97 protein-coding genes, 1 tRNA gene and 8 pseudogenes (2 of these 106 only partly in view) are annotated in these 115,343 nt (G+C 42.1%); 64 read left to right on the top strand and 42 right to left on the bottom strand.

Annotated features, from left to right (window positions below):
• Nucleotides 1–432, top strand: the 3' portion of a protein-coding gene (locus tag ANSO36C_RS08415) for a conjugal transfer protein TrbI (protein ID WP_251959156.1). The gene continues 282 nt to the left of window position 1, outside the view; only the last 432 of its 714 coding nucleotides appear in the window; the start codon falls outside the window, past its left edge; its stop codon occupies nucleotides 430–432.
• Between the two features lie 464 nt (nucleotides 433–896).
• Nucleotides 897–2,138 carry an S-layer homology domain-containing protein gene (locus ANSO36C_RS08410; RefSeq protein WP_251959155.1) on the top strand — a complete coding sequence of 414 codons (1,242 nt, stop codon included), beginning with the start codon at nucleotides 897–899 and terminating at the stop codon, nucleotides 2,136–2,138.
• 41 nt (nucleotides 2,139–2,179) lie between these two features.
• Here ANSO36C_RS08410 and ANSO36C_RS08405 read toward each other — a convergent pair whose 3' ends face one another.
• Nucleotides 2,180–3,535 carry a GAF domain-containing sensor histidine kinase gene (locus ANSO36C_RS08405; protein ID WP_251959154.1) on the bottom strand — a complete coding sequence of 452 codons (1,356 nt, stop codon included), beginning with the start codon at nucleotides 3,533–3,535 and terminating at the stop codon, nucleotides 2,180–2,182.
• A 286-nt stretch (nucleotides 3,536–3,821) separates the two neighbouring features.
• Between ANSO36C_RS08405 and ANSO36C_RS08400 the strand changes: the two genes are divergently transcribed.
• Entirely contained in the window at nucleotides 3,822–4,139 is a 318-nt protein-coding gene (locus ANSO36C_RS08400; RefSeq protein WP_190939368.1) for a DUF3155 domain-containing protein, read from the top strand.
• 452 nt (nucleotides 4,140–4,591) lie between these two features.
• Here ANSO36C_RS08400 and ANSO36C_RS08395 read toward each other — a convergent pair whose 3' ends face one another.
• Both ANSO36C_RS08395 and ANSO36C_RS08390 read right to left on the bottom strand, forming a co-directional pair.
• Entirely contained in the window at nucleotides 4,592–5,122 is a 531-nt protein-coding gene (locus ANSO36C_RS08395; protein ID WP_251959153.1) for a cofactor assembly of complex C subunit B, read from the bottom strand.
• 53 nt (nucleotides 5,123–5,175) lie between these two features.
• Complete coding sequence (locus ANSO36C_RS08390; RefSeq protein WP_251959152.1) at nucleotides 5,176–5,523, bottom strand: PadR family transcriptional regulator; 348 nt, start codon at nucleotides 5,521–5,523, stop codon at nucleotides 5,176–5,178.
• Between the two features lie 796 nt (nucleotides 5,524–6,319).
• Between ANSO36C_RS08390 and ANSO36C_RS08385 the strand changes: the two genes are divergently transcribed.
• The 5 genes from ANSO36C_RS08385 (at nucleotide 6,320) to rpsN (ending at nucleotide 10,638) form a co-directional block, all read left to right on the top strand.
• On the top strand, nucleotides 6,320–6,898 hold the full coding sequence (locus tag ANSO36C_RS08385) for a DUF3611 family protein (protein WP_251959151.1): 579 nt from the start codon (nucleotides 6,320–6,322) through the stop codon (nucleotides 6,896–6,898).
• A gap of 175 nt (nucleotides 6,899–7,073) precedes the next feature.
• Nucleotides 7,074–8,354, top strand: a complete 1,281-nt coding sequence (gene serS / locus ANSO36C_RS08380; protein WP_251959150.1) for a serine--tRNA ligase — start codon at nucleotides 7,074–7,076, stop codon at nucleotides 8,352–8,354.
• Nucleotides 8,355–8,484: 130 nt separating this feature from the next.
• Nucleotides 8,485–9,585: an RIP metalloprotease RseP gene (rseP, locus tag ANSO36C_RS08375; protein ID WP_251959149.1), complete on the top strand. Its 1,101-nt coding sequence runs from the start codon at nucleotides 8,485–8,487 to the stop codon at nucleotides 9,583–9,585.
• Nucleotides 9,561–10,259 (top strand): endonuclease III, encoded by a 699-nt coding sequence (gene nth / locus ANSO36C_RS08370; RefSeq protein WP_251959148.1) that lies wholly within the window; start codon nucleotides 9,561–9,563, stop codon nucleotides 10,257–10,259. The genes rseP and nth overlap by 25 nt, the downstream gene beginning before the upstream one ends.
• Before the next feature lie 76 nt (nucleotides 10,260–10,335).
• Nucleotides 10,336–10,638 (top strand): 30S ribosomal protein S14, encoded by a 303-nt coding sequence (rpsN, locus tag ANSO36C_RS08365; protein WP_251959147.1) that lies wholly within the window; start codon nucleotides 10,336–10,338, stop codon nucleotides 10,636–10,638.
• A gap of 69 nt (nucleotides 10,639–10,707) precedes the next feature.
• Here rpsN and ANSO36C_RS08360 read toward each other — a convergent pair whose 3' ends face one another.
• Nucleotides 10,708–11,037 carry a hypothetical protein gene (locus ANSO36C_RS08360; RefSeq protein ID WP_012410384.1) on the bottom strand — a complete coding sequence of 110 codons (330 nt, stop codon included), beginning with the start codon at nucleotides 11,035–11,037 and terminating at the stop codon, nucleotides 10,708–10,710.
• A 106-nt stretch (nucleotides 11,038–11,143) separates the two neighbouring features.
• On the opposite strand from ANSO36C_RS08360, the gene aat reads away from it, so the two are divergent.
• The 6 genes from aat (at nucleotide 11,144) to ANSO36C_RS08330 (ending at nucleotide 15,102) form a co-directional block, all read left to right on the top strand.
• Nucleotides 11,144–11,719 (top strand): leucyl/phenylalanyl-tRNA--protein transferase, encoded by a 576-nt coding sequence (gene aat / locus ANSO36C_RS08355; protein WP_251960281.1) that lies wholly within the window; start codon nucleotides 11,144–11,146, stop codon nucleotides 11,717–11,719.
• A gap of 326 nt (nucleotides 11,720–12,045) precedes the next feature.
• The gene (locus ANSO36C_RS08350; protein WP_251959146.1) at nucleotides 12,046–13,518 is read left to right on the top strand and encodes a GmrSD restriction endonuclease domain-containing protein; all 1,473 of its coding nucleotides are present in this window, start codon (nucleotides 12,046–12,048) and stop codon (nucleotides 13,516–13,518) included.
• A gap of 140 nt (nucleotides 13,519–13,658) precedes the next feature.
• The gene (locus tag ANSO36C_RS08345; protein ID WP_174712394.1) at nucleotides 13,659–13,883 is read left to right on the top strand and encodes a DUF433 domain-containing protein; all 225 of its coding nucleotides are present in this window, start codon (nucleotides 13,659–13,661) and stop codon (nucleotides 13,881–13,883) included.
• Entirely contained in the window at nucleotides 13,880–14,218 is a 339-nt protein-coding gene (locus ANSO36C_RS08340; protein ID WP_251959145.1) for a DUF5615 family PIN-like protein, read from the top strand. The genes ANSO36C_RS08345 and ANSO36C_RS08340 overlap by 4 nt, the downstream gene beginning before the upstream one ends.
• 144 nt (nucleotides 14,219–14,362) lie before the next feature.
• Nucleotides 14,363–14,611: a UPF0175 family protein gene (locus tag ANSO36C_RS08335; RefSeq protein ID WP_251959144.1), complete on the top strand. Its 249-nt coding sequence runs from the start codon at nucleotides 14,363–14,365 to the stop codon at nucleotides 14,609–14,611.
• Nucleotides 14,608–15,102, top strand: coding sequence for a DUF3368 domain-containing protein (locus tag ANSO36C_RS08330; protein ID WP_251959143.1), 495 nt, complete (start codon nucleotides 14,608–14,610; stop codon nucleotides 15,100–15,102). Before ANSO36C_RS08335 ends, ANSO36C_RS08330 begins: the two co-directional genes overlap by 4 nt.
• A gap of 66 nt (nucleotides 15,103–15,168) precedes the next feature.
• Here ANSO36C_RS08330 and ANSO36C_RS08325 read toward each other — a convergent pair whose 3' ends face one another.
• Complete coding sequence (locus tag ANSO36C_RS08325) at nucleotides 15,169–15,732, bottom strand: Uma2 family endonuclease (protein ID WP_251959142.1); 564 nt, start codon at nucleotides 15,730–15,732, stop codon at nucleotides 15,169–15,171.
• Nucleotides 15,733–15,920: 188 nt separating this feature from the next.
• Between ANSO36C_RS08325 and tgt the strand changes: the two genes are divergently transcribed.
• From tgt to psbM, 4 genes are all read left to right on the top strand, one after another.
• The gene (tgt, locus tag ANSO36C_RS08320; protein WP_251959141.1) at nucleotides 15,921–17,069 is read left to right on the top strand and encodes a tRNA guanosine(34) transglycosylase Tgt; all 1,149 of its coding nucleotides are present in this window, start codon (nucleotides 15,921–15,923) and stop codon (nucleotides 17,067–17,069) included.
• Between the two features lie 78 nt (nucleotides 17,070–17,147).
• Nucleotides 17,148–17,285, top strand: a complete 138-nt coding sequence (locus tag ANSO36C_RS08315) for a photosystem II reaction center protein K (protein ID WP_006195022.1) — start codon at nucleotides 17,148–17,150, stop codon at nucleotides 17,283–17,285.
• A 185-nt stretch (nucleotides 17,286–17,470) separates the two neighbouring features.
• On the top strand, nucleotides 17,471–17,767 hold the full coding sequence (locus ANSO36C_RS08310; RefSeq protein ID WP_094329158.1) for a 2Fe-2S iron-sulfur cluster-binding protein: 297 nt from the start codon (nucleotides 17,471–17,473) through the stop codon (nucleotides 17,765–17,767).
• A gap of 159 nt (nucleotides 17,768–17,926) precedes the next feature.
• Nucleotides 17,927–18,043, top strand: a complete 117-nt coding sequence (gene psbM, locus ANSO36C_RS08305; protein ID WP_100901506.1) for a photosystem II reaction center protein PsbM — start codon at nucleotides 17,927–17,929, stop codon at nucleotides 18,041–18,043.
• 287 nt (nucleotides 18,044–18,330) lie between these two features.
• Here psbM and ANSO36C_RS08300 read toward each other — a convergent pair whose 3' ends face one another.
• The 7 genes from ANSO36C_RS08300 to psbZ form a co-directional block, all read right to left on the bottom strand.
• A complete protein-coding gene (locus ANSO36C_RS08300; RefSeq protein WP_251959140.1) occupies nucleotides 18,331–19,182 on the bottom strand; it encodes a universal stress protein in 852 nt (283 codons plus the stop codon).
• Between the two features lie 919 nt (nucleotides 19,183–20,101).
• On the bottom strand, nucleotides 20,102–21,676 hold the full coding sequence (locus ANSO36C_RS08295; protein ID WP_251959139.1) for an alkaline phosphatase D family protein: 1,575 nt from the start codon (nucleotides 21,674–21,676) through the stop codon (nucleotides 20,102–20,104).
• A gap of 347 nt (nucleotides 21,677–22,023) precedes the next feature.
• Nucleotides 22,024–23,289 (bottom strand): glutamate-5-semialdehyde dehydrogenase, encoded by a 1,266-nt coding sequence (locus tag ANSO36C_RS08290; RefSeq protein WP_251959138.1) that lies wholly within the window; start codon nucleotides 23,287–23,289, stop codon nucleotides 22,024–22,026.
• A 4-nt stretch (nucleotides 23,290–23,293) separates the two neighbouring features.
• On the bottom strand, nucleotides 23,294–23,701 hold the full coding sequence (locus ANSO36C_RS08285) for a hypothetical protein (protein WP_069072751.1): 408 nt from the start codon (nucleotides 23,699–23,701) through the stop codon (nucleotides 23,294–23,296).
• Nucleotides 23,702–24,367: 666 nt separating this feature from the next.
• Nucleotides 24,368–24,439: transfer RNA gene (locus tag ANSO36C_RS08280), tRNA-Gly, on the bottom strand.
• Nucleotides 24,440–24,567: 128 nt separating this feature from the next.
• Nucleotides 24,568–25,146, bottom strand: a complete 579-nt coding sequence (ribH, locus tag ANSO36C_RS08275; RefSeq protein ID WP_251959137.1) for a 6,7-dimethyl-8-ribityllumazine synthase — start codon at nucleotides 25,144–25,146, stop codon at nucleotides 24,568–24,570.
• A 188-nt stretch (nucleotides 25,147–25,334) separates the two neighbouring features.
• Entirely contained in the window at nucleotides 25,335–25,523 is a 189-nt protein-coding gene (psbZ, locus tag ANSO36C_RS08270) for a photosystem II reaction center protein PsbZ (RefSeq protein ID WP_100901500.1), read from the bottom strand.
• Between the two features lie 153 nt (nucleotides 25,524–25,676).
• Between psbZ and ANSO36C_RS08265 the strand changes: the two are divergent.
• From ANSO36C_RS08265 to ANSO36C_RS08250, 4 genes and pseudogenes are all read left to right on the top strand, one after another.
• A pseudogene (locus tag ANSO36C_RS08265) lies at nucleotides 25,677–28,375 on the top strand (CBS domain-containing protein).
• A 91-nt stretch (nucleotides 28,376–28,466) separates the two neighbouring features.
• Complete coding sequence (gene surE, locus ANSO36C_RS08260; protein WP_251959136.1) at nucleotides 28,467–29,147, top strand: 5'/3'-nucleotidase SurE; 681 nt, start codon at nucleotides 28,467–28,469, stop codon at nucleotides 29,145–29,147.
• A 188-nt stretch (nucleotides 29,148–29,335) separates the two neighbouring features.
• Entirely contained in the window at nucleotides 29,336–29,989 is a 654-nt protein-coding gene (locus ANSO36C_RS08255) for a PAP/fibrillin family protein (protein ID WP_251959135.1), read from the top strand.
• 24 nt (nucleotides 29,990–30,013) lie between these two features.
• Nucleotides 30,014–30,883: an MGMT family protein gene (locus ANSO36C_RS08250; protein WP_251959134.1), complete on the top strand. Its 870-nt coding sequence runs from the start codon at nucleotides 30,014–30,016 to the stop codon at nucleotides 30,881–30,883.
• Here ANSO36C_RS08250 and ANSO36C_RS08245 read toward each other — a convergent pair.
• From ANSO36C_RS08245 to ANSO36C_RS08235, 3 genes are all read right to left on the bottom strand, one after another.
• Complete coding sequence (locus ANSO36C_RS08245) at nucleotides 30,861–31,589, bottom strand: hypothetical protein (RefSeq protein WP_251959133.1); 729 nt, start codon at nucleotides 31,587–31,589, stop codon at nucleotides 30,861–30,863. The two genes, ANSO36C_RS08250 and ANSO36C_RS08245, sit on opposite strands and share 23 nt — an antisense overlap.
• 418 nt (nucleotides 31,590–32,007) lie before the next feature.
• Nucleotides 32,008–32,205 (bottom strand): hypothetical protein, encoded by a 198-nt coding sequence (locus tag ANSO36C_RS08240; protein WP_251959132.1) that lies wholly within the window; start codon nucleotides 32,203–32,205, stop codon nucleotides 32,008–32,010.
• Between the two features lie 151 nt (nucleotides 32,206–32,356).
• Nucleotides 32,357–32,557, bottom strand: coding sequence for a hypothetical protein (locus ANSO36C_RS08235; RefSeq protein WP_251959131.1), 201 nt, complete (start codon nucleotides 32,555–32,557; stop codon nucleotides 32,357–32,359).
• Nucleotides 32,558–32,785: 228 nt separating this feature from the next.
• Here ANSO36C_RS08235 and ANSO36C_RS08230 point away from each other — a divergent pair, with 228 nt between their 5' ends.
• The 4 genes and pseudogenes from ANSO36C_RS08230 (at nucleotide 32,786) to ANSO36C_RS08215 (ending at nucleotide 39,579) form a co-directional block, all read left to right on the top strand.
• Nucleotides 32,786–33,046, top strand: a complete 261-nt coding sequence (locus tag ANSO36C_RS08230; RefSeq protein ID WP_251959130.1) for a lactonase family protein — start codon at nucleotides 32,786–32,788, stop codon at nucleotides 33,044–33,046.
• Nucleotides 33,047–33,939: 893 nt separating this feature from the next.
• Nucleotides 33,940–36,952, top strand: a pseudogene (locus ANSO36C_RS08225) (peptidase domain-containing ABC transporter).
• A 97-nt stretch (nucleotides 36,953–37,049) separates the two neighbouring features.
• Complete coding sequence (locus ANSO36C_RS08220; RefSeq protein ID WP_251959129.1) at nucleotides 37,050–38,633, top strand: HlyD family efflux transporter periplasmic adaptor subunit; 1,584 nt, start codon at nucleotides 37,050–37,052, stop codon at nucleotides 38,631–38,633.
• Between the two features lie 448 nt (nucleotides 38,634–39,081).
• Nucleotides 39,082–39,579 carry a DUF427 domain-containing protein gene (locus ANSO36C_RS08215; RefSeq protein WP_251960280.1) on the top strand — a complete coding sequence of 166 codons (498 nt, stop codon included), beginning with the start codon at nucleotides 39,082–39,084 and terminating at the stop codon, nucleotides 39,577–39,579.
• 148 nt (nucleotides 39,580–39,727) lie between these two features.
• Here the strand turns inward: ANSO36C_RS08215 and ANSO36C_RS08210 are convergent, their stop codons facing one another.
• A complete protein-coding gene (locus tag ANSO36C_RS08210) occupies nucleotides 39,728–40,669 on the bottom strand; it encodes a metal ABC transporter solute-binding protein, Zn/Mn family (protein ID WP_323374574.1) in 942 nt (313 codons plus the stop codon).
• Nucleotides 40,670–41,548: 879 nt separating this feature from the next.
• Between ANSO36C_RS08210 and ANSO36C_RS08205 the strand changes: the two genes are divergently transcribed.
• From ANSO36C_RS08205 to ANSO36C_RS08195, 3 genes are all read left to right on the top strand, one after another.
• Nucleotides 41,549–41,884: a hypothetical protein gene (locus tag ANSO36C_RS08205; RefSeq protein ID WP_251959128.1), complete on the top strand. Its 336-nt coding sequence runs from the start codon at nucleotides 41,549–41,551 to the stop codon at nucleotides 41,882–41,884.
• Between the two features lie 377 nt (nucleotides 41,885–42,261).
• The gene (locus tag ANSO36C_RS08200; RefSeq protein WP_251959127.1) at nucleotides 42,262–42,612 is read left to right on the top strand and encodes a YtxH domain-containing protein; all 351 of its coding nucleotides are present in this window, start codon (nucleotides 42,262–42,264) and stop codon (nucleotides 42,610–42,612) included.
• 11 nt (nucleotides 42,613–42,623) lie between these two features.
• Complete coding sequence (locus ANSO36C_RS08195; RefSeq protein ID WP_251959126.1) at nucleotides 42,624–43,163, top strand: DUF948 domain-containing protein; 540 nt, start codon at nucleotides 42,624–42,626, stop codon at nucleotides 43,161–43,163.
• A gap of 50 nt (nucleotides 43,164–43,213) precedes the next feature.
• Here ANSO36C_RS08195 and ANSO36C_RS08190 read toward each other — a convergent pair whose 3' ends face one another.
• Nucleotides 43,214–43,657, bottom strand: coding sequence for a type II toxin-antitoxin system VapC family toxin (locus tag ANSO36C_RS08190; protein WP_251959125.1), 444 nt, complete (start codon nucleotides 43,655–43,657; stop codon nucleotides 43,214–43,216).
• Entirely contained in the window at nucleotides 43,657–43,977 is a 321-nt protein-coding gene (locus ANSO36C_RS08185; protein ID WP_251959124.1) for a DUF2281 domain-containing protein, read from the bottom strand. The genes ANSO36C_RS08190 and ANSO36C_RS08185 overlap by 1 nt, the downstream gene beginning before the upstream one ends.
• Before the next feature lie 336 nt (nucleotides 43,978–44,313).
• On the opposite strand from ANSO36C_RS08185, the gene ANSO36C_RS08180 reads away from it, so the two are divergent.
• The 3 genes from ANSO36C_RS08180 to ANSO36C_RS08170 all read left to right on the top strand — a co-directional run bounded on the left by ANSO36C_RS08180 (nucleotide 44,314) and on the right by ANSO36C_RS08170 (nucleotide 47,369).
• The gene (locus tag ANSO36C_RS08180; RefSeq protein WP_251959123.1) at nucleotides 44,314–45,123 is read left to right on the top strand and encodes a TPM domain-containing protein; all 810 of its coding nucleotides are present in this window, start codon (nucleotides 44,314–44,316) and stop codon (nucleotides 45,121–45,123) included.
• Between the two features lie 104 nt (nucleotides 45,124–45,227).
• Nucleotides 45,228–45,857 carry a precorrin-8X methylmutase gene (locus ANSO36C_RS08175; RefSeq protein WP_190943693.1) on the top strand — a complete coding sequence of 210 codons (630 nt, stop codon included), beginning with the start codon at nucleotides 45,228–45,230 and terminating at the stop codon, nucleotides 45,855–45,857.
• Between the two features lie 96 nt (nucleotides 45,858–45,953).
• A complete protein-coding gene (locus ANSO36C_RS08170; protein WP_251959122.1) occupies nucleotides 45,954–47,369 on the top strand; it encodes a right-handed parallel beta-helix repeat-containing protein in 1,416 nt (471 codons plus the stop codon).
• 26 nt (nucleotides 47,370–47,395) lie between these two features.
• Here the strand turns inward: ANSO36C_RS08170 and ANSO36C_RS08165 are convergent, their stop codons facing one another.
• The 4 genes from ANSO36C_RS08165 to ANSO36C_RS08150 form a co-directional block, all read right to left on the bottom strand.
• The gene (locus ANSO36C_RS08165) at nucleotides 47,396–48,082 is read right to left on the bottom strand and encodes a phosphate ABC transporter permease (protein WP_251959121.1); all 687 of its coding nucleotides are present in this window, start codon (nucleotides 48,080–48,082) and stop codon (nucleotides 47,396–47,398) included.
• A gap of 18 nt (nucleotides 48,083–48,100) precedes the next feature.
• Nucleotides 48,101–48,937, bottom strand: coding sequence for a 4-hydroxy-tetrahydrodipicolinate reductase (gene dapB, locus ANSO36C_RS08160; protein ID WP_251959120.1), 837 nt, complete (start codon nucleotides 48,935–48,937; stop codon nucleotides 48,101–48,103).
• Between the two features lie 494 nt (nucleotides 48,938–49,431).
• Nucleotides 49,432–50,202, bottom strand: a complete 771-nt coding sequence (panB, locus tag ANSO36C_RS08155) for a 3-methyl-2-oxobutanoate hydroxymethyltransferase (protein ID WP_251959119.1) — start codon at nucleotides 50,200–50,202, stop codon at nucleotides 49,432–49,434.
• A gap of 101 nt (nucleotides 50,203–50,303) precedes the next feature.
• Nucleotides 50,304–51,416, bottom strand: a complete 1,113-nt coding sequence (locus tag ANSO36C_RS08150; RefSeq protein WP_251959118.1) for a ligand-binding sensor domain-containing protein — start codon at nucleotides 51,414–51,416, stop codon at nucleotides 50,304–50,306.
• 818 nt (nucleotides 51,417–52,234) lie between these two features.
• Here ANSO36C_RS08150 and ANSO36C_RS08145 point away from each other — a divergent pair.
• The 6 genes from ANSO36C_RS08145 to ANSO36C_RS08120 all read left to right on the top strand — a co-directional run bounded on the left by ANSO36C_RS08145 (nucleotide 52,235) and on the right by ANSO36C_RS08120 (nucleotide 56,966).
• Nucleotides 52,235–53,665 (top strand): form I ribulose bisphosphate carboxylase large subunit, encoded by a 1,431-nt coding sequence (locus tag ANSO36C_RS08145; RefSeq protein ID WP_251959117.1) that lies wholly within the window; start codon nucleotides 52,235–52,237, stop codon nucleotides 53,663–53,665.
• 100 nt (nucleotides 53,666–53,765) lie between these two features.
• Entirely contained in the window at nucleotides 53,766–54,173 is a 408-nt protein-coding gene (gene rcbX / locus ANSO36C_RS08140; protein ID WP_251959116.1) for a RuBisCO chaperone RbcX, read from the top strand.
• 47 nt (nucleotides 54,174–54,220) lie between these two features.
• Complete coding sequence (locus ANSO36C_RS08135) at nucleotides 54,221–54,550, top strand: ribulose bisphosphate carboxylase small subunit (protein ID WP_251959115.1); 330 nt, start codon at nucleotides 54,221–54,223, stop codon at nucleotides 54,548–54,550.
• 188 nt (nucleotides 54,551–54,738) lie between these two features.
• The gene (locus ANSO36C_RS08130) at nucleotides 54,739–55,362 is read left to right on the top strand and encodes a GDSL-type esterase/lipase family protein (RefSeq protein ID WP_251959114.1); all 624 of its coding nucleotides are present in this window, start codon (nucleotides 54,739–54,741) and stop codon (nucleotides 55,360–55,362) included.
• Between the two features lie 361 nt (nucleotides 55,363–55,723).
• Nucleotides 55,724–56,269 carry a photosystem II reaction center PsbP gene (gene psbP, locus ANSO36C_RS08125; protein ID WP_251959113.1) on the top strand — a complete coding sequence of 182 codons (546 nt, stop codon included), beginning with the start codon at nucleotides 55,724–55,726 and terminating at the stop codon, nucleotides 56,267–56,269.
• A 103-nt stretch (nucleotides 56,270–56,372) separates the two neighbouring features.
• Nucleotides 56,373–56,966 carry a Maf family protein gene (locus tag ANSO36C_RS08120; RefSeq protein ID WP_251959112.1) on the top strand — a complete coding sequence of 198 codons (594 nt, stop codon included), beginning with the start codon at nucleotides 56,373–56,375 and terminating at the stop codon, nucleotides 56,964–56,966.
• Between the two features lie 22 nt (nucleotides 56,967–56,988).
• Here the strand turns inward: ANSO36C_RS08120 and ANSO36C_RS08115 are convergent, their stop codons facing one another.
• The gene (locus ANSO36C_RS08115; protein ID WP_251959111.1) at nucleotides 56,989–57,216 is read right to left on the bottom strand and encodes a hypothetical protein; all 228 of its coding nucleotides are present in this window, start codon (nucleotides 57,214–57,216) and stop codon (nucleotides 56,989–56,991) included.
• Nucleotides 57,217–57,417: 201 nt separating this feature from the next.
• On the opposite strand from ANSO36C_RS08115, the gene ANSO36C_RS08110 reads away from it, so the two are divergent.
• The 4 genes from ANSO36C_RS08110 to ANSO36C_RS08095 all read left to right on the top strand — a co-directional run bounded on the left by ANSO36C_RS08110 (nucleotide 57,418) and on the right by ANSO36C_RS08095 (nucleotide 62,832).
• Entirely contained in the window at nucleotides 57,418–58,155 is a 738-nt protein-coding gene (locus ANSO36C_RS08110; RefSeq protein WP_251959110.1) for a phycocyanobilin:ferredoxin oxidoreductase, read from the top strand.
• A 1,051-nt stretch (nucleotides 58,156–59,206) separates the two neighbouring features.
• Entirely contained in the window at nucleotides 59,207–60,631 is a 1,425-nt protein-coding gene (locus ANSO36C_RS08105) for an HlyD family efflux transporter periplasmic adaptor subunit (protein ID WP_251959109.1), read from the top strand.
• Nucleotides 60,632–60,841: 210 nt separating this feature from the next.
• Entirely contained in the window at nucleotides 60,842–61,996 is a 1,155-nt protein-coding gene (gene devC / locus ANSO36C_RS08100; RefSeq protein WP_251959108.1) for an ABC transporter permease DevC, read from the top strand.
• 125 nt (nucleotides 61,997–62,121) lie between these two features.
• Complete coding sequence (locus tag ANSO36C_RS08095) at nucleotides 62,122–62,832, top strand: DevA family ABC transporter ATP-binding protein (RefSeq protein WP_251959107.1); 711 nt, start codon at nucleotides 62,122–62,124, stop codon at nucleotides 62,830–62,832.
• A gap of 72 nt (nucleotides 62,833–62,904) precedes the next feature.
• Here the strand turns inward: ANSO36C_RS08095 and ANSO36C_RS08090 are convergent, their stop codons facing one another.
• Nucleotides 62,905–63,726 (bottom strand): hypothetical protein, encoded by an 822-nt coding sequence (locus tag ANSO36C_RS08090; protein ID WP_251959106.1) that lies wholly within the window; start codon nucleotides 63,724–63,726, stop codon nucleotides 62,905–62,907.
• Between the two features lie 105 nt (nucleotides 63,727–63,831).
• On the opposite strand from ANSO36C_RS08090, the gene ANSO36C_RS08085 reads away from it, so the two are divergent.
• A complete protein-coding gene (locus ANSO36C_RS08085; protein WP_251959105.1) occupies nucleotides 63,832–64,629 on the top strand; it encodes an HAD family hydrolase in 798 nt (265 codons plus the stop codon).
• 264 nt (nucleotides 64,630–64,893) lie between these two features.
• Nucleotides 64,894–65,019, top strand: coding sequence for a hypothetical protein (locus ANSO36C_RS33855; RefSeq protein WP_267145363.1), 126 nt, complete (start codon nucleotides 64,894–64,896; stop codon nucleotides 65,017–65,019).
• A 17-nt stretch (nucleotides 65,020–65,036) separates the two neighbouring features.
• On the opposite strand, the gene ANSO36C_RS08080 is transcribed toward ANSO36C_RS33855, so the two are convergent.
• The 4 genes from ANSO36C_RS08080 to ANSO36C_RS08065 all read right to left on the bottom strand — a co-directional run bounded on the left by ANSO36C_RS08080 (nucleotide 65,037) and on the right by ANSO36C_RS08065 (nucleotide 69,413).
• Complete coding sequence (locus ANSO36C_RS08080) at nucleotides 65,037–66,050, bottom strand: zinc-dependent alcohol dehydrogenase family protein (protein ID WP_251959104.1); 1,014 nt, start codon at nucleotides 66,048–66,050, stop codon at nucleotides 65,037–65,039.
• A 283-nt stretch (nucleotides 66,051–66,333) separates the two neighbouring features.
• Nucleotides 66,334–67,356: a tetratricopeptide repeat protein gene (locus tag ANSO36C_RS08075; RefSeq protein ID WP_251959103.1), complete on the bottom strand. Its 1,023-nt coding sequence runs from the start codon at nucleotides 67,354–67,356 to the stop codon at nucleotides 66,334–66,336.
• Between the two features lie 329 nt (nucleotides 67,357–67,685).
• Nucleotides 67,686–68,216: a GNAT family N-acetyltransferase gene (locus ANSO36C_RS08070; RefSeq protein WP_251959102.1), complete on the bottom strand. Its 531-nt coding sequence runs from the start codon at nucleotides 68,214–68,216 to the stop codon at nucleotides 67,686–67,688.
• A gap of 183 nt (nucleotides 68,217–68,399) precedes the next feature.
• Entirely contained in the window at nucleotides 68,400–69,413 is a 1,014-nt protein-coding gene (locus tag ANSO36C_RS08065; RefSeq protein ID WP_251959101.1) for an Npun_R2821/Npun_R2822 family protein, read from the bottom strand.
• Between the two features lie 120 nt (nucleotides 69,414–69,533).
• Between ANSO36C_RS08065 and ANSO36C_RS33850 the strand changes: the two genes are divergently transcribed.
• The 5 genes and pseudogenes from ANSO36C_RS33850 (at nucleotide 69,534) to ANSO36C_RS33845 (ending at nucleotide 73,447) form a co-directional block, all read left to right on the top strand.
• Nucleotides 69,534–69,659: a hypothetical protein gene (locus tag ANSO36C_RS33850; protein WP_267145362.1), complete on the top strand. Its 126-nt coding sequence runs from the start codon at nucleotides 69,534–69,536 to the stop codon at nucleotides 69,657–69,659.
• Between the two features lie 799 nt (nucleotides 69,660–70,458).
• Nucleotides 70,459–72,343 (top strand): annotated as a pseudogene (locus ANSO36C_RS08060) (ABC transporter ATP-binding protein).
• A 187-nt stretch (nucleotides 72,344–72,530) separates the two neighbouring features.
• Complete coding sequence (locus ANSO36C_RS08055) at nucleotides 72,531–72,701, top strand: hypothetical protein (protein WP_251959100.1); 171 nt, start codon at nucleotides 72,531–72,533, stop codon at nucleotides 72,699–72,701.
• Nucleotides 72,702–73,124: 423 nt separating this feature from the next.
• On the top strand, nucleotides 73,125–73,334 hold the full coding sequence (locus tag ANSO36C_RS08050; protein WP_251959099.1) for a hypothetical protein: 210 nt from the start codon (nucleotides 73,125–73,127) through the stop codon (nucleotides 73,332–73,334).
• Complete coding sequence (locus ANSO36C_RS33845) at nucleotides 73,322–73,447, top strand: hypothetical protein (protein ID WP_267145361.1); 126 nt, start codon at nucleotides 73,322–73,324, stop codon at nucleotides 73,445–73,447. Before ANSO36C_RS08050 ends, ANSO36C_RS33845 begins: the two co-directional genes overlap by 13 nt.
• A 78-nt stretch (nucleotides 73,448–73,525) precedes the next feature.
• Here the strand turns inward: ANSO36C_RS33845 and ANSO36C_RS08045 are convergent, their stop codons facing one another.
• Nucleotides 73,526–75,382 carry a calcium-binding protein gene (locus ANSO36C_RS08045; RefSeq protein ID WP_251959098.1) on the bottom strand — a complete coding sequence of 619 codons (1,857 nt, stop codon included), beginning with the start codon at nucleotides 75,380–75,382 and terminating at the stop codon, nucleotides 73,526–73,528.
• 87 nt (nucleotides 75,383–75,469) lie between these two features.
• Nucleotides 75,470–78,484 carry a calcium-binding protein gene (locus tag ANSO36C_RS08040; protein ID WP_251959097.1) on the bottom strand — a complete coding sequence of 1,005 codons (3,015 nt, stop codon included), beginning with the start codon at nucleotides 78,482–78,484 and terminating at the stop codon, nucleotides 75,470–75,472.
• A 734-nt stretch (nucleotides 78,485–79,218) separates the two neighbouring features.
• On the opposite strand from ANSO36C_RS08040, the gene ANSO36C_RS08035 reads away from it, so the two are divergent.
• The 4 genes from ANSO36C_RS08035 to ANSO36C_RS08020 all read left to right on the top strand — a co-directional run bounded on the left by ANSO36C_RS08035 (nucleotide 79,219) and on the right by ANSO36C_RS08020 (nucleotide 84,215).
• Complete coding sequence (locus ANSO36C_RS08035) at nucleotides 79,219–79,554, top strand: hypothetical protein (RefSeq protein WP_251959096.1); 336 nt, start codon at nucleotides 79,219–79,221, stop codon at nucleotides 79,552–79,554.
• A 25-nt stretch (nucleotides 79,555–79,579) separates the two neighbouring features.
• Entirely contained in the window at nucleotides 79,580–82,846 is a 3,267-nt protein-coding gene (locus ANSO36C_RS08030) for a WD40 repeat domain-containing protein (protein WP_251959095.1), read from the top strand.
• Nucleotides 82,807–83,052 carry a hypothetical protein gene (locus tag ANSO36C_RS08025; RefSeq protein WP_251959094.1) on the top strand — a complete coding sequence of 82 codons (246 nt, stop codon included), beginning with the start codon at nucleotides 82,807–82,809 and terminating at the stop codon, nucleotides 83,050–83,052. The genes ANSO36C_RS08030 and ANSO36C_RS08025 overlap by 40 nt, the downstream gene beginning before the upstream one ends.
• A gap of 80 nt (nucleotides 83,053–83,132) precedes the next feature.
• Nucleotides 83,133–84,215, top strand: coding sequence for a peptidoglycan-binding domain-containing protein (locus ANSO36C_RS08020; protein WP_251959093.1), 1,083 nt, complete (start codon nucleotides 83,133–83,135; stop codon nucleotides 84,213–84,215).
• 220 nt (nucleotides 84,216–84,435) lie between these two features.
• Here ANSO36C_RS08020 and ANSO36C_RS34785 read toward each other — a convergent pair whose 3' ends face one another.
• From ANSO36C_RS34785 to ANSO36C_RS08005, 5 genes are all read right to left on the bottom strand, one after another.
• The gene (locus ANSO36C_RS34785; protein ID WP_410174682.1) at nucleotides 84,436–85,173 is read right to left on the bottom strand and encodes a hypothetical protein; all 738 of its coding nucleotides are present in this window, start codon (nucleotides 85,171–85,173) and stop codon (nucleotides 84,436–84,438) included.
• The gene (locus tag ANSO36C_RS34780; protein WP_410174681.1) at nucleotides 85,136–85,306 is read right to left on the bottom strand and encodes a hypothetical protein; all 171 of its coding nucleotides are present in this window, start codon (nucleotides 85,304–85,306) and stop codon (nucleotides 85,136–85,138) included. Before ANSO36C_RS34780 ends, ANSO36C_RS34785 begins: the two co-directional genes overlap by 38 nt.
• Nucleotides 85,307–86,578 (bottom strand): glycoside hydrolase family 10 protein, encoded by a 1,272-nt coding sequence (locus ANSO36C_RS34775; protein ID WP_410174680.1) that lies wholly within the window; start codon nucleotides 86,576–86,578, stop codon nucleotides 85,307–85,309.
• Between the two features lie 290 nt (nucleotides 86,579–86,868).
• Entirely contained in the window at nucleotides 86,869–87,138 is a 270-nt protein-coding gene (locus ANSO36C_RS08010) for an SAM-dependent methyltransferase (RefSeq protein WP_251959092.1), read from the bottom strand.
• A 12-nt stretch (nucleotides 87,139–87,150) separates the two neighbouring features.
• Nucleotides 87,151–88,638, bottom strand: coding sequence for a sensor histidine kinase (locus tag ANSO36C_RS08005; RefSeq protein ID WP_251959091.1), 1,488 nt, complete (start codon nucleotides 88,636–88,638; stop codon nucleotides 87,151–87,153).
• 225 nt (nucleotides 88,639–88,863) lie between these two features.
• Between ANSO36C_RS08005 and ANSO36C_RS08000 the strand changes: the two are divergent.
• Together ANSO36C_RS08000 and dnaK are read left to right on the top strand one after the other, a co-directional pair.
• A pseudogene (locus tag ANSO36C_RS08000) lies at nucleotides 88,864–89,683 on the top strand (SDR family oxidoreductase).
• 509 nt (nucleotides 89,684–90,192) lie between these two features.
• Nucleotides 90,193–92,103 carry a molecular chaperone DnaK gene (dnaK, locus tag ANSO36C_RS07995; RefSeq protein ID WP_251959090.1) on the top strand — a complete coding sequence of 637 codons (1,911 nt, stop codon included), beginning with the start codon at nucleotides 90,193–90,195 and terminating at the stop codon, nucleotides 92,101–92,103.
• Between the two features lie 272 nt (nucleotides 92,104–92,375).
• On the opposite strand, the pseudogene ANSO36C_RS07990 reads toward dnaK, so the two are convergent.
• The 4 genes and pseudogenes from ANSO36C_RS07990 to ANSO36C_RS07975 form a co-directional block, all read right to left on the bottom strand.
• Nucleotides 92,376–93,768: pseudogene (locus ANSO36C_RS07990) on the bottom strand (malic enzyme-like NAD(P)-binding protein).
• Between the two features lie 337 nt (nucleotides 93,769–94,105).
• Nucleotides 94,106–95,188, bottom strand: a complete 1,083-nt coding sequence (gene psbA / locus ANSO36C_RS07985) for a photosystem II q(b) protein (protein WP_251959089.1) — start codon at nucleotides 95,186–95,188, stop codon at nucleotides 94,106–94,108.
• 354 nt (nucleotides 95,189–95,542) lie between these two features.
• Nucleotides 95,543–97,042, bottom strand: a pseudogene (locus ANSO36C_RS07980) (MBOAT family O-acyltransferase).
• 114 nt (nucleotides 97,043–97,156) lie between these two features.
• A complete protein-coding gene (locus ANSO36C_RS07975) occupies nucleotides 97,157–100,171 on the bottom strand; it encodes a DUF1574 family protein (protein WP_251959088.1) in 3,015 nt (1,004 codons plus the stop codon).
• A 483-nt stretch (nucleotides 100,172–100,654) separates the two neighbouring features.
• Between ANSO36C_RS07975 and ANSO36C_RS07970 the strand changes: the two genes are divergently transcribed.
• The 5 genes and pseudogenes from ANSO36C_RS07970 (at nucleotide 100,655) to ANSO36C_RS07950 (ending at nucleotide 106,332) form a co-directional block, all read left to right on the top strand.
• Nucleotides 100,655–100,909, top strand: a complete 255-nt coding sequence (locus ANSO36C_RS07970) for a hypothetical protein (protein WP_251959087.1) — start codon at nucleotides 100,655–100,657, stop codon at nucleotides 100,907–100,909.
• Between the two features lie 84 nt (nucleotides 100,910–100,993).
• Nucleotides 100,994–104,072, top strand: a pseudogene (ppc, locus tag ANSO36C_RS07965) (phosphoenolpyruvate carboxylase).
• A 64-nt stretch (nucleotides 104,073–104,136) separates the two neighbouring features.
• Nucleotides 104,137–104,391, top strand: a complete 255-nt coding sequence (locus ANSO36C_RS07960; protein ID WP_251959086.1) for a hypothetical protein — start codon at nucleotides 104,137–104,139, stop codon at nucleotides 104,389–104,391.
• 209 nt (nucleotides 104,392–104,600) lie between these two features.
• A pseudogene (locus tag ANSO36C_RS07955) lies at nucleotides 104,601–104,910 on the top strand (small RNA NsiR4-regulated ssr1528 family protein).
• A 459-nt stretch (nucleotides 104,911–105,369) separates the two neighbouring features.
• Complete coding sequence (locus ANSO36C_RS07950; protein ID WP_251959085.1) at nucleotides 105,370–106,332, top strand: aldo/keto reductase; 963 nt, start codon at nucleotides 105,370–105,372, stop codon at nucleotides 106,330–106,332.
• Between the two features lie 198 nt (nucleotides 106,333–106,530).
• Here the strand turns inward: ANSO36C_RS07950 and ANSO36C_RS07945 are convergent, their stop codons facing one another.
• Entirely contained in the window at nucleotides 106,531–107,166 is a 636-nt protein-coding gene (locus ANSO36C_RS07945; protein ID WP_251959084.1) for a ferritin-like domain-containing protein, read from the bottom strand.
• Between the two features lie 471 nt (nucleotides 107,167–107,637).
• Nucleotides 107,638–109,449, bottom strand: a complete 1,812-nt coding sequence (gene lepA / locus ANSO36C_RS07940) for a translation elongation factor 4 (protein WP_251959083.1) — start codon at nucleotides 109,447–109,449, stop codon at nucleotides 107,638–107,640.
• 555 nt (nucleotides 109,450–110,004) lie between these two features.
• Between lepA and ANSO36C_RS07935 the strand changes: the two genes are divergently transcribed.
• From ANSO36C_RS07935 to ANSO36C_RS07920, 4 genes are all read left to right on the top strand, one after another.
• A complete protein-coding gene (locus ANSO36C_RS07935; RefSeq protein ID WP_251959082.1) occupies nucleotides 110,005–110,241 on the top strand; it encodes a hypothetical protein in 237 nt (78 codons plus the stop codon).
• A gap of 173 nt (nucleotides 110,242–110,414) precedes the next feature.
• Nucleotides 110,415–112,178 (top strand): sensor histidine kinase, encoded by a 1,764-nt coding sequence (locus ANSO36C_RS07930; RefSeq protein WP_251959081.1) that lies wholly within the window; start codon nucleotides 110,415–110,417, stop codon nucleotides 112,176–112,178.
• A gap of 504 nt (nucleotides 112,179–112,682) precedes the next feature.
• A complete protein-coding gene (locus ANSO36C_RS07925; RefSeq protein ID WP_012408256.1) occupies nucleotides 112,683–112,913 on the top strand; it encodes a NifU family protein in 231 nt (76 codons plus the stop codon).
• Nucleotides 112,914–112,991: 78 nt separating this feature from the next.
• A complete protein-coding gene (locus ANSO36C_RS07920; RefSeq protein WP_251959080.1) occupies nucleotides 112,992–115,226 on the top strand; it encodes a glycoside hydrolase in 2,235 nt (744 codons plus the stop codon).
• A gap of 65 nt (nucleotides 115,227–115,291) precedes the next feature.
• Here the strand turns inward: ANSO36C_RS07920 and ANSO36C_RS07915 are convergent, their stop codons facing one another.
• Nucleotides 115,292–115,343 carry the 3' portion of a hypothetical protein gene (locus ANSO36C_RS07915; RefSeq protein ID WP_251959079.1) on the bottom strand. 509 nt of this gene lie beyond the right edge of the window, so only the last 52 of its 561 coding nucleotides appear in the window; its start codon lies beyond the right edge, outside the window; it ends in the stop codon at nucleotides 115,292–115,294.

The following is a 115,343-nucleotide window of genomic DNA, read 5'->3' as shown; positions in this document are numbered from 1 at the left end:
CCTGCTGGTACTAAAGTAAATGGACGTTTAGAATCTGTTGACTTAAATAGTTATTCAAGAGATACAGATGATAACCAAGGAAAAGGCGTAAGGTTTGTAGCGCAAGAATTAGAATTTTCTAATGGTCAGCGTCAGTCGATTAATGCAACTTCTCGCACATATACCACAACTCAAAAAGTTTCACAGGGGCCCAGCACAGGTCAGGTTTTAACTGATGCAGCTATTGGTGCGGGTGCTGGTCTTTTAGGTTCACTAATTACTGGGAACCGCAGAGTTGACGATTTAAAACCTGTTCTCGGTGGAGCTGCGGGTGCAGGTGCGAGTATCCTGTTGCGGAAAAAAGAAGGAAATGCTTTTGTCCTCAGACCTGCACAGGATTTAAGGCTTACACTGAATTCTAACTTGAATTTAGTACCACCATCTCGTTACTAGATTTAATTTCATTCAAGTTGTGAATTTAATCATCCCTTATATGCGATCGCCACTTTAACTATAGTGTGCGATCGCCTTCATTTTTCTCTCTATAAATTGTATTTTTCTGCAACTATTGCATCTCTGCATCGTCTTACTCAGTATTGATATTGATTGGAATCCTTGTTTAATTGTAATAACAAGTAATAGGATGATTACACTACTAATTTTTCAAGCTATTTTTAAGGATTTATAGTATGCACCAAAGTGTTTACAAAATAAAGGCTGAATTCCTTACTACAAACTTGCTTTCCCATAAATTTAAACTTGACATACTACTATTTTGTTTGAAACAGACTTTTGTTTATGACTGTATTACTAAAGTAATGGTTTTTACTAATCGCAGAAAATTTGGGAACCTAATACTTTAGTAAATGTCTAATTAATTAACAGTAAAAAAATAATTTAACTGGAGTAAATAAATAATGTTTAACTTAAATCGTTGGCAATCTAGAACAGCTGCACTGATGGCTTTAAGTGTCACAGTCGGTACTGTAGCGCCTTTTATTACAGCTTCGCCATCTTTTGCTCAAACTACTTTTTCTGATGTTTCATCTAACTATTGGGCAGCACAATTTATTCAACAATTGTCACAGCGAGGTGTAATTGCCGGATTTCCTGATGGTAGCTTCCGCCCTGAAGAACCGGTGACACGCGCTCAATTTGCCGCGATGGTCAACAAAGCTTTCCAAAAAACACAGCAGCGATCGCCAATCAGTTTTACTGATGTGCCTAGCAACTATTGGGCATCCAGTGCCATTGGGCAAGCTTATACTATTGGTTTCTTATCAGGATATCCCGGTAATCGCTTTGAGCCTAACCAAGCTATTCCCCGCCAGCAGGTTTTAGTTTCCCTTGCCAACGGTCTGGAATATAGTCCTACTGGCAATACCGAAAGCACTCTGCAATACTTCAACGATGCTTCTAACATCGCTAGCTATGCCCGTAGCCCGATCGCAGCAGCAACTGAAAAGCAAATTGTGGTCAACTATCCTAATGTGAAGTTTCTGAATCCAACTGCAACCGCCACCCGCGCCCAGGTAGCAGCTTTTATCTACCAAGCATTGGTTAGTTCTAATCAAGCCTCGGCAATTAACTCGCCTTATGTTGTGGCTGTCGGGTCTACTACCCCAACACCTGTGGCTGTGACGATTCCTCAAGGGACTGCTATCCCTGTGAAGTATGACAAGGCAGAAAAAATTCTGGTTACAAAGGACGAAACAGCGCCTTTGACATTGACAGTATCCCAAAACGTGGTTACGCAAGACGGATCTGTAGTGATTCCTGCTGGTAGTCAAGTTATTGGTCAACTCAAACCTGCTACAGGCGGTTCTCAATTCATTGCCGAGAAACTAGTTTTGACTAGCGGTCAAGAGTATCAACTGAACGCTAGTTCTGACGTGATTACCAAAACTGAAAGAGTCAACAAGGGTACTAGTACTGGTTCAATCATTCAAAATACTGTATTGGGTGCAGGTGCAGCCGCTGCGGTATCTGCTGTCACAGGCGATCGCGCCATTGCCACAGAAGAAGTCTTGGGTGGTGCTGGTATCGGTGCGTTGGTTGGTCTGTTCTTCGGCAGAAATAGCGTTGACTTAATCGCTATTGATCCAGATACCGATTTACAAATGACCATCAATCAAAACTTGTTCGTTTCATTAAGATAGTCATTGGTCATTAGTCATTAGTATTTACAAAGGACAAATGACTAATTTTGAACTTCTGGCAACCAAATAATAAACGTAGTTCCCGGCGCACTGGGTGAAGTGAATTTAGAGTTGATTGCAGGGCTGAAAACCTCGATTTCGCCCTGCATTTGCTCTATTAATTGTTTAGCGATCGCTAACCCTAAACCTGTACCGGGAATTTCTGTTTGCGCTTGTACACCACGATAATGCCGTTCTCCAAGATGTTCTAAATCTTGGGGTGGAATCCCAGGCCCGTTATCGCTGATGACAATTCCTTGAAAATTCCCTTTTTCTTGCCCCGCCTGAATCAAAATTTTGCCACCAGTGGGAGTATATTTCAAAGCATTATCGATGATGTTAGTTAAGACCTCTCGTAATGCTTTAACATTGGCACGCACTAGGGATGAATTCTGTTGAATTTCAGTTATTAGTTTTAGCTTCCGCTCTTGAGCGATCGCTTTGGCTGATATTAATAATGGTTCTAATATATCTGCTAGGGAGCAGTCAACTGCTTTATCTCCCGTTCCCGGCAATAATAGCGGCGGTTTAGCGTCTTTTTGGATGGTTGCTTCTACAAATACTTCATCTTCTGGCAAATGTAGTGGTGCTAAATCTGCTTCAGTCAAGTCAATTACTTGCTCAAATTGTTGTAGCAATTCTTGGAGGCGATCGCTTTCCCGCACAATACTATTTGCCACATCCCGGTTAGTGTCTGCGGGCCTTAGTCGTTTCAATAGCAGTTTGCCAAAAGTCCGCAACGCCGTTAATGGGTTACGAAACTGATGCAACAGATTATCTAGCAAATCGCGCTGTTTTTCTTGAAGAATTTGTTGCTCATGTAACTCCTGCTCAAACCATGCTCGGCGTTGATCTAAAATACAAGCGATCGCCAATGTTTGAGCTATCTGTTGAATCTGACTTTGCTCGTGTTCATTCCATGCCCGGTCTTGCCTACCTGTCACCAGCAAACCCATCATCACACCCTCATAAATTAGAGGTAAAACAATTTGGTTGCCACTAAGTAAGTATTCCTCTTTTAGATGGGGTGGAGACGAATCTGGTGTCTCAGACTCCCCTGACGAGCTTGGAGATTCTGAACCTGCTGTCAATAACCTTCTTTGATGATTGGGTAATATAAACGCATTTCCAACTTGAAGCTGCTTGTATGCTGTCCCCTCAGCATTTTCCTCTTCTGGCGATAATAATGCTGTTTCCGGGTAAATCACCACAGGAATAAGTTTTGCATCGCTTGAAGAAGTTTCTACCAATTCTTGTGTCAGGTACACAATACTTAAAGTTGCTCCCAGCCCTTGGGTTAGTAGCGCTATTTGCTCTCGACACAGAGCAAGAAAATCGGAACTGGCAGACATTAACATTTTTTAGCTCTTGCTCAAGATTATAGATTTTGAGGCATGATGTTAAGAGAGGATACTTAATTTTTACCTCACTCATGTAATAAAGCTTAACTAAAATTTTCTTAGAGATGGTTTCTACTAGGGGATTATATACTTAGGTGATTTTATTTTTTCTATGTTCAAACATATTAACTTTCTTATCTTAAAAGGTTAAAAACTATTGATATTTTGAACTAGAACCTATATAATGACGACGGATTTTGTAGCTATCACTACAATCTATAGCTTGAAAGAGGAGGACAATAGATTGGCAAGGAGACGCAAAAGGAAGAGTCGTCGTCGTCAGGAAGGACGACGCATTTTGGAGCACGTACCTCAATATAGCATCGAGAGTGGCGAAGAAAAGCCTGTGACAGCAGCGAGAAGATTCATTCAAGCTGAAGGTATTTTGCCACCGGCCTTGCTACTCGTAAAGCGAAATGAACACACCACAGATCGTTATTTCTGGGCAGAAAAGGGACTGTTTGGTGCTCAATACGTAGAGGAAAACCATTTCTTGTTTCCTAGCTTGAGGGTGTTAGAACCTTCACCAGGTCAAGAATCTCTTGCCTTAGCTAGTCGATGAACCATAGATGGTCATCTTAGGCATTGAATGTGGCTCCTGACTATCTATTAACTGGCAAAATTGCTAAGTTTATGCAAAATTTAATTTTTTTTTAGTTTGTAGCTGATTTGCCAGTAAATCTAGTCCAGGTAGTTGGAAAGTAAAGCTGTCTCAAACCACGCTAGATTGCATGGGTTGATACTATCTTGATGATGCAGAAGGAAGTGGGTATAGAGCCAAGCGCTTCAAAAAGCGCTAGTGAAGTTGCGCTCTTATGCAGTAGATGGTTAAAGCTTGCTCTGTCAATGAATTTAAGTTAATGAATTTAAATTTTTTCCCCATGACTTGTGTCGTGGGGAAAACTGACAAAGCAGCCGTCTTGATGTCCTCCTTCCTACTTTCCATTGCCTAAAGAGTAGGTCAGGTCAGAAGTTTGCATATCATAGTTAAAAGATGGTCACAAAAAGCAACAATTATTTCCCAGGCTTTAGCTGTAGAGTCCTCTGCAACTCACTGAGTTCGTCTCGATGGGCAACTACGGTTATCTTACTTGAGAAGGTTTGTTCGCTCTGAGTTGTTTCTACTTTGAGCGACACCTTTTCAAGCCTTCCAGATTTTTTCCAATAAAATAGACCACTTAAAGGCGATAACAATACCATAGCCAGAACAAGGGTACTGAAGCTAGGAAAAAGCATAGATACTACCAGAGATAGACAAACAATCCCGGTAGCTGCCAATAAAGTTAGAAATATAGCTAAAAACCAGCTGGGTTTAACAAAACCTTCAAAAGTCACCTGGTTTTGTTCTCGGTCTACCGCTGCCACTCGGTAAGACCGCGATCGAAAATACTCTTTTAATTGAGACATTAAAGCAGCTTCGTCTTGCTCAGATACCAGTTGCGCTATTTCAGTGCGGTCTTTAGTCGAGGCACGAATAAAGAAAAACAGCCCAACCGATAACAACAAGGTTAGCAGGAACGTAGATGGCAGAATAGCAGTATCCATAACTAATTGTTAGTGTTTGACTGTAGGAGACTTACTTCATTATCAATTATTTGTTACTTTGTCCTCCTATTAATGTAATTTTGCCAAAGAAAAGCTAGATCCTGAGCTTGAACTTGCCATTCCGGAGAAACTTGGTACATCCGTCTGGGGCGTCCTCGTCCTTCGAGTTTCTTCCAATATCCAGTGATTGCCCCTTGGTCTTCCAGAAATTTGATTGCACTATAAAGCACGGTGTCTGAAAGCCGATAAATGGGATATTCAGTTTCTAATTGCTCGATCAACTCGGTTCCGTAGGATTCACCTTGTAATAAAACAGACAGTATGTAACAAACTGCTAGTTCCTGACAAAGGTAAGTTGGCGGAGGATTTTCAAAGAATTGATATATATCCTCAAGTTTCATGGTTAATGAATGGCTAAAAAAATGCCTTAGGGTAAGGTCTATAATCCTTATAGTCAGTATACAGTGCTACTGCTAAGTGAGTAATACATATAAAGCTACTTAGACTAGATATCCATTGCGTAAACACCAAATAATTACCCACGCCTGTAAAGTTGTGGAACGAGTTTGCGGGTTTTAGGGGCACACAATAATGTACTCTACTCAAGCTCGATACGGTGTGGTGAGAAGCAAAAAGACAATAGCGAAGTCACGATCTTGGTATTAAGTGATGCCAAACTAGTTAGAACCGCTTAAGCAATAAAATGCCATCGAAAAAATTTTACAGGTAAAATGCTATTTTGTCTGTAAAAGTTAATAAACACTTTGTTTTACAGTGATTTTCCCCATGCAAATTCTCAAAGCTTACGCTAAGGGATATGTCTGGGTTAAAACTGCTACGGCAGTGAAAACACTTAAGCAGTCACCATTACTGATTTCCTCCATCAGAGAATCTCTTGTCTCTTATGGCAATTGTGATAGTAAATTTATCAAAGAAGACCTAAAAAAGGGGAAAGAAAACTTGACTTTTCACGTTATATGGAAAAAACTAACCCCCAACTCGTTGCGGGAAAGGAGAAAAATTCAAAGTCTCTCTTCCTTCTAGGAGAGAGAAATAGAAGTGAGGTTTTCCAGATACCGCTGAATTGTCAGAAAGAAGACGGGGAAACGCTCTGACGAGGGGAAAGAACTCTTTGTGTCTCCGTGTCCCCTTTTCCTCGCGTCCCTTAATCAAGCGCCCAGCACATTGGTTCACTCTATGTCACAAACTCCCGATGCTCCATCATCTTCCTCAACTCTCCGGGCAATTGCCCAAACTTTTCGCCTTACAGGTTGGATTAGCTTCTGGATTCAGTTAATACTAGGCGTTGTTTCTAGCATAATTGTGTTGCTGTTCGCCATCTTTAATCAAAGAACTGGCAGTCCTAGTAATAATCCTGGCACTGGCTTTGGTGTATTTTTAGCAATTTGTGGACTGGTTATTTTGGGTGGAGGGATTTATTTAGCTTACCGTTACACTAGAATTGGCAAGCAATTGGAATCTTCCAATCCCAGCAACCGCCCTCGAAAAAGCGAGACTGTGCAAGTATTACGCTTAGGGCTGTGGGTGAATTTAGGGGGAACCCTGGTAACTCTTTTAGGGGCGCAAGCGATCGTTGGTACATTAGTAGCAAGATCCATTTCTCCCCAAGCTATAACTACCCAATTTTTTGACCCTACCCGAATTATTAGCGGTCTAGATATGCTTGTGGTACAGGCAAACACCAACACTGTTTCAGCGCATTTTTCAGGGGTTATTGCATCGCTTTGGTTGCTCAATCGCATTAACCGTCCTTAGAAAGGGGAGTAATACCAAATTTTGAATTTTAAATTTTGGATTTTAAATGTTTCTAGCCCTGGCAAGATTGGCAGGGCAAAATTTTTATGTTTGCTTTTCTGGTCGTGGCAAGCCAAAATCAGTATATGCTGATGTGTTGGCAGGTAGATAATAGGCTAAAAACTGAGAAAAATCTGTGCTGGATATCAAGCAAATACGGGAAAATCCGCAATTAGTTCAAGAACGATTGAGTAGTCGTAGTGGTAAATACGACATCGAACCGATATTACAGCTAGATCGGCAACAACGGGAACTTGAGGGGACGCGTAGTCAACTCCAAGCCCGTAGCAACGAAATCGGTAAAATTGTCGGGCAGAAGATTAAATCTGGGATGAATCCTCAAGACCCAGAAATTCAAGCTTTGCGGGATGAAGGTAACTCTGTCAAAGCTACATTGAGTGAACTGGAACCCCAGGAAAAAGACCTCAAAGCTCAAATTACCCAACTTGTGTTGGCACTTCCCAATTTGCCCAGCGACTCTACACCCTTTGGAAGAAATGAGGAAGATAACGTAGAAGTGCGGCGTTGGGGTGATGAGTACATTCCCCAGAATCCAAATATTCTTCCTCACTGGGAAATTGGCGAAAAGCTGGGTATTCTCAATGTTGAACGAGCTGTAAAAGTTGCCCAAAGTCGCTTTGTGACATTGATAGGTGCTGGTGCGGCATTGGAGAGGGCATTAATTCAATTTATGCTGTCTCTCCATATTCAAGCTGGATATGTAGAAGTAAGCCCGCCTCTGTTAGTTAATACCGAGTCTTTGACAGCGACCGGTCAGTTACCCAAGTTTGCTGAAGAAAGCTTTAAATGCGCCGATGATGACTTGTGGCTGATTCCTACGGCAGAGGTTCCAGTTACAAATCTCTACCGGGGTGAAATTCTCGCTGCTGAAAACTTGCCTATTTACCACTGTGCTTTTACTCCCTGTTTTCGTCGGGAAGCTGGTAGCTATGGGCGCGATATGCGGGGATTAATTCGTCTGCATCAATTTAATAAGGTGGAAATGGTGAAGTTTGTCGAACCTAGTACATCTTTTGATGAACTGGAGAAATTAGTGGGGAATGCAGAAGCAATTTTACAGGCGTTGCGGTTGCCTTATCGAGTAGTCAATTTAAGTACTGGAGATTTGGGATTTGCCTCTACCAAAACTTATGATTTAGAGGTTTGGTTGCCCTCTTCTGGCAAATACCGCGAAATTTCTAGCTGTTCCAATACTATAGATTTCCAGGCGCGACGGGCTGATATTCGTTTCAAAGAAGCGGGTAAGAAAGGTACTCAGTTCGTACATACCCTCAATGGTTCCGGTTTGGCTGTGGGACGGACGATGGCAGCAATTTTGGAGAATTATCAACAACCTGATGGGACGGTGAGGATACCAGAAGCGCTGCAAGCTTATTTGGGACGTGAAGTTTTATAATTTGTCATTAGTCATTTGTCCTTTGTTATTTACCAATGACCAATGACCAATGACTAATACCCAATGCCCAATGCCCAATGCCCAATTAGAATGGAGATAACTATAGCTTAATATCTTCACAATTTACTCTATGTCAGTTTTAGCAGCGATCGCAGTCTTGGCTGTTTTGATCTTGGTACACGAGTTGGGACATTTTGTTGCAGCACGTTCTCAAGGCATTCTCGTTAATCGTTTTTCTTTGGGTTTTGGCCCAGTTTTGTTAAAGTACCAAGGTTCACAAACCGAATATGCTGTCCGTGCTTTTCCCTTGGGCGGTTTTGTGGGCTTTCCCGATGATGACCCCGATAGCGATATTCCACCCAATGACCCAAATCTGCTGCGTAACCGTCCAGTTTTAGACCGGGCGATTGTCATCAGTGCCGGAGTAATCGCCAATTTAATATTTGCCTACTTGGTGTTGGCTTTGCAATTGGGTATTGTCGGCATTCCCAAGGGATTAAACTATCAAGCTGGTGTCGCCGTACAACCTGTTAATCAAGAATCTGTTGCCTATCAAGCCGGAATTCGGGAAGGAGATATTATTCTGGCTGTGAACGGTCAGGAACTCCCGGCTTCTGACAAGTCAACTCCTTTGCTGACAAAAGAAATTCAAACTCATCCCAATCAGCAAATCGAACTGAAAATTCTGCGTCAAAACCAACAACAAACCCTGAAATTAACACCAAAATTGGGAGCCGATGGCAAAGGTGTAGTTGGTGTGGCACTCAGCCCAAATGCTACAGCAGTTTATCGCCGTCCTAATAGTCCTTTTGAAATTTTCGGCATTGCTGCTAACAGGTTTCAACAATTATTTGTTGGCACACTCAGCGGTTTTGGCCAGTTAATTACTAACTTTCAACAAACTGCTGGACAAGTTTCTGGGCCTGTTAATATTGTCAAAATAGGTGCAAAATTAGCTGAAGATAATAGCGCAAATCTGTTGTCTTTTGCCGCAATTATCAGCATTAACTTGGCTATTATCAATATTTTGCCTTTACCCGCTTTGGATGGTGGACAACTCGCTTTTCTGCTGATTGAAGGTTTACGCGGTAAGCCTGTACCAGCCCGGATTCAAGAAGGTGTAATGCAAACTGGTTTGGTGTTACTCTTAGGCTTAGGAATTTTTCTGATAGTCAAAGAAACTACCCAATTAACTAGCCAATTGGAATGGGTGCAAAAATTATTCCAGTGAAAATAGGGAGTGGGGAAAAGAAACTTTTAATTTTGAGGGAGCGATCGCTAGAAATTTTAGCTCGTTTGAAGCGTCTTTATCCAGATGCTACTTGCTCTTTGAACTACTCAACGCCAGTACAATTGTTGGTGGCAACAATTCTCTCTGCTCAGTGTACTGATGAGCGAGTGAATAAGGTAACACCAGCTTTATTTGGTAAGTTTCCTGATGCTGAGAGTTTAGCGATCGCTGACTTAGTAGAGTTAGAAAACTTGGTGCGTTCAACTGGATTTTATCGCAACAAAGCCAAGAACATTCAAGCCGCCTGTAGGATGATTGTCACTGAGTTTAACTCTGTTGTCCCTAACCAAATGGAACAGTTATTAAAGCTTCCAGGTGTGGCGCGGAAGACAGCAAATGTAGTCTTGGCTCATGCTTATGGAATTAATGCTGGCGTGACAGTAGATACTCACGTCAAGCGCCTCAGCGGACGTTTGGGTGTAACTGAACATACAGACCCCGTTCGGATTGAGCAAGATTTAATGGGTTTATTGCCTCAGCCTGATTGGGAAAATTGGTCAATTCGGCTGATTTATCACGGTCGTGCTATTTGTAAAGCACGTTCTCCCGTCTGCATTGCTTGTGAACTTGCTGATTTATGTCCTACTGCAAATAAGCCAGTGGTTGTAGGGTAAGCGACACAAGTAACCCCAGAATTGATGGAGAGACTGTAGAATGGAAAACGGTGTCTTTAAATAAGTTAGAGAATATATGGCTAAAAAGAGCATGATTGAGCGCGAGAAAAAGCGCACTAGGTTGATAGAAAAGTATGCTGACAAGCGGGAAGCTCTCTTAGAAGAGTTCAGAAGTGCAGCATCTCCTCTCGATAAGCTGGAAATCCACCGGAAGATTCAACAGCTACCCCGGAATAGTGCGCCCACCCGCCACCGCAATCGTTGCTGGTTGACTGGTCGTCCTAGAGGTGTTTACCGCGATTTTGGGTTGTCTCGGAATGTGCTGCGAGAATGGGCGCATGAAGGTCTTTTGCCTGGAGTTGTTAAGTCTAGTTGGTAGTTAAGAGTCATTAGTCATTAGTCATTGGTAAATAACAAAGGACTAATGACAAAGGACAAATGACAAAAATTATTGACCACAGCACTTATCAATTCCCAGACTTTCTAAGAGTAGATCGCTGACGGCGTTGGCGATCGCAAACTCTCCATAAAAGCTATTGGAAAAATCATAGGACTGCATCTCTGTGACAATGGCAATTACCAGAGAACCAAGGTCGTTTTCTCCTTCCATCCGTTGACGCACAAAAATCTGTGCGGCTCGTTGGGCAATATTTTGGTTGACTGCTTCGGGGATAAATTCTGTATCTAGCCACCGTTGTAGGCGTTCTCGTAACCATTCACCTTCGAGCAACGGATTTTCAGGCGGTGGTAGGGTAATGGGTGGAATTGGTTGAGTCATTTTTTTTATTTTAAACGCAGAGGGACGCGGAGGGAAACGCAGAGGAACGCGGAGGATGATTGATAGGATCAAATGGCGTTTCTCTGGTGTTTTTTTATATTTATTTATGGAATATGATATCGCCGCTATTGTTGAGGGTTATGCACAAGGCTATTTTCTCATGGCTGATGAGCGCGATCGCCTGAGTTGGTACGGAAGTCGCGATCGGACTTTTATTCCTTTGGATGAGCGGTTTCGCTACCCTAAGTCTTTGCAGCGTGTTATCAATCAAGAACGGTTTACTGTGGCGATTAATCGGGACTTTCAAGCTGTGGTGGCTGGGTGTGCTGACAGAGACACAACTTGGATTTCACCGGAATTGCAAAAGATTTATTGGCTACTTTACCAGAGTGGTTATGCTTTTAGTTTTGAAACTTGGCAGGGTGACGAGTTAGCTGGGGGAATTTTAGGGATTGTTATTGGTGGGGCTTTCATTGGTGAGTCGATGTTTTATCGGATTCCTGAAGGCTCGAAGGTAGCGATGGTAAAGTTGGTGGAAAGGTTGCGCCACAGGCAATTTGTGTTTTTCGATGCCCAAATGATGAATCCACATTTAGAGAGGTTTGGGGCTTATGGGGTTGAGGATGAAAAATATCAATCTTTACTTAAGCAAGCGTTGCAACGTTGTTGTTCCTTAGTGTAAGGGTATAAGGACAAGAACCTTGCCTTATATCGACAGTAAAAACTACAAATTGAAACATACTAGAGTGTACAACGAGTGAAAGTAACAAAATGTGATGTATTAAATAGCCAAGCACGGTATACTACTTAGCAGAGCCAGTGCTGCATAACACTATTCAATTGAATAAATAGTTAGGCTGCTTCGTATTATCTTTTGGGTGTAGTTTCCAAATTAGCTATAGGTGTTCAAAATAAAGCACCGTAAAAGTATTGATAGGGTGTGCAGTTGAACAACCTTATCATTGCATTGATAGAAATGGGATTTTAAAGCGCAAAGTTTAGAGCAAAATGACAAATACCTACCACAGAGACGAGTCTTATGCAGAGCTTGAACCCGAAGTTGAAGAAGTCGTTGATACACCCGACGCTCGGCCTGTTTCAAGCCAACCTCATGACTGGACAATTTCGACTCTGCGCGATAAGTATGAGCGAGGACAAATTGATTTACAGCCTCATTATCAACGTGAGTACGTTTGGGAGCAAAAGCCTGAATTACCATCACGATTGATAGAATCGCTGTTATTGCAAATACCAGTTCCACCACTGTATTTTGTCCGCCTCAACACAGGTAAAATTGAGGTGGTTGATGGGCAGCAGCGTTTAACAACGTTGATTCTATTTGTTACAAATAAATTTAAGCTTCAAAAGCTTCAGAAGCTCAGTAGCCTCAACGGCAAGCTTTTCCAGGAACTTTCTGATCAAGACCAAGAAAAAATTATTGACGCTCCAATTCGTAGCATCGTTATTGATGCGGGTACTAATCAAGATTTGCGTTACGAAATTTTTGAGAGATTGAATCGTGGCGCAATGGCATTAAACGAGCAAGAAATCCGGAACTGCGTTTATCGAGGCCTATTCTGTGATTTGCTTGCTGAATTAGAACGAGATCCCAATTGGCGTAAGATCAAAGGAGCTAACTTACCGGGGTCACGTTTTATTGAGCGTGAAATGATTCTACGCTTTTTCTCATTTGCAAATAGAATTGATTATTACGGAGGCAATCTAAAGCGATTCCTAAATGACTACATGGGCAAGTATGCTCCCAAGGAACAAGCTCAAGTCTCTGAACTTGGAGCAGTATTCCGACAGACAATGCAGAATGTCTACAGCGTATTTGGTGAGTATGGAGGACGGCTATATTCTGTTGATGATGACTCACCACAAGATGTAGGAAAATGGGAAAAGGAATTTTCAATTTCTGCCCTAGATATCCAGGCTTCTGCCTTAATTGGCTGTTCACCCACAAAAGTTCAAGCTTTAGCGAAGCCTATTTGTGAGGCTTACAAGTTCTATCTTGCAACCAATCCACAAGTTCGCCTTGCAATATCGCGTCGTCCAGCAGGCACTGAAGCTACAAAAACACGATGGTTTGGATTCAAGACGGTTGTTCAAGAGATATTGAATGAGCCTGTCACATCAGGAATAGCAGGTGAGCTTTTGTTTGAAGCGAAAGCACTCTTTAGAGCAGGTTATTTTCCTGCGGCTGGCGCAAGAGCTGGTGTAATTCTTGAACATCATTTGAAAGCATTGTGCGCTATCCAGAACCCTCCAATCTTAACGCGTGGCGATACAATCAATCCGTTGAATGATGCTTTGAAGGCTGCACAGATATACGACCAAACGCAACATCGTCGCATTCAAGTTATGGGTGATATTCGTAATCGTTGTAGTCATTCAGTCTCCAATCCACCGTCAAAAGAAGAAGCTTGGGAATTAATCGAAGATGTTAATACTTTTGTGCATAGTTATCCAGTTAAATAACTTATAGACATTAGCTCAAAACTGTTTTAGCGATCAGGGAACTGACAAAGCTAGGACTTCGCGATCGCAATCCTCCCATTATCATTATGCTTAGAAAGAAGAATGCAGACAAAGCATGAAAGTTAGAGCAATCATTCATTATGTCAGACTTACTTGGAAGAATTACAGTTAATCCCAAACAGTGTGGTGGTCGTCCCTGTATCCGGGGCATGAGAATTCGGGTATCAGATGTACTCGACTTGTTTGCGGCTGGACTGAGTGCCGAACAAATTCTAGAAGAAATGCCCGATTTAGAAGCGGATGATCTGAAAGCAGCACTTGTGTACGCTTCACGTAAGCTCAATCATCCCGTTTTGGTTGCATGACGATCTGGGTAGATGCACATCTGTCACCTGCAATTGCAACTTGGATCACTATCACATTCGGCATAACGGCATTAGCTTTGCGTGATGTTGGGCTCAGAGATGCCGAAGATCCTGAGATTTTGAGGCAGCAAGGGCTAGAGGAGTTATCTTCATCACCAAAGATAGTGACTTTGCTGATATTAGTTGATCGTTTTGGAAGTCCACCACAGGTTATCTGGTTGACGTGTGGTAATACGTCAAATGCCCGGTTGAAAGAGATTCTGAATTCAACATTACCAGAAGCATTAGAGCTTTTGCGATCTGGTGAAGCGTTAGTCGAAATCAGAGGAGATTAACAGTGCAGGCTAATCAAAGCGATCGCAGTCTAACAAACTTACTGCACCTTAACGTAGTTTAAGGTTTCTTGGGCTACCCTAAAGATATAATCGGTAAATTAGCAATCGGTAAATTAGCCTTGTAATCGGTAAATTAGCCTTGTTATGAGTGTTGTAATCTCAGACGAAATTCTACAAGCATCTCAGCTTACCCCAAGCGAGTTTTGTCAAGAAATTGCGCTGTTCCTATTCCAGACAGGACGGTTAACGATAGGCTACGCCAGTCAGCTAGCGGATATGCAACCCAATACCTTTCGCCAAATCCTCAAGCAGCGAAAAATCCCTCTCTACTCCTATGAAGTAGAGGACTTTGAATTAGATTTGAAAAATCTGCGAGAGCTTGGAAGGCTTTGATTGTTATCAGCGATACGTCGGCAATCACAAATTTGGCAGCAATTCAACACTTGCAACTTCTGCCTCAACTTTACACTCAAGTCACCATTCCAGAAGCTGTATATTGTGAGCTTACCGATATCGATCCTCCCGTTCCGGGAACCTCTGAAGTTCAAACTGCTTCTTGGCTGAAAGTTCGACAAGTTGCAAGCCGTGAGATTGTTGAACGCCTTCGATATGAGGTCAGATTAGACGCTGGAGAGTCTGAGGCGATCGCCCTCGCCTTAGAACTAGATGCTGATTTACTATTGATTGATGAGCGTAGAGGTCGAGCAGAAGCCAATCGCCTGGGGTTGAGGATTACTGGATTGCTGGGTATTTTGATTGAGGCAAAACACCAAAATCTCATTGTTGCTGTCAAACCGTTGATGGATGCCTTGATTACTACATCAGAGTTTAGAGTCTCTCCAGCCTTATACAATCAGATTTTAGATATGGTAAATGAAGGTTGAGTAAGCAATATAATCTCTCTGAAATAGGTAGAGCGATCACTCAAGCTAGCGATCATTCAAAAACAGTCACTCCAGCAACCAGCTAAATAAACCTCCTACTGTCAGGTTGAAATCTTTAGCAAATTCTGGCACTGGTAACTGTGTTCCTAGTTCTTCGTAAAAAGTGGTTGGTTGATCTGGCAAGTAAACAAACACAGATTGTTCTTTAGGATCAATCAGCCATCCCATCTGAGTTCCATGCTTTAGGCAATGCAGAATATTTTTGATAACTTTAGTTTGACTTTGATCGGGAGATAGAATTTCAATTGTCCAATCTGGCGCAATTGAGAAGACATTCGCAACCCCACCATTTTCTTTGCGGGGAATTCTATCCCACGCAAACACAGAAATGTCAGGCACAATTGAGCGATTGCCAAAGCTACAGCGAAGCTCACAGAATGCTCGTGCAATCTGTTTGGGTTTTACAACGAAGTTAATTGCAGGTGCTAACTCGGTCTGAATTACGCTGTGTTCTCCTTGCGGCATCGGTTTTTGGATGATATGCCCATCAATGTATTCACTGGCAGGTTCTGTCTCTGGCAGATCAAGAAATTCACTTAGAGTCAGGGTTTTAGCAGGGATCTGTACCATTTAAGGTTTCCTTACGAGGGGTAAGTTGTACTACTGCTATTTGTTATTTTACAGAACGTACTGATTGATCTGCTTATCTTAATCACTTCCGCCATTCCAGGTAATAGGGTAGGCTTTTAGTGATTCTGTCTTAATAGTTCTTTAGTTAGTGTTTATAGGCAGGCGCATCTTCAAAAATCCAAAATAGCATGAGTGCGAATTTTTCTTTTCAATGTCTTGCAAGCTGTAGTCAAACTAAAGCTAGAGCAGGAGTGTTTTTCACCCCTCACGGTCTTGTCGAAACCCCTAGATTTATGCCAGTAGGAACACTGGCAAATGTCAAAACTATTACTCCAGCCCAGTTACGAGATACTGGGGCGCAAATGATCTTGTCCAATACTTATCATCTTCACCTACAACCAGGAGAAGCGATCGTGGCTGGAGGTGGCGGGTTGCACAAATTTATGGGTTGGAATGGGCCAATGCTCACAGATTCGGGTGGGTTTCAGGTCTTCAGCTTAAGTGAGATGCGAAAAATTACTGAAGAAGGTGTAACGTTTCGCTCGCCCCATGATGGACGAATTATTAATTTGACACCAGAACGTTCCATTGAGATTCAAAATACTTTGGGGGCCGATGTAATTATGGCCTTTGATGAGTGTCCACCCTATCCAGCGACTCGCCAAGAGGTAGAAACGGCAACTGAACGCACTTATCGCTGGTTAGAACGCTGTATAACGGCTCATCAAAGCAGTGAACAGGCATTGTTTGGGATTGTACAAGGAGGGGTGTATTTGGATTTGCGCTGCCGTGCGGCTGAAGCTTTGGCTAAATTAGATTTGCCGGGATATGCCATTGGTGGCGTGAGTGTGGGAGAACCACCAGAAATGATGGCTGAGATTGTCAAAGTCACAGCACCGCTTCTACCTCCCGATAGGCCGCGTTATTTAATGGGTGTGGGTACTTATCGGGAAATGGCGATCGCGATCGCATCTGGTGTAGATTTATTTGATTGCGTAATTCCCACACGCTGGGCCAGACATGGCACGGCAATAGTCCAAGGCGGACGCTGGAATTTAAAAAATGCTAAGTTTCGTGAAGATTTTACGCCATTAGATGAAACTTGTCACTGCTACACTTGTCAAAATTTTAGCCGGGCTTACATATCTCATTTGGTGCGATCGCAAGAAATTTTAGCTTATACTTTGTTGAGCATTCACAACATTACTGAACTAATTCGCTTTACGCAGAAGATTAGAGAAGCAATATTAAGCGATCGCTTTGCCACAGAATTTGGTCACTGGCTCAACTCATCTGAATCAGCACCAGATGAGGGGGAAATTACAAATGACTATTGACGAATGACCAACACCCAAACCATGTTAAGATACTTCTCAATTATGAATGCTTTGTTGGATAGTTGGATTTAAACAAACATGGAAGCAGCACTTTTATTAGCAAAACTGCCTGAAGCTTACCAAATCTTTGATCCCTTGGTAGACGTTCTCCCAGTCATCCCCGTATTCTTCTTGTTGCTTGCTTTTGTTTGGCAAGCAGCTGTGGGATTTAGGTAAGTTAATCTATTTTTCAATTTATAGGACAGGTACTATGCCTGTTCTATTTTTTTGTGGCGCTATATTTGATAAAGTTAATATTTATTAATATTTTGTAATGATTTAATATAATAACTAAGATGTGAATCAAGCCATGTCAATATGAAGCCTTGAAAGCCAAGCTTAGAGTCAAGGAGGGATCAGTTATGGGTAATATCAAATTCGTTAAAGAGAATAAAGAAGTAGTGGCGGCAGATGGTGCAAATCTCCGACTCAAAGCGATGCAAAATGACATTGATATATATACATTCATTGGCAAAATGACCAATTGCGGTGGTAATGGTCAATGTGGTACTTGCGTTGTCGAGATAGTCGAAGGGCTAGAGAATCTTTCCCCCCGCACAGACGTAGAAAATCGGAAATTCAAGAAAAAGCCAGAAAATTATCGCCTTGCCTGCCAAACTTTAGTGAATGGCTCAGTCAGTGTAGTCACAAAGCCTTAAGTTCTTAAATCGCCATTGCCTGAATTTGTATCCAGTCAGCAGTCAAAATACTTACCAAAATTAAGTTTCCTAATTTTGAATTTTGAATTGGTATAACTGTGTCGTCGATGATGCTATCCTAATCTTGTTGACTGGAAATTTAAGAGAGGTTTTCTTGCCATGCAAGTTAATGACCTGGGGTTCGTAGCGAGCATTTTGTTCGTACTAGTCCCCACTGTGTTTTTACTAATTCTGTACATCCAAACTGCAAGCCGCGAAGGTGGAAAAGATAATTAAGAGTTTGTGTATAAAATAAATAACCCCTGCACTATTGGTGTAGGGGTTTTTATTTATCAACTACTAAGTAAGTGGAGGTAAATAATTAAAGGTTTATAGTCCAATATGCTTCAGTTAGACCTAAAAACTTTAGACTGCCTAAGCTGGGGAGCCACTGCACCATTGTGTTTTCCCGACTTGCTTTTAGCGTTCCCGCAAGCAAGTGGCCTTTGAGGAACGAAACCCAACATTTATTTTCGGGCATTTATTGGGTTTCACTTTCCTAATTGATTTTACATTACGTAACATTAAGCGATTGTTCGCGCCAATAATACCGGACAAGTGGCATTGACTCGAACATAGTCAGATAACGAAGAGCCTACAAGTCGGTCTATATCAACAAAAGTCTTAGCGATGGATGGGCGACGATCTGGGGAACCGAGTAATAATAAGTCTATATTCAACTCCTCTGCCAACCGACAAATTTCTTCACCAGGTTTGCCACTGCTGATATAAGAACGAGATTGAATGCCCTGTTTTTGAGCTTCTGCAACTGCGGCTGCTAAAACTGGATTTTTGTTTGAACTAACTTCAGTGATTTCCGATTTTTTTCCACCTAAATTTGTGGTAATATTTGCCAAAATTAACTCGCCGCCCTGAATATCTCGCAGTAGAAACAGCGCCAGTTTCAAACAGTTCTTTGCTGAATCAGAGTTGTCTATTGCCACCATAATGCGCTTAATTCTTTTGACATAAATATCATCTTTTACCAGCAACATTGGGCGAGAAGATAGCTGGAAAACATACTGACTGACTGAGTTCGATAAAATGGATTGCAGCCGCTTCAGTCCGCGTGAACCCATAATAATCAAGTCAGCGTCGATTTCATCAGCTACTTGGCAAACTACATCTTTCGGGTCGCCTTCACGCAAAATTGAAGAAACTTGGCTAGGATCTAAGTTCAAAATTTGAATGGCATTAGCTAAAATTTTACCGCCATTTTCCCATTTAGCTGTCATGGTAGCAGCAGTATTTTGCGCCTGAACAACATGCAAAATTGTCACTTTTGCAGATTGAATTGAAGGAATTTCTCTCAGGGTTTTGAGCATTTCTTCTGCGTGTCCCAATCCCGATACAGCCAACAAAATTTTTTCTATCATCTTGCGTAATTTTTGTTAAGTTTACTTTTTTTCACTGTTATTACTTGGCTCAGGTTGGATTTTCACCACCTTGTTTGACAACCTAGTTAGTAAGTTGGCACTAATAAACTTTGTTTTTTAGTATTTAACACTCAAATAGATGACAAAATACAAAAAAATCAACAAATATTTAAGTTTATTTGCACCTAGTTACTTAAATTCTCAACTAAATTTCAATTATTAAGCATACTCTCAATTTAACCTGAATAACTTAATAAATTATGATGTTAGTTATTATTTTTAATCTATGTTCACTTTATTTTAATTACAAGTTAGTTAAGTATTGCAAAGAAAAGCAAAATAATTCTTTAGGAAGATTGATTCAGTTTAATCTTTAGCAGGCGATCGCTTGGGGCTTAAATAGTCTATACTACTCCTGAACTACCTATATTCTCTGCTTTGTAAGGCTCTTGCAGTTTCGGAAACTTAGATAATACCTAACGCCAGAAAAACGCGTGATAACAGCATTTCAATTCGGGTGTACTAATAGTCGAAATCATATTTAGTACTTTTTTAATAGTATTAGGACTTACGCAAAAACTCTCTCAAACTCTTATTACTTCGTGTCCTTTGCGGTTCGTTTTTTCATAATTTTGCGTAAGTCCTAAGTATATTGAAACCCCTCAAATAGAATCTGGGGGGTTTGTTTGATTACTGGCGAGATTCGCTTAACTTACAGCACTTCCGGCAGCTATGAGGTACATCCTCAAAGCTAAAAGCTATGTTAGGAGAGAGGCAATAAGAAAAACTGTATTGCATAATAGCGGGAAGCGCTGTAAATCTGCTACTGGTTGCAATACGGTTCAGTTAAATCCGAAATCCTCTGTAGAGACGCAACATTTCGCGTCTCTTACAATACCGAGATTAATACCAAAAATCCTTAACTCAAACGCATAGCTCCTGGTTGTCCATTTTTAACTACAAACGAAGCTAGGGTTTTGACAGAGGCATTCAAGTCAACGATGCTTGAGACAACGCGGTAGTCACTTTGCCAGCTTTGGGGGGTAAGCTTACACCGAACATATCCTCGAAAAGCACCATCAAAAAACTTAGTATGGGGATTGTTGGGTAGGGCAGCTTGAACTGGGGCGATGAATTGGGTGGGAAAATCAGAGGTAATTGAGGTTCCTACAAACTCAGTGCCTACTGTCGGTGAGTTTGGATTATTAAAATCAAGCTTCAGGTCATGTACCCAACTAGAATGAATATCTCCGGTAATCACCACTGGATTAGAGGGTTGACGCTGGTTTAGAAAACTCAAGAGTCGATTACGTGCAGCCACGTAGCCGTCCCACTGATCCACATTGAACACACCTACGCCTTCATTACTATTGAAATTGTACTCGGCTAGCATCGTCTGTTGAGCAATCACATTCCAGCGCGATCGCGACTGATCTAACCCTTTTCGTAGCCACTGCTCTTGTTCTGAGCCGGTCATGGTAGCATTTGTATCAAAAGCTTCGGGGCAGCGCGGCTTTAGTCCATCATCACAAGGTTGATTAGTGCGGTATTGTCTGGTGTCTAGGACATTGAACTCAGCTAAATTACCAAAAGTCAACCGCCGATAAAGCAGCAGGTCTGGGCCTTTAGGCAATAAAGACCGACGTAGAGGCATGTGTTCGTAGTAAGCCTGGTAAGCATTGGCTCGCCGTTTCCTGAAAGCCTCTTGAGTTTGATTATCTTCGGGGATTAAGTTGGCGTAGTTATTGTCAACTTCATGATCATCCCAAGTAACAATCCACGGAAAAGCCTCATGAGCAGCTCGGAGATTTGAGTCTGTTCTGTAGAGGGCGTAGCGATTACGGTAGTCGTCAAGCGTAATGATTTCTGGACTATTATGCTGGCGTGGCCCACCAGATTGGGGCCCATATTCATAAATGTAATCACCTAAATGAACTACAAGGTCGAGGTTTTCCTCAGCCAAATGCCGATAAGCCGTATAGTAGCCATTTTGCCAGTCTTGACAGGAGACAAAAGCAAAGTTCAGTTGTGAAACCGGGCCATAAAATGCCGGTGCTGTGCGAGTCCGTCCAATCGGGCTAGCTTCCCTACCCGCTTGAAATTGATACCAGTACCAACGGTCAGGGTCTAGCCCACGCACATCAACGTGGACTGAGTGTCCTAACTCTGGTGTTGCCAGTACTGTTCCTCGACGCACCACCTGTCTCATGTTTTCATCAAGGGCAATTTGCCACCGCACTGGAACATTTACCAATGGCATTCCACCTCCAGAGAGTGGATTTGGAGCCAGTCGTGTCCAGATAACAACACCATCCGGCAAAGGATCACCCGATGCAACACCAAGACTGAACGGATACCCAGAAAATCTTGAGTTAGCCAATACTGGATGCCATTGGCTGGCTATTGTTAACCCCGTTAAGAATCCTGCACCCAACAAAAAACTCCGCCGTCTGTACCGATTTTCTAGTAGGCGCGTACCATCCATAAGTTCCATATTCACCCCTTCTCAGATGTAAATACAGTTGGCAAACTTTAGGAGGGTCAATTGCGACAAGCACAAATATAGCGATGTCTACGATGGTCACTTGCGTATTTAACTCAACACCGAAGCGCTATAGTGGCTTGATTTGACTTGTCTCCTAATTGTTGCTCAACTAAACACAAGGAACCTAGCAAACCAGAATCAAGCATAAATTAAGATTTTGTTAAGTTTATAATTAAATTGGGGTTGGGGGATTTAGATGCAACCCAAACAGAACTGCCGTTACAGGCAATTTTGTCAAACTCTTTTCTAATTACGAATTACGTTAGCCTAGCGGGGCAAAGCCCATTACAAATTATTTAAAATCTGCCATTTCCCTGAACAATATGCTTGACGGTGGTCAAGGTTTCTAGGCTGATAAATCCCCGGCGATGACCTTTTTGGTTAGACATGCCGAGAAACACTGAATCTCCCCGCGAGGGGTTGCGGGAAAAACGTGGAGAAGTATTGATGTAGGTAGATGCACTGGTAACTCCTAAAGCAAACTGCCGACTTTCCTGATATGATTCAGTAACGATGGAGTCAGCATGACCACTGCTGTATTCATTAATCCAGGCGATCGCAACTTCTAAGCTATCCACCAATTTAAAAGCTACTGTCCTCGTTAAATAAGGGTTTCCCCATTCGCTCTCCTTCACTAACTGCAACTGGGGAAAGGCTTCTACTAGTTCTGCATCCCCTTTAATTTCAAAGCCTTTTTCAATCAAGCTGTTCCAGAGAACGGCTATTGATGATGGCAAAGCTTGACGATGAATAAGTACTTTTTCAATGGCATTAACTTGGTCTGGTTCGCTTTGATGGCTATTAAGAATCATCAAGCGCACCATTTCTAAACTGGAATTTAGCGACCAGTAGAGATAACAGTTACCCATCGCTGACTTTAAGACTGGGCAAGTTGACTGTCTTACTACCTGTTGTATCAAACTAGAACGTCCGTAGGGAATCACTAGATTCACGTACTGGTCTTGGGTGACTAAATCCCGAATCGAAGTACCATGTTCTGCTGTGATCAATTCTAGACAGCCAGGAGCTAGACCAACTTCTGCGATCGCACTTTGCAGTACCTCGGCGATGACCGCGTTAGAATAGCTAGCTTCTGTACTGCCTTTGAGAATGATACTATTGCCGGTTTTGATACAAAAACCTGCTGCGATCGCCCCTAAATCTGGGAACGCCTCATAAATAAATCCAATCACTCCCAAGGGCATCAACTGGGTATAACTCTGGGAATCTTCCAGTTGATAATCAGCAGTTCTGACGCGCCGCAGCGGATCTGATAATTCCCCCAACCGTTGCAAAATGTCCACGGTCATCTCTAGCCTTGTGGGAGTCAGCTTTAGCCAGTCCAGTATCAACTCAGGCACTGCCATTTCCCGACTGGCTTCTAAATCCAAGGTATTGGCTTCTAGAATGTCGTCAAATGAGCGCTCAATAGCTTGTGCCATTGCCAATACTGCACGACTGCGGTCTGCTCCCTTTGTGATCCCCAATTTTAGGGAAGCTTGATAGGCTCGTTGGGCGCTAGTAATCGGTTCGGGGTAGTCATCCAAAACTTCAACAGTCATTGAGTTAACGTCTGTAGGTAAGCCATACCATGAGTGCTGGCAGAATAGCCAATAGCACCGCCACCATTGCCCAAGCAATAATGCTGGAACTATTTGCCAATCGCAGTGCTAATGGCAGCCATATAATCACTAGCACGAAAATAATGCCAAGTGCTATAGGCAGATAGCTTTCTCCCAAGCGTGGATGGACAACATGCCAACTATTTCCCATCCAACGCCAAGCCCGCTTGTAGGGATAGGTGGTAGAAAGCTGTTCTAGGACATGACCATTATCTTCTACTACAAAGATTTGCTGACAGCGATCGCAACCAAATGCCTCTGTCAGCGTAATCGGAATTAACTGACCCCGGCGACGACAGGGACAGGGGTATTCGGTATTGAAATCTATTTTTTCGGGTTTTTGAGATTGCACAAGCGTTCTAGTAACTTGAGCGTGTTTTACACGAACTACGACAATATAATCTTTTGGTAAATGCAATAGAAGCTTCTGCTACTATAGATTGCTCTCTTTATATACATATAATATTGCAAACAGTAGATGCAGGAGACTCTAAGTATCCTAATTTTCATATCAGTACGGAGTTTTTATTTGTAGTCTTTCCCCGAAGCTGACAATCTTATTTAAAATTTACTTCTACTAGATAAAATCTAGACAAAGCTAGATTTTATTTGACATTTCAAAGGGAGCATAGGAGCGGTTATCCCTTAAGGTCGAGACAGGATTTAGCCATCCGTGCATAAGTTTCAAAATGTTTAGATGTATTTAACACTTCGGCTAGGCTCAGTGTGAAATCTTAGTCAGTACACTGCTAATGTTTATGACATACATAAATCTGTTTAAGAGACTAATATCTTTGAATTCCCCCATAATTTAAAACAAGTTTTACTAGATGGGTAAAATCTATTCACAAATAAACAGTTCCACCATATCTAAATTACTTTATATTCTACCTATCTATGAAATTCATAAAAATTAGGAACGATTCACAGGAATACAGCGCGAATCGCCAAAAACTTCAATGCACCTTAAAAATACTAAACCTCTTGAGATTTTTAACTTCAAGAGGTTTTAGTTGGAAGCGGGTGACGCGATTCGAACGCGCGACATTCACCTTGGCAAGGTGACGCTCTACCACTGAGCTACACCCGCAATCAATTGCCATATATCAATATCTCAGATTTATCCCTAATTGTCAACCTCTTTATTTATTAATTTGTCATTGGTCATTGGTCATTGGTCATTGGTGAATGACAAAGGACAAATGACTAATGACTCATTTAGCCCAGTTCTTCTGACTCCGCCGTTAAATTGCCGATGCTGGCACTTTGAAAAGAGGCTGGCAAAGACTGGTTATTACGAGAATATGGCTCTGCCAGGTTAGAACGCAGTTGCCGCATGAGGCTTGCCATTTCTAGGGCATTCAGGGCATAATCCCAGCCATGATTACCTTTGATGCCTGCCCGTTCTAAAGCTTGCTGCATAGTGTCTACTGTCAAAATGCCAAAAATTACTGGCACTCCAGTTTGAAAGCTAGCGGCGGCGATACCTTTAGAAACTTCGGCTGATACATAATCAAAATGGGGTGTTTGCCCTCGAATGACAGCACCTAGACAAATTACAGCATCATAACGATGAGAAAGTGCTAGTTGGCGAGCTACTAAAGGTACCTCAAAACTTCCTGGAACCCAAACATAGTCTACCTGATTACCTTGGGGGTTAGGATCTACACCGTGGCGTTTTAAACAATCTTGACATCCCTCTAGCAGCTTTCCGGTAACTAGGTCATTAAATCGACCAATCACCACTGCAAACCGCAAAGGTTCTGTTTGGGTAAAAGTTCCCTCGAAAACTGCCATGACTGCCTCTTTATCAACTATACTTCTGGCCAATATACATTTCTTATTTAAATGTAGAGGAGCAGGAAAGCACGGTTAAAAAAAGGAAATCGGAAAAAATTTCTCCTTTTATCCTTTGGTCTTTGACCTTGGCTTTTCTGCTCCTCTAGTTCTTATATTATGTGCCTACGCCAGAGTGAAGCCGTTGCCTACACGACAAAAAAGTTTAACAAACCAACTAAAAATACCAAACCAATCCAGGCGGCGGAACCGACCCAGAGTAACTTTTTAGATTCAACCCAATTTTGGGGAGTGGCGTAAGCAACGGGGACGCCAACAACCAGGACAAAAGACAATAGAACTAGGCTTATCAAGGCAAATTGGAATATTATGGTCATTTTTGATTCTCCCAATACAGCTAAATACTAAGGATAGAATATCCTTAAAGGGCGACACTGACACTTTCTTATTATTTTTAAGCTAGCAGAAATTGCAACATTTTAGTCATTTGTCCTTTGTCTAAGTACCGATGACTAATGACTCTTAATACTATGGATTTAATTCTTTGCCACACGACAGCAGATTTTGACGCACTAGGAGCAGCAGTAGGGTTAACGCGCCTACTACCGGGAAGTAAGATTGTGCTGACTGGCGGTTCTCATCCTCCTGTAAGGGATTTTTTAGCATTGCATCGGGATGAATATCCGCTAATTGAACGCCGTTCGGTGAATCCTGAAAAAATCCGCTCTCTAACTGTGGTGGATACGCAACTGCGCGATCGCTTGGGTAAAGCTGCTGAATGGTTAGATTTACCCCATCTTGGAGAGATTATAGTTTATGACCATCACTTAGGACAAGAATCAGATATTCCTGCCACGCGATCGCATCTTTCTTCGGTAGGAGCCGCCACAACTTTAATTGTGGAGCAATTGCAACAACAGCAAATTTCCTTGACTTCTGCTGAAGCAACCGTGATGGCTTTGGGTATCCACGTTGACACTGGCTCTTTGACCTTTGACCAATCCACACCACGGGATGCCTTAGCTTTGGCTTGGTTGATGCAACAAGGTGCTAGTTTATCGGTAATTTCTACCTACCGTGACCCTGGCTTGTCTTTGCAATTGCAACAATTATTAACTGAATCTCTAGAAAATTTAGAATATCTTTGTCTGCGTGGATATACTGTTGCTTGGGTAATTTTGAAAACAGATGCTTTTGTGCCAGGGTTATCGAGTTTGGCATCAGAACTCCTAGAAATAACCGAAATTGATGCTCATACTGTTGGCTAATGAGTATCATTTTCGGTGAAAATGATTCACGCTTAACTGTGATTGGGCGATCGCAAATTCCCAAAACAAATCTTAATCTGTTATTCCAGCTCTTGGGCGGCGGCGGTCATTCACAAGCCGCATCGCTAAATCTAAGAGGAGTTGATTCACAAACCATATTAAAACAACTCCTTGACGGGGTAAAAGCACAAATTCCCCATCCCCCCACTGCTAGGGATTTGATGTCTTCTCCTGTCCGCACGATTCTACCTGAAACCACAATTGCTGAGGCACAGCGAATTTTGTTGCGTTATGGACACTCTGGTTTATCTGTAGTCGATACTCAAGGGCAACTAGTAGGTATTATTTCACGTCGGGATCTTGATATCGCCTTGCACCACGGATTTAGTCATGCGCCAGTCAAGGGCTATATGACAAGAAATCTGAAAACAATTACACCAGATACGACACTGCCGCAAATTGAGTCGCTAATGGTGACTTATGATATCGGACGTTTGCCAGTATTGGAGAATGAGCAGTTAGTTGGTCTTGTCACTCGTACTGATGTCTTGCGGGAATTACATCAGGAAAGGGATGAAAACGGAGAAGGGGGAGAGGAAGAGAGACAGAAAAGTAATATTAATCTCCCGCAATTGCAAAATAAACTTGCTCTTCAGTTATGGCAACTACTCACCATCGCATCGCAAGAAGCCGAAAAACGAGGTTGGCATCTTTATCTAGTCGGGGGTGCGGTGCGGGATTTGCTGTTAGCTGAGACAGCAGGTAGCTTGATGATTAAAGATATTGACCTAGTAGTTGATGGCTTTGACAAATCAGCAGATGTTGGCGCTGGTGTGGAACTAGCAAAAGCACTCCAACAACTTTACCCTGCGGCTCGTTTAGAAATCCACGGGGCTTTTCAAACTGCGGCTTTGTTGTGGCACAAAGACCCAGAATTAGATTCTTTATGGGTAGATATTGCCACGGCTAGAACAGAGTTTTATCCTTACCCGGCGGCGAATCCAGAAGTTGAGGCGAGTTCGATTCGTCAAGACTTGTATCGTCGAGATTTTACCATTAATGCGATCGCATTGCGGCTCACCTCTCCGCGCTCTGGTGAATTACTCGATTTCTTTGGCGGTTTACTCGATTTACAAGCTAAACAAATTCGGGTTTTACACGCCAATAGCTTTATCGAAGATCCCACCCGGATTTATCGTGGCGTGCGCTTTGCTGTGCGCTTCGGATTTGAAATTGAACCGCAAACTGAAGAGTTTATCCGCTATGCCATCAATAGTGGTGTTTACGATCGCACTTCCCAAGAGAATACCAAAACCCCAGCCCTACAAACTCGACTAAAAACAGAATTAAAACACATCCTAGAAGCCCCTTATTGGGAATCGGCTTTGCAGTTACTTGATAATCTCGGAGCGTTGCAATGTATCCATCCTACCCTGAAGCTAGACACAGAACTGCTGCGACAATTACGTTTACTAGAACGCTGCTTGCGGCGATTTGATGCTGAACAAACCCTCATTCATTGGGAAATGCGCTTAGAAGCGTTAATCGCCCATCTAACACCAGAATATCGGGCGAAAGTAGCAAAAAATCTGCAACTGCAAGAGGATAATATTAAACGCTTGCAAAACTTGGCTTCTGCCCAAACTGAGGTGATGGAATCTTTGCCTAAGTGTAAAAGTCCCAGTCAAGTAGTGCAGTTGTTGCGAAAATACGACTTACCAATGCTGATTTTAATTGCTTTGCAAAGTCCGCGATCGCTTAGACATCAAATTTGGGAATATTTAATTGTTTTGGCGAATGTGCAGCCACTATTGAATGGCAATGATTTAAAGAAACTGGGTTACACACCAGGGCCGCAGTATCGGCAAATATTAGATGATGTAGTTGCTGCTACTTTAGATGGAGTGATTAAACATAGGGCTGAAGCTGAGGAGTTTTTAGCACAACACCATCCTAAATGAATTAGTGAAGCGATCGCTCATATATTTGTAGAGTGTTGAGCAATAGATTATAAATTCAAGTTTCATCTTATATTTAATCATGCTTACCTACATGACTATAATTTTAACTAACGATGACGGCATTGATGCCCCCGGTATCCGAGCGCTGGTCAAAGCTGTAAACGGCAAAAATGCTATTATCGCTGCCCCTGCCGATCATCAATCTGGCTGTGGACATCAAGTGACTACTACTCGTGCTATCAACCTCCAACGACGTTCTGAGACTGAATATGCGATCGCAGGTACTCCCGCTGATTGTGTGAGAATTGCATTAACACAAATTAATGCAGATGTCAAATTTGTGCTTTCAGGTATCAACGCTGGCGGTAACTTGGGAGTAGATGCTTACATTTCTGGCACAGTTGCCGCCGTGCGGGAAGCTGCAATGCACGGGATTCCCGGAGTTGCCATTTCCCAGTATCGCAAAGCCAAGCAGAATTTTGATTGGGATATGGCCGCCAAATTCACAGTTAAAGTTTTAGAGGACTTACTTAAACGTCCCTTAGAACCGGGAAGCTTCTGGAATGTGAACTTGCCGCATCTGCAACCAGAAGAACCAGAGCCTAATATAGTGTTTTGCCAAGCTTGTACCAGACCTTTGCCAGTAAACTATCGAATTGAAGGCGATGATTTTTATTATGTAGGAGAATATAGCAAACGCGATCGCATTCCTGGTAGCGATGTGGATATATGTTTTTCTGGCAATATCGCGGTAACTCAGTTAAGGGTTTGACGTTAGCTATCAGTATTAGTTAAATATTCCGAGTTTTTAGACTGTTGAAGAATAATTCAGGAGTAAAGGTTCATATTCCCACTCCAGAACTCATTGACTAATATCATCTAAATAATTCAACTTTTATGCGATAAATGCATAAAAGTTGAACTCAAGCAATAAAATATTTTAAGGAAAATCTTTAAGCATTGAACAAACAACTTTTAATTAAGGAAAAATTACAAGCCACTCTTGAGAAAATTAAAACCAAGAGTGACGGTTCTCCCGTGACCGATTTGCAGCTAGACAAAATCTTGGTCGAAGAAATTGAACAATTGACAGCAGAACTAGAGAGTGTCAATCCCAATCTCAATCCTCTTCTCTACGCTACTTCTTTGCTAGAGGGAGCTTGGCAACTGCAATACTCCACAGCCAGAGAAATCCGTTCTTTAGTTTCTCTCCCATTGGGATTAAAGCTGGGTAAAGTTTATCAAGTGATTGATGTTGCAAATAAATTGTTCTTCAATCTAGCTAAAGTTAAACATCCTTTTGGCCTAGTATCGGGATATGTCAAAGTAACAGCTAGCTTTGAGCCAGCCAAAGAAGATTTAGAGCCTCTACCGAACAAACGTATTAACGTTTATTTTGACAAACGTTACCTATCGATTGAGAAGATTGTTGGCATTAATACGCCCCTACTCAACCCATTTAAGGTTGTCTCTGCAAATAATCCTACTAGCAGAACTGCCACCCTGGATATTACTTATTTAGATGAAACCTTAAGGATTGGACGTGGGGGAGATGGAAGTTTATTCATTCTTACTAAATCCTATGATTTACCTGACTCCACCTTATCAACTTGAAATTTTTCACGCCGCAAAATGAATATGGCTCCCTCAATCATGCATCTTTTTACTAAGGTAAAATTAGGTTCTGCAATGGTAGAGCTTAAAATATTAAATTTAAAGGTAGGTCATGGTATAGAAGGAGATATTAATGCCGATACTATAAGTCCTAGACAAGTTTTAATTGTTAGGAGTGAAGATATCTTCGACTTATCAATTAAACCAGGTGAGTTGCGAGAAAATATTGTGATTCAAGGTATAGAATTGGATAATTTTATCCCTGGCTCTTTACTAACCTTTGAAAGTGGTGCAGTAATTCGTTTAACTTTTCACTGCGAACCGTGTAAGCGAATAGCCTACTTGGTAGAATCATTAAAGAGCATCCAAAGCAAAAGAGGAATTTTAGGTGTAGTTATTAAATCAGGTAAAATTCATGTTGGTAGTAATTTTCAAGTTCAAGCTAATAAATTTCCAGCATTATCTGAAAATCCTTATGAACGATTTCTAGATTTTATCATCAAAATTCCCAGTGGAAAAGTAGTTACATATAAACAGATAATCAAAGCTATGGGAGTAGATAATAGCTATCTAAGAGCTATTCCTACATACCTTAAAAAAACCTCTGTTACTAGTTATCCGCTACATAGAATATTAGACTCTAAAGGTTATTTGATAAATTATGTTGGCCAACAAAAAAATCAATTAGAAACTGAAGGAGTCCAGGTTTTATCTGAAGCAAATTTAGTGAGCGATTTAAATAAAAATTTTGTCAATATTAAAGATTATCTATGGGAAGATGGCACTCTATATTTTAAAATAGATATTGCTATAAATTTGATCCTATTTTCAAGATTATTTTGTGTTATGGGAGGGAAAATACTTCTTCTCATCAAGATAATCCCTGATTTTTGATTTGTTTCGATGTGGCTTCCATAAAATCGATAAAAACTTTTATCAGCTTATGAATTCCCTCGCTACCTCCGGCAATTAGACCTCCTGTCAGCAAGGCATCTAAACAACGGAAAATAACTACTTGTGTGGGATTATCTAAATCAATAACTACAAGTGGCTCAATTGAGCGAATACCTATTGCACTCATTAACAGACCGAATAAAAGGGATGTCCATAGAGCAATTGTTCGCGTATCAGATTTATAGGCTGCTCTTTGGCGTTCTTTTTGATTTACCTCGTCCATTTGTGGCTGAAATATTTTTAATGAGTCTTGTTGACTTTGTGCAAAATTTTGGATGATTTGCTGTTCTAAACTCATTCCTTCAGGTGGAAGTCCACTGATTTGATTTGATTCTAAAGACGGAAACTGTTTATATTGGACTTCCATAAGTTTTATCTGCTCAGATATTAAATATTTTTCTTGCTGAATACTAATATCTAATTGCTCGATATATGAACCCCGCCAAGTAGTAATAAAAACTTCTAAAGAACGCTCTAGTAACAAAGAAATAAATAACTGTAATGTGAGTAACTGGATAATATCATTAACCCCAAATGGTTTTAAAACAAATGGTTTAGATGCTAACCAAGTTGACAACGTTACTACTAGAAAACTAATAATGATTAAGACAATAAATAGAGGAGATTCTGGAGAAAGCTTTAGCAACGTATCTATACTCCTGTTTCGCGTCACAATATCTAACACAGCCTGGAGGTGAAAATTACACCTGCTGAGTAACTTAACAACGTTAATTTGATAGAACAGTAAATAATTTATTACTTGACCATTTTTTCTATAAGTGTGATATGCTACGCCATTGTAGGAGCGATCGCACCTTGGTAGTAAAAAGGTAAAAACTATTGCTATACAAGCATTCCAGAAGTAAACACTAGACTAAGCACCAACTGTAGCAGCAACTAAAAACCCCTCCAAGGTTGAAGGGGTTCGAGTAATGTTTGATAATCGGATGGTGATTAGGAGGAGACAGCAGCTTTTCCTTGCCACTGACGCATTTTGCCATCAAAGTAATGAGATGATAGTACAGCATTTCATAAATCCGTTATGAACCTCTGCAACGCTGTATTTAGTAAGATAAATGACTGGTGTTGTCGAACGATGTTAGTTGTGATTGGACAGTGTTTAAATAGCTTTTATCATTCAAAGCTTGTGCTGGTAACTTTTTAGAGTTAACAGCAGCCTTAATTACATTTAGTGCAGTCAGGTTTCCTGTTTGGTATTGAGATATCAAAGCACTACCACTAGGAATACCCTGTGCTTTCAAATTAAGTAGGTTGGCTCAAATAAACCTAACTATGTAACGAAATGTAAAAGAGTCGAAACCTTTGTGATTGCTTCACTTCGCTTTGCTACGTACCCTACGGGTTCCGCCCTTGGCGGTACGCAATGACATAGTTATAAATTTTCCCACCCACCTACTTACCTTGATAAGCTAGAAATGCAGCATCAAAGGGTTTGAGGTAGCTGACGTTCGTAGAATGAGTAGATAAATTGTTAGAGTTGATAGCTATAGGTTCGCCACTATTGTTAGTAGCTATTTGAGCGCCACTGGCTCCAGGTAATAAAGCAATAGAAGCAACAATGAGTACAGAATCTATCAAGGTAGAGAGTTTCATAGGATTATCCTTAGTTATAGAAAGTGCAATTAGTATTTTTAAGTAATAAAGTCTTATTTTTTATTAGTCTCAACTTCCTGCAATCGGTTCACCTAAACGGTTAATTTTTGATTCACCCATTCGGGTGAGCTAATTGAGCGCGAGAACTGAAAAAAAATGGTGCAAGCAAAAGACTTTCATCACTTATGCTGTATGGTTAATAAATTGGGAGCAAAGTTCAGGACAAGCTTGAACAGATATTTATTTAACAGAGGTAATCTAAAAATTTATGCAGTGCTGTTGCTCAGTTGTAGGTGTAGCCCCACCCAGCGACAAGTTGGCGCAGCTCACCGCAGATCCAAAGGTGCGATCGCACACAATATACTAGTAGCATCAGTAACTAGAGTTGTCACAGTCAGTCTCAACGGTAAATTCCTCTATGCAGCTGAATATGATGACTTGGCAATAGTGGTGTTTGCAAGGGATGCCCAAACAGGCAAGCTAAAATAAAAGTTCAAAAAGATGATACGGACAGTGTTGATGGGCTTGCTAGTGCCGAGTCTGTCACAGTCAGGTAAATTTAAGTGTCAATCTTGCCTAAAATCGCGTAATTACTTAGCAAAATCGAACAACCTCATCCCACTTGTGGGGTGGGGTTATTTAATGCGTAGGGATTAAACTAGTAAATTTACTGAAGGCAGTTATTAGCTTTCCTTCATAAATTTAATAGTTGATTCGTTTAGAGGGACAAAAAATCTTCGCGTTTACTTTCCAGCTAATTTTAATTAAATTAAGCTAGTAAAAAAGTGATGGATAATTCTTTCATAATTGGGCATAGGTACTGTTTAGAGAAGAAAATTTAATATCTTTCGCCATTAGTGATAATGTCAATCCGTGTATTCAATAATTTGTAAAAAATAATTCTGAAATTTAAAGTTTTTTTTATTACATAATTTTAAAGTCGGGTATTTACTTAGAAAAGCATTTATGATATTTTCATGTTGATTATCATAAATTCAGATGTGCGACGCTAAGTTAAACAACCGGGTTTCTATGTATTAGTTTGAAATGATTAGACCTGTTGCATACTTACAGCAATGCTAAATTATTGATTTTAGACTTGTATAAATTATGTAATCTTAACCAAGTGATAACTTGTCCTCGATCTATTTACACTATCTTTGTTTTGAACAATGTATAACAGTAGGAACTCTGTGATGTGAATGCAGGTATGTAATTAGAATAAGTGACCCTCTGTACTTTTACATATTTAGACACAGTGAATGCTACAGAAGTATTACCACTGCTGGCATAAAAGCAAACACTACCACTGTTAGTAAAAGAGATACTACCTAAATATTCTCGACTTTATTCCTCAACTTTTACCTTCTACTTGATTTTATATGACTTATATTAAAAGCACTTTTCCCGAATTTCTCACCACCCTAGAAGGGTTTGATCAGTTACCAGATGGAGCGATCGCTAATTTATCAGAACAGCTACAAGCCTGGCGCTACCGCATAGGTCAGAAAATCATCGGTAAAGAAAGTCTCCCGGAACGCATCACCATAATTTATGAGGGACAAGTGCGGCTGTTGGGATACGACCCCCAGACGCAAATGCCAATCACCCTAAAATTATTGCAACCAGGGGAAATTATCGGCGAAATCGGTTTGTTGCGTGATGTCGCCTGTGAAACAGCGATCGCCTCCACCGAAGTAGTATGTTTAACCTTGAGTGCAGCAGCATATTTTAGCTTTCTGGCTTCATACCCAGCCTTTGCCGAAGCCCGCAAAAATCGCAGTTATTTAGTAGAAGTTTTCGATATCCTCGGTTCCTATTGGCAAAAGCAAGCGATCGCTACTTTAAACCTTAGAGAACTGACAGAAAAAGCCTTACCACACGCGAAAATCCATTATCTCCCTTCAGGAAAGACCCCGTTCAACCAACTAGATAGCAAAAGCGTTTGGTTTGTGAGTGGCGGTGGTGCAGTCACGAATTTCTCACCTAGCGATCGCCTAGAATGGGAAGACGACAGAGACAAAATCCAGGTCATAAGTCAAAATCCTGCACGGTTGCTTGGTATACATCCGTCAGATTTGATTTTGGAAGATAGTCATGAGATAGAACTTGCGGTAACTGAAACCAGAATAGATAGAGAAAGCGCCAACGACCTAGATGTTATTCCCTACGCATCAGACGAAGTAGTTCCACAGACAGCCCCCCAAAACTCAAAAAATTCCTCAAAACAAAAATACCCGTTTTTTGGTGGTAAGGGAGAACTAAATACAGCCTTCGTCTGCTTCCAAATGATCGCGAAGCACCTAGAAATGCCGTTTCGCCGAGAAGTGGTTCGCCGCATCTTAACTGAGCAAGTCAAGCGTCAAGGAACTATATCGTTTCAAGTTACTGCTTATCTGGCAGAATTAATCGGACTTAAGGCGCAGTTAATCGAACTACCAGTCGCTTCAGTAACGCGCATTCCCACACCGGCATTGATTCGCTATGGTGATAGTTTTGCCGTTTTATATGAAGCGGATGCCAATGTGATGGTTGTAGGTGTGCCATCTCAAGGAATTGTGCGCTGTAAACCCGCTCAATTGGTTGAAAATTTAGATGTTGATCCAACCGACTTTCCGCCTAAAGTTAGGGTATTATTGCTCACTGCTACCAAAGAAACACCCCAAGAACGCTTTAGTTTACGGTGGTTTATACCCTATTTGTCAAAGCACCGTCGAGTCCTGATAGAAAGTCTTTATCGCTTCCTTTTTCGTGCAGTTGGCAGCGTTGGCAAATCCGCTAGTCGTTCAGTTAATTATCGACAAAGTTATCACTCAAAATAGTATTGGCACATTACATATTTTGGGAGTTTTGCTCTTAGTAGTCGGGCTATTTGAAGCAGTGTTGACTACCTTACGAACCTACTTATTTGTCGATACTACCAACCGGATCGATATGGGTTTAGGGTCGCAAATCATCGATCACTTACTACGCCTACCCCTGCGCTACTTTGAACGCCGACCGGTGGGTGAACTTTCTACTCGCGTCAACGAACTAGAAAATATCCGCCAATTCCTCACGGGTACTGCCTTAACAGTGGGGTTAGATGCTCTATTTTCAGTCGTCTATATCGGTGTGATGCTGATTTACAGTTGGCAACTCACCTTAGTCGGCTTAAGCACAATTCCCGTGTTTGTGGTAATCACCTTAATTGCTTCTCCCACCATTAGCAGACAATTACGTGCCAAAGCCGAACGCAACGCCGAAACTCAATCTTATTTAGTAGAGGTGATGTCAGGAATTCAAACAGTAAAAGCGCAAAATATCGAATTGCGATCGCGCTTTTCCTGGCAAGAGCGTTACGCCAGATTTGTCGCGGCTGGTTTTAAAACAGTTGTCACTTCCACCCTCGCCAATTCTACTAGCAACTTTCTCAACAAACTCAGCAGCTTACTAGTTTTGTGGGTAGGGGCTTATTTAGTACTCCAAGGTGAATTAACTTTAGGCGAATTAATTGCCTTTAGGATTATATCGGGTTACGTCACCAGCCCAATATTGCGTTTAGCTCAACTCTGGCAAAGCTTCCAAGAAACTGCCTTGTCGTTAGAGCGTTTAAGCGATATTGTCGATACGCCACAAGAAGGGGAAACAGACCGCTACAATATACCTTTACCGACGATCAAAGGAGCAGTGAAATATGAAAATGTTTCCTTCCGGTTTGGCACAAGCGGCCCTCTGCAACTTTCTAACGTCAACTTAGAATTTGAGCCAGGTAAATTTATCGGCATCGTCGGCCAAAGCGGGTCTGGTAAAAGTACGATGATGAAATTACTGCTGAGACTTTACGAAACTGAGTCTGGCAGAATTTTAATTGATGGTTATGATATTGCCAAAGTAGAACTTTATTCACTGCGTCGACAAATTGGCGTAGTTCCCCAAGAAACATTGTTATTTGACGGCAGCGTTCAGGAAAATATTGCCCTAACCAATCCCGATGCCACAACCGAAGAAATTATCGAAGCGGCTCAGGTGGCGTGCGCCCACGAGTTTATCATGAACTTACCCAACGGTTACAACACGCGGGTAGGAGAACGGGGTTCTGCACTTTCAGGTGGACAACGACAAAGAATTGCGATCGCTCGTTCAGTTTTACAAAGACCAAAGTTACTGGTTTTAGATGAAGCAACTAGCGCATTAGATTATCCCACAGAACGGCAAATATGTCTCAATTTAGCCAAAGCGTTCAAGGGTGATACAGTATTCTTTATTACTCACCGGTTGAACACCGTAAGTAATGCAGATATGATTGTTGTCATGGATAATAGCAGGGTAATAGAACAAGGCAGCCATCAAGAATTAATGGCTACAAAAGGTCATTATTATTACCTGTATCAGCAACAAGATGTGAACTTGTAATTTAGTCATTGCTGAGGGCAAATGTTTTTGGCATTAGTAGTAAACATTGCCCACCCTACAAAAAATCCAAAACCAAAATCCAAAACCCTAAATCGTTATGACTCAAATTAATGGGAATCACCTCAACGGCAATCAGAAAAATGGCAATCAGAAAAACGGACTCAAGCAAGATTCACGGGTACTTACAAAACAACAGAAAGCTGCTCAAGAGTCTTTAAGTAACTCAAACAATCAAGAATTTGAGCAATCCATTGTCTTGCGCCAATCCCCAATTTGGTCGCGTACAATCATGGTTACACTCATGGGGCTAGCCTGCTTTGCAATTGCTTGGGCTTATTTTGCCAAAATTGAGCAAGTAGTGCCAGCAGCAGGGCAATTAAAGCCGCAAGGAACAATTAAAGAAGTTCAGGCTCCTGTTAGTGGAGTTGTGAAAACAGTTAACGTTAAAGATGGACAAGAAGTCAAGCCAGGAGATTTACTGCTAACATTTGATTCCATCGCCCCGGTAGCCGAATTAAATTCTTTAAATAAAATTCGTGTTGCATTAATTAAAGAAAACCAGATTTATCGCCGATTAATGGGTGCAAGTACTGCCACAGGATCTGAACTGTTATATTTGCGCGGCAGTTTGCCACCAGAAACAGCTTTTCTGTTAAAAAGTCGGGCAGCCTTAGTAGCAGAAAATGAATTATTTCGGACTCAATTAAAAAATTCTGGTCAATCTTCTGAGGTAGGAATTGACGAACAACAACTTTTAAGAGTTGCTAAAAAGGAATTAGACTCCCGTTCCTCAGCAGCGCGGCTAGAAGTAGAAAAAACCAAAAAACAACTTAGTCAAAATCAAATTAAGCTTGAAGATAGCAAAGCAAGTTTAGCTATTCAAGAGGGAATTTTAGGGAAACTGAAGATATTAGCAGAAGAAGGTGGTATTTCTCAACTTCAGTATCTCAATCAGCAACAAGAAGTCCAAAACCGCACAGCAGAAGTAGCACAACTAGGTGAGGAACTAAAACGCCTCCAGTTTGATATAGAAAAAGGACAACAAGAGTTAAGTAATACGGTCGCTGTTTCTGATAAAAATATTTTGGATAAGATAGGCGAGAACAAACAGCGTATTGCCACAATCGATAGCCAATTCAGCAAAGTTCTCCTAGATAATGAGCAACGTTTGGCGGATGTAAATAGTAAAATATCTCAAACACAGTTAAACGTTAGATATCAAGAACTCCGTGCCCCTGTAGCTGGCACAGTTTTCGATTTGCAAGCAAAAAACCCTGGTTTTGTGGCGAATCCCACGACAAAACTGCTGCAAATTGTCCCCAATGAAAACTATATAGCTGAAGTTTTCATCACTAACAAAGATATTGGGTTTGTGCGAAAAGGCATGAAAGTCGATGTAAGAATTGACTCCTTTCCTTACAGCGAGTTTGGCGATATCAAGGGAGAAGTGACTGGCATAGGCTCAGACGCATTACCGCCAGATCAAACCCATCAGTTTTATAGATTTCCGGCAAAAGTCTCATTAGATAGGCAATCCCTAGTAATTAAGGGTAAAAACGTTAACTTGCAATCAGGTATGTCCATCAGTGCCAATATAAAAGTGCGCGAAGAACGGACTGTGCTTAGTTTATTCACTGAGTTGTTTACCAAGCAAGTTGATGCTCTTAAAGAGGTACGATGAGAAGTCCTGCTGAAAACAGAATTCAGAATACCCCAGCAATTAAGTCAGGGGTAATAGACATCTCCGAAAAAGAATGTAGAGACGTAGCATTGCTACGTCTCTACAAGGGTTCTGGGTAACGCATATTTAATTTCTGGAGATGTCTAATAGTCACAGAGAAAAGAATTGGCGTTGCTGATTCCATGTATGCAAATGATTTTGCATGATATTAAAATCCTTGTAGAGACGTTGCAATGCAACGTCTCTACAAGGATTCATACCGCAATTCAGCAAGCCAAAGAATTTAATATCACGCGCGTTTAAAATCGGGAGATTTAAACCTCGATTCTCTATCCAGTCGCACAAAATTTATTCTGGATTCTGGCTTCTGAATTCTTCTTCGGTAAAACCGATATTTATGACAGACTGTTCGGTGACGCAAATTCATCACTCACATCAAGATTTTAAGATGGTTAATTCTCAACGCATCGAACCCGCTCCCGGACAAGAATCAGTTTGGGATTACCCCCGTCCACCTCGTCTGGAGGACACAAGCAAACATATCCAAATAATCTTTAATGAAGTAATAATTGCAGATACTCACAGCGCCAAACGTGTTTTAGAAACCAGTCATCCTCCTTCTTACTACATTCCTCCTGCGGATATCAAAATTGAATATCTACATTTGACACCGCAATCTAGCTTTTGTGAATGGAAAGGAAGTGCTAGTTACTACACAATCCGAGTTGGTGATAAAGAAGTTCATAATGTTGCTTGGTTCTACCCAAACCCCACACCAGCGTTTGAATCTATGAAAGACTATGTAGCTTTTTATGCTCATGTCATGGATAAATGCTATGTGAATGGCGAAGAGGTGCAACCCCAACCAGGTAACTTCTACGGCGGTTGGATTACCAGTGATATTGTTGGGCCATTCAAAGGCGCTCCTGGTACTTGGGGATGGTAAGCTAATTTTAGATTTTGGATTTTTGGTACTGAATTTTAGAACTGTAGAGACGCGAAATTTTACTGGGCTACGCTAACGCGTCTCTACCAAGGATTTTAGAATTAACTGAACGGTACTGCTTTCTAGAATTACTGAATTGATGTTCTAGCTATCTAGCAGCTTTTGCTTCAAACATCAAATAAGTCCCTCCTAGCCCTTCTGCAATTGTGCGTGTATTGGCAATCATCATTTTCTGATAAGTATCTCCGTCGCTTCCTGGTTCACCAAGTCCCTCAGCATAAAGCTTTCTGTCAGAAATTTTCACCTCAGCTTCTGTAGCTACAGATTCAATCAAATTAGGATTAATTGCTTCCTCAGCAAAAATTGTTGACACTTTAGCCCGTTTAATGTTTGTAGCTAAATTTTTTACTCGTGCGGCTGTCAGTTTTTCGTTAGTACTAATACTTTGCAATCCCCCTGCTAATGAAATACTGTATGCTTTAGCGTAATAACCCAGGGCATCAGAGGTTGTAACTAACTTGCGTTTTTTGGCAGGAATACTGGCAATTCTTGACTTAATCCACTTATCTAGTTGAGTGAGTTCATTTGTAATTTTTTTAGTATTGCGGCTATAAGTCTCTGCATTACTAGATTCTAATTTTCTCAGATTACTATTAATTACCTCCACCATTCTGATAGTATTTTTGCTATTGTGCCAAACGTGAGGATCAGTCACATTCTTACCGCCTACCTGAAATTTTTGTGGCTTCGATACCGCAACTTGACCGACGGCTATTTTCGGTGCAGGGTTTTTAGTAGCTTTTATTAATTTGATCAGATTCGGTTCAAAATTGTAACCAGTATAAAGAATAAGATTAGCTTGCTCAATAGCTTTACGATCTTCCTGTTTTGGTTTATAAAATTGCGGATTGGCAGTAGGGGGAATTAAGCAGGTAAGGTTAACTGTATTTCCTGCAACCTGTCTGGTTAAGTCACACAATACGCTTGTAGTCGCTACCACTTGAGGAAGATTTTCATTTACCTGGGTGCTAGTCTCAATAAATGTGGTTCTTGCTGCTTGATTTCCGCACCCAACAAATCCAATCGTCAAGGCAACAAAAAATAGCTCGGAAGAAATTATTCAATGGTGATTTTTTTGACATCCTCATCTCCTACTGGATGTATAAAAAAGATTATCATATCGGTTAAGTATTAGTGAAATACTCCGGGGAAGCTTTCGGCTGAGAACGGGTTAAAGATTAAGAGAAGAGGAATTATAGCTATTTTTAGGTAAATCCACGCGGTAGGGGCGCAAGGCTTTACGCCCCTACGACAGGTGTGGTTCAAATACATGAAAACTGCTGTAATAAACCTATCCTTTGCGTTTCACCCTTTCCCCAGTCCACACCTAGCAATTTTTGGTTGGTAAGCCACTAGTGAGGTTTTTAGAGCCAAAAAAAGCAAAATAAAATTAGTTAACTTCTTGCAACAGGCTGGAAGACTGGTAGAGGTAGGGGCACAATAATAAAGGCGATGCTGGGGAAGCTTCCAATAAGTGTAGTTCTCTGACCGTCTGTTGAAGGGACTATGCCATTGTGCTTATACACCAAACAAATTGCAAATTGTCTCAAATTATCAGGTTAAGGAATGGGACATAGTAATGATGGGGCTTATTGAGCATACGGGCTGATTTCGCAAACCAAGTCGTGAATCTAAGGCAATTGTAGCTGTGGTTTTGCGAGGTGTGGACATATCCTTGCTACAAAACTGGCAAATTGGCGATTTTTTAGGCATCAGCCTTTGTTACACTAATTTTCAGTTAGTAAACGTTTCAATAGCGCTCAGAGCATCATCTAACTACTCGTAATCGCCAGAATCAAAGCTTTACTTTCTAACATAATTTTTATCCTCTAGTTTCTTCATCCTTAAATAAGGGCCAAATCAAGTATATAGAACAATTCCTCAAAGTTAATATTGGTGAAGATAAACAATGGTTATTTTAGTTATCCTCGTCAACACCCTAATTTCGCTGATGCTATTCTATGTGGTTTGGCGGGTATGGCAACTCAAGCAGCAGCTAGCATACATAGCAGATAAGTTAACCGCCTATGAAAGTTGTACCCGTACAGCATTGAATAAAGCACCCGAAAACATTTATCTCAGCCAGCAGAATATTTATAATTTACGGCAGAAAAATCAAGCGCTACAAATGCAAATTCAACAAGTGCGGCAAATTATCGGTCTACTTTTGCTAGCACGGCAAATCTGGCAGCGTTATTTTATTAAGCTAGGGTTAATATCTGGGAAAAGAACAGTTGCAAAATGAGTTAAGTTCATGTCAACCTGAACATTTATAATTGGGGCTGACGCGGGGACACGGAGGTAATCCCGTAGCAAAATCTCGCTCGATTGGCTTACAGCGTAGGCGTAGCCCGCCGCAGGCATCGCTCCGCCTTCCCATACCCTTCTTACAAAGAGCATCATTTGGCACTTAGATGCCCTCCAGAAGGCTTATTTAAGGGATCAAAACTTTGGGAGATAGGGGAGTTCTAAATTATAAGTAATTAATGCTTTTGATATTAACGAATAAAAGCAACATTTTTGGCTGATATTTTGTCAGGATAGATTAACTAGATAAAATCAGTTAAGTCTTGCAAGGGGAGAAAACCCACCTAAAATGGGTGTAAGGAGAAAAACAACAAGATGTCTAATAACCGTTCTGGAGTATTTATTGGCGGTTTGATGCTGGGGGCTACTATCGGTGCTTTAACCGGTTTGCTCGTGGCTCCACGCACAGGGCGCGAAACGCGTAAAATTTTGAAAAAATCTGCCAATGCTATCCCAGAATTGGCAGAAGATTTATCAACGAGTGTGCAAATCCAAGCAGATCGTCTTTCTGCTAGCGCACTACGAAACTGGGATGACACTTTAGACAGATTACGCGAAGCGATCGCAGCAGGTGTAGATGCCAGTCAGCGAGAAAGTCAAGACTTAAAGCGACAAACATCTGTTGATGACTCAGATTCCCTTCCTCAGCAATTAGAACGCTCATAAATGACACAACCGTGATTGAACCCCTGTTTTGGTTGGGACTTTCCTTACTTTTAGTCGCCACAAGCTTAACTGCGGTTTTAGTGGCGGCAATACCGGCTTTGCAGGAGTTAGCACGCGCGGCTCGCAGTGCAGAAAAGCTATTTGATACCCTCTCGCGGGAGTTACCACCCACTCTAGAAGCAATCCGCGTCACTGGTTTAGAACTCACTGACTTAACTGATGATGTCAGTGAAGGTGTGAAAAGTGCTACTCAAGTCGTGAAACAAGTTGATAAAAGTCTTGATACTGCAAGAATTCAGGCTCAAAATCTGCAAGTAGGTACACGTACTATTTTTGTTGGCGTGAAAGCCGCTTGGAGAAACTTCACGCGCCAAAAACCCGTAAGACGAACAAGCGATCGCTTGCCAAGTAGCGAAAAACCACCACTAACGTTGCGAGAACGAGAAGCGCTAAAGCAAGAAAATCGCCGGATCAAAGCAGAAGTGTACCATGCTAATGACAGTTACAGCGACGCTGCTAGCTGGGAAACTAATTTCGATGACGGAGATTGACCAAAAAAAGGGCGTTGGGCATTTTATCTTCCTTGTTGCGGTGCTGCAAATCAAACCCAAGATGACAGCGAAAAGGTTCTCACCTGCTGAATCCGCAAAAAGTCACTATCACTGGAAACGACAGTTAAATTATTTTGCAGTGCAATAGCAGCTATCCAAATGTCGTTTTCATCAAAACCCAAATCAACAATTTTAGTTTTTCGCCGCTTGTTTTTATCTTTGGGTGCAAATCGATTGAATAAAACTGCCTTAATTTGACCGTAAATTGTTGCTATTTCTTCTGTTACATGGTATGTACGAATATCTTCTAAAAATTCTGTCAAGCGAACTAGATTATTCTCCTTGCGTTGAGATTTTTCCATCATGAATGTCAGTTCACCCTGAACAATTACGCAAGTAGCAATGTTATTTTCTCCAACTTCATTCACACGACGGATAACATCTGGTTTGCCTAAAATAATTGCACTACAATGATTTGTATCAAGTAAATACATTATTCAAATAAGTTTTCTTCATCAAATTTAGCTTGACCACGGGTAGCATATACTGCTTGAAGGCATTCTTCAAAATCGTCACCTTCCCAAGTGCCAGCATGACGAAGAATGGAGCGCCCGGAAGCAGGACGGTATGTAAGTTGCTCTTTCTCACTAGAAGTTTTTCTAGAATCGCTAGGAGGGATAGGTTTAAGCATACCTAGCTCCAACTCCTTTTTTGTATAGTTAACTTTAATAGAACGTATTAAATCAAGTGCTTCTGTTAGCAACTCCGGCGGTAAAGTTTCTATTTCTTGGATTAATAATTCTTTGTTAGTCATCTGTCAACTTCAACCATTCCCCTTTTATTGTATGTGGAACTTCGCTGTGGCTAACCAAAAAGAGGAGCAAAAGAGAGACACTTGCCTCCTCCTCTTCTACCCAGCCACTATTATCATTTTCATCAAGAATATTTTGAGTATTTTAACTTATTGACAAAATGCTCTTTATCTTTAATTAGAGCAAACTCCACTCCTCACTCCTCACTCCCGAAAAACCCTTTGCTTTGATCCCTGAGATTAGAGTAAAGTAAACAAGTGTAAAGAACTATCATTTTGACAGCACTCTTTTAAAACAACTAGTTCACTTCTACCGTTGATATTTGTATAAAAACGTCCATGCAATCTTGTTTTTGGCGACGAATCCTAGTATCTATTGCAGTATTTTTTCTTGCTGGGTCAATTTGGGTGATGCATTCTCCCCCAGCACTGGCTTATGACAATCCTGAGTTACTCCCTAACATCTTTACCCCAGTTGTAGACTTAGCAAAATCTCTTCCTGTCTTGCAAGAAGAAAAGCTTGTCAAAGATTTAGAGCAGTTTGAAGTTGATACGGGCTGGAAACTGCGAGTATTGACTCAGTATGACCGCACCCCAGGTCGCGCAGTCATAAAATATTGGGGTTTGGATGACAAAAGCATTCTACTAGTTGCCGATTCTCGTGGCGGTAACATCCTCAGTTTTAGTGTCGGCGATGCTGTTTATGAACTTTTACCCCGGACTTTCTGGATAGAACTGCAAACCCGTTTTGGTAATTTGTATTTTGTCCGCGAACAAGGCGAAGATCAAGCCATTCTGCAAGCCTTAGAATCGGTTAAAGGCTGTTTACTCAAAGGTGGTTGCAATGTAGTCCCCGGACTGCCACGAGAGCAGTGGATTCTCACCTTGATTAGCTCAATTATTGGTGGGATAATTTGTGGATTTGCAGCTCAACCCCGCGAAAAAGGACAGATTTTTGCTTGGCAATGGGCTTTAATTTTCTCACCTTTGTGGGGAATTTTGTTTCTTGCCTTCGGTATTGGGCCAGTGGTGACACGCACAAGCGACTGGCTACCTCTAACTCGCAATATCTCTGGGTTTCTTATTGGTGTCTTGGTTGCCTACCTATCTCCTGTTTTCAGCCGGTCTTCTTCCAGTAATGAGTTATGAGTGAGTAGTTAGGAGTTAGGAATTTTTAATTAACTTATAACTCCTAACTCCTAACTCTCTGAAGCTGATAAGCTGAAAGCTAATATTTGAGAAGCTCAACAAAAATGGAATGGCACGTAACCGATGCTCAAAGTTTAGCAATCATTGATAGTGAAATTGACACTCATGTCTTTTCACCCGCAGAGTATGAAATTGTGCGTCGGATAATCTACGCCACGGCTGACTTTGAGTATAAGTCTTTGATTCGCTTTTCTGAGCGTGCCTTGCAAGCTGGAGCAGCAGCATTAGCCGCGCGTACCACAATTGTGGTAGATGTCCCAATGGTACAAGTAGGTATTGCTTACGATATTCAAAACACCTTTGCTAATCCGGTGTATTGCAGCATGGAAGCTTTAACACGCCCGCAAAAAGAAAAAACTCGGGCTGCGTGGGGAATAGAAACCTTAGCAAAGCGGTATCCAGAGGGCATTTTTGTGATTGGCCAAGCGCAGACAGCACTAACAGCACTTGTAGATTTAATTGAAGCTGAGGAAATTAGACCTGCTTTAATAATTGCGACTCCAGTGGGATTTGCCAGTGGTGATGAAGCTAAAGAGCGCTTACAAGACTCTCTAGTGCCTCATATTACAATTGACAGTCGCAAAGGCAATGCAGTTGTAGCAGCTGCGATCGTTGATGGATTGGTAGACTTAGCTTGGCAAGCCTATGGACAAGATGGAAATCGGGGGAACTAGCAAAGCCATATTCTATTCTGTGTTCAAAAGAGTATTCAAAATCACTGAATATCCTGATATTTTTGTTAAGTAATGCCGATCTAGGAGCCTTTTCTTGTGGTATTCCAAGGTTTTAGTTTAAGCGCATATCTGGCAATTCCTGTAGTATTGAGTCTTTTAGGGGCGGGAGAAAGGATAAAAGTATCTTTAGTTGAAAACGTCCGTCAAGTATCGACTAACTATCAAGAAATCAGTGTATCTAGTAACAAGCTAATCAGCACTAAAGCAACTCCGAAAAAATATTATGTTAGCGGTAGTGGAAATGACAAAAATAGCGGACTCTCTACTTCATCCGCCTTTAGGACAATTCAAAGGGCAGCCAATCTGACCAACCCTGGCGATACAGTATTGATTATGAACGGAGTATACACAAATTCAGGTAAAGCTGGGAGTGTAGTAAGTATTAAACGTTCTGGAACTGCAAATGCATGGATTAGGTACAAAGCATATCCGGGACATTTCCCAAAAATTCAGCACAATACATGGAATGGGATAGTAATTTTAAATCGAGCTTCATATATCGAGATCAACGGGCTTGAGGTCGTAGGAAACAATGCGAATATAACCCTTGATTATGCGATGAGTCAGAAAAATAACAGAACAAACCCACTGACAAATGGAAACTGCATCAGCGTGGGTGAACGAACAAATAATCGTAATCACCATATACGGATTGTCAACAACAAGGTACATGGGTGTGGAGGAGCAGGTATTTCAACAATTGAATCGGACTATGTGACAGTACATAATAACGTGGTGTTTAATAATTCTTGGTACAGTATTTATGGTACTAGTGGCATTTCGATGTTGAGCAATTGGAATTCTGACAACAAACGGGGCTACAAGATGTTTGTCACTAACAACAAGACCTACAATAATCGGATGTATATTCCTTATATTTCAGACGGAAGGATTACAGACGGCAATGGTATTATTATCGACAGTTCAAGAAATCGGGGAGATTCAAGATCGGGTTCATATAGAGGACGCACTTTAGTTAAAAACAATCTTACCTTTAATAATGGTGGATCAGGTATTCATTCCTTTTACAGTGATCATGTTGATATAGTAAATAACACAGCCGTTTTAAATAATCAGAGTCCAGAAATTAACGGTGGACAAATATTTGCTCACACGTCATCTGATGTCAGAATTCTCAGAAACATTCTTTATGCTTTTCCGGGGAAAAATATTAATCTTAATACTAAGAATAAAAACGTTATTTATGATTATAATATCTACATGAATAGTGGCAAAATAAATGTTAAAGGCCCTCACGATATTGTTGCAAACTCACAATTTTTAAGTAAGCATCCTACTCTCAAAAAAATGTCTGGTGATTGGAAGTCGCTGCTAAAAAAACAAAATCCGCCAAAGCGCTCTTATGTAGAGCCTCAGTCGGCAGGTTTTGTTTGTAAACCAGTGACTTATCGTTTGCAAGGGAAACTTATCAAAGTGGGATGCTCCCGTTAGCAAGAAGGCAGAAAGTATAAGAGAGTTTATTCCTCTTCTCTGCGACGCCGCCGCCGCGGCTTTTGTTGTTGGTCTTCACGCAAACGGCGACCAATTTCGTTAAAGAAATCCCGCCGCAGATAAGGATAATCGCTCACCCAAAGGTCACGACTGGGAAAGTATATATCACTGAATTCTTCAATACTGCTCAAATCTGGGCGATTTGACATTACTACCATTTCTGCAATTTGACCGCGAGTAATAACTTTGTGGGCAGGACGTAATGGTGCTACAAATTCAATTGTAAATCCTGTTTCATCACCCACTTCCAAGTTTATCTGTTTTTCTCGGTTTTCTACAATCACCAATTCGCCTTTGTTGTTGACTGTTTCTTGTTTACCTACTAATTGGTCTGTAATCCACCAATCTAATACTCGACCACGGAAAAAGCCGCCGTACTTATAACGGCGGTATTGCAAATTTCGCATACTTGCTTGAAACACTGGATACCACAGCCAAAAAAAAGCGCTAATTACCCCTAGCACAAATACTATTGAAGCAAACTCAAGCTTGAAAATAACTGTTACAAGCAAAAGAATAACTACCGCAACTACAGAAATTAACAGCCGTTGCAAAAAATTTGAGAACTTCCCCCAGTAGTACTTGTACTGCAAACCAGTGGCAATTAGGGGGACAACTTGTTCAAATTTCTGGCGAGTCAGTGGTACTAACATGAGTGCCCAATTGTGTGTTTAAAGTATCTTTTCTAATCCATATACTAACGACTTTAGCGCTAAGATTTTGCGAATCGCTAGCAGCACTCCTGGCATATAACAAGCGCGATCGCTGGTATCATGTCGTAAAGTATAAATCTGTCCAGCTGCGCCAAAAATCACTTCCTGATGGGCAATCAATCCTGGCAAGCGCACACTATGAATTCTAATGCCTTCATCTGCGATACTTCCCCTTGCTCCTGGTAATTTCTCCGTTTCTTCTACAACAGCAGGGTTAAAAGTTTTACCCAATTCTCCTAATAACTGCGCCGTTTGAATGGCAGTACCACTGGGTGCATCAGCTTTTTGGTTGTGATGCAGTTCGATAATTTCTACATGGTCAAAATATTTGGAGGCTGCGATCGCAGCTTGTTGCAATAGCACCATGCCAATGGAAAAATTAGGAATAATTAGACAACCAGTGCTAGCTTTGTCGGCAAAGTCTGCCAAGTCTTGAATTTGTTCTGGACTTAACCCAGTAGTGCCGACTACAGGACGAATACCGTAAGCGATCGCACTGCGAATATTGTCATAAACTGAATCGGGATGGGTAAAGTCTACAATCACCCCTGGAGGTGACTGTCTGTCACCAGCCACATACCCCAACATCGGTTCTAACTGATTAGTAATCGGCACTTCCAGAGGTTCGCTTAAACCCGCCAATTCTCCAGCATCTTTATCTTGATGTTCTAAACTGTGGTCAATTGCACCCACTAGGTTTAAGTCAGGCGCTTGCGCCACCGCCTTAATCACCTCACGGCCCATTTTTCCAGCAGCACCGTTGACAATAACCGGGATAGGAGCTTGATTCGTCATAGGTCGAGAAATACTTTTTGAGTCAACAAGGGAATTGTAAAGACTTTGGTGATCTAGTAGCTAGCTTCTCAAATCTCTGGCTTAATTGCGACTACTCGGATTTGTGCCGTTAATCGCTCAGTTTTTCTACTCCCCAAAAGTTCAGTTCTCATTTTCATCCCATTATCTTAGCCAGTAACCCGTTTTATTTTCCGATCATACTGCTTTGATAAGTATTAGCTATGACACTTATCAGCCTTTGTTTGTCAAGTCTAGTTGACTATTTGTAATATTATAGTTATATTTATTTACATAACTTAGCAAAGCCCAAAAGTAAGCTTCATAGCTAAAATTGCGCCTTATATATTACCTATCTAGTTTTGCTTGTATTGGGTATCAGCTAAGAAAAACAGACTTCGGTATTGAAATACCCCATCGACATTTGAAATTCTCCCATCTACCTCGGCTATCAAGTCGGGGTTTTTTATTTAACTTTCCGATTGATTCGGAATTCTTCAAGGAAACTTCCGTTCTCGCACTTCCACAGCATAATCTTGCACGGCTTTGGTAATCGTCTCGCGCAAATTTGTGTAAACTTTGGCGAACGGTGGATGTTTCTCTGCAAGTCCGAGGACATCAGAGGTAACTAAAACTTGTCCATCGCAGTGAATTCCCGCACCGATACCAATTGTGGGAATACTTAATTTTTGTGAAATCTGCATTGCCAAATCTGCGGGGATATGTTCTAACACTAGAGAAAATACACCCGCTTGTTCGAGAGCGATCGCTTCAAGTAAAATTCTCTCACTAGCTTCTTGTGTCTTCCCTTGTTGTCGCAAACCCAGTTGATGTATTGATTGTGGCGTCAAACCCACATGACCCATGACCGGAATTCCGGCTTCTACTAAACGAGCCACAGTTTGGGCCATTGCTGGATAGCCACCTTCCAATTTTACCGCTTGAGCGCCCGTTTCTTTCAGTACCCGCCCAGCTGAGTGCATCGCTTGTTGGAGACTTTCTTGATACGTCAAGAATGGTAAATCTACAACTACTAATGCCCGTTTAACCCCACGGCGCACAGATTTGGCGTGATAGATAATTTCATCCAAAGTTATTGGCAGTGTTGTTTCATACCCTAGAACTGCTGCCATAGAGTCCCCTACGAGGATCAAGTCTACACCAGCTGCGTCTAAGAGTTGAGCGATCGCATAATCCCAGGCGGTCAACGCCACAATTGAACGTCCCTGTTGTTTCCATTGAATTAATTGCTGGGTAGTGATTGCCATTGCCAATTTTAGATTTTAGATTTTGGATTTTAGATTTTTTGTCCTTTGTCATTAGTCGTTAGTCATTTGCTAAGGACAGAAGACAAAGGACAAATGACTAATCATTTAACAGCGCGACTGAAAGCAATATGAGGTTTTGCACTACTGGTTTTGGGCATTAACCAAGCTAGACCTTCAGTAGTACCAATCCATAATTTATTAGCGATGTCAGGTGCAAGGGCAAGAACCCGACTAGAAGGAAGTCCAGCAACTTCTGCATCTAACACAGCGCCTGTATTTGGATTTAATCGTAACAAACCATTGTTAGTGCCGACCCAGACACTACCATCTTTAGCAAAACGCACTGCTGTTACGTTACGCCCACGCAGACGAGTTACAGACCGCAACACTGCACCAGTTTTCGGGTTAATAACTAGCAAATTATTCGGCATTCCCGCCCAAATCAACCCTTCTGGACTGATAGCTAAAGCTTGGACAGTCGTCCCTGGTAAATCGGCAATCCGCTTCATAATTGCAGCACTAGCAGTATTTACCCGTACTAATCCATCAAGAGTGCCAACCCACAATTGACCTTCAGCATCTAAAGTCAGGGTATTGGCGCTGACACCAGGCAGATTTTTTAATGTTGTCATAATCAAGCCTTGGTCGGGACTAATGAGAGCTAAACCGTTATCGGTTCCAGTCCACAAATAACCCCGTTTGTCAAGCAACAACGACAACACCCGTTTAGAAGGCAAAAATAAATTCTGCGCGGTGATTTCGCTAGTGCGGGGGTCTACTCGGACTAGTCCCTCATAACTCCCTACCCATAAACGTCCTACTTTGTCTTGGGCTAAAGCACCAATGGCAATATTCGGTAAACTAACACGAGAAACAATCTTGCCACTTTTAGGATCAATCCGCGATAGTCCGCGCCAAGAACCTACCCAAAGATTGCCTGTAATATCTTCTAGTAAGTTACCGACACGATAATCAGTTTCTGGTGAATGTTCTTGCACTCCTCGCTCATCGGGCAAAGGTTCTACTCGCGGTGGCGGTGGCGCAGGTGGGTAAGCGGGGGTTAAATCAGATGAATTAATGTCAGGGGTTTTTTGTGCCCATCCTATATTTGATGAAGCTATCAACCCCAGCAGAATAGAAGTAATCAATAAACTACTACGCTTGCAAAACAATACCACGGTGACATTTCCTTTGGAGACAGTACCCATAGCCATTACCTAAACTGGCTTTGGATTAATTCCAGTGTTCCCCTAGCTGTGATTTTTTAAACGTTAATAGGCAATTTTTCTCAAATTTGTCATTAGTCATTGGTCATTTGTCATTTGTCATTGAGCATTAGTTATTTCTCCCCTGCTCCCTGCTCCCCACTATCGAAAAGCTTCTGTACAGTTATTTATGACACCTTGTAAAGCATTTGTAACAAAAATTTTAAATCTTTATGTAATAACAAAACTAAATATATAAGTTAAAAACTTTCAAAGAATAACTTATCGAATTATTGATATATTGTGGAATAAGTTACAAATTACGTGGTGTGCAATTTTTTATCTTTCGCTCATCACTCTGCTAAATCTCTGTCAAGTAAATTCTTTTCTGGTATCTTTTCCATCAAAGGAAAAGATAGAGGGAGTGTAGAAGCGGGAATGTGTGGCGGCCAGCCCAATCCCCTGAATACCCCGATTTGTAGGGGAATTATCTAAATCGAACCGCAAAAAGCGGAAGTTTTGGTGAAATTGAGAAAGTTTAGTTGGGTACGAAGAAGAGGTAAAAAAGAATTTTGATTCGTAGGAAGAGGAAACAGTAGAAGCGCTGGATCGTGTACCCCTAGAAGGGGATAACACTGGTGAGGAGGGCTACCACCGTTAACAAAGTGTCCGCCGCAAAAAAACTACTACCTTTTAACAAAAACAACCCCTAACAAAAATTTTTCCTGAATCTTCTTCCCGATGAAGGGGGGAAAATTGGGTGAGGGGAAGTTGCACAAAACGTGATTTGATAATTAACAAGAGTGATTTCAGGGAAGGATAAAATTATGTCTTACGCTCAAACGAAGACTCAGAGCAAGTCTGGGTATCAAGCCGGGGTTAAAGATTACAGATTAACTTATTACACACCCGATTACACACCAAAAGATACCGATCTTCTAGCTGCGTTCCGCATGACACCCCAGCCTGGCGTTCCTCCCGAAGAAGCAGGTGCGGCTGTAGCGGCTGAGTCTTCCACGGGTACTTGGACAACTGTGTGGACAGACTTGCTCACCGACCTCGATCGCTACAAAGGTCGTTGTTATGACATCGAACCAGTTCCCGGCGAAGACAACCAGTACATCTGCTACGTTGCTTATCCTTTGGACTTGTTTGAAGAAGGTTCTGTAACCAACGTATTGACCTCAATTGTTGGTAACGTATTTGGTTTCAAAGCTCTGCGGGCACTACGTTTAGAAGATATCCGTTTCCCAGTAGCTTATATCAAGACCTTCCAAGGGCCTCCTCACGGTATCCAAGTTGAGCGCGACAAATTAAACAAATACGGTCGTCCTTTGTTGGGTTGTACCATTAAGCCCAAATTGGGTCTTTCCGCTAAGAACTACGGACGCGCTGTATACGAGTGCTTACGCGGTGGTTTGGACTTCACCAAAGACGACGAAAACATCAACTCTGCACCATTTCAAAGATGGCGCGATCGCTTCTTGTTCGTAGCTGAAGCTATCAACAAAGCTCAAGCAGAAACCGGTGAAATTAAAGGTCACTACCTAAACGTCACCGCTCCTACTTGCGAACAAATGTTGCAACGGGCTGAGTACGCTAAAGAACTCAAAATGCCCATCATCATGCATGACTACCTAACCGCAGGTTTCACCGCCAACACCACATTGGCTCATTGGTGCCGCGATAACGGTATCCTGCTACACATTCACCGTGCTATGCACGCTGTAATCGACCGTCAAAAGAACCACGGTATCCACTTCCGTGTATTGGCTAAAGCCCTACGTTTGTCTGGTGGCGATCACATCCACACCGGTACAGTAGTTGGTAAGTTGGAAGGTGAGCGCGGCATCACAATGGGCTTCGTTGACCTGTTGCGTGAAAACTACATTGAGCAAGACAAGTCTCGTGGTATTTACTTTACCCAAGACTGGGCTTCTCTACCTGGTGTAATGGCAGTTGCTTCTGGTGGTATCCACGTATGGCACATGCCCGCACTGGTAGAAATCTTTGGTGATGACTCTGTACTACAATTCGGTGGTGGTACTCTAGGACATCCTTGGGGTAACGCTCCTGGTGCAACCGCTAACCGTGTCGCCTTAGAAGCTGTTGTTCAAGCTCGTAACGAAGGCCGTAACTTGGCTCGTGAAGGTAACGATATCATCCGCGAAGCTGCCAAGTGGTCTCCTGAACTGGCTGTTGCTTGCGAACTGTGGAAAGAAATCAAGTTCGAGTTTGAAGCAATGGATACCGTCTGATCTGGGTTAACAGTTAAGAGTTAAGAGTTAAGAGTTAGGATTTGCATTAATTCATAACTCATAACTCATAACTCATAACTCTTCAGGGCTGGGGTCAAGCATGAATCTTAAGCAAATTGCGAAGGACACAGCCAAAACTCTCCAAAGCTATCTGACTTATCAGGCTCTAAGGACAGTATTGGCACAGCTAGGCGAAACAAATCCGCCATTAGAACTTTGGCTGCATAACTTTTCGTCTGGCAAAATTCAGAATGGTGAGTCATATATTGAGCAACTGTTGCGAGAAAAACCAGATTTGGCGTTGCGAATTATGACTGTCAGAGAACACATTGCCGAAGAAATTGCAGAATTTTTGCCGGAAATGGTTCGAACTGGCATTCAGCAATCTAATATGGAGCAGCGTCGCCAGCATTTAGAACGCATCACACGAATAGACACATCTAACCCCAGCCTGCACACAGAACAGCAAGCAACTTCAGATCCGAATTTGGATAACTTATCCAATTAGTTCGGTCAACCTAGTAGTCAAAAATCGCAACCCATTATCAAAAAGCTATGCAAACTTTACCAAAAGAGCGTCGTTACGAAACCCTTTCTTATCTGCCACCCCTGACTGATGCTCAAATTGCCAAGCAGATCCAGTACATTTTGAATCAAGGTTACATTCCAGCGATCGAGTTCAATGAAACTTCTGAGCCAACAGAATTATATTGGACAATGTGGAAGCTGCCTTTGTTCGGTGCTAAATCTACTCAAGAAGTATTGAGCGAAGTTCAAGCATGTCGTTCTCAATTCAACACCAGCTATATCCGTGTTGTGGGTTTTGACAACATCAAGCAGTGCCAAATTCTCAGCTTTCTTGTTCACAAACCCAACAAATACTAAGTCTAGTTAGTTGGAATTAATCATGGGATAGTTCAATTAATTTGTCTATCCCTGTATAGGAGAGGTAGAATTATCTGCCTCTCCTATTTACTAAATTTGTTTGGAAATACATAGGCGCTTTGCCTTCCCGCAGGGAAGGAGCGTAGAATTATTCTCTGTGTGCCTATAGGTTTATTAAGAAACTAATAATGCTACAAGAAGTAAGAATTTGTTTTGTTGGTGACTCTTTTGTTAACGGCACTGGCGATAGTGAATGTCTTGGTTGGACGGGTAGGATATGCGCTAATGCTAATAAAAAAGGTTATGACATTACTTACTATAATTTAGGAATTAGGCGAGAGACTAGTACCGATATAGCAAAGCGTTGGTTACAGGAAGTATCACTTCGCTTACCCAAAGAATATGATGGCAGAGTTGTATTTTCTTTTGGATTGAATGATACAACATTGGAAAACGGTAAAACTCGCGTAGATTTTGCAGATTCTATCAAAAATGTCTGTGAAATATTAAGTGAAGCTCAAAAATTGTACCCTGTGTTGATGGTTAGCCCTGCGCCATACGCAGAACAAGAAGATCCTCAAATAAGCCAGAGAACTATTGATTTATCTAAACAGTTTGCTTTAATTTGTAATGAATTAAATGTATCTTATTTAAATATTTTTCCGCTATTAGAAAAATCAAACATCTGGATAAATGAGGCAAAAGCCAATGATGGTGTTCATCCTCAAGCAGGTGGTTATGCAGAATTTGCCCAAATTGTAGAAAATTGGGATGCTTGGTTAAATTGGTTTCCTTATAACATTGCTCTATAAAATTTCAAACAATAAAAGTTTCTAATTTTTATTTTTATCGGCTTTGATAAATTTAGGAATAAGTTGAGTTGAGGGACGAAACCCAACCTACATTTTTTCTTTCATCCATAAGACGATACACCAGGCAGTATTGGCCGACATTTAAGCATTTACAGCGCTTCCCGCTATTATGCAATACAGTTTTTCTTATTGCCTCTCTCCTAACATAGCTTTTAGCTTTGAGGATGTACCTCATAGCTGCCGGAAGTGCTGTATACCTCAGCATCTAATGTATCATCCGAAGCGTCCCGGTTGGTGGGAGAATAAAGACGAGAAATAATGCTTGTCTGGTGTCGTCTCCAGCCCAAAGGAATCTTTAGAAATGTGGAAACGAATTGTATTAATTTTGCTATTGATGTTGAGCTTCAGCCTGTGTAATTCTGGTGTGGCTGCTGCATCTGGACTCAAAAGCTTTGTAGACACTAATGATGGCTATCAGTTTTTATATCCTAACGGCTGGCTACCAGTTAAAGTTGCCGATGGGCCAGATGTGGTTTTCCACGATTTGATTGAGGTGTCCGAAAATGTTTCGGTTGTGATTAGCCCAGTTCCAGAAGGCAAAACTTTGTCAGAATTGGGAACGCCAACAGAAGTAGGATACAAATTAGGAAAAGCGGCTCTCGCGCCTCCTGACTCTGGCCGTTCGGCTGAATTAGTCAATGCCTCACAGCGAGAAGTAGACGGTAAAATCTACTACCTTTTAGAGTATGAGGTTAAACTCCCCAATCAACAGCAACGACACAACATCGCCAGCGTTGCTGTAAGTCGTGGTAAAGTTTTTACCTTCAACGCCTCAATTCCTGAAAAACGCTGGCAGAAAGTTAAACGGATGATTGATGAGGTTGTTAATTCTTTTTCTGTCTATTAATTGGGGAGTGGGGAATAGGGAATAGGGAATGGGAGATAGAGAAGAAATTTAATCACCAATCCCCGATTCCCAATGTCCAATTACCAAATTTTTCGGAAATATCATGAAAATTCCACCTTTTGTACTTGCCTCCGCTTCCCCAGCCCGACGCCGATTGTTGCAAACTGTTGGTATTGAACCGATAGTTCGAGCAAGTGACTTTGATGAGTCGCAAATTGAATTAAGTGAACCAGCAGAATTGGTCAAAACTCTTGCCCAGTACAAGGCGGAAACTGTAGCCCCACAGTTTGAATCGGCTTTGATTATGGGTTGTGATTCAGTTTTGGCCATGAATGGTGAAATTTACGGAAAACCAGCAGATACAACTGATGCGATCGCACGTTGGCAGATAATGCAAGGTAACTTTGGCGACTTATACACAGGTCACGCCTTAATTGATTTATCTCAAAACCGTACTATAGTCAAGTCTCAAGTTACAAGAGTTTATTTTGCTCAAATGAGTGAGAAGGCAATTAAAGCTTATGTTGCCACAGGGGAACCCCTAAAGTGCGCTGGAGCCTTTGCAATTGAAGGTTTTGGTAGTTTCTTCGTCGAAAAAATTGAAGGCTGTCACACCAATGTAATTGGACTCAGTTTACCCTTGCTGCGGCAGATGCTAGGGGAACTAGGATATGATGCCACTGATTTTTGGCAGTAGTCCAATGCCCAATGCCCAATAACTAATAACTAAATTGCCTGATATTCAGTATTGCCTCTCCATGATCTGGAATCCAGGCTAGCCACTCATCTGCTGAAACCGGACATAATAAAAGTGCTTCGTCAAAACTAAATGGGTTGGGAAGTTGCAAAATTTTCACCCAAGTAGAAGCTCTTAACTGCTGCAAACCTTCCAGATTCTGTCTTTTTGGTTGCACAGCAAAATCTGGTCTACGAGAATCTAGTTTCATAGCTTTCTATTAGCCTTTGCGAATGGGCTAATCCAAAATTAATTCTGTAACCTAGACTACAAAATAAATAATCTTTCTGAAAAGCATCTGTCTTATAAATTTACGTTGGCTGGGTGTAAGTGTTTGCTTATATTGCAGTCTATGACAGCTATGACACAACAGGTTGTAGACTGGCCACTAGATCGCATTCCCAACTAGAATATGTCATTTACTTCTATACCCTCGCTGCGTGAGCAACAACACCCCCTAATTCGTCAGCTAGCTGATTGTATTGAAGCAGCTTGGCATCAGCACCTGGATTTATCGCCCTACCATTTGCCTGATGAGTTGGGATATGTGGAAGGTAGACTAGAAGGCGAAAAACTGACGATTGAAAACCGTTGCTATCAAACGCCCCAGTTCCGAAAAATGCACTTGGAACTGGCAAAAATCGGAAATATGCTGGATATTTTGCACTGCGTCATGTTTCCCCGTCCAGAATACAACCTGCCGATGTTTGGTTGCGATTTAGTTGGAGGTAGAGGGCAAATTAGTGCAGCGATCGCAGACCTTTCTCCGATCCAAGTGGAACGCACCTTACCAGAATCTTATACTTCTGCGCTGACACAGCTAACAGTGCTTAACTTTTCCCAACCCCGTGAATTACCTGAATGGGGAGATATTTTTTCAGATTTTTGCATCTTTGTTCGCCCCGGTTCCCCAGAAGAAGAAACAATGTTTCTCTCGCGGGTGCGAGAATTTTTAGACATTCACTGTACCCAAGCGATCGCCTCACATCCTGTTTCAGCTGAACAAGTTACACAAAATCTCGCCGGACAACACAACTACTGCACCAAACAGCAGCAAAACGATAAAACCCGCCGTGTACTAGAAAAAGCCTTTGGCCCAGCTTGGGCAGAAAATTACATGACCACAGTTTTATTCGACCTCCCAACTTAAAATAATTCGTAATTCGTAATGACGCTCACTGACTCGCTAACGCTGTGCTAACGTAATTTGTAATGACGCTCACTGACTCGCTAACGTCATTAAGTTTTGTAAATTTTATAAAGACAAGAGCCACAAAACTTGCCTCTGTTAGTTGCTATGCAACTTAAACCCCCAAAATTAGTTAATTATCTCCCTCATCTTCCCATCTGTAGGTTCTGTTACGTTTTCGCGTCATGGATAAATGTAGAATTCATTCAACGAGAGTTTAATGGAGTTCCAAAACAGCAACAGGAAGAGTAGTGAAGTTTTTGAAGCGAATATCACAAAATGGTTTGTTGTTTTGGTAGGTGCAAGCAAGTGGCCCTGCTAACTCATTGACCAAAAAGTTAAGGAAACTCTAATGTTAGGAATGCTCAAGTTGACAGATATTTTTTAGTTAATTAATCCTTGATTCACTTAAGGAAGACTAACTTTTGTACCAAGATTGTATCCAGCAAAGGCAACAGTCTATTTTTGACGTTTCTTTTCAATTTTGTGAATAACTATAGCCGGAATGTAGCAGTAAAGTACCGCATCATAGCAATTTAGGATTTTGTGTAAAGACGTGAGATATCGTGTCTCTACATCTAGATTCATACTGCTTGTAAATTCTGCTAACTCCCATTGCACTCATGTCTCAGTAATACTCAGAGTTATTGAATAGCCAGCTACTATAGCGTTTCTTAGTATCAATACATACCTAATTCCCAGCCCTTTCCCTACAAGGGAAGGGGAGTAATATTCAAAGCTTTTCCCTATAAGGGAAGGGAAGTAATATTCAAAGCCTCTCTCCTTTTAGGAGAGAGGAATGGAAGTGAGGTAAGTGTATTGTATACAAATGAGAAAAACTATAGAAAACACCATTTTGCAAAGCCATAGTGTTGAACGTTCATCACACAATGGATTTTAAGCCATACCCAGCTTTAAACCACTGTTGTTTGTCCTAAACGGCTGGCTGTTAATTAAAAACCTTTTTATTTTTACTTCCATCAGCACAATTCAGGTAAACAGGCAACATACTATGTCAAGGGTGACTGAAAAGCCAAAGCCAAGTGAGCAGGCATTTAATCAAGAACAACCTAAGATTTGGTGGGGTATCGCTGTAGCCGTGCCAATAGTAATTGCGGCTGGGATACTAGGTACAGCTAAAATCGAGCAGTTAAGAAAACTAACTACATCCGTACCAATAATGCCATCTAGTAATAGCATTAGTGCTGTTGGGCGTTTGGAACCGCGAGGCGAAGTTGTTAAATTGTCTGCCCCCTCATCAGGATTAGCACCATCGTCACGAATTCAGCAACTTCTGGTGAAAGAGGGTGAACAGGTAAGACAAGGCCAAATTGTGGCAATTTTGGACAACCGCGATACCCAAATAGCCGGACTACAAGAGGCAAAAGCGAAAATGCAAGAAGCCCGTGCGAATTTAGCGCAAGTTAGGGCTGGATCGCCAAGAGATATTCAAGCCCAAAGAGCAGTTATTGCTCGCTTACAAGCGCAGTTAGTTGGGGAAAGGAATGCAGGGCAAGCAATGATCGCACGGATTGCAGCTCAGTTAAGTGGTGATAAACTTGTTCAACAAGCAACCGTGAATCGCTTAGAAGCTGAACTCAGTGGGCAAAGAGATGCTCTAAGAGCAACGCTTACACGTATTCGAGCCGAACAGCGCAATGCTCAAGTCGATGCCGGACGCTATGATTATTTATACAGAGAAGGTGCTATTTCTCAGCAAGAGCGGGATAGAAGACGCTTGAGTGCAGTAACTTCTAATCAACAGGTTGCTGAAAGCCAAGCTACCCTGAAACAGACATTGGCAACTATACGACAGCAACTTGCCGAAGCCAGAGCTACCCAAATACAAAATTTAGCAACTTTGCAACAGCAGCTAATCGAAGCCAAAGTTAACCGTGATAAAAACGTAGCAACTTTGCAAAGACAAATCGATGAAGAAAAGGCCAAACTTAGCAGAATTGTGGACGTTAGTCCTACCGATGTGCAAATAGCGCAAGCCCAAGTTAGTAATGCGATCGCAAATATCAGAAGAGCTGAAGCAGAACTAAAGTTAAGCTACGTTCAAGCACCAATCGCTGGAGAGATTTTAAAAGTTTACACCAAATCAGGCGAAGCGATCGGTGCTAATGGTATTGCTGAAATTGGTCAAACCAGCCAAATGTTTGTGATTGCTGAAGTCGCCGAAGACAGCATTGGTAAAGTGCGTATTGGTCAAAATGCTACTGTCACCAGCGATAATGGCGCATTTAGCGGCGAATTAAAGGGAATTGTCACTGAAATTGGCAGAAAAATTGGTAAAAAAGATGTGCTGAATACAGATCCAGCAGCAGATGTGGATGCCAGAGTCGTAGAAGTGAAAATTGCTCTATCTCCAGAAGATAGCCAGAAAGTTTCTGGTTTAACTTACGCCAAGGTTGTTGTCGATATTAATAACTAATCAAGTTATTGGCGAGCAGTAATACCAATTTATTATTTGATATCTTGGATTACAAATGCTCTTAATTAAACTGTCTAATCAATTTTAAGCATTCTATAAATTCGATCTGAGCGTAATTACGAATTACGTTACGGTAGCGAGTACTCGAGCGTCCGCAGAAGCGTCATTACGAATTACGAATTATCTTAACTGTGCTTGGATGCCTATAAAATGAATCAAAAAATACCTCTGTCGTGGCTACAACTAACAAGAGAAAAAACTCGCCTAGCTGTAGCTTTAGCAGGAATTGCTTTTGCTGATATTTTAATGTTTATGCAACTCGGCTTCCGGGATGCTCTGTATTATAGTAACGTTCGATTCCATAACAGCTTGCAGGGCGATATTGTTTTAATTAATAGTCAATCTAATGCTATTTTGGCGATGAGAAGCTTTTCTCAACGACGGTTATATAAAGCTTTAGAGTTACCCGCAGTCCAATCAGTACATCCGATATATTTAGACTTTACAATCTGGAAAAATCCTGTAACAGGCCGTCCCCGAAGTATCCTGATATTTGGCATGAACCCAGAAACTAACATAGTTAATTTATCTGGTGTTCAGGAAAATTTAGATAAGCTTAAACTACCTGATGTAGTTCTATTTGACCGTTCTTCTAGGGTGGAATATGGCCCGATCGCTACTAATTATGACCAAGGAAAACCTGTAACAGCAGAAGTGCGGAGGCGGCGAATTAAAGTAGCAGGACTATTTACATTAGGTGCATCATTTGGCGCAGATGGTAATTTAATCACCAGTGATATAAACTTTCTGCGAATATTCAGCAATCGTCAAAAAGGATTAATTGATATTGGGCTAATTAGATTAAAGCCAGGAGCAGATGCTAATGTTGTCGCCCAACAATTACGAAAGTATTTACCTAATGAAGTAAATGTTTTAACTAAACAAGAATTTATTGATTTTGAGCGGAGTTATTGGGCAAATAGTACAGCGATTGGGTTTATTTTCACATTAGGAACTGTCATGGGTTTCATTGTAGGAACTGTGATTGTTTATCAAATTCTTTATACAGAAGTTGCAGATCACTTAGCTGAATACGCTACTCTTAAGGCAATAGGCTACACACAAAACTATTTATTGACAGTTATCCTTCAAGAGGCTTTGCTGTTAGCAGTTTTAGGATATTTTCCGGGAATAGTTTTTGCTTTATTTATGTACAATAGTGCTAGAGAAGCAACACTTTTGCCAGTTTTTATGAGTTTTGAACGGGCAGTAATGGTATTAATTTTGACTATGTTAATGTGCATTATTTCTGGTGCGATCGCAGTCCGTAAATTACGTTCTGCCGATCCAGCAGATATCTTTTAATTAATTCAATATTAATTAAAAGATACAGATTAAAAACATAGCTTAAAATTAATAGTTAAGAAATCTTTTTTTTGGTAGGCACTACAGTTAAATTCCAAAAGCTCTAAATTAGAACTAACGAAATTATGATAGAAAAAGAACCTGTAATTGCCATTAAAAATCTCAATCATTACTATGGCAAAGGCGCACTGAGAAAACAGATATTATTTGACATCAACCTAGAAATTTATCCTGGTGAAATTGTAATTATGACCGGGCCATCAGGTTCAGGTAAAACAACATTACTGAGCTTAATTGGTGGTTTGCGGTCTGTACAAGAAGGAAGTTTAAAATTTTTAGGTGAAGAACTCGTTGGCGTCAGTCAAAACAAACTGGTGCAGATGCGACGCAACATTGGTTATATTTTCCAAGCTCACAATTTGCTAGGGTTCTTGACTGCGAAGCAAAATGTACAAATGGCGGTAGAATTGAACGATAATATTTCTCAAACAGAAGCAGTGGCTAAATCAAAAGCCATGCTGGGGTCTGTGGGTCTAGAAGAACGAGTTGATTACTACCCAGACAATCTTTCTGGTGGACAAAAACAAAGAATTGCGATCGCTCGCGCCTTAGTGAATCATCCCCCACTAGTGCTAGCAGACGAACCGACAGCAGCATTAGACAAACAATCAGGACGCGATGTCGTGGAAATAATGCAGAGTCTAGCCAAAAATCAGGGAACTACTATCTTATTAGTCACACACGACAACCGCATTTTAGATATAGCCGATCGCATCGTAGAAATGGAAGATGGTCTTTTAACCCGTAATTCCTCAAATACAGTTATTCAGTCATGATTTGAGTCATTTGTCACTTGTCCTTTGTCCTTCGTGAATGACCAATGACCAATAACCAATGACAGCCATAATTTATTGTCTAGCCGAGCCTGATTTTTTCACTCCAGGTGGCTTTGGCGGAGTTGGGGTATTTGGTTGGCGACTAGTACGAAAAGTCACATTTACCCCTTCATTCGATTGCTCCAGTACCAGTAAAGGCGTAGGTTTAGCCTTTTGATCCCAATGCATAGTAGCAATCCGACCTTGAATTATTGGTTGCCAACTATCTTCATCTTCTATGGGGCTAAGGTAAGTTTCTATACAGTCAATAATTTGACTAATAGTCGCAGAAGTTGCTTGCGTCGGTAACTTCATTAACCGGATTTGAATCCGAAACAATACTCGTTTTGCAGAATTCGGCGGAGTACCAGTCTCATACTCGACATCAAAAATTTCATCTATTTGCCGCCCAGCACTATTAGCAATTCCGACTGATCCTTGTTGTGCTTGATTTGGACGCAAGGCTTGAGAAATTTTCTCTTTGATCTGAATCTTCACTTGATTAAGAATTGCAAAATGAAACACCTCCTCTGACATCCGCATTCGCAGATAATCTAGGTTAAAGTCCCGTGAGTTAACCAAATCGGGATTAGTTTCCATTTTGCGGATTGTTTCCAGCGCCAGCTTAAACTTTTTTTCTAGTTCTCGCGCTCGGAATTGTTCAAACTTAAGTTTTTTCTCCAGCTTATCCTTCTGGAGCTTACTATACACAATCAAAGCAATCACCGCTAAAGCCAGTCCTCCTGAAGTTACCAACAATAATGGTGGTATCTGAGGATTACTTGCTGGCACTTCCTGGGATGCCTTTTTAGTCTTTGTCCCGGAGGATTGGGCAAGAAACATCGAAGTGGACATGGTTGAAAACTGAAAAACTTGACTCCTGATGTTTAGGATGCCCAAATATTCCATCCCATCTTGCTGTATGATTAATATTTTTTACAGCCCTTTTACAAACCGTATATGTCCAGACATTTGAGCCTCCCTGCCCTGTCTGAGATTTCATCTACAAGCCTTAGCAAGATTCGTCTGATAGCCACAGATATGGATGGCACTCTGACTAGACGAGGAAAATTTACTCCCGCACTGCTGCAAGCTTTAGAGGATTTAGCAGCAGCTGACATTCAGGTGCTGATTGTCACAGGGCGTTCTGCTGGGTGGGTAAGTGGATTGAGTAGTTTGATGCCAGTGGCAGGTGCTATGGCAGAAAATGGTGGTTTGTATTTTCCACCTGGGAACCATAAACCAGTAGTCTTAACACCCATTTCCGATTTAACTCAACATCGCCAGCGCTTGGCTACGACTTTTGAAAATTTACAAACTAAATTTCCCAAAATCCAAGAATCTGCTGATAATCGCTTTCGCATTACCGACTGGACTTTTGATGTAGCTGGTTTGCGTCAAGACGAACTACAAACCTTAGACAATCTTTGTCAACAAATGGGTTGGGGATTTACCTATAGCAACGTGCAGTGTCACATTAAACCCCAAGGGCAAGATAAAGCTGTGGGATTGTTGCAGGTATTGCGCGAATATTTGCCACACTACTCATCAGAACAAATTGTCACGGTTGGCGATAGCCCCAATGATGAAAGTTTATTTGATCGGCGTTATTTTCCTGTTTCTGTAGGCGTGGCTAATGTTCTGGAATATGTGAATCAGTTGCAATATCAGCCTGCTTACATTACGGCTGCTGCCGAAGGGGAAGGATTTTGTGAGTTATCTAGTTATATTTTGAAAAGCTTGCACATCTCACAGTAGTGAGAAGTAGAGTTGTTCTAAGTTGTTCTAATACAACCGTGAACATCGACTGAAGTGATTGTAAATCAGCCGAAAATCCCCAAGTAGCGAGGGAGCATCCCAAATGTGTAAAAACATATTTTGTCATTGCGAGCGTAATGAAATGAAGCGTTCGCGGAGCGTCTCTAAGAGTTGCAATCGCAGCCGCTAGACTTTGCGATTGCTTCATTCCGCTTCGCTCCATTCGCAATGACTAGTTCTAATTGGTAAATTTGCAAAATTGGGATGCTCCCAGTAGCGATCGCATTTGGTCAGCGCTATCTCAAACCAAAAGTAAGCCAAGCAGTAGTAGCTTCTGTGGAAATTGCCAAACGCCATCAACTAAGTCTATGGGAACGAGTTAAAACATAGAATTAAACTCTTTAAAATTACGAATTACGAATTACGACTTTACCGAAGTGAGCCGCACTTTTGAGGTAATGATAAGCCTCTCGTGCTTCGGTGAAGGAGAAAACTCGATCAATAATCGGTTTGATTTTATGTTGTTGCATCGCCTGATTCATCGCCTCAAACATTTCCCGACTACCAACATAAATTCCCTGAACTGTTAAACTTTTGAAAAGTATTGGCATGGGGTCAATCTCATTTCCTCTGCCTGACAATACACCAATCAAGCTAATACGTCCTCCAATGCGGACTGCTTGTAGTGATTTTGGCAGAGTACCTGCACCGCCTACCTCAACTACATGATCTACACCCGTGCGATTGGTTAGTTGGTAAACTTGCTTTTCCCAATCTGGGGTTGTTTTGTAGTTAATTGTCTCATCAGCACCAAGCTGTTTTACTCGTGCCAACTTTTCATCACTGCTGGAAGTAATAATTGCTCTAGCACCATGTATCTTGGCAAACTGGAGAGCAAAAATTGAAACTCCTCCAGTACCTAGTAATAAAACACTATCACCTGCGCCAATATTGCCTTTTGTCACTAGTCCATGCCAAGCTGTGACTGCTGCACAGGGCAAAGTTGCGCCTTCAATATACGATAAATGGTCAGGTAATATTACTAAACCATCTTGGTGTAATACAACATACTCAGCCAGCATTCCATCGATACCGCCTCCGAGATCGGATTTCATTTTCTCTTTGGTTAAAGAGCCATAAATCCAATCTTGGAAGAAAATACCCGCCACGCGATCGCCTATTTTCACCCGTGTCACACCTTCCCCTACCGCTACAACTTCCCCCGCACCGTCAGACATGGGAATTAACGGATACTTCTGTCCAGTACCATAAGCTCCGTCTATGACAAGCAGATCGCGGTAATTTAAGGATGTTGCTTTGACTTGAATCAGCACTTGTCCAGATGCGGGTTTTGGTTCAGGGCGATCGACTAATGTGAGGGCATCAATTCCGGCATTGCTTTGAATTTCGTAAGCTTTCATAAATTTTTTGTCAATAGCTTAAAAGCAATGTTACAAGACCATTACTTTCTCAAGCTATTTTTGACAGTTGTTAGCACAGTCTTCTCCCTTCGCGTAACGTCTCGTAGAGAAGGGGAGACACCTGCCAAAAGCGTTAGCATCGTCTGGGGGTTTCCCCCGTGAGCGACTAATTTTCGCGTTGGGTAAGCACTTCAGTGCTTAGAAAATAAGGAGTAAAATCTTTGCTACGAACAGGGGCGGGTAAAGTCTCGTGTATTTGAGGTTTGTAACCGCCCTGGCAATACTACAGAGAATCTATGAACTGCTGTACTTTTTCTAAGAGTGGCTGATGTTCGATTTGCTCTGCTAACCCTTGGGCATTTTTGTAGCACGATCGCGCCATTTTTTTGCGTTTCGTAACGGCGTAAAGGCTTCCCATATTCAGCAAAGTGGAAACTTCTCCCAAAGAATCGCCCAGTTCTTGATAAATTGCAATGGCTTGCTTATAGAACTTCATTGCTTGCCGATGCTCTATCAGATTGCTATAGGTAAAACCAATGTTATGAAGGGTTGTAGCCTCACCAGAGCGATCGCTGATGGCTCTGCGTGTCAAAAGAACTTGATGGTAGAGCAATAACGCTTGTTTCGGTTTTCCTAAATCACTATACATTGAGGCAATATTATTTAAGGTGGTTGCTTCACCAAGCAAATTCTTCACTGCTCGTTGAATTGGAAGTGCTGCTTGAAAAAATTCTAGAGCTTCCTCAAACTTGCCTAAGACGTTGTAAGCAAACCCAATGCCATTTAGAGTTGTTGCTTCACCAGAAAAATCACCTAACAATCGCCGCATCGTCAAAATTTGGTGTTGTAGCAACAGTGCCCGTTTGGGTTCGCCCAACCGCGTATAAAGTAGCGCTACATCATTGAGAGTAGAAACTTCACTTTGAGTATCTTGCAATAGCCTAAAAATTGGCAGTGCTTTGTCAAAATATTCCAACGCTTGCGAAAAGCGTCCAAGACGGCTATAGGTAGAACCCAGATTGCTAAGTGCAGTTGCCTCTGCGGCAGCGTTGCTAATTTCAACAGCAATCGAAAGGGCTTGATGAAAATGCTCTAATGCTTTTTGAGGCTGGCAACAACTGAGGTAAGCTAAACCAAGGTCGTTCAATGTAGAACCTTCTCTGGTTCGGTCTGGAATTGCTCTAGCTAAGTGTAGATTCTTGGTTGCAAGATCGAGAGATTCCTGAAATTTCCCTCGCTGGTAATAGTGATTTGCTTCATCACGACGTTGTTCCCACTCTTTGACTTGATTTAAAAGTTGCTTCATCTGACCTCAGTTGCATTCTGCGATAATTAGGCAAGACATCTTCTGGGAGTAAACCCCTCTTAGGTTAGGTTTCCCAAATTCTAACCTTAATCTTCTATCTTTAGATATAAGACGAAAATAGAAAAGTATGCTATTTTCTCATATTTAAAGGGATATTTATGAAGCAATTAATACAAATACGCTAGTAGAGGCGACTTCTATCTATGCGCCTCAAAGAACTACCTATAGCAGCTTTCGTTTGGATGCAACATATAGTAAAGGCACAGCAATGCTGTGCCTACAGTAGTCTGTCTTTTATACAATCGAGAATGCTCAGATTCTTGACTTATTTAATGTTTCAAAATGTAAAGGGAATCATCCGGTTGCCATTCTCTTTGAAAAATAGCGTAGTAGACTACATCAGGACCATAATACCGAGCATTTTTTTCGTACTTCATCCCTACCTTTTGAATCACACGTACTGAAGCGATATTTTCTGGATGGGCAATCGCTACGATCCGATCTAGCTTCACTTGCCAAAATCCAAACTTTAAAGTTGCTTGTGAGGCTTCAGTCCCCAGCCCCATGTTCCAATAAGACTTGTCAAACACATAGCCAAGCTCAACTTCCGGCGTATTTTCCAGAAAACCAAGTCCACAACGACCTATCATTGCACCAGTTTCTTTGTATATTACCGCCCACATCCCAAAGTTGTGTTGTTGCCACTGTTGAATATGTTTGTTTAAACTTACCTGAGTTTGTTCCCTTGTTCTTGGCAACAGATACCTCATGATTTCTGCATCGCTGTAGAGGCGAAATAGGTAATCAAAGTCATTTAGAGAGAAATGCCTTAGTTGCAGTCGTGCAGTTTCTATCTCCATAATTACCCCTATTCAGAATTAAATTGTTAATAATCCCAAACTTATACCAATTCTTTATGAAGCTGCATAGAATTCGATCCCCCCTAGCTGCCCTTAGAAAGCAGGAGGGGGGAATTCAAAGTCCCCCTTTTTAAGGGGGATTTAGGGGGATCAAGATATGTGCAACTTCACATTAAATTGGTATTAAGCCAGAATTATTTGAAGTTTCTTCACTGCTTTTTGAATTAATCGATTACTTTTGGTCGCAATACTAGGCTGTTTTAGCTGTTGCGGCTTTTTCTCTAGTTCCTTAAGAAAACGATAGTATAAAAACTCATCTCTGTAACGAATGTTGACATCTTCACCCTGACATAAACGGGCGAAATCACTAAAAGGATAGTTCATGTAGTGAATGCGATGAATTGGTTTTAATTCATCTTGATTGTACAGGATATTATTAATATTTACAAAAGGATCTGAGTTAGCACAGTTACCTGTTCTATCTTGGCCGTTAGGACTAAGAGTAAAATTAAATAAGGCAAAATTTGATTTATATGTCAAATAATTAAATAAATGTGCATCATCCCACCATGCGGTTAACCATTCAACCTCTCGGTCTTCAATTAATAATTTTTTATATAAATCTAAATCGTTTTCTGAAAATATTCCTGATTTAGAACCAAAAAAATCAGAGCAATGAAGTCTAGGACGTATGTCTTTTTCGTAACCAATATTCAACTGTTCTAAAAGCGGAATATTTAATGGTACTTTTGTACGTTCTTTAGTGTGTATCCAGTCATCAAATACAAAGTCGTATCCGTTTAATTTTTCAAAAATATCATCAACTGGCTTCATTAGAAGGCTGTCAGCATCACAAAATATAAATTTATCAAAATGCCCCGAAAAAATACACATTTTTCTTTGTAAGTGACCTGATGACCACCAATTACGTGAGATTTTAGAAGTTTTAGCACCTGGATGAACTGCCCAAACTTGGTGAGCAAAGTCTTCCCAGTACTGTATTAACTCCCAATTCTCAAAAATGCTGACGTTTTTTCTAGATTTTACTTCTTTTTGAACTAAGTCTAATCTCTCATCATAGGGAATAATACAAACTGGAATATCGGGACTAACATTAACCTCAACACTATTCAAAAATGCCACTAATTGATCATAAACGGCATCATTCGCAAGTGTATAAATACCGAAAGATTCCATAAAATAATATCCTATTTTTGAGATTTAGTTTATTTCTGACGCTTCTTGCTCGAAGCGTGCGATCGCACACTCGATCGCGACTCGCCATGACCATTATAAATACCGATTTTGGACGAGTCAATGAATTCCATTTATCCGAAACAGAACAAAGATATCACTCGCCAAAATCAAGCCATGACTTCTGTACGAATGGCGGTAGCGAATCCGCAAGCGTCTGAATTATTCTTCAATCATAACTTTCATTAAAAGCACCCGATTCTATAATTAATTTCATCATTATTACTTGATGAGTATTGATTAAAATTTATGTCAGGTGTTTACTCACAACTCTTTAAAATCATTCGTCATTCGCAATGATGCTCTGTACCAGACACGCAAGGGACGCAGACTAACTAACGCTGCGTTCGCTTGAGCCTTCGCTAGCAATTTATTGATTTCAATAAGCTTTTTCTATGGGCTATTTGTTGAAGAAGAATTCAGAAGTCAGAATTCAGGAGTCAGAATCGAGACGCTCTCTACGAGACGCTGCGCGAACGCGGACTCGCTAACGCTGCGCTATCCACCAGTCGTACAGAATTCATTCTGAATTCTGACTCCTGACTCCTGAATTCTGTTCGATAAACTCACTTCCATAAGCGTGGTTCTCGTCAGAAAGTGGGAAGCTAGCGCAACAAATGGGGTGGTCACTGAGCATAAGCAGAAGTGTCAAATCGCTTTTTTGTTCCATCCCCCCTGCAACGCCAGCGCCCCCTGCTTACCAATGCGATGGATTTTTTTAGTTGGAAGTCCTAGCAGCCCTCTGAGAACAAGGCAGAACAAGACTTTAGCCTTATCTTAGTGTTATTTGGGTATAAACCCTCTGGATAAATACCTCATAGCTGCTGGGTTCTTGAAAATGAGAGCAAGGGACTTCCAGTCCTTGAGGAATACAGGGTGTTAGTAGCAGTCTTGCGGTTTCTATCTCAGGTATGGTACAGAGTAGGAGTTTAAACGCTACTTTAAACAAGCGTATTTTTTGGCAAAACATTAATATAATGCTCTTACTATGAGCATCTACCAATCTCTCAAAAAATCTTACACGCAAGACCATCGCCGTGAGAATGACTGGCGGTTGTTTTTACGTCTAGTGCCTTATCGCCCGTCGTAACGGACGGCTATTGGTGCTATCAATGAGCTTACTCGTACCGATCGCACTAGCTAATGCCATACAACCACTGTTGATTGGCCAAGCTATTTCCCTAATTCGCAATGAACCAAGCACTTACGAATTTCTCAGGAATCGCCCCTTGTCCCAAGGGCTAAATATCCTGCAAGGAATATTGTTAGTTGCGATCGCCAGCCGACTGATTTTGACAGGCTATCAAGGTTATTTAGTACAAAAGCTAGGGCAAGAAATCACCGCAGCAATTCGCCAAGACTTATTCCAGCATGTGACATCATTAGCAGTACGCTTTTTTGACCGGACACCCGTAGGTAAATTAATCACCAGAATCACCAGTGATGTGGAAGTGTTGGGTGATGTATTTTCTACTGGGGCAATTGGCATTGTGTCCAATTTGTTTTCCATGCTGGTGATTTTGGGTTTAATGTTTTCTCTCGAATGGCAACTCACTTGCTTGCTGTTATTAATGTTGTTACCAATTACTTGGTTAATTGTTTACATTCAGCAACAGTACCGCAAAGCCAATTACAAAGGGCGAGAAGAACTTTCTATATTGAACTCACAGCTACAAGAAAATGTGGTTGGGATTAACGTGGTGCAGTTATTCCGCAGGGAAAGATTTAATGCCGAATTGTTTCGTGCCACGAACAGCCGCTACACTCAGCAAATGGATAAAACCATCTTTTATGATTCATTTATTTCAGCGACCTTGGAATGGATTGGTTTGATTGCGATCGCAGCTGTTTTGTGCTTAGGTGGTTCCTTACTATTAAAAAAAAGTTTAGCTTTTGGGACATTATCTGCGTTTATCTTGTATGCCCAGCGATTATTTGATCCTTTAAGGGATTTTGCGGAAAAATTTACAGTAATTCAAGCTGGTTTCACTGCTATTGAACGCGTGGGAGATATATTAGATGAACCGATAGAAATCCGCGATCGCGCCAATGTCCGCTTCTCAATATTTGATGCAAAATTTGGCTATATAGACGAGATCCTTGCAAATCAAGAATCCCCAGACGTAACTTCCGAGCCTGAACTGGGAGAAATCCGTTTTGATCACGTTTGGTTTGCTTACAAAAATGATGATTACGTAATTAAAGACTTAGATTTCACCATTCATCCAGGTGAAAAAATTGCATTAGTCGGCCCCACAGGTGCGGGTAAAAGTTCGATCATCCGTCTTTTGTGCCGCCTCTACGAACCCACCCAAGGACGCATTCTCATAGATGGTATAGATATTCGGGAAGTACCACAGGCAGAACTGCGGCGCTACATGGCAGTAATTTTCCAAGAAGGCTTTTTGTTTGCTGGCGATGTTAAAAGCAACATTTCTTTAGGAGATGGCTATACCATTGAACAGATTCAACAAGCAGCAGAACAAACCAACATTGCCCAGTTTATAGAAGAACTACCTCAAGGGTATGATACTCAACTTCGAGAACGAGGTACAAATATTTCTAGTGGTGAAAAGCAACTTTTAGCCTTTGCACGAGCTGCCATTCGCAATCCCCAAATTTTGGTACTAGATGAAGCTACCGCTAGTTTAGATGTTGGTACAGAAGCTTTAGTTCAAGAAGCATTAAACCAGCTTTTGCTCAGACGTACCGCGATTATTATCGCTCACCGCCTGTCTACGATTCGCAATGTAGACCGGATTTTTGTTCTGAAGCGCGGCGAATTAATTGAGCAGGGAAGCCATGATGAATTACTGCAAGAAGGAGGGCTTTATGCCACTTTGCATAACTTGCAGATGTTGGGAACTACTTAGGATATTTTCAGAATAATCTAAAGGGGGAAATAGCGATCGCTTAGAGGATTCGTTAGGAATAAACTGTAGACTATGCGTAGTTTACCGCCGTAGGCATCGCCATAACCAATTAATATAAAAAAGCAGTAGTGCAGTTGCTAAAAATGAAACATGACTCTGATTTATCTAGACTATAACTGCTTTCAACGTGGCTTTGACGATCCAAGACAAGTTAGAAATTCAAATGGAGGCTGTAGCCTGTCAAGAAATATTTACTCAAGCTCAAACAGAACAAGTAAGTCTGGTGTGGTGGGAGCATCCCAATTTTGCAAATTTACCAATTAGAACTAGTCATTGCGAATGGAGCGAAGCGGAATGAAGCAATCGCAAAGTCTAGCGGCTGCGATTGCAACTCTTAGAGACGCTCCGCGAACGCTTCATTTAATTACGCTCGCAATGACAAAATATGTTTTTACACATTTGGGATGCTCCCTGGTGCGGTCTTTTATCCACCAAGATGAAACTGAATTATGCCCCTTTGTTGATCGTAAGTATTCAGTTTTGGGCATGGTGAGTTTGTGTAAATAAAGGTAGTTCCAAAACTGAAATAGCAGAACAAGCCCGTATGTTCCAGCAGTTAGCTAATCTATCGAGCAAGATGCTCTACACTTAGCCTGTTCTGTTTATATTCAAGCTGATTTTTTCTTAACTTGTGATGACAGTCTCAGGAAACAAGCTCAGAAGTTGGAGTTAGAAATAGCAATTATGAACCCAATTGACTATATTAGGAATAATGAAAATTATGGAAATAAATAATATTATGGATGATACAGAAATTAGAGTAAAAGGCATAAATGCCCTATATAAATCTCTTGGTTCAGCAGCAGCAATGAGGTTCTTAATATTGTTACACAAAAACCCTACTGATTATGTAGAAATTTCCAGAACAATATATCAAGATCAGACCATAGATGAAATCTTTACTAGATCAAAACAAAATTGGCAAGATTAATTATATTCATTGATAGCTTTACTCGCCATAGGCATCGCTCTGGGTTTTTAGTTTATTCAGAAAGAGCGATCGCACAAAATTATCGTGTAATAAAAAGTGCGATCGCTAACTAGGATTAAAGTGAGAGCGATCGCATTCAATAAATTATGTAGCGATCGCGCCACAGTAACAGAAGTAATGACGCCTAACTGTTACCCTAAATTAGTGAAATCCCACAGACTAAGGGTGTTGGCTTGTACCCCAATTAGTGTGGCTAAGAGTTCACCATCCTGTTTACTGACTAGAGTATTGCTGGTATCAGTGCCAATGCCTTGGGTAATAGTGATCTGTTCAAAGGTCAGATCATTCAATAGACCTAGATAATCGCTACCGACTGTAAAGTTGAAAATAGTGTCACTTCCAGACTCGCTCGCCAGCACAAACATATCACGACCGCTACCGCCATACAATGTATCTTCACCTGTTCCACCATTCAAGATATTGTCACCGCCACCTGTAAGATAGTCGTTGCCACCCCTGTTGTAGATCGGCTCCTCATCGTTATTAGTGTAGAGATAATTATCTCCATCTTGCTGCGGGATATCGGCGTAGAGGAGGTCGTTGCCAGCACCACCCTCTAGTGAGTTGTTACCAGCACCGCCGTAGAGTTGATCGTCACCGTCATTACCAAAGAGATAATCATCTCCGTCCTGCCCTTGCAGAATATCGGCATCGTCGCCACCCTGAAGATTATCATTACCACTGCCTCCAGCAAGAGTGTCGTTACCTTCTTGACCAAAGAGTTGGTCGTCACCGTCGCCGCCTATGAGTTGGTCATCGTCCAATCCACCTTCTAGATAATCATTATCAGCACGACCATCAAGAATGTCGTTGCCGCCACCACCGTAGAGTTGGTCGTTGCCGAATCCAGCTATGAGTTGGTCATTGCCTAACCCACCTTCTAGGTAGTCATCGCCAGCATCGGCATCAAGAATGTCGTTCCCTTCTTGACCAGAGAGCAGATCGCTGCCATCGCCTCCCAAGAGATTGTCATCTCCGACTCCACCATATATGTTGTCATTATCAGCACCGCCATTGAGGGTGTCGTTACCATCTTGACCGTAAAGGTAATCATTACCTATACCACCAATCAGTTGGTCATCACCGTTTCCACCTTCAAGGTAATCATTACCAGCATTGCCATCAAGGATGTCGTTGCCGTCTCGACCATATAGTTGGTCGTTGCCGTTGCCACCATCTAATTGATCGTCACCAGAGCCACCATCTAAGTAGTCATTGCCAGTCTGCCCTAGCAGCTTATCAGCATCATCACCCCCATAAAGGAAGTCCTCGCCGATGCCGCCATCGAGGTAGTCACGCCCTTGCTGCCCGAAGAGTGGGTCATCACCCGTACCCCCTTCAAGGCGGTCATCGTCATTGCCACCATCAAGATAGTCCTGACCACCTTGACCGTAAAGGCGATCGCTACCATCTCTGCCATAGAGATAGTCATCTTCAGTACCGCCATCCAGGAAGTCAGCGCCAGTGCCACCATCTAGGATATCGTAGCCTTGCTGACCGTAGAGGCGATCGTTACCTTCATTACCATTGAGTTCGTCATTGTCTAACCCACCATCAAGGTAGTCATCGCCAGTGTTGCCGTTAAGTAGGTCGTCACCAGCTTGACCGTAAAGGCGATCGCTACCTTCGTTGCCATTGAGTAGGTCATCGCCCGTTCCACCATCGAGGTAGTCATCACCAGCTTGCCCTAAAAGGGTATCTATACCAGTACCTCCGTAGAGAGCGTCATTTCCGGCTCCACCTTCGAGGTTATCATCACCAGCTTGACCGTAAAGTTGATCGTTACCGTCGTCGCCATAAAGTCGGTCATTATTATCACCTCCATCTAGGAGGTCATTGCCCAACCCGCCATTCAGGGTGTCTTCACCGACTTGGCCGTAGAGGCGATCGTTGCCTTCGTCGCCATAAAGTCTGTCATTATTATCACCTCCATCTAGGAGGTCATTACCCAACCCGCCATTTAGGGTAATCTTTATCGGCCTGACCATAAAGTTGATCGTCCCCGTCTCCTCCATTGAGGTAGTCTCGCCTATGCCACCATCAAGGAGGTCATCGCCTGTGCCACCTCGAGATAGTCATCGCCTTCTTGACCATAAAGCTTGGTCATTGCCATTGCCACCATCAAGGAGGTCATCGCCTGTGCCGCCTTCGAGATAGTCATTGCCAGCATCGCCATTTAAGGTGTCTCTGCCGTCTTGACCGTAGAGTTGATCATTGCCGTCTCCTCCATTCAGGTTGTCATTGCCAGCTTCACCTTTGAGGAGGTCTTCATCAGCTTGACCGTAAAGTTCGTCGTTGCCATCTCCACCGTAAAGGCGATCGCTTCCTGTGCCACCATCGAGCCAGTCGTCGCCTGCTTCACCGTAGATTAGGTCAGTGCCACCAAAGCCGTCTTTAGCGTAGTTTTGCTCTAAGTTAACTATGACTTGGCTAGGATCGCGGCGATAACTAACAGTATCAATGCCATCGCCTCCGTCAAGGGAGTCATTGCCAGCATTGCCAACTAACAGGTCATTGCCGACTAAGCCGGAAATGCGGTTATTTAGGCTGTTGCCAATTAGAACATCATCAAATGCAGAGCCGATGATATTTTCTAGATTTCGTAGGGTATCTGTAGTGCCAAAGCCGTCTTTAGCTGTGCCTGCTGCGATCGTAAAGTTTGGTTCTGTGTCGGTAGGTATGAGGCTGGTAGTAACTATGGTTGTGTGGAAAGTTCCGCCGGGATTTTGGTAGTTCTGTGCTTCATCAATATTTACAACTACACTACTGGGAGAATTGTCGTAGCTAACGGTATCGATTTCAGTAGCACCGTCAATAAAGTCATTGCCTGCTTCACCTAACAGCTTATCATCGTCAGCACCGCCGTATAGAGTGTCAGTGTCAGAACCGCCGTATAGGGTATCAGCGTCAGCACCGCCTACTAGCTCGTCATCGCCAGCATCACCGAGAAGGAGATCCCTCCCGTCTTCACCGAAGAGTTTGTCATTTCCCGCACCGCCATAAAGACGGTCATTGTCTATACCCCCGTAGAGTTTGTCGATGCCATCACCACCTTCTAGCTCGTCATTGCCAGCTTCGCCATAGAGGATATCATTCCCACCTTCACCAAAGAGTTTGTCATTTCCTGCACCGCCACTGAGAGTGTCATTGTCTGTACCCCCGTATAGTTGGTCGATGCCATCACCACCTTCTAGCTCATCATCGCCAGCCTCACCGTAGAGAATATCGTTAATCGAACTACCGTATAGTTTGTCGTTTCCTTTACCACCTTTTAGATTTGCTGAGATACTTGTATCAATGGTGATAATATCGTTGCCCAAACCGCCATCAGCAATAATTTTGATTTTGTTTTGGTCAGAAATTGGGTAAGCTTGTTCAAGTCCAAACGCAGAGACTAGAAGTTGGGTATCAGTTTGTGTGACTTTAAAAGTTTCGCTGCCATCAGTAATGTTTCCTACTTTACGCTCTCCAGAACGAGTTCCAATATTTAGGAATAAAACATCTCCAGAAAGCGCTGCTAGAATCGGCTGTGTGGGTTCACCACTGCCACTTTTATTTGAACCACCGAACTCCCATAATGTCACGCGTGGACTTTCAACATTGAATAGTATGGCCGAAGGAGCTTTTGGTTTATTTTTCTTGAAGAATGATGTTAATTTCTTAACACCTTTATCAAGAACTTTAAACCCATCTCCTAAAATACCTGCATCTTTAGTGATTTTCCTAAAGTAGTCGGTCGCTGCTCCCGTCGCTTGTAACTGGAAATCCAAATAGGCAGTTGCTGCACCCAGCGCATCAATGCTTGCTGAGGCATCTAAATAAGCGTATGCAGATCCACTTGTCGTAAAGTTAAAAGTTCGTGCTTTGTCTTGTGGAATAGAAAAACCTGCTGTAAGACCAATATTTCCACCACCTTGGATTTCTGCTATACCTTCAGCCCCTAGTTCTACTCCGACACGAAATTCGCCCTTGAATTCGAGTTCAGGTTTTCCAGTACCATTAACATCTTTGATATAAAATCCTGTACTATCGTATCCAAAACCAAGGGCTATCGAGCCACCTATCGTTGGGCCAAAAGTCACCTTAAGCGCTGGAACTACAATAGGAATTTTTACAAATTCTGCAAAGCCTGGAGATGTTATTAGCGAAACTTTTGGCATCTCATATTCAAATAGTGAAACATCAGGTTGACCAAAGAATAATTTAGCGGCGGTTTGTGTCTGCAAAACAGGTAATGTGAAATTAGATATGCCACTCAATGTATCTTGCAAATCTTTTGGGAGTAGTGAGCCTTGTGAAGGAGTATCACTTAAAAATTTTTTTTCTTTGGTATCAAATTTCAAACTACCAGGAAGAGGAATATCACCATTAGAAGCTTTTTTGACTTTTTCAGTAAAAGTTGATATTTTTTGGGCTTCAGTAATGAGTTTAGTAAGTTCTTCTAAGCCAGTAATTTTGTATGTTTCTTTAAATTGTTTTGGTACATTATTATTTGCATAGTTAAGTAAGTCAATAACCGATACAGAATTATCTCTGTCTAAGTCTAGGGTTGATTTAGAAATACCCAAACCATTTGGAATATCTTTTGTGATAAACGGGATGTCTTCCGTCAATCCATCAATAATTTTACGTACTGGATTTAATGCTAACTCTACATTCGAAAGTACTCCACCAATAAAACTGTTTTGACCAAGTAATGAACCAAGTTTTAAATTAGCTAAAGTTGCACTACCTTGATCTGAGTTTAACGACCAGTTTAAATTGAGGTTTGCAGAAACTGATGGCAATTTACCATTAATTTGTGTTTTTAATTGTTCACCAAATGTTTTTAATTGTTCACCAAACTTGAAACTAGAAAAATCGGCGGAGATATTATTACCTGCAACGCCATCAACCCCAAAATCAAGTTCTTTAAGTATCTCCTCAATTTTATCATTTCTTAACCCAACTGTAAGCTTGCTATTAGCATTATCTATAGCCTTGATTATCTTATCGGATTTTTCATTTCCTAAAGGTGTTTTAAGGGTATCAAAAACACTTTTAATAATACCTAAATTTTTTTCTGCAAATTCGATATTGAAGTCAGCCATCACTCTACTCCACTAATTATTTTGATGATTTTGGTCAGATTAAACTTAGGATTTGCAAGTCGTTCTAGATCCGCTTAGAAGGCGATCGCACCCCTCCTAAACCCCGATAAGTTAAGTGCGATCGCATCCCAATTCCAAACCATTAGTCAGAAAAACTAGCGAACGAATAAACATCGCCGCTCACAACTGCTATGGCTCAACTAAATGAAAAATTTATCGCACTCAACACCTTCCGGTGTTTGGGTAAACACTTACAGCACTTCCGGCAGCTATGAGGTACATCCTCAAAGCTAAAAGCTATGTTAGGAGAGAGGCAATAAGAAAAACTGTATTGCATAATAGCGGGAAGCGCTGTACCTGTATTTAATCATTGGGCAGATTCCTGTACTACAACTGAATCACATCAATACTCTACAGCTTTGTATAAAGTTTGACGGTCGGAAAAGGTCGGGAAAAAGTCGGATCTTTTTAGTAGATTCACGTAAACTTTTTGGAAAAATCGAGTTGATGGTGGGAATATCATATTTAACTAGGACTTACGCACTGTACAAACGAATGATCTTGTGTATTAACGTAAATAGGTCGTTTCAGCCTTTTCCAAACCACCCTTTATTAGTTGCGATCGCAAAAAGATAGTTGAAAAATTTAGCTAAAAGCTTTGAAAAGCATACCTGTCATTTCGGCTTTTCTGTCAATGCGTAAGTCCTATTAACTTAGTATTAATACGTATATAAATGACGGTTGAAGACGCGATCGCACTAGTTGAGCAATTATTGGAACGGGGACGCTTAACAAAAGTTCAAGAAATTGTGTTTCGTTATTCCTGGGAAGGGAAAACTTACCTAGAAATGGCCAAAGAAGTCAAATACGATCCAGGTCATATCAAAGATGTTGGTTCGCAACTATGGCGATCGCTCTCTCAAGCTTTAGGAGAAAAAGTTACCAAAAATAACCTGCACGGAGTACTGAAGCGAACCGCACAGCGACAAAAACACAAATGCCTCCTCCAGGAACTACACAAGCTGGGGGGAAGCAATCGACGTTTCCCAATTCTACGGACGTACTACTGAATTAGAAACTCTCAGCCAATGGATTATGAGAGATCGGACTCGTGTAGTAACATTGCTAGGTATGGGTGGGATGGGCAAAACCGCACTCTCAGTGAAGCTAGCAGAACAGCTACAGGTCGAATTCGAGTATGTAATTTGGCGATCGCTTCGGCACGCACCTTTTTTTTCTGACAAGGTGACGGACTGCATCAAAATTCTTTCTCATCAGCAAGTTACCACATTGCCTGCTTCCCCTCATGAGCAAATTACTTGTTTAATCGACTACCTCCGCAAATTTCGATGCTTGCTGATTCTGGATAATTTCGACACATTATTGCAGCAAGGGACAGGCTGTTACCGTGAGGGCTACAAACCTTACGGTGAACTTTTGTGGCGATTGGGAGAAACTGGGCATCAAAGCTGTGTCCTGCTCACTAGCAGGGAAAAACCTACTGAAGTCGCCGCTTTGGAAGGTGATGGTTTGCCAGTTCGTACCCTTGCTTTATCAGGATTAGAAGTTGCAGCAGGACAAACAATTCTGACACTCAAAGGGCTATCAGGCTCCGAAGACGAAACCCGGCAACTAGTTGAGTGTTACCGTGGTAATCCATTAGCTTTGAAAATTGCCGCCACTTCCATTCGGGACTTATATGAAGGCAACATCGCCAACTTCTTTGCCGAAGGCACAACCGTATTTAAGGGCATTGGCAATCTCCTAGAGCAACAATTCAAAAGACTCTCTACCTTAGAGCAGCAAGTAATGTATTGGCTGGCAATTAATCGGGAGAAGTTTTCCGTGACAGAATTGCAAACAGCCTTCACACCAACATTGCCTAAGCCTAAGTTAATGTCAGTACTAGAATCTTTACGCTGCTGTAGCTTAATAGAAAGCAATGCTGGAGGATTCACACAGCAACCTGTCGTTATGGAATACGTGACAGGTTGCTTGATTGAAAAAGTCTGCCAGGAAATAGTCACAGAATCACCACAACATCTGCTGACTCATGCTTTGATGCAAGCCCAGGCAAAAGACTACATCCGCGATAGTCAAATTCATCTGATTGTGCGACCTGTTTTGAATCAACTAGAAATAACCCTTGGCTCTGTTCATCAGCTTGAGTATAAACTTGGCAGACTAGTTATAAAGCTCCAAAATGAAGTTATAGATCCAGTTGGGTATGGTGGCGGTAATCTGCTGAATTTACTGGCGCAATTAGAAACCGATTTAACTGGGTATGACTTTTCTCGTCTCACCATCCGTAACTGCGATTTACGCTTGCTCAACTTACATCGGGTCAACTTTACCCAAACGACGTTTCGAGAGTGTGTTTTTGCTGCGACCTTTGGCGGCATTACTAGCGTCGCCTTTAGTCCAGATGGGCGCTGCCTTGCTACCAGTGATACAAATGGTGAAATTCATGTTTGGGATATTAGCAATAGTAAACAACTCTTTAGCTGTAAAGAACATAACAGTTGGGTTTGGAATATTGCTTTTAGCCCTGTGTATCCAGTTTTAGCTAGTTGTGGTCAAGATCATACAATTAAACTTTGGGATACTACCACCGGAGAATGTTTCAAAACGCTGTATGGACACACTAGCATTGTTACAGCGATCGCCTTTAATCCTGACGCAAAACTCCTTGCTAGTACTAGCTATGACCACACAGTTAAAGTCTGGCATCTAGCCACAGGAGAATGTCTGCAAACTCTCCAAGGACATAATGCTTGTGTGTGGAGTGTAGCTTTTCATCCCGCAGGTCAAATCTTAGCAACGGCTGGTGAAGATAACACAATCAAGCTGTGGGATTTAGAAACTGGATGCTGTGTGCAAACCCTAGAAGGGCATCAGCACTGGGTAAAAGCGATCGCATGGAGTCCAGAAGGGCAAATATTAGCAAGTGGCAGTTTTGATCAAACTGTGAAACTGTGGGATTTACATACTAAGGTGTGCTTATTGACCTTGCAGGGACACGCCGGAGTTGTAACTTCCGTAGCGTTCAGCCCTAAGGGTAAACAGCTAGCCAGTGGCAGTTACGATCAAAGTGTGAAGATTTGGGACGCAGACACTGGGAAATGTCTCGATACACTGGAAAAGCATACAAATCGGATTTGGTCAATTGCTTTCCACCCTCAAGGACACTTAATTGCTAGTGGTGGAGATGACCATGCAGCTAGAATCTGGGAACTTCAGACTGGACAGTGTACTAAAAGCTTCCAAGGACACAGTAATGCTGTTTATGGGATTGCCCACAGTTGGCAGCAAAACTTACTTGCCAGTGGACATGAAGACCAGACAATTAAACTCTGGGATGTAAATCTCAATGCCCCGCAACGCTTAAAGGCTGACCTCCAGCCTTTTCGTGTACTACATGGACACAAAAATCGTATTTTCTCTGTTGCCTTCAGTGCCAACGGAGAGTCTCTCGCCAGCGCCAGCGCAGATCGTACTATTAAACTTTGGAGTCCGCATACAGGGCAATGCCTGAAAACCTTGCATGGTAACGGTAGTTGGGTCTGGGCAATTGCTTTTAGTCCAGACAGTAACTTCCTTGCTAGTGGCAGCTACGACCATACAATTAAGATATGGGATGTACCTTCTGGTGAATGTTTGCAAACATTGCAGGGGCATCCTGGTTCTGTGTTAGCGATCGCATGGAGTCCTGATGGAAAGACTCTCTTCAGCAGTGGCTATGAAAAGATAGCTAAACGCTGGGATATTGAAACAGGAACCTGTCTTCATAGTTGGGAGGCAGACTCTAACCGTGTTTGGGCAGTTGCGGTGAGTCCAGATACTCAATACGTTGCTACTGGTGGTGATGAGTCCGTGGTGCGGCTGTGGGATATCCACACAGGGGTTTGTCTGCGTACATTCTCTGGACATACCAGCCAGGTACTCTGTATTTTGTTCACCGGCGATGGCGATCGCATGATTACCAGTAGTAGCGATCGTACCATCAAAATTTGGAATGTAGTTACTGGAGACTGCCTTGGTACACTACAGAATCATCTCAATTGGGTATGGTCGCTTAATCTGAGCCACGACGCTCAAACTCTTCTCAGTGGTAGCTGGGATGAAACAATCAACTGTTGGGATATTACTACGGGGCAATGTCGGCAAACTTTCAGACCAGTCCGCCCGTATGAAGGCATGATTATTACTGAAGTGATAGGGTTGACTGAAGCAGAGATGGGAACTTTAAAAGCTTTGGGGGCGTTAAAATGCGATCGCATCTGCTCATATTCAAATAGCTCAACTGGTTGGATGATAAGGCAATGCTACAACATCTGTCTCAACAACAATATTTCGCATTAAAAGTTTTTTCAGCATTGGGTTGCGGACTGATGGCCGGAGTCTTTTTTGCCTTCTCTACCTTCGTGATGAACGCTCTGGCGCGACTCCAGCCAGTACAGGGCATTGTCGCCATGCAATCCATCAATATCACAGTAATCAATCCATTATTTATGGCAGTGTTCTTGGGAACGGCTGCGGCTTGCATCTTTCTTCTTTCTTGTACTTAAATATTGTTTAGCGCATCTTCATCCAGAATTGGTATTAGCACTTCTGAAGCTGAAAATAATTGTTTTATTAAATAAAAACTATGAGCCTTAACTTTCAAGCTTTGCAACTTCCTACTCTCAAGAAACAATCTGAAGGGCTGATTGTAACCGCTTGGCAAAAATTTCTTTTAGATAATGATTTCCCCATTGCTGCCGTTGATGGAGATTTTGGTAATATTACAGATCGAGCAACTCGTGAATTTCAGAGTCGTAATGGTTTAACGGTAACGGGAATTGTAGATACAGCTACTTATAAAAAAGCGCTAGAGCAAGATTTTGTCATTTATTTTGCTATTTATACCGATTCTGCGGAAAAATTATTAGCTTATCTTAACTTTGGCGGGAATGAGATCAAAGACTTACAAAAGAGTTTAACAACGATCGCTCCTTTAAATCCTGCGTTAGCGGTTGATGGGGATTTTGGCCCCAACAGTACCAGGGGACTAACCGAAACTTATAAGAAAAGAGACATCAATTTTCGAGCCGAGTTAACTCAACAGCTTTCTAATGCAACGAAAACTAAGCTTGGCATTGATTTGGACTTGGCTCTAGACACCATCACCGAATATGCCAAAAGACTAAGACAACGGCTAAGTGGAAAAGCCTGGGTTAATTTTTTCCCAGATAGCGATTCAATTGATGATTTGGCTTCTCCTTTCCGTCAAAAAGTACAAGCTTTTGAGCAAGCCTTAAAAAATGCTGGAGCTAATATCAGTATTGCTTCAGTATTTCGTCCTTCAGAACGGGCTTATTTAATGCATTATTCTTTTCGTATTAGTAATAATGAAATTGCTGCCAAAGATGTTCCACCTATGCCTAATGTAGATATTAATTGGCTACATTATACCCAAGCTGCCTCTGTCCAAGCCGCTAAAGAAATGGTGTCTACTTATAATATTGCTTTTCGACCTGTTCTTAGCTCTCGTCATACCCAAAGATTAGCAATTGATTGGGAAATTACTTGGTCAGGAACCTTAAATGTCAAAAACGCGAGTGGAACTATAGTTAGTATCAATCAACCACGAACCAGCTATGAAAATTCTACTTTATGGCAGGTAGGCCGTTCTTACGGTGTAATTAAATTATCTAGCGATCGTCCCCATTGGTCTAATGATGGACATTAATAAATAATATCGTGTCCGGTATACTATTTTTGTGTCAGAGCAAAATCTCTCTTGTGTCATTGCGAGCTTTGCGAAGCAATCGCAAAATCTCTGGGATTGCTTCTCTTCGAGACGCTCCGCGAACGCTCCGCTCGCAATGACTACACATATTTTGCATGATTTGTTAACTTCTAAAAAGGCACAGAGTCAACACCCTAGGCAGGGAGTAGGGAGCAAGTCTTTATCGCCGACTGCGAAAACCCTGTCTTCCATTAACTTGGTCAAAGAGTACATCGTATTTATCAAAAAATGCGATTCCCGGATTTACAGATATAGTCTGTTCTGCCTGTGGCGAGATAGCCAAATTCCAGCGATTAAATCCGTCGCGGTTTCCTGGAACCAGACCATAATCAAAAATGCCATTTATTGCTACTTTTACAGTATTTGCTGAACCTAATACTCCTGGTTTGAGTTTACCTGCTATAGAAGCTGACTTAAATTCAGCCAAACCATTAATAGTTCCAGTATCAGCAATCATTGCACTATTACAAGAATTTTTAGCAGTACTCCCAGCCAGAGTTAAACAAACTTTGCTCAGTCGAGAATCCCATCTTTTACCGGGTACACCATTTATTTCCGGTTGCTGATTCCAAGAAGCCATTTTAAAACCCGTTTGATTTTGGGCAGTTAAACCGAGAATTAGGTTGCCATTCTTGTTACTACCACCATTTCCAGTGACGATAAATCCGTTACTCAGATTGCCCGGTAATTTTCTCAATGGATTATAAAGAAGTGATTTTTCTGAATAATTGACACCGACAATACCAGAAAAAGGCACACCATTCTTTGCTGAACAATTAGGTTTTTGGGGAGTACATTGGCGACTAGTAACAATCTGTATGGGAATAGGTTCGGCGGTAGGAATTAAACCAAACCGGACATTAGCATAAACTAATTCTACCCTCCAGAATAGTACCATCACCTAATACTTCCTTGATATTCTGACCTGTTCTTTGAATCGGAGCATTACCTAAAAACTCTTTAGGAACTCTTAGCCCTGCTGACCCTGTATCTAATAAAATACGTCTTGGCTGACCATTTGCCGTAGCCATTTACAGAAAATAACCGCGCACACGATGAACCGAGGGAAGGTTTTGGATATAAAGGTAAAGATATGGTGTTAAAAGTTGGCTGGCGGGGTGTATTTTGAGAGATATCGCGCAGGCTGAATTTGGGAAAAGTGCCGCAAATGCTGCCTGGCGTTGCGCTGCTGGTTCAGGCGCAACATTCCAAAGGCTTTCGTAGTAGAAAAAGCCGATACCTAAACCGCGTTGTTGCGACGCTTGTACCTGAGATTGGATTTGTGGTAGGGAAACTTGGCGATTTCGTAATCCCGCCATAATACCGATAGCAGTTGGGATAACTTGTTGGGTTTCTAAAATTTCTGGGCGGGTAATTTGAGCGATAAAACTTTCCAAATCATTACGGTATACCTGCATAATCAACTCATCGACAATACCCAAGCGTACCCAGTTGAGCCAATCTTGCAGTTGCAGCTTGTAAGCGAAATCATAGTAATTGGGAGCAACCGAGAAGATAGCATTCGGTTTTCTGGTTTTCACAGTTTGCTGGAGGTCTACCATGAATGCAGTAATTTTATCTGCCCGCCATTTTATCCATGCTTGGGCTTGGGGATTGGATGGTGGAGGATTGCCAGTTTCTTGAGTATATAGACCGATTGTGTATTTATCGTAACCAAAATCTACGGGTAAACTCGTATGATCATCAAATTGAACGCCATCAGCATCGTATTTAGTGATAACTTCCATGACGAGTTCGCGGATAAAGCTTTGCACTTCGGGGTGAAAAGGATTCAACCACGCTACCTCACCCGCAGCGCTAATTGAAGTTTGAGTCCCATCCCCCTTTTGTGTTAGCCAATTTGGATGCTGCGATGCGAGTTCTGAAGTTAGAGGAACCATGAAACCAAATTCAAACCAGGGTATTGCAAGTAACCCTTGTCTGCGAGCTTGGGTAATAATGTCTGCAATTACATCTTGTCCATCTGTTCCCTTGAAGAAAAAAGGGACACCCTTTTTTTGCATTACGGCGCTGGGGTATTGGGTATAACCATCATTCCAGACTACGGGATAAACAGTATTAAAGTTTAACTGCCGTAGTTGGCTCATAGCTGCTTGCACTTGTGAACGATTTCTAAAAACGCTAAAATCGTTACCACTTAACCATACTCCCCGAATTTCCTGACGAGGTTGAGGAGGTAGTTGGGCAACGACAGGGGCAAAGCTGTTGAGTTGCACTACCGCCAAGAATGATATTAGACATAATAATGGCAGCAGACGTTTCTTCCAAAACTGAGTTGTCATTACTTCTACTTAATTAGTTATATTTCATTACATATAGACGCTAAATTGCTACACCAGGAAAACTGATACAGTAATTTAACTGCAACATAGTTGACGCAATTATAAGGTTAGTAGTGCCAAATTAAATTTATTGTTCTGCGATCGCCAAACCCATGAATTTTAAACCCCATCAAAGCACCGCACGCTAAACGAAACACGGGGTACAGTGGTGGATAGCATCAGCCGCCGCGATCGCAGCAGTACGAACAATCAGCAAAAAGAAACCTATACGCTGGTCTTCAGGTGAGTAATTATAAATTTGATTTTCGTGCTGACTTTGGCGGCGTTCGGTGTGCGCCAAAATATTTTTCACTGCGGTAACGCAACCATACCCGCAAAACTTGCGGAATCTGTTCTTTTTGTTCTTTACTCAGGGTGTTGTAAAGGGCTAAGGCGCGATCGCGTTCACCCCGACAAGCAGCATTATTGTGAGCATCCCAATAACTGCGGGCTACTCGAATCCGCCGACAAACTTCTTTAATCAGTGCGTCTCCCGTAAGTGGAGTATCTTGCTTGCTCATACTCAAATGCTTCTAATTCATAACTGCTGGTTTCTGTTTATTGCTAACTTCTAAAGGTAGAAAAATCGTCAAAACTTCCCCATAGTGTGGACGTTGGCGCACAATCAGTTTGCCACCGATCGCCTGAAACAAATGCTTGGTTGCGGCCAGATTCAAACTAATAGTACCTGTTTCTGGTTGGAACATTAATAGTTGTCCAAGGGCTTTGCGAATAGGTGGCGTTGCCGGGATAGCGGCTTTATTTGCGTCTTTACACCCGAATTGAGGCGATAATTGTAACTTTAGTTGATCTCCAGCCGGGATAACTTGTACTTGAATATGGCTGCCAGCAGGTAAACTGCGAGTAAAATTTTCCATCAAACCGGTCAAAACCTGATCCAGCATGGTGGGATTGCTCACCACTGTTGGTAGTTGCTGGGGTAAAACAACATTTAAAGTCAAATTCCGTCGATGCGCTGCTTGTTCCCAACGGGGAATACTTTGCTGCAACACTTGATCTAAAGACATCGGTGTGAGTTGAGTTTTTGAAGATTTTGCGGAGGCAGTAGTTTCTAGTTCTGCCGCCTTAAACAGCAACTCCATGCGGTCAATTTGCTCGGTACACTCGTGATCGATAACCTTTAAGCGATTGATCACACTTGCATCTAAGTCTCGCCGCTTCAATAGCAGACGAGTCATGGTGCGAATAGTTGTTAAAGGTGTGCGGACTTCGTGAGCAAAAGCTTGGAGCAATTCTACATCAGGATTTAAGGATTGGGCATTGGGGATTGGGCATTGGGGATTGGGGAGAACTCTTCTTCCCTGCTCTCCTGCCTCTTGGGCAGTTCCCAGTGAAGAGTCTCTAGTTTCTGGTGGTTCTGTTAATTTTTGAAGCAACAACTGGCTAAACTGAACCATCATGCGGTAGTCTGGTGCTACCGGGGAATACTGTTCTACTAATGCGTCCAAGCGGGCGAAAAATTCTGGATTAGCCAGCATTACCCGTGCCCCTAGCGATCGCCAAGCCTGCTGCACTACTTCTGGCTCAAAAGAAAAAGCAAAAGTTTTTTTACCGTTTTTGTGGCTTGCTAAAACCAGTACTAATCTAAATTTATCTGTAAAAACTAAGCAAAACTGTTCTGCACCCAAAGGATCGGCAGGTAGTAAGGGAAGTACCGATTCATGGGGAGCAATTTCTTCGTTGGCAGATGCGTTGATGTAATCCGCCGTAGGCATCTGAAATGGCATTAGCGCCAATGGATTAAATGGTTTAGCTGTAAAAGTTACTGTTTGTAAACTTTGAGTTAGTCTTGGCTGACTAAATAAGGGTGCTGGTGCAGCTAAAACTAATCCTTGAGTTGTGTCAACTGAAGTAACTGCTAAAGTATTTAATAGCAAATGTTCCGTCGCTGCGAGGCTGACACGCCACTGCTGCTCTGCTTTAGCAGGTGAACATTCTCCCACACTTGATTCATTTTCAGCCAAGATTTCGCTCAGACTTGGCAATATCCATTGGTACACAGGCTTTCACCCCTTAAATCAAGAGCGACTAACAGCGTCTAGGGTAGACATTTCACTCTATCTAAGAGGTTATAGCCATTTGTGTTCTTGTAACAGTGGTAGAACCGAACAATTCGGGCGCAATTTCCCCTCTAACTGCGATCGCACTCACTTTTACCATGTTATCGATCATAGCGATCGCATTTTTTTGAGTAGATTAGCAATAGACTATCTTAAAGGCAATTTATGACTTCTTTTAATTCAGTTGAAGATTTGGTACTAGTTGCTGGTGCTACTGGTGGAGTGGGGCAATTGGTGGTAGGCAAACTGCTAGAAAAGGGTTTGAAAGTTCGTGTCTTGACACGCAATGCCGCAAAAGCGGAAGAGATGTTTAACCGAAGAGTGGAAATCGCCGTTGGTGACATCCGCCAGCCAGCTACACTGCCAGCCGCAACACAAAATGTCACCCATATCATAAATTAGTACTGGAACCACTGCCTTTCCCTCTGCGCGATGGGAGTTTGACGAAACCCCGAACTTGCTTGAATGGGGAATCACCTTCCTTAACCCCAAATCTAGCGAAGCAAAAGCAAAAAACAGTCCGGCAAAGGTCGATGCTCAAGGTGTCAGGAACCTAGTAGCAGCAGCACCCCAGAATTTGAAGCGATTCGTTTTCGTCTCTTCTTGCGGAATTGAGCGTAAAAATCAGTTTCCTTTTAGTGTTCTTAATGCTTTTGGCGTGTTGGATGCCAAACAGAAGGGTGAAGAGTCCATTATTAATTCAGGATTACCCTACACCATTATCCGCCCAGGACGCTTGATTGACGGGCCATATACCTCATACGACCTCAACACACTGTTGAAGGCAAAAACAGGAGGTAAATATGGTGTGGTAGTAGGCACTGGGGATACACTTTCAGGTGATACCAGCCGGATTGATGTAGCAAACGCTTGCGTAGAATCTCTTTTACACCCAAGTAGTTCCATGAAAATTTTTGAAATAGTCAACCAGGGACAAAGACCACCTGCTATTAACTGGGAAACTCTTTTCTCTAAGCTTGAGTAAGTGCTGAGTAGTATTTTATCCAATGCCCAATGCCTCTGCCCAAAGCCCAATACCAGAATATTGGCGATTAATACGGAATTACTGAGGCGATGCCTGCGGTGAGCTATTCGCCGTCGCGCCCTTTAATTTTGTTCTATTTTCGGTACTTTTGTAACTTATTACCTCAAAAGACGGCAAACACGACTCTACCGTTACGGTTCACCCTAATTACTGAAAGTATTAATTCTCATACATTAGACAGAGTGAAGACAAATAAATCCATGAACCAACTAAAAACACAATTTAGTTAGATTAACCGTCCCAAGCAAGGTTCGGGAAACCACCCTTCATGGACTGGCTAACACTAAGCTTCAGTATATATATCAGCATAATCTGGAGTTTTAACCCCAGAAAAGCCAAAACAAAGGTATTCATGCTGAACTGGCTGATTTATTGACCCGGTTGGTTCAAAATTTAGTCCTTTATATTCTCATTCATTCATTTGTACTTATACGGAGCCAGCACCTAAAATGGCAAAAGTAGTTGGAATTGACTTAGGAACAACGAACTCCTGTGTGGCAGTGATGGAAGGTGGTAAACCCACAGTAATTGCTAACGCTGAAGGTTTTCGGACAACGCCCTCAGTAGTAGCATTTGCCAAAAATGGCGACAACTTGGTTGGCCAAATCGCCAAACGCCAAGCTGTGATGAACACAGAAAATACGTTTTACTCAGTCAAACGCTTCATCGGACGCCGCTACGACGAAGTGAGTAACGAAGCTACGGAAGTTTCTTACAAAGTCCTCAGCAATAACGGCAATGTCAAATTAGATTGTCCAATCGCTGGTAAAGCATTTGCTCCTGAAGAAATTTCTGCAAAAGTTCTTCGCAAACTAGTTGAAGATGCCAGCAAATACTTGGGCGAAACCGTAACCCAAGCTGTAATCACCGTTCCGGCATACTTCAACGACTCCCAACGGCAAGCGACAAAAGACGCTGGTAAAATTGCCGGGATTGAAGTTCTACGGATTATCAACGAGCCTACAGCCGCATCTTTGGCTTATGGGTTTGACAAGAAGAGTAACGAAACCATTCTCGTTTTTGACTTGGGTGGTGGTACCTTCGACGTATCCGTACTGGAAGTAGGAGATGGAGTTTTTGAAGTACTAGCCACATCTGGTGATACCCACCTTGGCGGTGACGACTTCGATAAAAAAATAGTTGACTTCTTAGCTGACAAGTTCAAGAAAGCCGAAGGCATTGACCTGCGGAAAGACAAACAAGCCTTACAACGTCTGACTGAAGCCGCAGAAAAAGCCAAAATTGAGCTTTCTAGCGTCACCCAAGCAGAAATTAACTTGCCATTTATCACTGCTACCCAGGATGGCCCCAAGCACCTGGATACAACCCTGACTCGCGCCCAGTTTGAAGAACTTTGCTCTGACTTAATCGACCGTTGTCGTGTTCCTGTGGAAAACGCCCTTCGGGATGCCAAGTTAAACAAAGGCGATATTGATGAAGTGGTATTAGTTGGTGGTTCTACCCGCATTCCCGCAGTCCAACAGATTGTGAAGCAGGTATTGGGTAAAGACCCCAACCAAAGTGTAAACCCTGATGAAGTCGTAGCAGTTGGTGCAGCTATTCAAGCCGGGGTACTAGCTGGTGATGTAACTGGCATCTTGCTGTTAGACGTGACACCGCTATCTTTGGGTGTGGAAACATTGGGCGGCGTGATGACCAAAATTATCCCCCGCAACACCACAATTCCCACCAAGAAATCGGAAGTTTTCTCCACTGCTGTGGATGGACAAACGAACGTAGAAATTCACGTTCTCCAAGGTGAACGCGAATTCTCTAACGATAATAAGAGTTTGGGAACCTTCCGCCTGGATGGTATTCCTCCTGCACCACGTGGCGTTCCTCAAATTGAAGTGGTCTTTGATATTGACGCTAACGGTATCCTTAACGTCACCGCTAAGGACAAAGGCACTGGTAAAGAACAGTCCATCAGCATCACCGGCGCTTCCACCCTGGATAAAAATGACGTTGACCGGATGGTAAGAGAAGCTGAACAAAATGCTTCATCTGACAAAGAGCGGCGTGAAAAGATTGAACGCAAGAACCAAGCCGATTCTTTAGCATACCAAGCTGAGAAGCAGCTACAAGAATTGGGCGATAAAGTTCCCGATGCTGACAAGACCAAAGTCGAAGGTTTAGTCAAAGAACTGCGGGAAGCAGTTGCTAAAGAAGACGATGAGCAAATCAAAAAGCTCACCCCAGAATTACAACAAGCATTGTTTGCCGTTGGTAGCAATATCTATCAACAAGCCGGTGGCGGTGCTGCACCAGGTGCTGAACCTCAAGATGGCGATGGTGGTTCCACATCTAGCTCTGGTAGTGGCGACGATGTGATTGACGCTGATTTTACAGAGAGCAAATAATTCCCTTACTTCTTTTGGGAAGATTGTTTTGTCCCACCTCATATTACCCACTCAGACAAATGCCTGAGTGGGGATTTTTTTTAGGAGTTATGAGTTAGGAATTGTATTAAGTCTGGTTAATCTCTCATGCCACAATACGCTTGGGTTAATACCAATTCATGAAAAACCTGATACAAATAAAGCATCCAAAATAAAACCCCAACCTGTAATCTCATTGATTAAAGAATCCCCGTCTCTTTAGAGCGGGGAGTGTCAAAAGAATTATCTTTTAATTAATTTCGAGCGATACCTTCTTCACGTGCTGCACGTTGCACAGCAGCAGCAACAGCAGTGACGACGCGCTCATCAAAAACTGAAGGAATAATGTGTTCCCGATCCAAGTCTGAAGGCTTGACTAAAGAGGCGATCGCACTTGCGGCTTCTAGGTACATTTTGATGGTAATTGTTTGTGCCCGACAATCTAAAGCACCACGGAATACCCCAGGAAAAGCCAGGACGCTTATTGATTTGATTTGGGTAATCACTGCGACCGGTAGCAATCACAGCAACATCTTTACTGATTAATTCTGGCTGAATCTCTGGAATGGGATTTGCCATTGCAAAAACAATTGGATCTTTCGCCATCGATTGCACCATTTCTGGTGTCAAAACTCCCGGTGCGCTGACGCCAATAAACACATCTGCCCCTTGCATTGCACCTGCTAATGTACCCTGAGCTTTCACAGCAAATTCGAGTTTTTCTTCTGTCAAATCGCTGCGACTGGTTGAGATAATCCCTTTAGAGTCGCACATCCAGATTTTTTCTGCCCCAGCTTTCCTCAGTAACCGAGCGATCGCTACTCCCGCCGCCCCAGCACCGTTAATCACGATCTTGATTTCTGCTAAGGACTTATGTACCAGTTTCAGGGAATTAAACAATGCTGCCAAGGTGACAATTGCTGTACCGTGCTGGTCATCGTGAAAAACGGGGATATCTAACTCTTGGCGTAATCTCTTTTCAATTTCAAAGCAGCGAGGTGCAGCGATATCCTCTAAATTCACGCCCCCAAACACCGGAGCAATATTCTTAACTGCCTGGATAATTTCTTCTGTATCTTGGGTGGCCAGACAAATGGGAAAAGCATCTAGCCCTGCAAATTCCTTGAATAGCATGGCTTTGCCTTCCATAACTGGTAGGGCTGCGGCTGGGCCGAGATTTCCCAAACCCAAAACGGCACTACCATCGGTAACAATGGCAACGGTGTTTTGTTTGATGGTTAAGTTGTAAACTTCCTCTGGATCTTGAGCGATCGCTGTACAAATTCGACCGACTCCGGGCGTGTAAGCCATTGCTAAATCAGACACGCTTCTTAAGGGAATTCTGCTGGTAATGCTGATTTTGCCGCCACGATGCAAATTAAAGGTGCGATCGTAGACGCTGAGTAACTTGATGTCTGGCAATGCTTTAACTGCTTGCACAATAGTTTCAGCATGTTCGGTACTAGCAGCATCAACAGTAATATCGCGGGTGGATTCTTTGCGGGTTTGCTCAATTAGATCAATTTGACCGAGATTACCGCCAGTAGTTGCGATCGCTTGAGTTATCGATGCTAACATTCCCACACGATTGGGAATCTGCAAGCGCAGTGTCAAACTAAAACTAGAATTTGGAGTTAGGTTTGTCATGTTGATTTTGGATTTTAAGTTTTAGATTTTATATTGAATTGAGACAAAAACTAAAATTTGAGAGTTGTAGTCAGTGTAAATACAATGAATATTAACTCTGGAGATAACCATCAGTAGATAGTTTACTCACTGATCACAGTTTTAATAATTATTTTTATTGATACCAATGCATTTACTAATATATGAGTAACAATTTAGTAATTGTACCCAAATACACCAGATATTTTTTTAAAATTTATCTGTATTCCTTATCCGTAAGAGTTGTAGCTTGAATCTAAACAAAAAAAAGCGCCCCCCATTCCTGGAGGGCGCTTTTTATTTAGCTAAATCTTCAGAATTAACCGTTGATAGCAGGAGCAGTCAGAGCAACAGGAATAATTTCACCGGCAGCTAGGTCTAAGGGGAAGTTGTGAGCGTTGCGCTCGTGCATTACTTCCATACCCAAGTTAGCGCGGTTGATTACGTCTGCCCAGGTGCTGATGACGCGACCTTGGGAGTCAATAACTGATTGGTTGAAGTTGAAACCGTTCAGGTTGAATGCCATCGTGCTGATACCCAAAGCAGTGAACCAGATACCGACGACAGGCCAAGCTGCGAGCAAGAAGTGCAATTGACGGCTGTTTTGAAATGATGCGTATTGGAAAATTAAACGACCGAAGTAGCCGTGGGCTGCAACGATGTTGTAGGTTTCTTGTTCTTGACCAAACTTGTAACCGTAGTTAAGGGATTCGGTTTCGGTGGTTTCACGCACCAAGGAAGAAGTTACTAAAGAACCGTGCATTGCGGAGAACAAAGCACCACCGAATACACCAGCCACACCTAACATGTGGAAGGGGTGCATTAAGATGTTGTGTTCTGCTTGGAACACAATCATGAAGTTGAAGGTTCCAGAGATACCCAAAGGCATACCATCAGAGAAAGAACCTTGACCGATTGGGTAGATCAAGAATACTGCACAAGCAGAAGCCAAAGGTGCGCTGTAAGCTACGCAGATCCAAGGACGCATACCTAAGCGGTAAGAAAGTTCCCACTGACGACCAAGGTAGCAAGCACAACCGATCAAGAAGTGGAAAACTACCAACTGATAAGGGCCGCCGTTGTACAACCACTCATCTAAGGAAGCTGCTTCCCAAATGGGGTAGAAGTGCAAGCCGATCGCGTTGGAGGAAGGAACAACTGCACCAGAGATGATGTTGTTTCCGTAGATCAATGAACCTGCAACAGGTTCACGGATACCATCAATGTCTACTGGAGGTGCTGCGATGAAGGCGATTACGAAGCAAACAGTAGCAGATATTAGGGTTGGGATCATCAATACACCAAACCAACCAATGTAGATGCGGTTGTCGGTGCTGGTAATCCACTCGCAAAAGCGATCCCATACGTTAGCGTCAGAGCGCCGTTGTAAGGTTGTGGTCATTGTTTTATAAGTGCTATATGTTGTTGTTAAAAATTGAACAAGCAAATTGTGTTTTAGCCTGTTAAATTACAGTCTACATGAATTTACTTTGACGCGATCTCCGGCTTAATATTCTGTAACAGAATACTTTAAAAAGCTCATCGAACTGTAAAGTTTTTCTACTATAAACAATGGTGATAAAAGTAATAGATTGAAGGTATATCAGTCATTCCAACACCAAGCTAGCTATAACTTTCAATGTGCGATCGCCTATTTATTCATCTTTACACTTCTTTATAATTAGCCTATAGGAAAAATTTTAAGTCTTGCTGATTTATTACGAAATGAGAAGTTCTATATTGTCTAATGTTTCACTTAAAAATCAAAGTAGATATATGGCAAACTGCCTTCAGGAGCTAATAACCAAACAGCGTAGAAACAGATGGGGACAAAGACAAGCTTAAGCGGCCAGTTAAACTCTAGCTTCAGCATTCGGTTAAAGGCATAGACTACAGTCATAAGGGCAGCTAAAGTTAGAAGTACCCAAGTGAGTTGGTATTGACTCATATTTAAGGCATCTACATAGACCTTTTCAGCAAACTGGGCGTCCGCCGGATAACCCCAAAGATGGCGAAATACCAAAGAAGAGTCTTGAAGATTGGGTAGACGGAACCAAATCCAAGAGGTAAAAACCATCAGTTGAGTCAATAACCAAGCGACAAAGATACCCAGAGGATTTTGCCAGAATTGTTCTAGATTTTCAAAGCGATCGCTTATAGTATCTGTAAGTCGATGAACCACCAAGGCTAACCCGTGGAATATGCCCCACACTACATAACCCAAAGCAGCACCGTGCCAGATACCAGCGATTAGCATGACAATAAATAAATTCCCGCAGGTACGAACTAAACCCCGACGGGAACCACCCAAAGGAAAGTAGACATAGTTACGTAGCCAATCTCCTAAAGTCATGTGCCAGCGCCGCCAAAATTCTGAAATATTAGTGCTGAAATAAGGAAAATCGAAATTTTCAGTAGAACCAAGCCGAAAAGCATAGCACTACCACGGGCAATGTCTACGTAACCATTGAAATCTAGATATAACTGCAAGCCATAAGCGAATGTAGCTAACCACAAATCGCGTACTACCGGCACGTTGCAAATTACCAAAACATAAATCGACGAAAATTCCCAGGTGATCTGCAAAAATACCTTTTTTGACTGCACCCCTAGCAATCAACCACAGCGCTTCAGTTACTCTATTGGTATTGGGTAGTTCTAGTGTATTAAATTGATTTGCTAAGTTGTGATAGCGCGTAATCGGCCCTGAAATCAGTTTGGCGAAGAATAATTTGTATGTAGCAAATTTGAGAAAATTATCAGTAGCAGGGGCACCGCGATAAACATCTATTAAATAGGCAATGCATTCAAAGGTGAAAAATGAAATTCCCAAGGGGGCAATTAATTTAAAAGAGCTATCTGGTGAGTTTGTTTGTACATTAAAAACAAACTTGAATAAAGGAGTAAAATACTTAAAAGCTAATAAGAGTAAAACATTTAGAGTTATACCCAGCCACAAAACTTTTAGACGGCGGCGATTCCAATCACCTTGAGCAAATTGCCATTCTTCATTAGAAATTTGCCAGTCAAGAGAATGTTTTCCTGGTGATGTGTTTTTACCAATTTCCAACCCTATACGGAAATTAATAAATGTCAATGCTAAGAGTAATGGTATGTATTGAATGTGTAAAGATGCATAGAAAACCAAACTGGCAATTAGCAAAGTCCACAATCGCAATTTATGTTGTGCTAAAGACCAGTAAATTCCTAACACACTCAACAAAAACAGCCCATAGAAAATTGATATAAAGTTCATTTTTTAGTTATTTGTTATTTCTTATTTGTCATTGGGCATTGGGCATTGGGCATTGGGCATTAATTCTTCTTCCCCTGCCTCTCCTGCCCACCCTGCTCCCTTATCCCCATTCTTCTACTTCACTGGCCAAGGAATCATCGGATCATTAGCCAGCTTTTTCGAGACTTCGTATGCGCCAAATCGGTTGAGGTGGCTGGGGTCAGAAAAGTAGTCATTTGCTTTTGGCCACTGTTGGCTCAAATCACGATAAATAAAGTTGGGATTAGTAGCCAAACGCAACATATATTGCTGAAATTCTTGCTCATATTGTTTACGCACTGGATCTAAATAATCTCCTGTCAAAGGCATATTGACAAAGATTAAAGGAATGTTCTTAGACTGAGTAAACTGAAGCACTTCTTGAAAGGCAGCATCTTGCTGTCCTTCTACTTGGAAAGATTTATAGTCGTTGTCGTAATTTCCAGGAACTTTAGAATGTTTTTGATAGTATCTGGCGGGATTGAAGCGAATCGACAAAGGTAAAAAGCCATCAAAATCAACTGCTTGCTGGGAAATACTCTGATCTGAAGTACCATCTGTCAGTTGTTTTTGTGATGCAACTGTCTGATTTTGACCAAGTATAAGCAGTTGTTTTTGCAGTAAACTTTTTATTTGGTCACGATTTTGATAGCTAGAAGAAACAGATGCTAGAGCCTCATTTAAAGACTGATTGACAGCTTGATAGGTACTAATATCCTGTTTTTCTTCAGTTGCATTTTTTTCTTCTGAATTTAGCGTATTTTCAGGCGAATCACTGCTATCTACAGTTGTTGATGTTTTTTGGAATGCTTGTTTATAACCAGCTGATGTAGCGATGGAGTTAAAGGTAATATCCTCGCGCCCACCGTTGAAAGCACGCGCACCATCTGCCCAGATGATTATTTTGGGTAGTTCTGAGGGTTCGAGTACGTGACGAATTACAAACTCTACAACTTGTGCGGTAGCACCATTAATCCCAAAGTTAAACACGTCAAGATTTGGATAGCCCTGAGTCGCTAAAGCTTTAGAAAGTGCTGCCGGATCTACTCCCCTGAGAGCGCGGGAAGAGCCAATAATCAATACATCTGGCGGACTACCAGTTTTAGCCAAACGCTGTTTATAAAGTGCTAGTTGCTCATCTAACTGCCTGACATTGAAACTTGGCATTTGCGATCGCGCTGCTAAAAGAATAGCTGTTGCGGTTGCTTTTTCCTTCAGTGGTGCGGCTGCCAAATTGTTTGTCGGAGTCTCATCACTTTGGGTAAATTCCGAAGCATTAAATACAGAACTCTCATTAGGAGAAGATTTTGTTTTGGAGGTGCTGGTAAATAATGTCCTTTTCTCGCTCTGATTTTCCCCAGATGTCAAAGATGGCTTTTGCTCAGAAGATGATGGGAGGGTGACACTAGCGACTTTTGGGGAACTTGGCATACTACGTGCAATAATTCGACCCAAGACCCAATCAGTTTGGAGGGTAAGTAATAATCCTAGCGTTCCCCAAACTAAAGCAATTTTAAGTCCTTGAACATCAGGGCTTGTTTCTGCTGACTGTTTGCTTTCGGTAAATAGCTGGCTTTTCAACAGGAATTTTTTCGCTGTTGAACTCGCTGTTGCTATCCAATCTCGCGCTACTTCTGTTACAAAACTTTGAACTTCTTCTGTCGTTAAGTCTGGGCGCAAAATTGGTTCACTAGTCTCAGAGGTTACTAAATCGTTAATGTATATAGAAGTAGCAGCAAATTCTGGGGTTGCTTCTGGTACTAAACGTTGGCGATGTTCAAGATCAACGCCATAATGCCAAAAAGGTTCTTTATTCCCAGAACGGCGACCATAGATACGTACTCCCATAATACCGGGAATTTTTAACTGGCGGATGAACTGCGTAATTTTACTCGCTACTTGTTGCCGCACTGGACAAACAGGTGCATCACACATGATGTGCAATAAATCATTTTTGTTCAGCAGTAGTACGCGAATTCCACCTGTCAATAGCCGCCAATCCAGATCGGGATTGAGTAAGCGCTCCAGTAAAAATATCATGGCTGGTTCATCACCAGTATTCGCCAAATCTAGTGGTGATATGGCAAAGGCGGGATGCTTGGCAGCAGGTAAAGCCAGCCAATCAATCCAAGTGGGTTGCTTATCGCCTGCTTTTTGTCCGTATATGGTGGTAGCGAGAATGCCTTGAGGAGCGATCGCTTCTAGCTGGGGTAAAATCGCCTCTAAACACACTTCCTTGTCTGGGATGGGGGCAGGTCCTAAAGGATCAAAAGCTGGGCTACAAAAAATGTGTAGCGTTGATTCTTTCAAAGAAACTTGGACAGCAACTTTTAACTCTGACAATACCTCAGTTAATAATCGCGCGATCGCTTGGACATCTCCCCAACGCGCCCACTCCTTCAGCATCACCTCTGGTGGGGTCAAATCTACCCGCAGTAACCAATCAGGGGCAGTTTCGCCGATTACTTGGGAAACAATTACTGCATCTTGGTAGCCAGAAAGCTTGAGATAACGCAACTTTTGTGCTATGGGTTCAGCAAGCAATGATGCATCAGGGCTATAGCTCGACTGGCAAAATATCCACAAGCGATTTTCTTCTGGCTGGGAGTTCTTGGGCTTATATAGCTTAATCTTTGCCTGAACCGATACACCTAATGCACTCAGAGTTTCACTGAGATATCGAGCGATCGCCTCTGGGTTCCCTTGGCGTGCCAGACTTTCATTAGAGACAATCAGCGCCCCACCCAATTGTTTTGATTTTTCCGAGTCTGTTAGCAAGGCTTGCTCCACCTGCTCCAGATGCTTATCTATTTGATTCAAGTGAACCCGATGGCACCATGAGGGGCGTTGTTCCCCTTTTCTTCGGCCATAGACAAATACTTGATATATTGAGGTTTGTTCGCTATTTGTGAGGATATCTAAGTTTGTTTGCTGTAGCGCTTGCAGCAAGTCAGACAAAGTGCGCCAACGCTGCGGACATTCCGTACCTTCACAAAGAATATGAAGGTCATTTCCCCGCAACCGGACTTTCACTCCGAAAGTGTTGATCCCTGTTGCTTGGCTTACCCATTGCACTAGGGATTGCTGGCGATCTGGTAATACTGTTTTCATGCTCAGTTAACTTTAGAGTCAGCGATTGTTGGGGGAGGATAGTGCCTACACTTGTAAACTAGAACCATCTGTTTATCACACTCTGACGTTTTTTTTTAACAATTTTGTTACCTTCGTAGCTCACAAAATCGGACAAGATAGTCTTGTATAGGTTGTAAGTCTGACTAATGTTGAGTTTTGCGTTTATTTTACTAATAGGGAGTCAGAATTAAGAAGTTGGGAGTTAGAAGAGACGCGATTAATCGCATCGTTACAGGAGCCAGGAGTCAGAATAATTCTATATGACTGGCTGATGACTTGTCCTTTAAAGTTGGACTTCCATCCCACTGCGCTAACGACCCTAATGGGCAAAACAAACAACAAGCTTATCTCATTTAAACTCCGTCTTTTGATCGTTGGAGTAATCATAATTCCTAACTTCTAACTACTAACTCCTAATTCCTGACTCCTTTTGCCTCATATTCCCATAACCAAAAATTAGCAATGCTTTCTGCCAACCAACAGCCTTCATCTAAACCCGCATCCAATCTGGATTTATTTCCCATTCCCCCGTTGTTCCTTTTACAAATAGGTACAGCGTCTATATTACTGCTGCTCATTACCGGAAAAACTACAGTAAGAGCATTAGAAGCCGTAGGGGAAGCCAGTGAAGAATTATTTCGAGGCGATCGCCTACCGATCCTAGACTTCCCAGATGAACACGATATCAATCAAGATGAGAAGATATACACCAAATAATTATTTGCTCAGGAATAACCAGGTGAGCATTAATTGCACAACCTAGAACCGTAAACAGTAATTAGCTTTACAAGAATAGAGAATATGGGTTCCCTTTTATACTCTTCGTCTCAATCTGCTGATATATACCCGGTGTCGGAATTATTTTTGCGTCATCGTCTCCAGGTAGTGGAAGAATTGTGGGAGTCAGTTCTCCGGCAAGAATGCGGTCAAAACATGGTAGAATTATTGCGGCAGTTGCGCGATTTGTGTTCACCAGAAGGACAAGCAACAAATGACCAAGCATCCTCAGCCGTCAAATTAATTGAACAACTAAATATCAACGAAGCAATTCGTGCAGCTCGTGCTTTCGCTCTGTATTTTCAGTTAATTAACATCATAGAGCAGGAATACGAACAACGGCAGCAATTGAGCCGCTATGAAGCAGATACAGAGGAAATAGAGCCAGAAACACCATCTAATGTCAACTACTCCTCCAATCAAAGAGAAGATGACGCGCCTGTTAGCAAGGGACTCGCAGCAGACTTGCTGAGAAAGAGTTTTCTCGAAAAAGCGCAAGTCAAACCAAAAGGTACTTTTGCTGCCTTGTTTCCCTATTTATTCAAGCTGAATGTACCACCCCAGCAAATTCAACGTCTAATTGCACATCTGGATGTGCGGTTAGTTTTCACCGCGCACCCAACGGAAATTGTTCGTCATACCATTCGGGATAAACAGCGCCAGGTGGTACAACTTTTGCAAAAACTGGATGCCTTGGAAAACCATTCCGGGACTACACCAGGAGCATATCCTTGGGAAGCAGCAGATGTCCGCGAACAGTTGCTCGAAGAGATTCGCCTGTGGTGGCGTACAGACGAACTTCACCAGTTCAAACCTACTGTGCTAGATGAAGTAGATTATGCTCTCCACTACTTCCAAGAAGTTTTATTTGATGGCATTCCCCAACTGTATAAACGTTTCAAACACACCCTATCCAATACCTTTCCTTGGCTAGAACCACCGAGTAAAAACTTTTGCTCTTTTGGCTCTTGGGTAGGCTCAGACAGAGATGGGAACCCATCAGTCACACCCGAAATTACCTGGCAAACAGCTTGCTATCAGCGCAAAATGGTGCTAGGGAGATATATTCAGTCAGTAAAAAATTTGATTGAATTGTTGAGTGTGTCGATGCACTGGAGTGATGTTTTACCAGACTTACTGGAATCTCTAGAATTGGATCAGTCCCAGCTAAGTGAGGTATACGATGCACTGGCGCTACGTTATCGACAAGAACCCTATCGGCTCAAACTGGCTTATGTCCTGAAACGGCTAGAAAATACTAGCGATCGCAATTTAGCTTTGTACAATCGGGAAACGCCAAAAAATCAAGATAGTCCCCTCTACCGTTCGGGAGGCGATTTTTTAGCAGAACTGCGGATGATTCAGCGCAACTTAACAGAAAACAGGTTTAAGCTGTCGAGAATTAGAAAATCTTATCTGTCAGGTAGAAATTTTTGGTTTTAACTTGACACAGCTAGATATCCGTCAAGAATCATCTCGCCACGCCGATGCGCTGAATGAGATACTACAATACCTGCAAATATTACCTCAACCTTACAACGAACTCTCTGAGGAGCAAAAAGTTGCTTGGCTTACAGGAGAACTGCAAACCCGGAGACCATTAATTCCGGCAGAATTGCCATTTTCTGAAAAAACCAACGATGTAATTGAAACATTTCGCGTCGTGCGATCGCTGCAACAAGAATTTGGTCTAAATATCTGCCAAACTTACATTATCAGCATGTGCCGCGACGTCAGCGACGTGTTGGAAGTGTTGTTGTTAGCGAAAGAAGCCAGACTTTTTGACCCCGCCATTGCTGTCGGAACTATCCAAGTTGTCCCCCTATTTGAGACAGTAGAAGATTTACAACGCTCCAGAAGCGTCATGCGGAAACTGTTTGAGCTCCCGTTATATCGCGCTTTATTAGCCGGCGGTTACGAACAGACAAAAACAAAGAGTATTGTGGATGAAAATTCATCCTCCCCTGCCTCTCCAGCACCCTCCCCCCTCACCCCTAACTTGCAAGAAGTAATGCTGGGGTATTCTGATAGCAACAAAGACTCAGGTTTTTTAAGTAGTAACTGGGAAATTCATAAAGCCCAAAAATCACTGCAAAAAATAGCAGAAGGCTATGATCTAAATTTGCGGATTTTCCACGGACGCGGCGGTTCTGTGGGACGGGGTGGCGGCCCTGCTTACGAGGCGATTCTGGCTCAACCCGGTCATAGTATCAATGGGCGAATCAAGATTACCGAGCAAGGAGAAGTTTTAGCTTCCAAATACTCCTTGTTGGATTTGGCATTATACCACATGGAAACCATCACGACTGCTGTGATTCAAGCTAGCCTGTTGCGAACAGGGTTTGATGATATTGAACCCTGGAATGAGATTATGGAAGAATTAGCAGTGCGATCGCGTCAACATTATCGTGCCCTAATCTACGAACAACCTGATTTTGTTGACTTCTTCCACGAAGTAACTCCAATTGAAGAAATTAGCCAGTTGCAAATTAGTTCCCGTCCAGCACGCCGTCCATCTGGCAAGAAAGATTTAAGCAGTCTGCGAGCTATTCCTTGGGTATTTAGCTGGACACAAACCCGCTTTTTACTTCCTTCTTGGTATGGCGTTGGCACAGCTTTACAAGAATTCTTGAACGAAGAACCAGAAGAACACTTGAAATTGCTGCGCTACTTTTACGTTAAATGGCCGTTCTTCAAGATGGTGATTTCTAAAGCCGAAATGACCTTGGCAAAAGTAGATATGCAAATGGCACATCACTACGTCCAAGAATTGTCAAAACCAGAAGATAAACTGCGTTTTGCCAAGGTTTTTGACCAAATTGCTAGCGAGTTCTATCTCACAAGGGATTTGGTCTTAAAAATCACCGATCATAATCAACTGTTAGATGGCGATCCTGTGTTACAACGATCTGTGCAGTTACGCAATGGCACAATTGTCCCCTTGGGATTTATCCAAGTTTCACTACTTAAGCGGCTACGCCAATCCTTAAATACTACTGCTACTTCTGGAGTCATTCACTCTCGTTACAGCAAAGGCGAGTTACTGCGAGGAGCATTGTTAACTATTAATGGGATTGCTGCTGGGATGAGAAATACAGGTTGATCGGGAATAGGGCATTGGGCATTGGGCATGGGAATCAGGAGAAATGACAAATGACAAATGACAAATGACAAAAAATAGAATTTTAATTTGCACTTTTTTGGCGCTATCAGCAGGTTTTTTTGGTGCTTACACCAGTGGGCAAATTACCATGATGCTGCATAGCCAAAAGTGTCAAAATCAACCTTGGGGTTTCAAGGAGATGTGCAATACTTGGATGACACCAGGAGCAATATGGCAAGGTAGCACAAGAGGACTGTGGACAGGCACTATCTTAGGGGCATTTGTTGGTGGTTTGGTGACACGACAAGCTCGTGATTAATCTAGCCTAAGTTCAGCGAACCTCTCGCTGGTTTGACTACGCAAAACCAGCGAGAGGTTTTTTGATTCAGATCATTAGACAGACTTAATCAAGATAGATTTCTCGCGCCAAGAATTGCAATTAATCCTCGATCGCAAAAAAGCCAGTAGGCAGGTTTGGTGTCAACAAGACTGGTAAAATCTACCCATAGCGAAGAAGAGTAAATCACCATGCCTACCGAAACTAACCCAGGGAATCAAACTACCACAGGTGCTGATGCGATTGATGAAGCGATCGCACAAGGAATTGATTTTGATGGATCTCCCCATTCCACCTGCCAAGCTAGAACTTTATGGTAAAGTTATGGGGCTAGAAGGCAATAGACAGCGCAGTGGCGTATCTAATACTATGCGATCGCGCATTGTGCGAATTGGTGCAAAGCACATTCCTCAAGTAGAACTCGACCAATTACTTGTAGATGCTGGTTTTGCACCCCTAAAAGAAAAAGAAATTGCCTTTTTTATAGTGGTAAGTAAATAATTGTTAATGTTTTACAACAGTTTTAATTTATTTGAACCAAATATGTTGTAGGGGCGCAGCAATGCTCATTGGTGTCAACTTAACGTGAAAGCCAGCCTAGAAACAGTTTCTATATATTGTCTCATTGTCTTGTTCCCCTGCTCCGACTGGGAATGCCATCTTAGAGGCTCCGCCTCCCTTGCTGGCGGCAGAGCCGCTTTCGAGTTGCATTTCCAGCCCAGAGGCTGGAAACGAGATTTGAAAAGGCTTTTAGCTTAAGTTGACATTTATGAGCAATGCTGTGCCTTCAATTCTTTAGCTCACACATCTTAAATTGCCATCGGTATTTTGGCTTCTTGATTCTTTTCCTGATCGGGTTCAAAAGTGTATCTTCAGCAAGATATTCTCAACTTTCCCTTGTTTTTGAATTGGCACACAGCTATATGTACTTAAGTAATAGCTGAAAGACTTGGAGAACAGATGTCAGGAACTACATCAAATTCAGAAATGCTATACCGAGTTCTCGGCAGTACAGGAGAGAAAGTTTCTGCGATTGGATTGGGTGGTTGGCACATTGCTTTGAAGCACGTTGATGAGCAATTGGCGATCCGAATTGTGAGAACAGCCATTGATCGTGGCATCACCTTTATGGATAACAGTTGGGATTACAACGGTGGAGTCAGCGAGATTCGCATGGGGAAAGCGCTGCGCGATCGCTACCGAGATAAAGTATTCCTGATGACGAAAATCGATGGTCGCTCTAAAAAAGCAGCAGCAAAACAGCTAGACGAATCACTCCAACGCCTGCAAGTTGATTGCATCGATCTCGTTCAGCACCACGAAATCCTTCGACACGAAGACCCACATCGAGTTTTTCACGAAGAAGGGGCGAATGCTGCCTTAATTGAGGCACGGGAAGCTGGCAAACTTCGATATATTGGTTTCACTGGGCACAAAGACCCCTATGTTCATCTGCACATGCTGGAAGTTGCAGCCACTAACGGGTTTAAATTTGATACAGTGCAGATGCCGCTGAATGTGATGGATGCTCACTACCGGAGCTTTGCAAAGCTGGTTATGCCTGAATTGGTTAAACAAAACATCGGCATTTTGGGGATGAAAAGCTTGGCAAATGGTATTCTTTTACGGTCAAATACTGTAACGCCAATTGAATGTTTACACTATGCTTTGAATCTGCCCACATCGGTTGTAATTACCGGCATGGATAACATGGAGATTTTAGAGCAAGCTTTTGAAGCAGTGCGGACGTTCCAGCCAATGAATGACGAGCAAGTGCGATCGCTCTTAGCAAAAACGGCAGAAGCGGCATCACGGGGCGAGTTTGAGCCTTTCAAAACCTCATCAATTTTCGACAGCACAGCCCAAAATCCAGATTGGCTAGGAGAGGAACCACAGCGTATCCAGCAATTGATGTCAGCGTGATGTTTTCTTAGTGTTGTCTCTGGAGAAGTTCAGACATCGACTATGCTACCACTGATATCTTTCTGGTTTCATTCGATGCCAAGCAAAATTCATTTTTACCCAAGCATCCCGCCAATAACTTTTAAAACTATGTCCTCCGGCTCTGAGCGCACGATGATGACCAATCCAGACAAGAATCACTGGTACATAGTAAAAAAATTACTGTATAAGATAAGTGAGCTTCCGTAACAATGCAGGGCGATTTTTGTGTATAACTGCCAAACGCTCGTATTGAAAACGAATATGCTTTACTTCATCTCTCAATATTTGTTGACACAACTGCTTTAAAACTGGGGAATTTGTTGCGTTTTGAATTGCTTTGTAATAGACCAATGCTACAGTCTCAACCATGATCACGGGAGTTGTCCAAATCTCCATCGTTGGGATTGCATAGCGTATTTTCCGAAACAATGTGTCGCCCCAGTTACGTTGCAACCGAGGAATTTGGGCAAGGTCAAGAAACCGTCCTAAGTCGCCTCCGTGACGTTGTTCTTCCTTGATAAATAGTTCGATTACATCAACATATTTTGGATCTTTGATGCGCTGTGCATAGTTTTTAGCAGCAGCCAGCAAGTGCAACCCGTCTGATGTTTCACCCAACTGCCAAGCCGCTAAGGAATCTGCTATAGCATTCTGTTCATCTTCTGTAATTCCTGCACCATGCTTCCAAGGTATCTCTAATTGAAACTCAGCATTAGCTTTATAGTAGGTGTACCACTCATCAGATGTTGTGATTGAAGACAAAGTAGGTAACAGCTTATGAGGATTCATCAAAACTCCAAATGTGTGTAGCATTTTGTTGTTTTTATGATTCCCAAAACTTACTATAAACTTATAAAAAGGTATTTATAAATCAAAAATAAATAGCGCCGTATTCATTCACTAGAACACGTATTTTAAAAGGGACAGCCGTCATATTTGAATCGAATACAATGAGTCTAAAAGCTTATCCCACAGACATTTCCGATATCGAATGGCATTTGATAAAATTAATTATTCCAGGATAAAATAAGCTTTAATCGTGGAAAAAAGCATGAAGTAGTAAATGCGATTTTTTTATATATTGTATGCAGGTTGCTCGTGGCGAATGATGCCTCACGATTTACCTGCTTGTCTTACGGTCTATTCATACAGTACTTACCAGTAACTGAGGTACAAAATGCAGGAATTAAAATTAGACATAAACAGTTTCTAATTCCTGCTTCCTGCCTCAAAACCTCTTCTACTTCATGCAAAAGAAAACGGCTGTATTTCCGATTTCTAGAATTAGCTTTGATCCAAGCGCAGTACTGCCATAAAAGCTTCTTGGGGTACATCTACTGTACCAACAGATTTCATCCGCTTTTTACCTTTTGCTTGCTTCTGCAAAAGTTTCTTCTTCCGACTGATATCACCACCGTAGCACTTGGCTAGCACATCTTTCCGCAAAGCAGGGATATGTTCGCTGGCGATAACTTTACTACCGATAGATGCTTGAATTGGCACTTTAAATTGATGACGGGGAATTAGTTCCTTGAGTTTTTCAGCCATTGCTCGACCGACGTTGTAAGCTTTATCCCGATGCACAATCATCGCTAACGAATCCACGGGATCGCCATTAATCATGATATCTAGCTTCACCAGAGGATTTTCACGATAACCGATGAGGTGATATTCCATACTGGCATAACCGCGCGATCGCGATTTCATCTGATCAAAAAAGTCAGTTACAACTTCCGCCAAGGGTAACTCATAAGTAAGCGTGGTTCGTCCTTGGGCGAGATATTTCATATCTTTGAAAATGCCACGGCGATTTTGTGACAACTCCATCAAGCTGCCAACATAAGTTTCCGGGGTAATCATCTCTACTTGCACGTAGGGTTCTTCAATTTTTTCGCGATCGTTGGGAGAAGGTAAGCGGCTAGGATTATCGATGTATAGTTCCTCACCTTTGATGGTAATCACCTTATAAACCACCGAGGGGGCTGTAATGATTAAATCTAGGTTATACTCTCGCTCTAGGCGTTCCTGAACAATTTCCATGTGCAGCAAGCCCAAAAACCCGCAACGGAAGCCAAATCCCATTGCGCTAGAAGTTTCTGGTTCGTAATGCAGCGCTGCATCGTTGAGTTCGAGCTTTTCCAAAGCTTCCCGCAAATCTTCAAATTGGTCAGCATCAATGGGGAACATCCCACAATAAACCATCGGGTTCGCTTCTGCGTAGCCTGGTAAGGGTGACTCAGCTTTTGCCTTACTCAGAGTAATGGTGTCACCCACCCGTGCATCAGCTACAGCTCTAATTGCCGCTCCCAAATAGCCTACTTCCCCAGCGTGGAGTTCTTCAACTTGCTTTTGAGTGGGAGAAAGAACACCTAGCTCATCAATTTCAAATTCTTTACCCGATGCCATTAAATGGATGCGATCGCCTTTTTTGACTGTGCCATCCATCACCCGGAAATACACAATTACTCCCCGGTAACTGTCGTAATAGCTATCAAATATTAACGCCCGTAAGCGTTCATTTATCGTATTGGGCGGTGGCGGTATCCGCTCAACAACTGCCTCTAAAATCTCATCAATACCAATTCCTTCTTTAGCAGAGGCAAGAATCGCACCACTGCAATCAAGACCGATAATTTCTTCAATTTCGCCAATTACCCGTTCTGGTTCTGCCCCAGGCAAATCAATTTTATTCAAAACCGGGATAATTTCCAGGTTATTCTCCAAGGCTAAATATACATTAGCCAAAGTTTGCGCCTCCACACCTTGGGACGCATCTACTACCAATAGCGCTCCTTCGCAAGCAACAAGAGAGCGGGAAACTTCGTAAGAAAAATCCACATGCCCTGGAGTATCAATCAAATTCAGCACATATTGCTGACCATCTTTAGCTGTGTAATTCATCCGGGCAGCTTGCAGCTTAATTGTAATGCCGCGCTCCCGTTCCAAATCCATATTGTCAAGAAACTGTTCCTTCATCTTTCGGTCTTCAACAGTGCCAGTAGCTTGTAGCAAGCGATCGGCGAGGGTTGATTTCCCGTGGTCGATGTGAGCAATAATACAAAAATTGCGAATGCGAACTGCGGGAACGTCAGTCATATACTATCTTTGCCTTAGCAGCAACCAAAGTTAAAAGAGCAATTTACTTAATGTATTTTAATGCTTTCTTAGCCAAGACGCTGCTTGCTTTTAATGGGGATTAGAAACTGGGGAAGAGTTTTCCTAACCCAATCTCTAATAGCCAGTACCCAATACCCAATCCCTAATCCCCAATCCCTTCTTCACCCCGTCTTTAACTTTCGATCTAAATAGGTGGACTTTTAAGAATATTATGAAAGTCTATTTGTCGCTGCTAGTATTCAACAGCTAGGAGCGTACAATAAATGTAAATAAGTACATGTAGGGATCATGGGCAATTACCACCTGTAATTACCCAAAATCACTGATCTATCGGCAAAACTTCTAAGGCAATTGTCTAGTCAGTTATATGAAAAACGCGATTTAAAACTTAAAGCTGTTACTTTGGTGCTGTTTCAGGGAACTATCTAACTACGTCCTTGAAGATTTTTCAGTGAATTAGCCCAAATTATGAATATAACTACTTTACAAAGCTTTAGACAAAACCAATTTAGAGAATTCAGAGTATATAAACCTATGAATATGCAAGAGAAAACTACCGAAGCGGAAAACACACCAACCGATAAGGTAGAAATTGCTGTCCGCTTAGACTCCGATTTACTAGAGCAAATTCAGCATCTCACCAATGACCCAAGTAAAGTCATTGAGGTGGCGATTCGCCAGTGGTTGCGTGGTGAAATCCTCAGAGATGATGAATTGACGCGCACCCCCGTGCGTACTCCCGTTCCTCCTCGCGGTGAATGGAACGATTGACCCCATTACTCAGCTGTCAATGGAAGTTAAAAAAAGTAAAGTTTGCCAATCCGGTTTCCAGAACACCAAGAAATACCCAATCAAACACAAAAAAGCTGTAAAAATTTATGTATAAATTTGAGCAGCTTTAGTAAAATTACGGTCGGACACCCTTTGTCTATCCAACTCAATTAATGACTATTACTGCCAATTCCCAATTGCCGAATGTATTATCCCCAAATCTGGAATCTATAACCAGTAAAACTGATAGCTCATTACCAACTCTAGGAGCCGAGTTGGTGTATACGCAAGATGGGGCAGGGCGGTATCTGACCTTTTTTTGGCAGTACAGCGAACTCCTGGGGTTAAATGCTGAAAAAATAGTTGACGATCTGAACCAGACCCAAACCTTTGCTCCGGTAGATAAGGTTACTTATTTGGAAAGATTGCACCGAATTCTGACAAGTTTAGTGCCAGAACGGTTTCAGTGTTGGTTTAGCTACCATCAGGAATTATTTGAGTTGGAATTGGTGATTAGTCCGATTATGCCGAGTTTGGGAACTACTGCTACTACAGTTTTAGTGATGGGACGGTTAGTGCAAGCGACACTCAACAAAAAACAAGTGCCTGTGGCAGCAAAAACGCCCACACAAATAGAGGTGGCAATAAGAGCGCAGCAACACCAAAAAGTGGTAAATCGCATTACCAGAAATATCCGCCGGACGTTGGATTTAGATATTATTTGGCAGCAAACAGTTGATAGTTTGGGGAAAGCACTGCGGCTAGAGCGTTGTATTATTTGTCCTTATCAGCCCTCTAGCTCAAAAGTAGAGGTAAAGGCTGAGTATCACCAGGCAGAACTCAAATCAATGCTTGGCTTAGAAATAGATATAGCTTCAGAGCCTGCCTTTGCTCAAGCTTTGACAACCCTAGAGCCAGTTGTAATGGAAGTGCCTGAATACGCAGGGTCTGGACGGCAGAAAACTTTGGTGATTGCAACTTGCTATCAAGACCAGGCTAATGGATTGGTTGCCTTGAGTTGGCAGGATGAATGCTACACATTAACAGAATCAGAATTAGAACTGGCAAAAGAAGCAGCAGATCAATTGGGAACTGCGATCGCTCATGCTACTTTATATGAAGAATTAGAAGTAGCGCGTCAAAAAGCCGAAGAAGCTTCCCGCCTCAAAAGCGAGTTTCTGGCTAATGTATCCCATGAAATTCGTACCCCTCTCAATGGCATGATTGGCTTCTTGAAGCTGATTTTGGAAGGGATGGCAGATGACCCAGAAGAACAAAATCAGTTTTTGTCAGAAGCTCACCAATTATCGATACATTTGCTGAATATCATCAACGATATTTTGGACATTGCCAAAATTGAAGCTGGCAAAATGGAGTTAACTTACGCTCCAGTCAAGCTAGATGAGCTATTCAATGATGTAGAACGTTATATGCGTCCCCAAGCAGAAATGAGAAATCTTAGCTTCCAGATGCAAATGCCTGCTACCTCTGATGAAATAATTGTCCAAAGCAACTACCAACGCTTGCTACAAGTTATGCTCAATTTGGTAGGTAATGCCATCAAATTTACTCATGAGGGTGGCGTTACCGTCAGCGCCGATTTAGTACTCAAAAAGGCGAACTTTCAAGATCAGCAGTTTCCTGGCATGGTAAGAGTACGTGTGGCAGACACTGGTATTGGTGTTTCCTTAGACAAACAAGATAAACTGTTTCAATTATTCTCTCAGGTGGATGGTTCCCGCACTCGCCAGTACGGCGGTACAGGTTTAGGACTGGCAATATCCCAGAAGCTAGTAGAGGCAATGGGTGGCGAGGTACATTTTTATAGTCTGGGCGAAGGACTTGGCTCAACAGTCACATTCACCGTGCCACTATATCAACAACCAGTCTTGGTTTCATCTGGTGATAGCGACTCAACAAATAGTGCTGAATGTTAGTCATTAGTCATTGGTCATTGGCTATTTGGAAGATTACCAGTACTGAGTTTTTAGTTTTAAACTTTAAAATTTTTTAGTATTTTAATAACCATATTGGGCACTTATACTGAGTGTTGCCGTAAAGCCTGCGGCATAACTACGCTTAGGGCGCAGCCTCTCGTACAGAAGTATGGGGTATTGGGAAAAAACCTTCCTTGTCCTCACCTCCTGGCGTTCTCTTCAGTACTTTAAAGGCTAAAGTAGAGTAGGAGGGCTTGCACAACAAATTGTTCAGCTAATCTAATATCAAGTTGCTAAGACCAGCAGTGGTTTAGTCAAAAGTCATTAAAAACTGACACCTGACAATCTAGCGGCAATTAGATTTAGGATCGATTTAACAAAGCTGGAAAACAAAATTTTGGATAATGGTTAATGACTAACCGCGCATTTGGCACAGAGATCATTATTATTCAATGCCCCATGCCCCATGCCCAATCCCCATCATTAACTTAGCAGGTCTAAACTATGGAACTTACAATTGACAACGTTGAAACAGTCTTAGATGAAATGCGCCCTTATCTCATGTCTGATGGCGGCAATGTGGAACTCGTAGAACTTGATGGGCCTGTTGTAAAACTGCGGCTGCAAGGTGCTTGTGGTTCTTGTCCCAGTTCTGCAATGACCCTGAGAATGGGTATTGAGCGCCGTTTAAAGGAAATGATTCCTGAAATTGCAGAAATTGAGCAAGTGGTGTAAAAGTTAGGAGTTAGGAGTTAGGAGTTATGAGTTTTGAATCAACTCCTAACTCCTCATTCTTAACTCCTAACTATTTCTATGTCCCATCCTCTTTACATCGCTTTTATCTGGCATCAACATCAGCCGCTGTACAAATCTCCTGGCAGCGGCGTTTCGCTATCTTCTAGTCAGCAGTACCGTTTACCTTGGGTACGTTTGCATGGGACTAAAGATTATTTGGATTTGGTATTGCTCTTAGAGCGATATCCTAAGTTACACCAAACGGTGAATTTAGTACCATCGTTGATATTGCAACTCGAAGATTATATTGCTGGTACTGCTTTTGACCCTTACCTCACAGCCAGCTTGACACCGGATGAACAACTTACCCAGCAACAGCGCGAATTTATTATCCAACACTTTTTTGATGCCAATCACCATACTTTGATTGACCCTCATCCCCGCTATGCCGAGTTGTATCAGCAAAGGCAGGAGAAGGGGCAAGCTTGGTGTTTAGCAAATTGGGAATTGCCAGACTATGGCGATTTGCTAGCTTGGCACAATTTAGCTTGGATCGATCCGCTGTTTTGGGATGACCCGGAAATTGCTGCTTGGTTAAAAAAGGGTCGAAATTTTACTTTAAGCGATCGCCAGCGCATTTATTCCAAACAACGAGAAATTCTCAGCCGCATTATCCCTCAACATCGGAAAATGCAGGAGACGGGACAGCTAGAAGTTACTACCACGCCTTACACTCACCCGATTTTACCGTTGCTCGCTGATACTAACTCCGGTCGGGTAGCTGTGCCGAATATGACACTACCAAAGCAACGCTTTGAGTGGGCAGAAGATATTCCCCGCCACTTGCGGAAAGCTTGGGACTTTTATAAAGACCGCTTTGGACAGATACCTCGTGGTTTGTGGCCTTCGGAACAATCAGTAAGTCCGGCGGTACTTCCACATATTATTAACCAAGGATTTAAGTGGATATGCTCAGATGAAGCCGTCTTAGGGTGGACGCTGAAACACTTTTTTCATCGGGATGGGGCGGGGAATGTAGAGCAACCAGAATTGTTGTACCGACCTTATCGCCTGCAAACTGCCGAGGGTGACTTGTCAATTGTGTTTCGTGACCACAGATTATCAGATTTGATTGGCTTTACTTATAGCGCGATGCCAGCAAAACAGGCAGCCGCGGACTTAGTGGGACATTTGCAAGCGATCGCTAAAATGCAAAGAGAAAGTCACAGTGAGCAACCTTGGCTAGTTACCATCGCCTTGGATGGGGAGAATTGCTGGGAATTTTATCCCCAAGACGGCAAACCCTTCCTAGAAGCTTTATATCAAAGTTTGAGCGATGAACCCCGCCTCAAACTCGTCACTGTCTCCGAATTTCTCGAAGAATTTCCAGCCACAGCGACTATTCCCGGAGGGCAACTACATAGTGGTTCTTGGGTGGATGGCAGTTTCACCACTTGGATCGGCGATCCTGCCAAAAATCGTGCTTGGGATTACTTGACAGAAGCAAGGAAAATGCTTGCAAGTCATCCCGAAGCGACTGAAGAAAACAACCCCGAAGCGTGGGAAGCTTTGTATGCCGCAGAAGGTTCTGACTGGTTTTGGTGGTTTGGTGCAGGACACTCCTCAAATCAGGATGCCATCTTTGATCGGTTGTTTCGAGAACACTTATTTGGCATTTACAAGGCATTAAATGAACCTGTACCGCCCTATCTCAAGCAACCAGTGGAAGTCCACGAAGCGCAAGAAAATCACACCCCACAAGGATTTATTCATCCCGTGATTGATGGTAAAGGGGATGAACAAGATTGGGATAAAGCTGGACGCATAGAAATAGGTGGGGCGCGGGGGACAATGCACAATAGCAGCGTCATCCAGCGACTTTGGTATGGGGTCGATCACTTAAACTTCTATTTGCGACTGGACTTTAAAAGTGGCGCTGCACCGGGGCGAGATTTGCCAACAGAGTTAAATTTGCTATGGTTCTATCCAGAAAAAACAATGGTTAACAGCCCAATTCCCTTGGCAGATTTACCAGATGCAGCCCCACTTAATTACTATTTCCACCATCTTCTGGAAGTTAACTTGCTGACGCAATCGATTCAATTTCGAGAAGCTGGAGACAATTATCAATGGCATCCCCGTTTCAGCCGCGCTCAAGTAGCTTTAAATAGTTGTTTAGAGTTGGCAGTACCGTGGGCAGACTTACAAGTTCCGCCAGATTATTCCCTACGGCTAATTTTGGTACTTGCGGATGAAGGGCGTTTTTCCAACTATTTACCAGAAAATACTTTGATTCCCATTGAGGTGCCTTAAAAGTCCTAATGTGGTTTGGCGTATTCTCATACAGAATTGGTATAACTCCTAACTGCTAGCTTTTTCTAAGCTGGGGGAATTTCTGAAGAGAAAATGTGTGTGAAATTCTCCTCAAGC

The organism is Nostoc cf. commune SO-36 (assembly GCF_023734775.1).
GTDB classification, from domain to species: Bacteria; Cyanobacteriota; Cyanobacteriia; order Cyanobacteriales; family Nostocaceae; genus Nostoc; species Nostoc commune_A.
Note: the sequence above shows the minus strand (reverse complement) of the source record. Positions and strands in the feature narration are given on the sequence as shown.

Coding starts and splice junctions, on each gene's coding strand:
- ANSO36C_RS08410 (WP_251959155.1), top strand. CDS start 897: ATGTTTAACTTAAATCGTTGGCAATCTAGAACAGCTGCACTGATGGCT.
- ANSO36C_RS08405 (WP_251959154.1), bottom strand. CDS start 3,535: ATGTTAATGTCTGCCAGTTCCGATTTTCTTGCTCTGTGTCGAGAGCAA.
- ANSO36C_RS08395 (WP_251959153.1), bottom strand. CDS start 5,122: ATGGATACTGCTATTCTGCCATCTACGTTCCTGCTAACCTTGTTGTTA.
- ANSO36C_RS08390 (WP_251959152.1), bottom strand. CDS start 5,523: ATGAAACTTGAGGATATATATCAATTCTTTGAAAATCCTCCGCCAACT.
- ANSO36C_RS08385 (WP_251959151.1), top strand. CDS start 6,320: ATGTCACAAACTCCCGATGCTCCATCATCTTCCTCAACTCTCCGGGCA.
- rseP (WP_251959149.1), top strand. CDS start 8,485: ATGTCAGTTTTAGCAGCGATCGCAGTCTTGGCTGTTTTGATCTTGGTA.
- nth (WP_251959148.1), top strand. CDS start 9,561: ATGGGTGCAAAAATTATTCCAGTGAAAATAGGGAGTGGGGAAAAGAAA.
- rpsN (WP_251959147.1), top strand. CDS start 10,336: ATGGCTAAAAAGAGCATGATTGAGCGCGAGAAAAAGCGCACTAGGTTG.
- ANSO36C_RS08360 (WP_012410384.1), bottom strand. CDS start 11,037: ATGACTCAACCAATTCCACCCATTACCCTACCACCGCCTGAAAATCCG.
- aat (WP_251960281.1), top strand. CDS start 11,144: ATGGAATATGATATCGCCGCTATTGTTGAGGGTTATGCACAAGGCTAT.
- ANSO36C_RS08350 (WP_251959146.1), top strand. CDS start 12,046: ATGACAAATACCTACCACAGAGACGAGTCTTATGCAGAGCTTGAACCC.
- ANSO36C_RS08345 (WP_174712394.1), top strand. CDS start 13,659: ATGTCAGACTTACTTGGAAGAATTACAGTTAATCCCAAACAGTGTGGT.
- ANSO36C_RS08340 (WP_251959145.1), top strand. CDS start 13,880: ATGACGATCTGGGTAGATGCACATCTGTCACCTGCAATTGCAACTTGG.
- ANSO36C_RS08335 (WP_251959144.1), top strand. CDS start 14,363: ATGAGTGTTGTAATCTCAGACGAAATTCTACAAGCATCTCAGCTTACC.
- ANSO36C_RS08325 (WP_251959142.1), bottom strand. CDS start 15,732: ATGGTACAGATCCCTGCTAAAACCCTGACTCTAAGTGAATTTCTTGAT.
- tgt (WP_251959141.1), top strand. CDS start 15,921: ATGAGTGCGAATTTTTCTTTTCAATGTCTTGCAAGCTGTAGTCAAACT.
- ANSO36C_RS08315 (WP_006195022.1), top strand. CDS start 17,148: ATGGAAGCAGCACTTTTATTAGCAAAACTGCCTGAAGCTTACCAAATC.
- ANSO36C_RS08310 (WP_094329158.1), top strand. CDS start 17,471: ATGGGTAATATCAAATTCGTTAAAGAGAATAAAGAAGTAGTGGCGGCA.
- psbM (WP_100901506.1), top strand. CDS start 17,927: ATGCAAGTTAATGACCTGGGGTTCGTAGCGAGCATTTTGTTCGTACTA.
- ANSO36C_RS08300 (WP_251959140.1), bottom strand. CDS start 19,182: ATGATAGAAAAAATTTTGTTGGCTGTATCGGGATTGGGACACGCAGAA.
- ANSO36C_RS08295 (WP_251959139.1), bottom strand. CDS start 21,676: ATGGAACTTATGGATGGTACGCGCCTACTAGAAAATCGGTACAGACGG.
- ANSO36C_RS08290 (WP_251959138.1), bottom strand. CDS start 23,289: ATGACTGTTGAAGTTTTGGATGACTACCCCGAACCGATTACTAGCGCC.
- ribH (WP_251959137.1), bottom strand. CDS start 25,146: ATGGCAGTTTTCGAGGGAACTTTTACCCAAACAGAACCTTTGCGGTTT.
- psbZ (WP_100901500.1), bottom strand. CDS start 25,523: ATGACCATAATATTCCAATTTGCCTTGATAAGCCTAGTTCTATTGTCT.
- surE (WP_251959136.1), top strand. CDS start 28,467: ATGACTATAATTTTAACTAACGATGACGGCATTGATGCCCCCGGTATC.
- ANSO36C_RS08250 (WP_251959134.1), top strand. CDS start 30,014: ATGGCTCCCTCAATCATGCATCTTTTTACTAAGGTAAAATTAGGTTCT.
- ANSO36C_RS08235 (WP_251959131.1), bottom strand. CDS start 32,557: ATGAAACTCTCTACCTTGATAGATTCTGTACTCATTGTTGCTTCTATT.
- ANSO36C_RS08220 (WP_251959129.1), top strand. CDS start 37,050: ATGACTCAAATTAATGGGAATCACCTCAACGGCAATCAGAAAAATGGC.
- ANSO36C_RS08215 (WP_251960280.1), top strand. CDS start 39,082: ATGGTTAATTCTCAACGCATCGAACCCGCTCCCGGACAAGAATCAGTT.
- ANSO36C_RS08205 (WP_251959128.1), top strand. CDS start 41,549: ATGGTTATTTTAGTTATCCTCGTCAACACCCTAATTTCGCTGATGCTA.
- ANSO36C_RS08200 (WP_251959127.1), top strand. CDS start 42,262: ATGTCTAATAACCGTTCTGGAGTATTTATTGGCGGTTTGATGCTGGGG.
- ANSO36C_RS08190 (WP_251959125.1), bottom strand. CDS start 43,657: ATGTATTTACTTGATACAAATCATTGTAGTGCAATTATTTTAGGCAAA.
- ANSO36C_RS08185 (WP_251959124.1), bottom strand. CDS start 43,977: ATGACTAACAAAGAATTATTAATCCAAGAAATAGAAACTTTACCGCCG.
- ANSO36C_RS08180 (WP_251959123.1), top strand. CDS start 44,314: ATGCAATCTTGTTTTTGGCGACGAATCCTAGTATCTATTGCAGTATTT.
- ANSO36C_RS08175 (WP_190943693.1), top strand. CDS start 45,228: ATGGAATGGCACGTAACCGATGCTCAAAGTTTAGCAATCATTGATAGT.
- ANSO36C_RS08165 (WP_251959121.1), bottom strand. CDS start 48,082: ATGTTAGTACCACTGACTCGCCAGAAATTTGAACAAGTTGTCCCCCTA.
- dapB (WP_251959120.1), bottom strand. CDS start 48,937: ATGACGAATCAAGCTCCTATCCCGGTTATTGTCAACGGTGCTGCTGGA.
- panB (WP_251959119.1), bottom strand. CDS start 50,202: ATGGCAATCACTACCCAGCAATTAATTCAATGGAAACAACAGGGACGT.
- ANSO36C_RS08150 (WP_251959118.1), bottom strand. CDS start 51,416: ATGGCTATGGGTACTGTCTCCAAAGGAAATGTCACCGTGGTATTGTTT.
- ANSO36C_RS08145 (WP_251959117.1), top strand. CDS start 52,235: ATGTCTTACGCTCAAACGAAGACTCAGAGCAAGTCTGGGTATCAAGCC.
- rcbX (WP_251959116.1), top strand. CDS start 53,766: ATGAATCTTAAGCAAATTGCGAAGGACACAGCCAAAACTCTCCAAAGC.
- ANSO36C_RS08135 (WP_251959115.1), top strand. CDS start 54,221: ATGCAAACTTTACCAAAAGAGCGTCGTTACGAAACCCTTTCTTATCTG.
- ANSO36C_RS08130 (WP_251959114.1), top strand. CDS start 54,739: ATGCTACAAGAAGTAAGAATTTGTTTTGTTGGTGACTCTTTTGTTAAC.
- psbP (WP_251959113.1), top strand. CDS start 55,724: ATGTGGAAACGAATTGTATTAATTTTGCTATTGATGTTGAGCTTCAGC.
- ANSO36C_RS08120 (WP_251959112.1), top strand. CDS start 56,373: ATGAAAATTCCACCTTTTGTACTTGCCTCCGCTTCCCCAGCCCGACGC.
- ANSO36C_RS08115 (WP_251959111.1), bottom strand. CDS start 57,216: ATGAAACTAGATTCTCGTAGACCAGATTTTGCTGTGCAACCAAAAAGA.
- ANSO36C_RS08110 (WP_251959110.1), top strand. CDS start 57,418: ATGTCATTTACTTCTATACCCTCGCTGCGTGAGCAACAACACCCCCTA.
- ANSO36C_RS08105 (WP_251959109.1), top strand. CDS start 59,207: ATGTCAAGGGTGACTGAAAAGCCAAAGCCAAGTGAGCAGGCATTTAAT.
- devC (WP_251959108.1), top strand. CDS start 60,842: ATGAATCAAAAAATACCTCTGTCGTGGCTACAACTAACAAGAGAAAAA.
- ANSO36C_RS08095 (WP_251959107.1), top strand. CDS start 62,122: ATGATAGAAAAAGAACCTGTAATTGCCATTAAAAATCTCAATCATTAC.
- ANSO36C_RS08090 (WP_251959106.1), bottom strand. CDS start 63,726: ATGTCCACTTCGATGTTTCTTGCCCAATCCTCCGGGACAAAGACTAAA.
- ANSO36C_RS08085 (WP_251959105.1), top strand. CDS start 63,832: ATGTCCAGACATTTGAGCCTCCCTGCCCTGTCTGAGATTTCATCTACA.
- ANSO36C_RS33855 (WP_267145363.1), top strand. CDS start 64,894: ATGCTCCCAGTAGCGATCGCATTTGGTCAGCGCTATCTCAAACCAAAA.
- ANSO36C_RS08080 (WP_251959104.1), bottom strand. CDS start 66,050: ATGAAAGCTTACGAAATTCAAAGCAATGCCGGAATTGATGCCCTCACA.
- ANSO36C_RS08075 (WP_251959103.1), bottom strand. CDS start 67,356: ATGAAGCAACTTTTAAATCAAGTCAAAGAGTGGGAACAACGTCGTGAT.
- ANSO36C_RS08070 (WP_251959102.1), bottom strand. CDS start 68,216: ATGGAGATAGAAACTGCACGACTGCAACTAAGGCATTTCTCTCTAAAT.
- ANSO36C_RS08065 (WP_251959101.1), bottom strand. CDS start 69,413: ATGGAATCTTTCGGTATTTATACACTTGCGAATGATGCCGTTTATGAT.
- ANSO36C_RS33850 (WP_267145362.1), top strand. CDS start 69,534: ATGAATTCCATTTATCCGAAACAGAACAAAGATATCACTCGCCAAAAT.
- ANSO36C_RS08050 (WP_251959099.1), top strand. CDS start 73,125: ATGGAAATAAATAATATTATGGATGATACAGAAATTAGAGTAAAAGGC.
- ANSO36C_RS08045 (WP_251959098.1), bottom strand. CDS start 75,382: ATGGTCAGGCCGATAAAGATTACCCTAAATGGCGGGTTGGGTAATGAC.
- ANSO36C_RS08040 (WP_251959097.1), bottom strand. CDS start 78,484: ATGGCTGACTTCAATATCGAATTTGCAGAAAAAAATTTAGGTATTATT.
- ANSO36C_RS08035 (WP_251959096.1), top strand. CDS start 79,219: ATGACGGTTGAAGACGCGATCGCACTAGTTGAGCAATTATTGGAACGG.
- ANSO36C_RS08030 (WP_251959095.1), top strand. CDS start 79,580: ATGAGAGATCGGACTCGTGTAGTAACATTGCTAGGTATGGGTGGGATG.
- ANSO36C_RS08025 (WP_251959094.1), top strand. CDS start 82,807: ATGCTACAACATCTGTCTCAACAACAATATTTCGCATTAAAAGTTTTT.
- ANSO36C_RS08020 (WP_251959093.1), top strand. CDS start 83,133: ATGAGCCTTAACTTTCAAGCTTTGCAACTTCCTACTCTCAAGAAACAA.
- ANSO36C_RS34785 (WP_410174682.1), bottom strand. CDS start 85,173: ATGGTACTATTCTGGAGGGTAGAATTAGTTTATGCTAATGTCCGGTTT.
- ANSO36C_RS34780 (WP_410174681.1), bottom strand. CDS start 85,306: ATGGCTACGGCAAATGGTCAGCCAAGACGTATTTTATTAGATACAGGG.
- ANSO36C_RS34775 (WP_410174680.1), bottom strand. CDS start 86,578: ATGACAACTCAGTTTTGGAAGAAACGTCTGCTGCCATTATTATGTCTA.
- ANSO36C_RS08010 (WP_251959092.1), bottom strand. CDS start 87,138: ATGAGCAAGCAAGATACTCCACTTACGGGAGACGCACTGATTAAAGAA.
- dnaK (WP_251959090.1), top strand. CDS start 90,193: ATGGCAAAAGTAGTTGGAATTGACTTAGGAACAACGAACTCCTGTGTG.
- psbA (WP_251959089.1), bottom strand. CDS start 95,188: ATGACCACAACCTTACAACGGCGCTCTGACGCTAACGTATGGGATCGC.
- ANSO36C_RS07975 (WP_251959088.1), bottom strand. CDS start 100,171: ATGAAAACAGTATTACCAGATCGCCAGCAATCCCTAGTGCAATGGGTA.
- ANSO36C_RS07970 (WP_251959087.1), top strand. CDS start 100,655: ATGCTTTCTGCCAACCAACAGCCTTCATCTAAACCCGCATCCAATCTG.
- ANSO36C_RS07960 (WP_251959086.1), top strand. CDS start 104,137: ATGACAAAAAATAGAATTTTAATTTGCACTTTTTTGGCGCTATCAGCA.
- ANSO36C_RS07950 (WP_251959085.1), top strand. CDS start 105,370: ATGTCAGGAACTACATCAAATTCAGAAATGCTATACCGAGTTCTCGGC.
- ANSO36C_RS07945 (WP_251959084.1), bottom strand. CDS start 107,166: ATGCTACACACATTTGGAGTTTTGATGAATCCTCATAAGCTGTTACCT.
- lepA (WP_251959083.1), bottom strand. CDS start 109,449: ATGACTGACGTTCCCGCAGTTCGCATTCGCAATTTTTGTATTATTGCT.
- ANSO36C_RS07935 (WP_251959082.1), top strand. CDS start 110,005: ATGAATATGCAAGAGAAAACTACCGAAGCGGAAAACACACCAACCGAT.
- ANSO36C_RS07930 (WP_251959081.1), top strand. CDS start 110,415: ATGACTATTACTGCCAATTCCCAATTGCCGAATGTATTATCCCCAAAT.
- ANSO36C_RS07925 (WP_012408256.1), top strand. CDS start 112,683: ATGGAACTTACAATTGACAACGTTGAAACAGTCTTAGATGAAATGCGC.
- ANSO36C_RS07920 (WP_251959080.1), top strand. CDS start 112,992: ATGTCCCATCCTCTTTACATCGCTTTTATCTGGCATCAACATCAGCCG.